Raw genomic sequence first — 112,194 nt, 5'->3', positions numbered from 1 at the left:
CTTGGGTTCGGCTTCGACCTTGGCGAACTCGATCGTATCGGCCTTGACCTGCTGCAGAAGCTTCATGCCGAGTTCCTGGTGGGCCATTTCGCGGCCGCGGAACTTCAGCGTCACCTTGACCTTGTCGCCTTCGTCGAAGAAGCGACCCATCGCCTTCATCTTCACCTCATAATCATGGGTGTCGATGTTCGGGCGCATCTTGATTTCTTTGACTTCGACGATCTTCTGCTTCTTGCGCGCCTCGGCAGCCTTCTTCTGGTTGGCATATTTCAGCTTGCCCAGATCGAGGATCTTGCACACCGGCGGTTCGACATTGGGGGAAATTTCGACGAGATCGAGGCCGGCTTCTTCCGCCATTTTCAAAGCCTGGTCGGTGGGCACGATGCCGACATTCTGTCCATCAGCCCCGATCAGCTGAACTTTGGGAATGCGGATTTCACGGTTCGAGCGCGGTCCGTCCTTCACGGGCGCATCGGTTTTAAAAGGTCTGCGAATGGTCGTATTCTCCTCGCGTTGTTTTCGGAACGTTGCAGCATCGCGCTCCCGATCAGGGGCACAAACGTGTCGCGTCATCGCTGCAACGGAGTCAATATCATCCTTTAACGGAAAAATCACCCGCTGTCAGCCTGCCAAGAATCTGTTTTATAGGCCAGAACAACAGGAGTTTCGCCGATGTCCGATCAGATGCCCGATTCCGCGCCGCAGTTCCTGACGGTTGGCGAGGGCGAGGCGGCGCGTCAGATCGCCATGCTCGTCCGCCCGGCGCAGGCCGGCAATGGCGCGCCGGCGCTGGTCTGGCTGTCCGGCTACCGCTCCGACATGAGCGGCACCAAGGCGGTGGAACTCGACGGGCTGGCGGCGGAACTTGGGCTCGCCTGCATCCGCCTCGACTATTCCGGCCACGGACTTTCCGGCGGCAATTTCGGCGAGGGCACGATCTCGCGCTGGCTGGAGGAGGCGCTTGCCGTCATCCGTCATGTCGCGCCCGATCGGGTGATCCTCGTCGGCTCGTCGATGGGCGGCTGGATCGCGCTCAGGCTGGCGCAGGAGCTTGCGCGGCAGGGCGGCGTGACGCTCCCAAAGCTCGCAGGCATGGTGCTGATTGCGCCGGCGCCCGATTTCACCTCGGAGCTGATCGAGCCGAACCTCAAGGCGAAAGAGCGCAAATCGCTGGCCGAGCGCGGCTATTTCGAAGAGCGTTCTCAATACAGCCCGGAACCCAACATCTATACGCGGGCGCTGATCGAGGACGGCCGAAAGAACCGGGTGCTCGACGGCATCATCGAAACCGGCTGCCCGGTGCACATTCTCCAGGGCATGAAAGACGCCGACGTGCCGCATGCGCATGCGATGAAACTGGTCGAACATCTTCCCGCCGACGACGTGGTGCTGACCTTCGTCCGCGACGGCGACCATCGCCTTTCACGCCCCGGCGATATCGCGCTTCTCCTGAGTGCCGTCAAAGGCATCATCCGTTCATCAACAAATAGGCAGATGCCCGCCTGAATGGCAGAGGCGGATAAATTCGCCTGCTGCAGGTCCCCAAGCCGTTGCATTTTAACCATGTCGGCGAGTCGCAAGCTCCTCCCAAGAAGTAACGATTGACTCTTTTGGGCCCTCTCCATTAACACTTTGTTAATAAATAAGGGGCGATGCAAGGAAAGAGCGGGCGTGCGGATCAAGGGTATCTTTGTGGCCATGATGGCCGTGTTTGCGATGGCGACGGCCGCCATACCGGCCCCAAGCAGAAATGCTTCAATGGTAACGGGCAATGCCACCTCACAGCCGATCGGCCACTACGATTTCTGTCAGATCCACCGCAGTGAATGCGGCGCAAACCGCAACGCAGGCCCGGTCGCCATGAACCCGGGGAAGTGGTCGCTCGTGCGTTCGGTCAACGCCACGGTCAATCGCACGATCACGCCGATGACCGACAAGGAAATCTACGGCAAGGATGAGGTCTGGGCCTATCCGACCACCGCCGGCGACTGCGAAGATTTCGCGCTCTTGAAGCGCCGCATGCTGATCCAGCGCGGCTTTTCGGCTGCCGACCTGCTGATGACCGTCGTGCGCAAGCCGGACGGCGAAGGCCATGCCGTGCTGACGCTGCGCACCGCCGAGGGCGATTTCGTGCTCGACAACCTCGCTTCCGACGTCAAGCCGTGGTTTGGGACGCCCTATTCCTTCGTCAAGCGCCAGTCGAGCTACAATGCCGGCCGCTGGGTCACCATCGAGAACGGCCGCGACGTCCTGGTCGGCGCGCTGCGGTAAGAGTTGCAATAGAGAATGTGGAAAGGCCGGCGGTTTTGCCGGCCTTTTTGTTTTGTTGGTTTGGGATGCCGCACCGTCTCCCGGCCCTTCGCTTTGGGCTCAGGGCGTTCGTCGCTGCAATCGATTCGCTGGATCGATTGCTCGGGCTGCGCCCGACCGCTCCTCACCCATTCCCGATCAGGATACCCGCCCCGAGCACCAGGCCGCCGCCGAGCACCACCTGGAAGGCGGCGCGCAGGAAAGGGGTTTCCATGTAGCGGTTCTGGATGAAGGCGATTGCCCAGAGTTCGAAGAAGACGACGATGGCGGCGGTGATCGTTGCCGTCCAGAAATGCGGGATCAGATAGGGCAGCGCGTGGCCGAGACCGCCGAGCGCCGTCATGATGCCGCAGGCAAGGCCGCGTTTGACCGGCGAGCCTCTGCCGGAGATCTTGCCGTCGTCATGGGCGGCCTCGGTGAAGCCCATCGAGATGCCGGCGCCGACGGAGGCCGAAAGACCGACGAGAAAGGTCTGCCAGGTATCCTGCGTGGCGAAGGCGGCGGCGAAGATCGGCGCCAGCGTCGAGACCGAGCCGTCCATCAGCCCGGCAAGGCCTGGCTGCACGTAGGTCAGCACGAATTGCCGATGCACCGTCGCGTCCTCGTCATGCTTGACGTCTTCGGGCGTATGTTTGTCGCCCAGCATACGGGCGATATCCTCATGCCCCTGTTCGGCGAGGGCGAGGTCGCCGAGAAGCTCACGCGTCGAGGCATCCGAGGTCCGTTTTGCCGCCTCGACATAGAAACGATAGGCCTGCTCCTCCATCGCCTCGGTTTCCTGCCGCATCGCATCCAGCGAAAGGTTTGCCCTGAGCCAGTCGGGCTTGCGCTCGTAAAAACCCTGCACATGCTCGCGCCGGATCAACGGAATGCGCTCGCCGAAACGCTGGCGATGGATTTCGATCAACGATTTTCGGTGCGTATCCTCGACCTCGGCCATATCCTCGAAGACCTTGGCCGAGGCCGGAAAATCCCGGCGCAGCCTGTCAGCATAGGCAAGATAGATGCGGGCATCGTCTTCCTCGGAGGCGATCCCAAGGGCAAGGATCTCCTGCTCGGACAGCGACTCGAAAGATCGTTTCGAGGATCTGAAAAACCGCGCCAGCATGATCTTCTCCAATTTTTAGAATTATTCTAAATCTAAAGAACGCGGCGATGGCGGTCAAGTGCGTGAGGCAATTCAAAGTGCTACAGCGTCCTTTGCGCGCCTCGAAAAGACGCGCGGCGCCGCAGGCTGCTGACAGATTGCCGCAAGCGGCGCGGACGACTTTGGCGCGCTGCCATAAATACCTATATGAGAGGGCGCCGCATCACGCGGCGCCGGGGTTTCGGAATGGACAATGACATTCAGGGCCGCCCTGCCCATGTCGCGGCGATCCGCGAAAGGGCGGAGGCGGAGATGCGGGAAATGGGCGTCGACGCGGCCTTCATCGACAGGCTGGTCGAGACCTTTTACGGGCGCGTGCTCGCACATCCCGATCTCGGCCCGGTGTTCGACGCCAGGCTATCCGGGCGCTGGCCGGAGCATATGGCGAAAATGAAGAGCTTCTGGTCGGCCGTTGCCTTCCGCAGCGGCGCCTATGGCGGCAAGCCGGTGCAGGCGCATACGGGTGTCCAGAACCTGACACCCGATCTCTTTCCGAAGTGGCTGTCGCTGTTTGCCGCAACGCTTGACGATATCGCGCCAACGCCGGAGGCCAAGGCCTGGTTCATGGCAACGGCGGAGCGGATCGCCAAGAGCCTGATACTGTCGCTGTTCTACAATCCGGCGCTCGACGATCCCGCCCGCAAACCCGCCTGATCCATCTTGTAGAGACGGCGTTCCCAAAAACGCTGACACTTTTCTAGCTCTTCGCCGCCGAGGCGGTGGCGCCGGCGCTGGCCGCCACGACGAGCGCAGTACCCAGCATCTGCAGCGCGGTCATCGGCTGGGCGAGGATCAGAAAGCCGGCGAGAGCGCCGAGCGCCGGTTCGAGGCTCATCAAGATGCCGAATGATGCCGACGGCATGCGCCGCAGCGCCACCATCTCCAGCGCATAGGGCAAGAGCGGCACAAGAATGGCAAGGCCGAGAACCTCGACCAGTCCCTTCAGCGTGAAAGCGCCCCCTGTCTCGGCAAGACCGAAAGGAGTTGCGACGAGGCCGGCAACGAGCAGTGACATCGAGAGACCTTCCAGCCCCTTGAAGGCGGCGCCGACCTTCTTCGTCAGCAGAATATAGACCGCCCATCCCACAGCCGAGCCGAGGGCGAAGAGGACGCCTGAGGAATTGCCGACCCAGCCTTCGCCGTCATGGGCGAGGAAGAGAATGCCGGCCGCAGCGATCAACGGCCAGGTGAGCCGCCAGGTCAGGCCATAGCCGAAGACGGCGACCGAGAGCGGCCCAAGAAAATCGATGGCGATCGCCAGACCGAGCGGCAGCCGCTGGATCGCAGCGAAGAAGCAGAGCGTCATGGCAGCCGTCGTCGTGCCGAGCAGCAATGTCGCCCGCCATTGGGCGCCGCTATAACGCAGCACCGAAGGCCTGATGACGGCGGCAAGGATGATCGCCGCGAAAGCAAGCCGCAGCCAGGTGGCGCCGGCAACGCCATAGGTCGCAATGGCTGACGAAGACAGTGCCGCGCCGAACTGGATCGACGACATCGACATCAGGCACATCGCGACACCGGCCGCCAAGCCGCCCGAAGCCGACGATACGCCCGGCTGCGCAATCAAGGCTGCGCTATCCGTGCCGGTCTCGATATTCTTGATGTCCATGTGGCCCCCGATCCTGGCGCGGTTCTAAGCCGAAGACGGGGGAGAACCAAATTCAATCTTTTCATGCCGGGATCAAGAGCGCTGATGCTGAGGCACCAAAGATCGGCCGGCGAGGATGACCTCTTCCGCGTCTTCGAAGCTCATGTCGAAGATCTTCCTGCCGATATCGAAGCTGAAGCCGTTGCGGGCGAAAGCCGAAAGCTCTTTGGCCTTTCGCTTTTCGTCAAGCTCGACCCGGCGGAAGGGGCCGAAGGCGCGCTTGCGGGCAAATATCGCTGCGGCATAGAGATCGTCAGCCTCTTCAAGTGCAGCCCCAACCTTGTCGCTGGAGACGCCCTTGGCAGCTAGCTTCTGGGCGATCGCGCGCTTCGATTTACCGCCGCGCACGGCAGAGCGCGTGCTGATCTCCGCATAGGCGCTGTCGTCGAGCACCTTGTTGTCATAGGCAAATTTGACCGCGAAATCGGCGATGGCCTTGAGTTGCGCCGCGCTGATATCCTCGAATTTCTCCTTCGCCTTGCGGCTGATGGCGTCAAACAGCTGCTTTTCCGTCATCATCCGTCGCTCCAGGCGATAGATAGCGGAGTTGCGCGCCCAGCTCAGCATGCGGGATGTCGGGATATCGGATGGAACGGTCTCGTCGGTCATCGGCGGTGATCAGGCTTCCAGACCCTTGAGGACGTTGGCGACGTTAAGGCCGATCTCCGGCACGCCGTAACCGCCCTCCATGCAGGCGAGCACCGGCAAGCCGGTGGCTGATATCATCGCGCCCATGCGGGTGAAATCGTCCGAGGTGAGGCTGAAGAAGGAGATCGGATCGCGCTCGAAGGTATCGACGCCGAGCGCCACGACGACCGCCTCGGCGCCGAATGTCTTGATGCGGGTGAGCGCATCGGCAAGGGCCGAAGACCAGACATCCCAAGGCGTGCCCGGCGGCATCGGATAGTTGCGGTTGCTACCTTCGCCCTCGCCCTCGCCTTCCTCGTCGGCATGGCCGAGGAAATAGGGAAAGGCATGCATGGGATCACCATGCAGCGAGGCGGTGAAGACATCGCCGCGGCGATAGAAGATATCCTGGGTGCCGTTGCCATGGTGGAAATCGACATCCAGCACCGCGACTTTCCTCGCACCGCTATCGAGCAGCCGCTGTGCCGCGACGCCCGAATTGTTGATGAAGCAATAGCCGCCGAAGAGATCGATGCCGGCATGGTGCCCGGGCGGGCGGCAGAGCGCGAAGGCGAAGCGATTGCCCTGCGTCAGCCAGTCGGCGCCTGATATAGCACAGCGCATGGAAGCGATCGCCGCCTCGTAGGAGCCCTTGGTGATCGAGGTATCGGCGGCATTGGCGTAGTGGCCGATCGCGCCGACGATATTGTCGGGTACACGCTGGCTGGTGCGGCGAACGGCAAAGGAATTGGCGATCGCCTCGCCGGTGAAACCAGCCGCCACCCAGCGGTCCCATCCGGTGGCGAGAAAATCCAGATAGGCGGGATCATGTACTTTTCGAGCCGTTTCCAGTCCGTGCGGATCGGGCGCCACGACGTCGGTGAAGCCCGCCTGCTTGACCGCCGCAAGAATCCATTCGGCGCGGAACGGCGCCTCGAAGGGCGTCACCAGTTGGCCGGCGTGCAGCTCGGTCCTGGCATCGCGCAGCTTGTGATCTTCGGAATAGATGACGCGCATTTCAGATCTTGCCCTTGATTGACAATGGAGATTTACACGGCTCGGCCCCGACAAAAAAGCCGCGCGACCTCTTGATCGTCTGGAATAATGACGCCACCTTCGCCGGTGATTTGAGAACGAGGAAATTTTCCGCATGAAAGTGCTGATGGTCGATGTCGACGGCGTGCTCATTCATGGTCGCCCGACCGATGGCCTGCCTCTCTTCACCTATCTCGAGCGCGATCTCGGGCTGCGCCTCGACCTGCTGCAGCAGGAATTCTTCCAGACCCACTGGGGCGATATCATCATCGGCCGCGCGGCGCTGGAGCCGAGGCTCGCCGGCGTTCTCGCAAAGATCGCGCCCCACCTCAGCGCTGAAACGCTGATCGACTACTGGTTCGAAAACGATTCCCGCCTCGATCGCAATCTGCTGGAAGAACTCGCCGCTCTCAGGCAAAGCGGCATCACTCTCCTGCTGGCGACCAACCAGGAGCATAGGCGGGCGCGCTACCTGATGGAGCAGATCGGCCTTAACGCACATTTCGACGACATCATTTATTCCGCAGCACTCGGGCACAGCAAACCTTCGCCTGACTTTTTCCGAATGGCGACCGAGCGGGCCGGCGTGCTGCCCGGCGAAATCGCTTTCATTGACGATATGGCGGTGAATGTCGAAGCGGCGCGGCAATTCGGCTGGAATGCCGCGCAATGGACGGCGGGCGCGACGCTTGGCGGCGCGTTTCCGGTCTTCGCCAGGCCGGCATGAGCGGGACCGGCGCAATCAGGCGAGCCGTTTGTAGAACAGGGTGGTGGCGCAGAAGCCGCCTTCCGGCCACAGCGCATAATCGGGGATGACGCCGACGCGCTGCCAGCCCAAGCGCGGATAGATCGCCTCGGCATCGCTGCCGGTTGCCGTGTCGAGCACGAGCAGGGTCTTGCCGCGGCTTGCTGCCTCGCGTTCGGCGGCATCCATCAGCAGCCGGGCGAGCCCCCTGCCGCGGGCCGAGCGATGCACCAGCAGCTTCTTCAGATCGCCGCGATGCGGCTGGTTCGGCATCTGCGCGGCACCCACCTGGACGGTGCCGACGATCCTGCCGTCGAGTTCAGCGACCAGTAGCAGATTGCCGCCGGTGGCAACGGCATCGGCGACATCACACCAATAGGGCTCGGCGTCCTCAGGCCCATAGGGCTGCATGAAGCCGACGGAGGCACCGCCCGCGACGCAATCGACAAGCACTTGCGAAAGGGCCGGAACGGCAGCGCGGGCCTCCTCGGCGGAAAGGATACGAATAGCGGGCATACTGTTCTCCTGAAATGAAAGCTGTTATCGGCCGCCGCGATCGAGCACGACGCAATAGCGTGCCGGCATATTGCCGGGATTGTGGAAGACGTGACCCTCGCCGACCGGCATGAAGAGGCAATCCCCCGGGCGCAGCCGGTAGACAGTCTCAGCCGCCGTCATCTCCAGCTCGCCGTCGAACAGCCAGATATGCTGCGTCATGCCATGGACGCTCGCATGCGGGGGGAAGCTGACGCGGGCGCCGGCCGGGAATTCAACCTCGACGATATCGACATCCGAAGCCGTGCCCGGGGGTGAAACAGACCGGCGCATATATCCCGTCTCCGGATCGCGCCAGACCTGCTGTTCCTGCCTCCGGGCGAGCGGCGAGGCCTGCCCGTCTTCCGCAAAGAAGGCCGACAGCGACAGGCCAAGCGCGGCGCAGATCCTGGCCAGCAGCGAGGCGGTCGGGCTCGCCTCCGCCCGCTCGATGCGCGAGATCATCGCCCGGCTGACGCCGGAGGCCGCAGCAAGATCATCGAGCGTCAAAGCCTTTTCCTGCCGCAGCGTGCGGATGCGGATGCCGATCGCCTGTTCGAGTTCCGGTTCCATTTTCCAGTCCAATTTCTACTATAAGAGAAATACATTATCCGATGATGGAATCAAGTGGCTACGAAAAGCGGCCAAACGTGCCTTGCTTTCGCCGCTACGCCGTCCATATATGGCGGCGCAATCCGAGGAGAGAGTGATGGACGCCAGCAAGCAGAGCACGGAACTGACGGGAAGCTTCACGGCTGCCGCCTGGGACAGGATCGCGCCGATCATGGCTGAAATCGAGGCCTTGCCGCTGCTGCAGCGGCTTTCGGACGGCACGCTGCCGCCGGAGGTTTTCCGCCATTACATCCTGCAGGATGCGCTCTACCTCAAGCATTATGCGCGATGCCTTGCGATCGTCGCGGCCAAGGCACCCGACAATGCGCAGGTCCTGCGCTTCCTCGGTTCGGCACAGAAGGCAATCACCGTCGAGCAGGGCCTGCATGCCGGCTTCCTCACCCAGTTCGGCATCACGTCTGCCGACGTCACATCAGCCGAACCCTCGCCTGCCGGCTTTGCCTATACCAACTTCCTGCTTGCCACCGCCTATCACAGCTCCTACGCGGTGGCGCTGTCCTCCATCCTTCCCTGCTTCTGGATCTACTGGCATGTCGGCGAAGCGATCAAGAACCGGCCTGCTATCGAAGGCAATGCTTTCCAGGCCTGGATCAACACCTATGGCGATCCGCAATTTGCCGCCGGTGCCCGCGAAGTGATCGCGCTGACCGACATCGCCGCCCGCGCCGCATCGCCGGTGGAGCGGGCGCAAATGACCGATGTCTTCGTGCGCGCCTCGCAATATGAATGGATGTTCTGGGATTCGGCCTGGCGGCTGGAGACGTGGCCGGTCTGATCGGCGCCCGGCACAGGACGAAATAGCGTAAACAGCAGGATAATTACCGCTTTGCGGCAGGGGGCGGCGCTGCTATATGGCGCGCATGAGCACCAATTCCACCACTCCGCTGTCCCATATCCGCAACTTTTCGATCGTGGCCCATATCGACCACGGCAAATCGACGCTGGCCGACCGCCTGATCCAGACGACGGGCGGCCTTGCCGAGCGCGAAATGTCCGAGCAGGTGCTCGACAATATGGATATCGAGCGCGAGCGCGGCATCACCATCAAGGCCCAGACCGTGCGCCTGCATTACCAGGCGAACAACGGCGAGAAATACATTCTCAACCTGATCGACACGCCCGGCCACGTCGACTTCGCCTATGAAGTCTCACGGTCGCTGTCGGCCTGCGAGGGCTCGTTGCTCGTCGTCGACGCCAGCCAGGGCGTCGAAGCGCAGACGCTTGCCAACGTCTACCAGGCGATCGACAACAACCACGAGATCGTCACCGTCCTCAACAAGATCGACCTGCCGGCCGCCGAACCCGACCGCATCAAGGAACAGATCGAGGAGGTGATCGGCATCGACGCTTCGGAGGCGGTGCTGATTTCGGCAAAGACCGGCCTCGGCATTCCCGATGTGCTGGAAGCGATCGTCCACAGGCTACCGGCGCCGAAGAGCCCCGGCGGCGAAAAGGCGCCGTTGAAGGCGCTGCTCGTCGACAGCTGGTACGACGCCTATCTCGGCGTCATGGTTCTCGTCCGCGTCATCGACGGCGTGCTGACCAAGGGCCAGACGGTGCGGATGATGGGCACCGATGCGAAATACCAGGTGGAGCGCGTCGGCGTGCTGACGCCGAAGATGGTCAATATCGACCGCCTCGGCCCCGGCGAGATCGGCTTCATCACCGCCTCGATCAAGGAAGTGGCCGATACCCGCGTCGGCGACACGATCACCGAGGACAAGCGGCCGACGGCCCAGGCGCTGCCGGGCTTCAAGCCGGCGCAGCCGGTGGTGTTCTGCGGCCTCTTCCCGGTCGACGCCGCCGATTTCGAGGATCTGCGCGCCGCCATGGGCAAGCTTCGCCTCAACGACGCCTCCTTCTCCTTCGAAATGGAATCGTCGGCGGCTCTCGGTTTCGGCTTCCGCTGCGGCTTCCTCGGCCTGCTGCATCTGGAAATCATCCAGGAACGGCTGGAGCGCGAGTTCGACCTCGACCTCATCGCCACCGCACCCTCGGTCGTCTACAAGATGTTTATGACCGACGGCACGGAGCGCGAGTTGCACAATCCGGCCGACATGCCCGATGTCGTCAAAATCTCGGAAATCCACGAGCCGTGGATCCGCGCGACAATCCTGACACCCGACGATTATCTCGGCAGCATCCTGAAGCTCTGCCAGGACCGGCGCGGCATCCAGATCGAGCTTACCTATGTCGGCACGCGTGCGATGCTGACCTACGACCTGCCGCTCAACGAAGTCGTCTTCGATTTCTACGACCGGCTGAAGTCGATCTCGAAGGGTTATGCCTCCTTCGACTACACGCTGACCGACCACCGCGAAGGCAACCTCGTGAAGATGTCGATCCTCGTCAACGGCGAACCGGTCGACGCGCTGTCGATGATGGTGCACCGGACGGCCGCCGAAAAGCGCGGCCGCGACATGTGCGAGAAGCTCAAGGAGCTGATCCCGAAGCACATGTTCAAGATCCCGATCCAGGCGGCGATCGGCGGCAACGTCATTGCCCGCGAGACGATCTCGGCGCTGCGAAAGGACGTGACCGCGAAATGCTACGGCGGCGACGCTACCCGCAAGCGCAAGCTGCTCGACAAGCAGAAGGCCGGCAAGAAGCGCATGCGCCAGTTCGGCAAGGTGGAAATTCCCCAGGAAGCCTTCATCGCGGCATTGAAGATGGGCGACGAATAGGTTTTTCGCAGAGCTTTTTTGACGAGGAGACGTAGGTCTCCTTAGATGTTGACGAGCCTCGCTCTTTGTTCGCCGTCATCCTCGGCCTTGTGCCGAGGATCTGCTACATATCAAACGGCTGCAGATGCTCGGGACAGGCCCGAGCATGACGAAAGAGACGTGGTTAAGGCTCCGTCAACAGTTATCTCCGAGGGGATTCTGCGATGAACGATGAAAGCCGAACGACTGGCAAACCGGGATCGGTGATGGGTACAAACACTCATTCCAAGATCGAAAGGGGCTGCAAAGCTCCGACCTTCGATCAAAAAACAAGCGACGATGAAACGCTGCCTCGCGAAGAACGCGAAAGACTTTGGCGAATTGAAAACGCCGAGGCGATCGCGGAGCAAAATGAGTATGTCGCAAAGCATGGCTTGCCGTTTGCGAAATACAGGCAGTTTTGACTTACCCCCTGCCCATATACTCCTTCACCAGCCCCTCATAGGCGTCCATCTCCGGCAGCGCCGTGTAGCTGTATACCGCGCCGGTCTCGGCGAATGACAGCTTCTCGCTCGTCCACGTCTCGATGAAAGGGGTGAACCAGCTCGGATCATCCAGCATGGTCACGCGCAGATTGACGAACCAGTCCATGCCTTCCGGCCGGGTGAACATCCAGCTCATGCAATGCGGGCAGAAATAATGCTTCGTGAAACCATGCAGACCGCCGATCACCGGCTCGCCCTGCGTCACCTCGAAGCCTTCGCTGGGGATGGCCGCACTCAGCGAATAGGCGCTCGATGTCATCTTCTGGCACCCCGTGCAATGACAGGCCATGGTGAGCAGCGGCGGGGCGCTGATCTTCAATCGCACCCGGCCGCAACGGCAGCCGCCTTCCATGGGTAAATTCCGAACGCTCATGATGTCCTCCCGTTTTGCCTTCTGATCTAGCGGAGCTTTCGCCGCTGTCGAGGTCATCGCGGAATGGGCGGCCTTGCCGGCGCTAGCGCATTTCCGTTTTCTCCGAATCACGGAAATGCTCCATCTCGTTGTTTTCACGCAATTCCGGACGCAAAACCGCTACGCACTTTTGCTGGAATTGCTCTAGCGGATGCGGGCTGGATTGCCGACCACGGTTGCGCCGGCCGGCACGTCCCTTGTTACCACCGCACCGGCGCCGACGATCGCACCGTCGCCGATCGTGACGCCGCCGAGGATGATAGCGCTGCCGCCGATCCAGACATCGCTGCCGATGGTGACAGGCTTGGCGATCTCGATGCCTGTGCTGCGCAGTGCCGGCTCCTTGTGATGCTCGGCGCAATAGATCTGCACGCCGGGGCCGAACATGCTGCGGTCGCCGATCGTCACCCGGCCGGAATCGAGGATGGTGCAGCCGGCATTGAAATAGACGCGCTCGCCGAGAGTGATATTGATGCCGTAGGAGCAGTGAAACGGCGCCTCGATGAAGACATCGAGTGCTGCCTGCGCAAAGAGCGCCCTCAGGGCCGGCGCCATCGCGCCGCGTTCGTCCGGCGGCAGCGTATTATGGGCGTGGACAGCGGCACGCGCCTGCCGCCGCAAAAGATCGAGCTCGTCATCGAGGCAGCAATACCATTCGCCTGCCGCCATCTTTTCGCGTTCGCTGGCGGGCATCGCATTGGCCCTCACGCCGAGGCCTGCGACAGCATTTCGACCTCTTGCCGCTCGATCAGGCTGACCCAAGCGCGCGCGATGGCAAGGCCCGCGGCATCGGCGGCTCCGCCATGTCTTGCCGCCAGTTCGGCATGGTTCTCCAGCCAGCCCGGCGCAATGCGCGCGATCGTGTCGGGAAATTCGGCCTTCCATTGTTCGACGACCGCTGAATCGGCCTCGAAATGGAACTGGGTGCCATAGACGGCGCGGCCGATGCGGAAGGCCTGGTTCTCTGCAACGGGGCTCGAGGCGAGGCGCGCCGCGCCCTCAGGCAGGGAAAACGTATCGGCATGCCATTCGAAGATGGTGAATTCGCCGCCAAGCGCCGACAGCAGCGGATCGGTCCGGCCCTCGGCGGTGACGCCGATCCCGTGCCAGCCGAATTCGCGGGCGATTCCTAAGTGATTGTCGGCGCCATAGGCGCGGGCGAGGATCTGGCTGCCGAGGCAGATGCCAAGCACGGCCTTGCCGGCATCGCCGAAGCGGCGGGTGAGCCGGACGAGTTCCGGCAGATAGGGGTGGGTTTGGTCATCCAGCGCGCTCTGCTCGCCGCCAAGAACGACCAGCGCGTCATGGCCGGATATATCTTTCGGCAGGATGCCGTCCTGCCACACCCGGAACCACTCGATCTCCGCTCCCGCCTCGTCGAGGGCCGCGGCAAGCGCGCCGAGGCCGGTATTCCGCATGTTTTCGATGACTGCGACGCGCATAAGTTCTTCCCGGTATGGCCGACCACGGGAAGAGACCATGGCGGAGGGCGGCGCGCAAGACGCCAGAACAGGATTGAGGCTTTAGGCCGGTTCGGCCCAAAATCTGAATCCTGTTCTTAATTAAATAGTTAGAGCATGATGTCGCCCGAAAACCGCTCACACTTTTCGGCATCATGCTCTGCGAGGGCGATTGCGCGCACGCGCCACAGGGCTTAAATCTCAGCAAACGAAAGGACATCGCCATGACCGAAAAAGCCCGCGTCACGATCCTCTACTGCACCCAGTGCAACTGGCTGCTGCGCGCCAGCTGGATGGCGCAGGAGCTGCTGCATACTTTTTCCGACAGCCTCGGCGAAGTGGCGCTGATCCCCGCCACCGGCGGCAATTTCGAGATCCGCGTCAATGGCGATCTGATCTGGGAGCGCAAGCGCGACGGCGGTTTTCCCGGGCCGAAGGAGCTGAAACAGCGGGTCCGCGACATCGTCGAGCCCGGCCGCGATCTCGGCCACGTCGACCGCGCCTCGCTCGAAAGCTAACCACGCGGCTCAGCGATAGGGCGAGCGGCAGGTCTTGTAGATGCCCTCATAGGTGAGGAAACGGTCGGTCCGCGGATTGTAGGAGCGGTACTCGTTGCTGCACCAGGCGGCATGGCTATTCATTTCGCGCACTTTCGGCTGCACTCTTTGCACCGGCGGCGGATCATAAGTCAGCTGCGGCGGCCCGGCAGCGCCCGGCCGGTAATAGGTTGGCCCCGCGCCGCGTGGACGGTAGTTCGGCTGGACATAGGCGGGGCGATGCCATTGCTGCGGCCCGAAACCGAAGCAACCGCGAAAATCGCAGAGCGTCGATCCCGTGTTCAGCGGCCCGACCCCCGGCTTGCCCAGCTTCAGCGAATCGGCCCCGGCGATTGCGGGCGATAGAAGAGCTAAAAGACTGGCGAGCAGAAGCGTACGAGCAATAGGCATGTGGCATTCCTTTCGATATTTCCTTTATATAGGGCGTGACCACCGAAGCGCTATGCCCCGCCTAGCGCCACTCCCGCCCATGTGATCAGCGGCTTTCTCGCCAACTGTCAGAAAAACTTCAAAAACCCAGTTGACAGTCAGGAGCCACCCCCTTACATCGCTCTCCGTCGCCCAGATGGCGGAATTGGTAGACGCGCCAGCTTCAGGTGCTGGTACCCGAAAGGGTGTGGAGGTTCGAGTCCTCTTCTGGGCACCATTCCATTCTTGATCACTACCAAGATCAAGGAGTTAAGCCTTTCCAACTAGAGTTGCGCAGGTGCCTTGCAACAAAGGCCAATCGCGATGCGCTCAAGGGCTTGTTCGCTCAATAGCTCCCAAGATCTCTCCGAAGCCCTCATTTCTAGATGTTTATTCCTGCCGCTCTTGATAGCTGGCCTGCATTGACTCCCTCACTCCCAAATGCGAACATAAAGCGAACAGATGGAGTTTTGCTGATGATCCGATTCGCCACAACCCCAGCCAGCACCCCCGAGCCTATAAAGGCCCGCGAGGTGTCAGCTGCCAAGCCGGCCATTGAAATGCCGAAGCCGAAGCCGGTCATTGAGGTAGCCGCTACGGGGCCTGCGGTCGGCCTGTTGGTGCCCAGCTCCGAGGCAGACGAGCTCGGCTCCGACACTCGGCCGAAAACCACCAAGCCAGCACGCCGTGCGGCAACAAAGCGTAAGCCCAAGGTCGTCGAGGCAGACGACGCTTCCCTCCAGCTTCGTCTGGAGGCATAACCGCACACGATCCGGCCAAGGTTTGGCGGCGCGGGGGGACTCCCACCATAATCTATATAGCACTTCGGAATCCCGAAATTGGCTGCGGGATTGAAATCATTGGATGTTTCTCCACGGCGACAGCCCGCGAAAGGCGTCGAATTTCGGAATCCCGAAGCGGGGGAATTTCGGGATTCCGAAGTGGGATTTTTTCTTCCCGCCGACGCACCCGCCTTTGTCGGCAGCAATTGGCGGGCAGTATCTGACGCTCTCCTATCAGGATCAGCCGCTTTCCGTTCGGATGAATTGGGCCGCTTGGTGCTCCTCGTAAAACTGGAAGGACGTGCCTTCGGCCATTACTCAACGCATGGCCTGCGACACGCGCGGCTGCCCGTTCCGACACCCCCGCAAGCCTCGCACAAGAACGAAATCGGATACCGAGACAAGGATGAACATACGGCCGTTCCGCCTGTAAAGAGCCGGGCGGCTCTGAGGGTGGTCGGGAAACCTGACTAGACACTCTGGAGTTCGCTTGGGATGAAAGTCGTAATTCTCGCCGGTGGCCTTGGCTCTCGTCTTGCCGAGGAGACCAGTATCCGACCCAAGCCTCTGGTCGAAATCGGCGGCATGCCGATCCTCTGGCACATCATGAGCATCTATGCTCATCACGGGCTCAATGATTTCATCATCTGCGCCGGCTACAAGGGCTATTTGATCAAGGAATATTTCGTAAACCTTGTTCTGCACCACAACGATATCACCGTCGACCTCGCCTCCAACAGCATCAACTATCACGGCGGCACACGACCGAACTGGCGCGTGACCGTGGTCGATACCGGCATGCATTCGATGACCGGCGGCCGTCTCGGGCGCATTCGCGACCATCTGACGCCAGGCGAACCCTTCTGCATGACTTATGGCGACGGCGTCGGCGACGTCGATATCGCCGCCGAGGTCGCGTTCCATCGCAGCCATGGCCTCAAGGCGACGATGTGCGCGGTCACTCCGCCCGGACGTTACGGCGCCACGAATATCGAGGGGCAGTTCATCACCTCCTTCATCGAGAAGCCGAGGGGCGACGGCCAGCGCATCAATGGCGGCTTCTTCGTGCTCGACCCGTCGGTGGTCGATCTCATCCCGGGCGACGACACGATCTGGGAAGCCGGACCGTTGGAATGGCTCGCCGCCAACAACGAGCTCGCCGCCTTCAAGCATGATGGCTTCTGGCAGCCCATGGATACGCTCCGCGAGCGCAACCACCTGGAAGAGCTCTGGAATTCCGGAAAGGCACCGTGGAAACTATGGGCCTGACGGACTTCTGGAACGGGCGGCGGGTTTTCCTGACCGGACATACCGGCTTCAAGGGATCGTGGCTTTCCCTGTGGCTGGAGCGGCTCGGCGCTGAGGTTACCGCGGTGTCGCTGGTGCCTGAGACCGAACCATCGCTCTATCGGAAGCTTGCTCCCTGGGACGATCGCGGCCATCACATCGTCGATATCCGCGACGCCGAGGCGGTTCTTAATCTCTCCAGGCGCTTCCAACCGGAGATCGTCATCCATATGGCGGCGCAGGCTCTGGTGCGGCGTTCTTATGAGAACCCGGCCGAGACCTTTTCGACCAACGTCATGGGAACGGCAAATGTTCTCGACGCGGTCAGGCAGACGCCCTCCGTCAAGACCGTGCTGGTCATCACCTCCGACAAGGTTTACGCCAATAATGGCAGCGGCATACCCTTCGTCGAGACCGATGTGCTCGGCGGCAAAGATCCGTACAGCAACTCCAAGGCCTGCACCGAACTCGTCTGCCAGAGCTACCGCGACAGTTTCTTCAAGGGGCGCGATCTCAGGCTCGCCACGGTCCGCGCCGGCAATGTCATCGGCGGCGGCGACTGGTCGAAGGACCGGCTGATCCCGGATTTCATCCGCGCTTTCGAAGGCGGTGAACCGATCATGCTGCGCTATCCCGCGGCGATCCGCCCCTGGCAGCATGTGCTGGAGCCGCTTGGCGGTTATCTGAGCTTCGCTGAGGTGCTGACGCAGCAGCGCGGCAGGGATCTGCCGGATGCACTGAATTTCGGTCCGCATCCCGAAAGCTTCGCCACTGTTTCCGAACTCGCCGAAGCGCTCGGACGCGCGCACTGCGTCGAAGACGTGTGGCGGCTTGCGCCAGGCGAACATCTGCCGGAAGCTCCGGCGCTGACGCTGAGCTCGGCGCTTGCGCTCGACACCATCGGCTGGCGCCCGCGGCTCAGCCTGCAACAGACAATCGACTGGACTGCCGCCTGGTACAAGGCCAACCGCGAGGGCGTAGACATGCGCGCCTTCTCGCTCGGCCAGATCGCGGCATATGAGGAAACAGTATCATGACAGCGCACAATTGCCGGTTCTGCAACGCTCCGCTGAAGCATCGTTTCGTCGATCTGGGTTCGACGCCGCTCGCCAACGCCTATCTGACGGAAGAGCAGCTCAACAAGCCGGAGCCCTCCTATCCGCTGCGCGCCTTCGTCTGCTCTGAATGCTGGCTGGTGCAGGCCGATGCCTTCGTTCCGCCGGAGGATATCTTCAGCCACTATGCCTATTTCTCCTCCTACAGCGACGGCTGGGTGGAGCATGCCCGCCAGTTTACGATCATGGCGCGCAAGCGCTTCGGTCTCAGCGAGACATCGCAGGTGATCGAGGTGGCGAGCAATGACGGCTACCTCCTCAAGCATTTCGTCGAAGCCGGCGTGCCCGTGCTCGGCATCGAGCCGGCCGAGAACGTTGCGGAAGTGGCACGGCAGATCGGCGTTCCCACGGAAGCGCGCTTCTTTGGCAAGGAAACCGCTGCCGATCTCGTCTCCCGCGGCCTTGCCGCCGACATTGTCATCGGCAACAACGTGCTGGCGCATGTGCCTGACATCAACGATTTCGTCGGCGGGCTTTCGGCTGTGCTGAAGCCGGACGGCGTCGTCAGCGTTGAATTCCCGCACCTTCTGCGGCTGATGGAAAATATCCAGTTCGACACTGTCTACCACGAGCATTTCTACTATCTGTCGTTGCTCGCCGTCGAAAAGGTGTTCGCGGCGCACGGCCTCAAGATCTTTGACGTGGAAGAATTGCCGACCCATGGCGGGAGTCTCCGCGTGCTTGCCTGCCGCGCAACGTCCATGGTTCACGCAATCGGCTACAGTCTTGCCAAGGTCCGCGCCGATGAGGCCGCCGCCGGCTTCGACAAGGTCGAGACCTACGAGGCTTTCCAGAGCCGCGTAGCGCCGATCAAGGATGGGCTGCTCGCCTTCCTCGCGGAAGCCAAACGCAGCGGCAAGAAGGTCGCCGCCTATGGCGCTGCCGCCAAGGGCAACACGCTGCTGAATTTCTGCGGCGTCGGCACCGACCTCATCGAATATGTCGTCGACCGCAATCCGCACAAGCAGGGGCATTTCCTGCCGGGGAGCAAACTGCCGATCTACGCCCCGGAGAAGATGGACGAAACGCAGCCGGATTACGTGCTCATCCTGCCTTGGAACATCAAGAACGAGGTCGTTGCGGCCAACAGCAGGGTCGGTGCCTGGGGGGGACGCTTCGCGGTCGCCGTGCCGGAACTGACGGTGCTCGGTTGAAATTCCTTCCGACCGCGGTTTCGGGCGCCTTTGTCGTGGAAGTCGACGCGCGCTCCGACGACCGGGGAATGTTCGCACGAACCTTCGACGCGCAGACCTTTGCGGCGCAAGGTCTCGTCCCCGTCTACCCGCAGTGCAATATCTCGCAGAACCACAAGCGCGGGACGCTGCGCGGTATGCACTACCAAGCCCAACCGCGGCCGGAGATCAAGCTGGTGCGCGCCACGCGCGGCAGGGTATTCGACGTGGCTGTTGATCTGAGGCCGGATTCGCCGAGCTATCTCAAATGGGCCTCCGTCGAGCTCGATGCCATCAATCACAACGCCTTCTACATACCTGCCGGATGCGCGCACGGCTTCCTGACGCTCGAGGATGATTGCGAGCTCTTCTACCAGATGTCGGAAGCCTATGTGCCGGAACTTGCCCGTGGCGTCCGCTGGGACGATCCCGCCTTTTCCATCGCCTGGCCGTTCACGCCGAGCATCATCAGCGAGCGCGACGCCGCGCTTGACAGCTACGGCCAGGAGACAAGCCTTTGAGCGGTATCAAACTCAGCATCTGCATCCCGACCTATAACCGCGAAGCCTATCTCAGAAACGCGCTGACCTACTGCGAGAACGATTACAAGTTCGACTTTCCCTTCGAAATCGTGATCTGTGACAATGCCTCCACGGATGGCACGCAGCAGGTGGTCGAGGAATTCATCGCCCGCGGGCTGCCGATCCGCTACTACAAGCGTGAAACCAATGCCGGCGCCGCGGCAAACGTCACGAGCGCTCTGCGCCTCGGCAAGGGCGAATACCTCATCTATCTCGCCGACGATGACATCCTGATTGCCGATGCGGTGGCCGAAACCATCAGATATCTCGACAACAATCAGGAGGTGACCTGCGCCCATGCGCCGTGGTTCCTCTACGACGAAGTCGCCAAAACCGACATCACGAAGTTCTACAATGTCAACGAGGATCGGAAGTTTCCGCAGGGAAGTTTCGGCGACGTCTTCCAGTATATCTGCGAACGCCACATCTTTCCGGAAATCGCGATCTACCGCTCGTCGACCCTGCGGTCGGCCTGGATCCCGCGGGAATTCTGCTTCTATCCGTTCCCGTTCCTTGCGCATTTCCTCGATCAGGGCGCGGTCTCCTTCCTGCAGCGCCCGTTCTACCGTTCCATCGCCAATTCGGCGATCGTCCGCGACCGTCCGCAAGAAGGCACCAACGACGTCATGACGAGCTGGGATCGCTATCGCGGCGGGCTTGAATATTTTCTCTATACGGGAGCCAGGCGCGGGGCGCTGAACCTGACGCCCGAGACGCATCTCAAGTATGACGAGATGTGCAAGATCTTCACTCTCAATCGCATGGCGGTCGCCTTTCGCTTCTGGGCGGAGCGCAAGAACTTCATCAAGGCCTATGAACTCTATACCCGCATCATGTGGGGCGGGATGCTCGACCACCCGGAAATTCGCAGTTTCCGTGAAAGGCTGCCCCTGATGGTCGCCATCCAGACGCTGGTGAGCGAAGTGAATTCGGCAATCGGCGTCGATACGCTGCTTCTCGGCGGTTTCCCGGAAATCACCGCGCTCGAAGGCCTGATGCGCGAACTCGGCCTCAGCGAAAAGGTGAAGGTGACAGTGAAACTCAGCGACAGTCCGCTGGAAAGCACCGCCGTCTTCGTCAGCGCCGACAACGACCGGGAGTATTTCGTAGCACTCGGCTACCTGCCCAATCTCGTGTTCCACCAGCACGATGTCGCCCGGCATATCATCATGTGAGCCTCGCGCCAGTTTCAAAAACTAGCGTCGTGGCGGGCGCCTGCGTTTTGATTTCAATTCAACAGAAATTAGCGGCATGACAGACAGGATCTTCTACACCAAGCCTTCGATCACCCAGCTCGAAACGGATTATGCTGCCGATGCCGCCGCCACCGGCTGGGGCGCGAGGTTGCCGTCCACAATCTCGACCGCTTCAGCGCGTGGATCACGCTCTGCGGGGCGATAGCTTGCCTATCAGGCCTGTGATGCTCGCAGTTCTTTCTCAAGGATCAGAAGATTTTGAGATCTATCGCGTAAACGCCTGACGGGGATACCAGCGTATACTCCCCATGCAGGGAGAGACTTATTTACGAGAGATAGGCTACCTACAGAACTTCCCTCCTCAATTGTTACCTTAGGCAAAACGACCGAGTTGGAGCCGATAATCACATGTTTGCGGAGGACGACTTTCCCAGCAGGGCCGCCAATAAGATGGCGCGGCAGAGTCGGGTTGGTCATCTTTTCACCCGTGTAGTCATCGCTTGAGGTGTAGATTTTGACACCTGGTGCCAAACCCGAAAAGTCCTCCATGACGAAGCCGTCACTCCCAGATATATAACATTGTGACGCGATGTGCACATTACATCCAATCTCAACGTGTTCCCTACTTGCCACAATGATGGTGAAATCATCGATCCGCGCGTCATCCATGATGGAGATATTCTCCACGAAAAAAAGTCCGGCGGTTCTTTTAATCTTTACGTTCGACCCAAGATGCCGGAACGGCAGGGATCTTAGTTCAGTCTCGTCGTAAAATGTCGAGCCTAAATGCATCCGATACCTCCATACTCCGTCGACCCCAAAGTACGTCGACTAATCGACGAGAATTTTTGATTTGATCGCATCAATGGCATGCTTAGGACCGCACACATCGAAGATAGCCGCCCGGAGAACTGGAGAGAACGAGCTTTCCATTGATGATGGTATCCAACTCGAAACGATCCGTTTCCTGCAAGTAATCATTGAGGGCAACCAGGGGCTCATCGCCAGGCAAGAGAACCTTGGAGCGTTTGGTCGGGACCTGGGAAGGTTCGTAACGGCCAAGGATCGTATCGGCAACGACGAGATAGTGGCCGTCTGTCACCAGCGGCGCGTAATTGCGTAATTCATCCAGTACATGCGCCTTGCTATGATCGCTGTCGAGAATGACCATGACCGAGGCCCCTTCAGGGATAGACGCCTTGACCTTCGCCATGGTTTCGGCGGAGGTAGATGGCCCTTCGATCAGTTCGACGCGATGCGCCATTGGATGGGATTCGATCGCCTGACGGTTATGGGCGCGAATGTCGATATCTACGCCGACCACCTTGCCCTTGCCAATCAGTTGTAGCATGGCAGCCTGGAAGATCATCGATCCGCCACGCGCCACGCCCGTCTCAACGATCACGTCTGGCTTGGTGGCCCAGATAACTTCCTGGGTGGCCATCACATCGGCGGGCATTTGGATGATTGGCATGCCCATCCAAGACCACAGATAGGAATAGTCGTATTTGTCCAGGCTCACCAGAGTGTCGAGCGTCTGACGGAAGACATCCGTGTCACGACCTAGAGCGAGGCTCATTTCGCGCTTGCTGGCCTCGAACTCCTGCCTATCATCCTTGGTGGTCATGAACTTTACAAACCTTCCTACCTGAACATGTGGCGCATTTGCGGCGGACGTCCTTGCGAAGGGCAAGCGGGCACAAATGTCTCATTTTCCATCTTTCATCGGAACCTTATGTGAGGCTGGAGCGATCACGGCCAACAGCGTAGCACTCGGGCTAACTGCCCAATCTCGTGTTCCACGAGCACGATCTCGCCCGGCACATCATCATGTGAGCCTCGCGCCAGCTTCGAAAACTAGCGTCGTGGCGGGCGCCTGCGTCTTGATTTCAATTCAACAGAAATTAGCGGCATGACAAACAGGATCTTCTACACCAAGCCTTCCATCACCCAGCTTGAAACCGATTATGCCGCAGATGCGGCAGCGACCGGCTGGGGCGCACACTGCTACGACTACATCAACCGCTTCGAACGCGACTTCAAGACCTATCTCGGCAGCGGCTTCGCCATCGCGACCTCGAGCTGCACCGGCGCCATGCACATGGGCCTGGCCGCGCTCGGCGTCGGCGAAGGCGACGAAGTGATCCTCGCTGACACCAACTGGGTCGCCACCGTCTCGCCGATCGTCCATCTCGGCGCCAAGCCGGTTTTCGTCGACGTGCTGCCGGATTCCTGGTGCATCGATCCGGGCGAGGTCGAGCGCCATATCACGCCGAAGACGAAGGCCATCATCGCCACGCATCTCTACGGTAATCTCTGCGACATGGACGCACTGCTGGAGATCGGCAGGCGGACGGGCATTCCGGTGATCGAAGATGCGGCCGAAGCGGTCGGCTCCGTCTGGCACGGCCGCCGCGCCGGCTCGATGGGCGCCTTCGGCACTTTCTCATTCCACGGCACAAAGACATTGACGACGGGCGAAGGCGGCATGTTCGTCACCAACGACGCCGCGCTTTACGAACGGGTGCTGACGCTCAGCAATCACGGCCGGGCTCGCGGCCAAACCAAGCAGTTCTGGCCCGACGAGATCGGCTTCAAGTACAAGATGTCCAATATCCAGGCGGCCATCGGCTGCGCACAGCTCGAACGCATCGAGGAGCTCGTCGCCCGCAAGCGGGAGATCCTCGCGGCCTATATGGTCCGGCTTTCCGCCCTGCCCGGCATCTCGATGAACCCGGAATATAGCGGCACGATCAACGGTGCGTGGATGCCGACCACAGTCTTTCATCCGTCGAAGGGTACCACCCGCGAGATGATGCAGCAGGCCTTCGAGGCCGCCAATATCGACGCGCGCGTCTTCTTCTATCCCCTCTCCAGCCTCTCCATGTTCGAGGATCGGCCACAGAACGTGAACGCCTGGAGCATTCCGGGCCGCGCGATCAACCTGCCCAGCTATCACGACATGAGCGAAGCCGATATCGACCGGGTGGCGGCAACGCTGCTCGATGTGGCGGCCGGGCGGATCTATCACAACAGCACAGCATTGCGGCAGTCGGTCTAAGACAGCCCTACAGCGAAGGACAAAGAATAGTCATGACCACGAAGGACGATCGTCTCGAATTCGAAGCCCACAAGCGGGAAATGTCGCTTGCGCTCGGCAAGGATGAGGCAAGTTTCCAACAATCGCTGAACACGCTGATCGGGCTCGACAAGTTCGACTATTCCTATCTCTGGTCATGGATGGGCGTACCGATCATCCAGCTTCCGGTCGATATCCTGGCGACCCAGGAAGTCATCTGGGCGACCAAGCCCGATGTCATCATCGAAACCGGCATCGCGCGCGGCGGCTCGCTGATCTTCATGGCGTCGATCCTCGCCGCCATGGGCAACGACGCGGCCAAGGTTGTCGGCATCGACATCGACATCCGCGCCCATAATCGCGAGTCGATCGAATCCCATCCGATGTCGAGCCGCATCAAGATGATCCAGGGCGGTTCGGTCGACGACGACGTGCTTGCCGCCGTGAAGGCCGAGATCCCGCCGGGGGCCCGGGTGATGGTGGTGCTCGACAGCGACCATTCCTACGAGCATGTTCTGGCGGAATGCCGCGCCTACGGTCCGCTGGTAACGGAAGGCTGCTACCTCGTCGTCGCCGACACGTTCATCGGCCACCTGACCGAGGAACAGGCCTTCACAAAGCGCTCCAAGGTATGGCTGCGCGGCAATGAGCCGCTGAAGGCCGTCACCGACTATCTGGCGGAAACCGACCGCTTCGAAGTCGATCCGGTTCTGAACGGCAAGCTCGTGCTGTCCTCCTCTCCGGGCGGCTACTGTGTCTGCCGCAAGGCGTGAGCGGAATCAGGGATAGTCGTTCATGGCGCAGGTCGATATCGTCAGTCTCAAGGACAAGTCGGATCCGGCCAGACGGCTCCGACTTGGGTCGAAACCGCCGCGTTGCACGTCTTCTGCCACAATGAAAAAGCGATCGGCCTATAAAAGCGGCTGGGCTTTGCGGCAGCCGAAAGCCTGCCGCTGCGGCGCGCGGAGGAAGAGGGCATGGTCAAGTATTCGATCGTCGATCGATCGGAAGCGAATGCCGGCTTCGACTATCTCAGGATGGAGCTTCCGATCGAATGTTTCAGACAGGCGCATCCATCGGCTTTGCTGACCGCCTGAAACCCCTCACCGCACCGGCTGATAGTGGCCGCGGAGCGGAACCTTGTCGTCCATCGAGATGAAGCCGTCGCGTTCGCAGACATACATCAGCGTCGGCATGCCGCCCGAACGGAAGATCTCGTCATAGCGGCGGCGGATCTGCACGGTTTCGGTGCGGCAATTGTAGGATTCCTCTTCCTTCTTGTCCGGCTGCGCCTTGACGCCGGGAAGACCTTTGTAGGGATAAAGAGGTTGAACGCCCGGATCGACGGATTTCGTCCAGTCGACGGCAAAGGCGGACGCCGGGGCGAGGCTCGATACTGCAACGAGCAATATCAGAAGCATCATCATTGGCCGCATGGGAACTCTCCTGCCGGCAATAGGCCGCTTCCCCGATGTAGGAAAACCGACGACCGTCATCAAGCGGCCGCAGCGGGAGACTTCCTGAAATAACTTCTGATGACGGGATGGCTGAAGAGGCCGGCGAGAATCGCAAAGCCCGCGCCGACGACGAAACCGGCGAGAAAACCGCCGATGACGCCGGCAACCAATAGAATCGTCTTTCCGGGACCGTCTCCCTTGACCGGCTGCTCGGCCGGCGAAATGACGCGAATGTTACTCCGGTTGAAGTTTTGCTCCTCGCTCGTCTGGCTAGAGCGTTTCAGCACCGTCTCGTAAATATCGCGCGCCGCCGTCGCCTTGCGCTGCAATTCGTTCAATTCCACCTGCTTGTCGGAGGTACTCGCCTGCAACGCCTTCTGCACGGCAAGTTCCTTGGCGATGCTGTCCTCGGCGGCCTTTGCCTGCTCGTATTCGCCCCTTGCCGAGGTGACGAGACGCTGCAATTCGCCCTTGATTTCGCCGCCAATGCTCTGCAGCGAGGAGCGGGCGGCCTGCAGGCGCGGATGACGCGTGCCCATCTGGCTTTCGAGGCTGCCGACGGCGGCGGCCTGGGTGGCATATTGCTGACGCAGGCTGACGAGCGGCGAGGTGACGCCGCCCTCCGCCTGGTTGCCGGCGACGATGTCCTCGACGCGCAGGTTGGCGACGGCATCGGCGCGCGCCTTTGCCTGGATGGTCTTTTCCTGTGCCGTCACCAGCATCGTGTTCAGCGAAACGAGCCGCTGATCGGAAATCAGGTTGCCCTCGGTCGCGGCCATGTCGTTGTCGGCGCGGAAGGTTTCGACAGCCTGCTCGGCCTCCAGCACCTTCTGGCGCAGGTCGTTGAGGCGTCCGTCGAGCGTCGACGAGGTATTTTCGTAGATGCCGTTCGAGGCGCTGTTCTCCTCCTCGGTGAAGGAGGTGACGACCTGGTTGGCAAGCCTTGCGGATTTATCGGGATCATTGGTCGTGGCGGCAAGCGAGACGACATAGGTGCTGGCCTCACGGGTGATAACCAGTGCCTTCTGCAAAGTGCCGATCACGGCGGCGCCATCCGTGCGGCCGCCGGTGAATTCGGGATCCTGGTCGAGCTTCATGGCTTCGGCGACGCGGCGCAGCACATTGCCCGAGGTCAGGATCTGCACCTGGCTGTCGATCAGCGCCGAGATCATTTCCGGCGAGGGACCCGACGATTGCGCGCCGGCATCGGCAAGGCCGATCTGGCGCGGATCGAAATAGAGGCTGCTGATGGCGGTGAATTTCTGGGCGATGCGCGGCGCCACCGCCCCGCCGGCGAGGGCTCCGAGAAGCGCCAAACCCAGCACGATCAGTCGCCGGCTCCAGATCGCGGCGATACTGGAGCGGAGGTCGAGAAGCGGTGCGGCCGGCGCGGACTCTGCATTCGGCGGCGCGTCCGCGACAGGCTGTCTTGCAGGCTGAGGCTGAGGTGCCGGACGCTCATATTGGCGGGTTTCCGCAATGCTTGCCGGCGGCACGAAGGGGGGCGGGGCAGGTTCGGGCGATGGCCGGACGAAATCATCCGGGCGGACGACGGGACTGCGCATGCGCACGCCTTCCGGCGCAGTCTGAGACGGCTCAAAACTGCGCCAGCCAGGGAGCCGGCTTATCCTGTTCCTGTCATACTGGTTCATACGCGCACTCGTGTCCCGCCCAGCGTGAAAGACTGAAGCCGAGGTGCCAATACTTTAGAAATTCTTAGCTAACGGACCGTTAAAATAACGTCAGCGACGCCGATGTTGCGATTTGCCGCGATTGCGAGGATGCCATGAGGACGACACGACATCTGACAGCGCTGCTGCTTGCGGCCGCTCTCACCCCGTCGCCGGTCCTTGCGGCTGAGGCCCCTTGCTACCGCGGCGTCAATTTGTCCGGCGGTGAATATGGCGAGCGCGGCGGCATCTACGGCACCAACTACACCTACCCGAGCGAAGACACGATTGGCTATTTCGCCAAGAAGGGCATGACGATTATCCGGCTGCCCTTCCGCTGGGAGCGGCTGCAGCCCGCACTCGGCGGGCGGCTCGACGAGGATGAGCTCAAGCGGATCAAAGATACGATCGGCCTGATCCGCAAGCACGGCATGGCGGTTCTGCTCGACCCGCATAATTTCGGCTATTACGACAAGACCCAGGTCGGCACAGCGCCGGCGACGGATGCCGCCTTCGGTGACTTCTGGGCAAGGCTCGCCGTCGAATTCGCCAATCAGGACGGCGTTCTCTTCGGCCTGATGAACGAACCGCACGACATCAAGGCGACCGACTGGCTGGATGCGGCCAATGCGGCGATCCGCAGCATCCGCGCTGTCGGCGCGCGCAACCTCATCTTGGTGCCGGGCACCGCCTGGAGCGGCGCGGGCAGCTGGGAAAAGGATGTGATCGGCGGCGCCAACGGCACGGTGATGCTCGGTGTGCGCGATCCGCTCAATTTCTACGCCTATGAGGTCCACCAGTATCTCGATGCCGATTCCTCCGGCACCCATCCGACCTGTGAAGGTGCGTCCGCCGCGGTCGCGGCGATCAACGGCGTTACCGCCTGGTTGAAGCAGAACCACAAGCGCGGTTTTCTCGGCGAATTTGGCGCCTCCACCGACAAGGACTGCATGAGCGGGCTGACCGAAATCTACGCCACCATGTCCGGCAATAGCGATGTGTGGCTCGGCTGGTCCTACTGGGCGGCCGGCGATTGGTGGCCGGCGGACGAGCCGTTCAACGTCCAGCCGCGCAAGGGCCCTGAGCGGCCGCAGATGCGGCTTCTTGCCGAGGCGGCAAAAGCCGGTGCCGGCATTTGCTCCGCCGTCAAACCCGCGGGGAAATGAGCATGGCGGTCGTCGATCAGAGGACAGCGACATTCACTGTAGCCGGCACTGTCGCCGGCAACCGGCTCGATGCCGCCGGCAGGGCATCGCGCACCGATCATACGGTGCTCTGGCTCGGGCTGCTCTCCGTGCTCTACAACGGCATTCTCGCCTTCATCAACCACAACATTGTGCCGCTCTCGATGACGCATGTCGCCGCCAGCGAAGGCCTGATCATGGCGAGCGCCATCATCTATATCCTGCACAAGGGGATCTACGAGACCGATCTGCCGGCCTTCCTGTTCCTGCTGTTCACGCTCGTCGTGACCATCTATGTCAGCGTGCTCAACCGCATGCTGTTCATCGATCACTTCCGCAACGTGCTGATCATCTTCTGCTTTACCGGGCTCGGCGGCTGGAGCAACGAGAAAACGATGAAGCTCGCCTTTCGCTGGGCAAGTCTTGCCGTCATGATCTTCCTGATCTTCGAGATCGTCAGCGTGCCGTTCTATGTCAGCATCGTCCACCCGTCCGATTATTTCGCCAATACGCGCGGGCTGCTGCCGCTGAGCTACAATACGACGGGCCTCTTCCAGAACGCGCTCGGCTTTCCCGAGCGCTTCTCTTTCGGCATCATCGACCACCGTTCCTCCTCGATCTTCCTCGAGCAGGTGTCGCTCGCCAATTTCTGCGGCGTGATCGCGGTCTACCTGATTTCGATGTGGGAGAGGCTTGGCCGCTGGGACCGGTTGCTGATGGTCGGCACGGCCGTGCTGATCCTGGTGACGAACGACACGCGCACGATGCTGATCTTCTGCTGTGCCTGCATCGTCGGTTACTTCGTCTTTCCGAAGATCCCGAAGAATTTCAATCTGGCGCTGATGCCGCTGATCGTCGCCGCCGGCTTCCTCGTCTACGTGATGAAACCCAATGCGACGGGCGACAATTTCACCGGCCGCATCAACCTGACGATGAAGAAGATCATGGAGCTCGATCCGCTTGCCATCCTCGGGCTTTCGGTCGACCGGGTCGCCGAATTCGCCGACAGCGGCTATGTCTACCTGATCTACGCGGCGACAATCTTCGGCGTCATCGCCTTGTGGCTGTTCGTCTGCCTCTTTCCCGCCGGGCGCACGGCGGCACAGCGGCGCTGCGCCCATTCACTTTCTCTTTTCATTTTTCTGAATATGATGATCGGGGGAACCGCGGTCTTCTCGATGAAGATCGCCGGTCTCCTCTGGTTCGTCGTCGGATATATGCGCTTCCATGACAGCCCGCGCATCCGGCAGGGTCGTCCGGCAGATGTATTGAGTTGACCGCAGCGGCGCCTGTCCGCGCGAGCCCTAGAAAAGGATGATTTTAGGCCGGATTGGCCTAAAGTCTGAATCCTGTTCTAAATCAAAGAAATAGAGCATGATTTCGTCCGAAAACCACCCACACTTTTCGGCATCATGCTCTGGGGAGCAAGACGCTCGATGCTTGTCCAGCTTCAATATCTGCGCGCCATCGCGGCGCTGATGGTCGTCTATTTCCACGCGGTATTGCAGCTTGCCAAGGTCAATCCCGCGATCGATGCCACCGCCTTCATCTATGGCGAAACCGGCGTCGACATCTTCTTCGTCTTGAGCGGCTTCGTGATGTGGCTGACGACGAGCGGACGCGCGATGAGCCCGATCGATTTCGCCCGCCGACGCATCAAGAGGATCGTGCCGCTCTACTGGCTGGCGACGCTATTTTCGGCGACTGTGGCGCTGGTCGCTCCATCATTGCTGAAATCGACGGTGTTCGACCTGCCGCATCTCATCGCCTCGCTGTTCTTCCTGCCATGGAGCAATCCTGCCGATCCGAGCACGATCACGCCGGTGGTCGTTCCCGGCTGGACGCTGAATTACGAAATGTTCTTCTACTTCGTCTTCGCGCTGTTATTGCCGCTACAGGAAGTTCGGCGCATCCCGGCGATGTTTGCCGTCTTTGCCGTCATCCTGATTGCCTGCCGGCTGCTGCCGGAAACGACGGTGACCCTGTTCTACGGCGAGCCGATCATGCTGGAGTTTCTCGCCGGTGTCGTGCTCGGCTGGCTCTACGGACAGAAGGTGCTTCTGCCGAACCGCTGGGCCTGGGCGGCCCTTGCCATGGGCTTTGCGTTTCTGTTCATCAACGAGGCGCTGATGCCACCGGAAAGCCGGTTCTATGCCTGGGGAATCCCGGCGATCTTCATCGTCTACGGCGCGATCTCCATCGATTTTTCCAGGCTGCCGGTAGTGGGATGGCTGAACTATCTCGGCGACTGCTCCTACAGCATCTATATCACCCACGCCTTCACCCTGGCTTTTCTCAGGGTCGCCGCGGACCGTCTGCCGATCGGCATCCTGCAGCAGCCGGTGCTCTTCGTGATGCTCTCGCTGGTGCTCTCGTCGATCGGCGGTGCGATCATCCATGAGATCACCTCGCCGCGCCGCCGGAAGGTTGCGGTGGCGAGTCGGCCGCCAGCCTAAAGCGCGTCGAAGGCGAGATTACGCATCCAAGCGGCGCTGACGGTACAGTTTTTCGCGCAACTTCTCCTAAGCTTCAGACTGGGCAATGAGAGAACTTGCGCAAAGGTGATGGTTTCTCTTGCAATTTGTCGCATGAATGAAAGTGCGCCGGCCTGTTCGCGGTCCGGGCTTTGATCTAAGCACGGCGGCGGCCTTGGAGAGGGAAGAGGGAAAGACATGACAAGTTACGTATTGACGGTATCCTGCAAGTCTACGCGCGGCATCGTGGCGGCGATTTCGAGCTATCTGGCAGACAAGGGCTGCAACATCGTCGACAGCTCGCAGTTCGACGATCTCGATACCGGCAGGTTCTTCACGCGCGTCAGCTTCATCTCCGAGGAAGGCGTGCCGCTTGCCGAACTCAAGGAAGGCTTCGAGCCGATCTGCAAGCGGTTCGCCATGGATGCCGAGATCCATGACGGCAGTGCCCGCATGAAGGTGCTCTTGATGGTGTCGCGCTTCGGCCATTGTCTGAACGACCTGCTTTACCGCTGGAAGATCGGCGCCCTGCCAATCGACATCGTCGGCGTCGTCTCCAACCATTTCGATTACCAGAAAGTCGTGGTCAACCACGACATTCCCTTCCACCACATCAAGGTGACGAAGGAGAACAAACTGCAGGCTGAAGGCCAGATCATGGATATCGTCGAACAGACCGGAACCGAGCTGATCGTGCTGGCGCGCTACATGCAGGTGCTTTCGGATGCGATGTGCCAGAAGATGTCCGGGAAGATCATCAACATCCACCATTCCTTCCTGCCGAGCTTCAAGGGCGCCAACCCTTACAAGCAGGCCTATCAACGCGGCGTGAAGCTGATCGGGGCGACGGCGCATTACGTCACCGCCGATCTCGACGAAGGCCCGATCATCGAGCAGGACACGGCGCGTATCACCCATGCGCAGTCGCCCGACGACTACGTCTCGATCGGCCGCGATGTCGAAAGCCAGGTGCTGGCGCGCGCCATCCATGCGCATATCCATCACCGCACCTTCCTGAACGGCAACCGCACCGTGGTCTTCCCGGCAAGCCCCGGCGGCTACGCCTCCGAACGCATGGGCTGAGCGCAGCCCTGCATCTCTTTTGCTGGCAAACGACAATCCCCGTTGCCTGCCAGCGGCAAGTACTTGATTATCTCGTTCAATAGGTAATCGAATCATGCTGCGGGAGGGGTGTCATGACCGACGAGGCGCTTGTTGATCGCATGGCGCTGCCGCGCCCCGATGTGACCGCCACCGATGCGGAAGAGATCCTCCTTGCTCATTACAGCCTATCCGGCACGCTTGCCGAACTCGGCAGCCAGCAGGATCGAAACTACCGCGTCGATAGCGAGAGGGGTCGCTACGTCCTGAAGATCTGCCACGCCGCCTACGAGATCCGCGAGCTCGAAGCGCAGAATGCGGCGATCCGTCACCTCAATAGCCGGCAAGATGCGCCGCGCGTTCCGAAGGTGATCCCCACCAATGAGGGGCGGGAGATCGTCGTCCTTACCGTGCGCGGGCAGGGCTATCAGGTCCGGCTGCTGGAGTATCTGGAAGGCCAGGGGCTGACGGAGCTGACCTATCTGGCGCCGGCTTCCGTGGCGGCGCTGGGCGCGCTCTGCGCCAGGCTGGCGCAGGCGCTTGCCGATTTCAACCATCCCGGTCTCGACCGCAGCCTGCAATGGGATCTCAGACGGGCAGGTCCCGTTGCCGTGCAGCTGCTTTCGGCCATCACCGACAGTGCGGCGCGCGACCGGATCGCCAAGACCATGGTGATGGCCGTCCGCCGCATCCAGCCGTTGGCGCCGGCGCTTCGGCTACAGGCCGTGCATCACGACGTCACCGGCGACAATGTCGTCGGCCACCGTGACGCCCATGGCCATATCATCCCCGACGGGGTGATCGATTTCGGCGACATCATCCGCGGCTGGCTGGTCGGCGATCTCGCCGTCACCTGCGCTTCGCTGCTGCATCAGGCCGATGGCGACCCCTTTCACATCCTGCCCGCCGTCACCGCCTATCAGGCGATCTATCCGCTGAGCGAGGAGGAACTGAAGGCGCTCTGGCCGCTGATCGTCGCACGCGCGGTCATTCTCGTCGCCAGCGGCGAGCAGCAGATTTCGGTCGATCCCGACAATGACTATGTCCGCGACAATCTCGACCGCGAGCGGGCGATCTTCGATACGGCGATGTCGGTTCCCTTCGATCTCATGGAAGCCGCGATCCTCAAGGCAGCCGGCGTAGATGTCACCGCGCCGGAAACATCGGGATGGCTGCCGTTGCTGCCTGACATCGATCCCGCCGGGATCGCCTATGTCGATCTTGGGGTACGGAGCCCGCATTTTTCCGCCGGCAACTGGCTGAATACGGACATGGACTGGCGGCTGCTTGCCCGCATGGCAACCGAAAACGGTACGGCAGCGACGCGCTACGGCGAATATCGGCTTTCCCGCGCGGGAACCGCGAAGGGACAGGCGACCTGCGCTCTGCATGTCGACATATGCCTTGCCGCAGGCAGCGCGATTGCCGCGCCCTTTGCCGGCCGCATCGGCTGGAAGGACCAGCATTTGACGCTCGCCAGCGACAACATGACCCTGCATCTCGATGGGCTCGACCTCTCCGTCGAGGATGGAGCCGAGATCGCCGCCGGCGATTCGCTCGGCACTGTTTTCGGAGAGGCGTCGTCGCTCGGCGGGCTGCGCGTCCAGCTTTGCAGCGTCGCCGGTCTCGAACCGCCGCTTTTTGCGACGCCGCGCACGGCGGCGGCCTGGTCGGTGCTCTGCCCTTCGCCTTCGCTGCTTCTCAGCCCGCAAGCGGATGCGCCGCAACCTGAAACCGCCAAACTCTTCGCCAGGCGGCGGGCGCATCTCGCAAGGCCGCAGAAGAATTATTATGCGGCGCCGCCGCAGATCGAGCGCGGCTGGAAGGAGCATTTGTTCGATGTCGAGGGCCGCGCCTATCTCGACATGGTCAACAACGTCACCATTCTCGGCCATGGCCATCCCAAGCTCGCGGCGGCGATCAGCGCGCAATGGCTGCGGCTCAACACGAATTCGCGCTTTCACTACGCCGCGATCACGGAATTTTCCGAACGCATCGCCGCCCTGTCGCCGGATGGGCTCGATGCGGTCTTCCTGGTCAACAGCGGCTCGGAGGCGAACGATCTGGCGCTTCGGCTGGCGCAAGCCCATAGCGGCGCGCGCAACATGCTCTGCCTGCTCGAAGCCTATCATGGCTGGTCAGCGGCGAGCGACGCCGTCTCCACCTCGATCGCCGACAATCCGCACGCACCAACCACCCGGCCGGACTGGGTGCATACCATCGTTTCGCCGAACACCTATCGCGGCGACTTCCGTGGTCCCGATACGGCAGCGGATTATCTCGGCATGGCGACGCCGGTGCTGGAGGCAATAGATGCTGCGGGCGAAGGCCTTGCGGGCTTCATCGCCGAATCGGTCTACGGCAATGCCGGCGGCATTCCATTGCCGGAAGGCTATCTCAAGGAGCTCTATGCGCAGGTACGCGCTCGCGGCGGCCTCTGCATCGCCGACGAAGTGCAGGTCGGCTATGCCAGGCTCGGGCACTATTTCTGGGGCTTCGAGCAGCAGGGCGTCGTGCCTGATATCATCACCGTCGCCAAAAGCATGGGCAACGGCCATCCGCTCGGCGCCGTCATCACCACGCGGGAGATTGCGCAATCGCTGGAGAAGGGGGGCACTTTCTTTTCCTCCACCGGCGGCAGCCCCGTCAGTTGCATCGCCGGCATGACGGTGCTCGACATCATGGCCGAGGAAAAGCTGCAGGAAAATGCCCGGACGGTCGGCGATCATCTGAAGGCGCGGCTCGCCGCGTTGATCGACCGCCATCCGATTGCGGGCGCCGTGCACGGCATGGGCCTCTATCTCGGACTCGAATTCGTCCGCGACAGAACGACGCTGGAACCGGCGACGGAAGAGACGGCTGCAATCTGCGACCGGCTTCTCGACCTCGGCGTCATCATGCAGCCGACCGGCGATCACCAAAATGTGCTGAAGATCAAACCGCCGCTCTGCCTCAGCATCGACAGCGCGGATTTTTTCGCGGACATGCTGGAGAAGGTGCTCGAAGAAGGCTGGTGACACAGGGCTTCCAGCATTAACCAAATCGGTCATTTCGAGGCATTTCGATTTTTAATGAAACGGGGCATTGCCTCATACAGCAAGGCTTCTTATGTCTGCCGCTGTGATCGATCGAAGTTCGATTCTGTCATGCGAATTTAACGAAGAGCTGATATGTTTCTTTCTGTAAGTTCGGGCTGTGACGGAATGAATTTTTTCGGATCGTCGATATTTTGACACGTTTCGGAATATGTTTCTGACAGGCTATCAGATAATCTCTACCAAGTTAGTGGATTATAGAAGACAGCCTTCACCGGCCCCGGGCTCTACCGGGACCACTCAAGTGCAACGCCAACACAAGGAACGAGCATGATAGACATCGATATTCTCGCCGATCTCCTTGGGCGATCTGTGCTTGGCAATGACCGTCCGGGCGCCCTCTCCCGCCCGAACTGTCGAATGTGACGTTCGTCCTCCTTTCAACGGTACCAGACAAGTCAATTCGCCATGGCTGCGCATGTCGCGCGGCAGGAGTTCTATCTATGAAGAAGCAAGTTATCGAATATGCAGGCGTTCCCGTCGGGATCGTCATTCCCGATGAAGATCGGCTGAAGTTCATCGCCGTGAAATTTCATGTCCACGACCTCGACGAGCAGCGTTTCGGCTCGCCCGATGAGGTGCGGTTAGCCATCCATGACCTGATGACCCGCCGTCATCCGAAGCCGCTTCATGCCTGAGGGCATGAGGCCGCGATTAGCATTCGCGGCTTTTCCCGATGTCCGACCGGTCCCGCCACATGGGGCCGGTCTTGTTTTTTGAGGGCATTGCAGCGCCGCGCGTCTTTATCAACGCGCAAAGGCTGTAACACTTTGAATTGCTGCATAATTTTGTCCTTAAATCGATTCCGATTTAAGAAATTATGCAGTACAGTCCTACCGGCCGCCTTCCCGCATAAGGATCCGCCCTTGCCCGATCTTCTCAATCTCATCACCGATATCGAAGGTCTTTCCATTGGCCATGCGACCGACCTTGCGCTCGGTTCCGGCGTCACGGTCATCGTCTTCGACGAACCGGCCGTCGCATCCGGCACGGTGCTCGGCGGTGCGCCGGGCGGGCGCGACACCGGCCTGCTCGATCCGTCGATGACCGTCAATGCCGTGGATGCCTTCGTGCTCTCCGGCGGCTCGGCTTTCGGGCTGGATGCCGCCGGCGGCGTGCAGGCGGGCCTGCGCGAGCGCGGCCGCGGCTTTGCCGTCGGGTCGGTGCGCATCCCGATCGTGCCGCAGGCGATCCTGATGGACCTGCTGAATGGCGGCGACAAGGATTGGGGCCTTCACTCCCCCTATCGCGACATGGGCTATACGGCACTGCAGGCTGCGGCCAAGGGCACATTCGCGCTCGGCACGACAGGTGCAGGCACAGGGGCGACGACGGCCACCGTCAAGGGCGGGCTCGGCTCGGCCAGCGCCGTCAGCAGCACCGGGCATCGCATCGCGGCGATCGTCGCAGTCAATGCGCTCGGCTCCGCAACGATCGGCGACGGGCCGCATTTCTGGGCAGCACCTTTCGAAAAAGACGCGGAATTCGGCGGGCTCGGCATGCCTGATGTGGCCGACCACCGGATGCGGCTCAAGGGCATGAACACGCCGGCAACGACGATCGGCGCGGTGGTGACCGACGCGCAGCTGACGAAGGCCGAGGCGCACAGGCTTTCGCTCGCCGGCCATGACGGCCTTGCCAGGGCACTGCTGCCAGCGCACCTGCCACTCGACGGCGATACCGTCTTTGCCGCTTCGACGGCCAAGCATCGAAGAGACGACATGGCGAGCCTGATGGAGCTTTGCCACCTTGCGACCATCGTCATGGCGCGGGCGATCGCCCGTGGCGTCTACGCGGCGACCGCCCTTCCGGTCGAGGGCGCGCAAATGGCATGGCGCGACCGCTATCCGAATGGTCGTTGACTGAGATCTTTGTTTTTATCCATGTCGTTGTCCCAAAACCGCTGCGCACTTTTGGGCGACATGCTTTAGGGTCGGAACCGGAACCCCAACGTGCCAAAAGGCGGAGAGACGTGAATGCAGATCCGGGCGCTGATGTATTTCGACGAGCTGGTCAGGACCAATTCTATGCGCCAGGCGGCCGAGAATCTCAATGTCGCGCCGACGGCGATCAGCCGGCAGATCGAGAACCTCGAATATCATTTCGGCGCGCCGCTCGTCGAACGCAGCGCCCGCGGCGTCAAGCTGACGGCCGCCGGCGAACTGCTTGCCGCCCGCGCCGGCCGGACGTTGCGCGAGCTCGATCATGTGCAGCAGCTGATCGAAGACCTGAAGGGCCTGCAGCGCGGCCGTGTCAGCATCTATGCCAATGGCGCCACCGTCGCCAATCTGCTGGCGCCGGCGCTTGCCGAATTCAGCCTGAAATATCCGAAGCTGCGTTTTACCGTGACGATCACCAGCGCGCGGCAGGCGGTGGATGCCGTCAACAGCGCCGAGGCGGATATTGCGGTGACGCTGTTTGCGCCACCGATGTCCGGCACCAAGGTGCGGCTACGCTCCGAGATCGCCTATGATCTCATCGCCACGCCGCTGCATCCGGCGGCCGCGCATGCCGAGATCCCGCTAAGGACGCTTGCCGACTACGCCTTGGCACTGCCGGATCAATCCTTCGGCTTCCGCCAGGCCTTCGACGCGCTGTTCGAGAAGGAAGGGCTGAGCCTCGATCCCGTCTTCGTCACCAGCTCGCTCGAAATGCTGAAGGAACTCGTGCTCAGCGGGGCTGCGGTCACGCTGCTGCCGGCACTGACCGTCCGCCGCGAGATCGAGGCGGGTCAGCTCCTTGCCATTCCGCTGGCCGGCAAGACCGGCATCCGCACCCATGTCGATCTCTGCGTCGCGCCGGACCGGCAGCTGTCCTTCGCCGCGACGAAACTGCTCGACTTCATCGAGAGGTTCATGCGCGAGCGCACGAACCGCCGGACCGAGACGAAAGACTGACGCTTCGAGCTTGCATTGCCCGCGGATTTACGGTGTAGCTTTTTCGGCCACACTGAGCACACAAAATCGTCATTGTGTGTGCACTAGCATAGTGCCACTCTATTCGCAAAAGGCCTTCGTCATCGACGCGCGGCCAGACAAGGGAACATGATGATCAAGTTTTCGTTTGCGCCTTCCGCGCGTTTGGCCCGTCGGCTTTCGCTCAGTGCTGCGCTTTCGGCCGGCCTGGTGATGACGACGATGACGCCGGCCGAGGCGGCGAAGACCACGCTCAATCTCGGCATGAGCGTCGAGCCGACCGGTCTCGACCCGACGATCGCGGCACCCGTCGCAATCGGCCAGGTGACCTGGCAGAACGTGTTCGAAGGGCTGGTGACGATCGACCAGTCCGGCAAGATCCAGCCGCAGCTGGCAAAAAACTGGGAGATCTCTCCCGATGGCCTGACCTATACGTTCAAGCTGCAGACCGGCGTCAAATTCCATGACGGCGAGGCCTTCGATGCCACTGCCGCCAAGTTTTCGCTCGACCGTGCCCGTGGCGCCGATTCGGTCAATCCGCAGAAGCGCTTCTTCGCTTCGATCGCCTCGATCGATACGCCGGATGCCGAAACGCTGGTGCTGCATCTCTCTGCGCCGACCGGCAGCCTGATCTACTGGCTCGGCTGGCCAGCCTCTGTGATGGTCGCACCGAAGACGGCTGCCGACGACAAGACGACGCCAGTGGGGACCGGCCCCTTCAGATTCGCCAGCTGGGCGAAGGGCGACAAGGTCGAACTCGCCAGGAATGCCGATTATTGGAACAAGGATGCGGCCGCCAAGCTCGACAAGGTGACCTTCCGGTTTATCGCCGATCCGCAGGCGCAGGCGGCAGCGCTGAAATCCGGCGATCTCGATGCCTTTCCGGAATTTGCCGCGCCTGAGCTGATGAGTTCTTTCGACGGCGATGCGAGGCTCGTCACCAAGATCGGCAATACCGAGCTCAAGGTCGTTGCCGGCATGAACACTGCCAAGAAGCCGTTCGACGACAAACGCGTCCGCCAGGCGCTGATGATGGCGATCGACCGCAAGACGGTGATCGACGGCGCATGGTCGGGCCTCGGCACGCCGATCGGCAGCCACTACACGCCGAACGATCCGGGCTATCAGGACATGACAGGCGTGCTGCCTTACGACGTCGAGAAGGCGAAGGCGCTGCTTGCCGAAGCAGGCTACCCCAACGGTTTCACCTTCACGATCAAATCGCCGCAGATGGCTTATGCGCCGCGCAGCGCCCAGGTGATGCAGGCGATGTTTGCCGAGATCGGCGTGACGATGAATATCGAGCCGACGGAATTTCCGGCGAAATGGGTCCAGGACATCATGAAGGACCGCAACTTCGACATGACGATCGTCGCCCATGCCGAACCGCTCGACATCGACATCTATGCGCGCGATCCCTATTATTTCAATTATAAGAACCCCGCTTTCAACGCGCTGATGAAGAAGGTTCAGGAGACGACCGATCCCGCCGCGCAGAATGCGATCTATGGCGAAGCGCAGAAGATCCTCGCCGAGGACGTGCCGGCGCTCTACCTCTTCGTCATGCCGAAACTCGGCGTCTGGGACAAGAAGCTGAAGGGCCTGTGGGAGAACGAGCCTATCCCTTCCAACGTGCTGACTGGTGTTTCCTGGGACGAGTGAGAGGGGTAGGTCAGGCGCGATGTGATGAGGTGATGGCCTTGGCGCCGGAAGCAGAACAGTCGGATATGGTCGACTCACGCGAACCTCTCGCTCCCTCATTCCTGTGCTTGTCACAGGAATCCAGTGCGCCCAAGTCCTTGGGCGCGGGAGAACCAGCTACTCATCGCATGAGAGTTATTCACGGCGCAGACGCCCCGTGGCTGGATTCCTGTGACGAGCACAGGAATGAGGGCGGGCGGGGGAGCCGCCAGGCCACATCGAAAGCGTGGCACGCATGATCCCACTCCTCGCCCGCCGCTTCGCCGGTCTCATCGTCACGCTCGTCGTCGTCTCGCTGCTGATCTTCGCCGTCATGGACCTTCTGCCAGGCGATCCCGCCTCGATCATGCTCGGCACCTCGGCAACGCCGGAGACGCTTGCGGCGCTGCGTCACAGTCTCGGCCTCGAGCAGCCGCTGCTGCTGCGTTACGGGCAATGGTTGATCGGCGTGCTATCAGGCGATCTCGGCAATTCCCTGACCTATGGCGTACCGGTCGCGGGGTTGATCGTCGAGCGGCTGGCGGTAACGCTGCCACTGGCGCTGATGGCGATCGTGCTTTCGGTGGCGATTGCCCTGCCGCTCGGCGTGCTGGCCGCCTCGCGCCGCGGCGGTGTCTTCGACATCATGGCGACGCTGTTTTCGCAGATCAGCATCGCCGTGCCCGCCTTCTGGGTGGCGCTGCTGTTGATCATCCTGTTTTCGACGATGCTCGGGCTGATGCCGGCCGGTGGCTTCCCGGGCTGGGGCGCCGGCCTGCTGCCGGCATTGCAGGCGCTGGTTATGCCCGCCGTCGCGCTGGCGATGCCGCAGGCGGGTGTGTTGACGCGGGTGGCGCGCTCAGCGGTGCTCGACACGATGCACGAGGATTTTGCCCGCACTGCCGTCGCCAAGGGGCTTTCCCGCAGTGCGGTGCTGTGGCGGCATATCGTGCCGAATGCGCTGATCCCCATCCTGACGATGATCGGGCTGCAATTCACCTTTCTCGTCGCCGGCGCGGTGCTGGTTGAAAACGTCTTCAACCTTCCCGGCCTCGGACGGCTCGCGCTGCAGGCGCTCTCCCAGCGCGATGTCATCGTCATGCAGGATGTCGTGCTATTCTTCGCAGGCCTTGTCATCGTGATGAATTTCATCGTCGATCTCTCCTATCTGGCGATTGATCCCAGGATGAGAAAGGCGGCCTGAAACATGGTACCGATCGCATCGACCGCCATTGCCAGCCGCCGCCGGATCTTTAGACTTAGCCGGCGAATGAACCTGATTTCAGGGACTGTGATCATCGGGCTGCTGGTCGCCGTCGCGCTGCTGTCGCTCGTCTGGACGCCGCTGCCGCCGGCGAAAATGCAGATCATCCACAAGCTGCAGCCGCCGCTTGCCTTCGGCCTGCTCGGCACGGACCAGTTCGGCCGCGACGTGCTTTCGATGCTGATGGCAGGTTGCTGGAATTCACTGTCAATCGCCATCACAGCGGTTATGATCGGCGGGACGCTGGGTTCGATATCAGGTATTTCGGCGGCGGCGATCCGCGGTTCTTTCGAAGCCCTGCTGATGCGCATCTGCGATGTCATCTTTGCGCTGCCGCCGATCCTGTCCGCCATGATGCTCGGCGCCTTTCTCGGGCCAGGGCGGTTCACCGCGATCACGGCGATTGCCGTCTTCATGATCCCGGTCTTTGCCCGCGTCACACTCGCGACCTCGCTGCAGGCCTGGAGCCGCGACTATGTGACGGCGGCGCGCGCCATCGGCAATACGCGACTGACGATTTCGCTGCGCCATGTGCTGCCGAATATCATCAGCCAGATCATCGTGCATGGCGCGATCCAGCTGGGGCTGGCGATCCTCACCGAAGCGGGTCTTAGCTTCCTCGGGCTCGGCATGGCGCCGCCGGCGCCGACCTGGGGCCGGATGCTTGCCGATGCGCAAACCTATCTGGCGCTCGCCCCCTGGCTGGCGATCCTGCCCGGTCTTGCCATCGCGCTCACCGTCTTCGGCTTCAACATGCTCGGCGACGGTTTGCGCGATCTGCTCGACCCGCGCGAGGCAAGCCGCTGATGTCCTCCCAAGACGAAGAGCCCGAAAGACCATGCCATGACCGAAACCGACCTTACCATCCGCGAACTCAGGCAACGCTTCGCCGATAAAAGCCTCTCCCCCCTGGAATACTGGCTGTCTCTCGAGGATCATATAGCAGCCTGGGAGCCGTCGATTTCGGCACTCTACCTCTACGATCCGGAATCGGCGCGCGCGCAGGCGAAAGCGTCGACGGAGCGCTGGGCGAAGGGAGAAACGCTTGGCTCCCTCGACGGCATCCCGGTGACGCTGAAGGAACTGATCGCCACGAAGGGCCAGCCGGTGCCATCAGGCACGAGGGCGGTGGAACTGAGGCCCGCGGACGCCGATGCGCCGGCCGCCGCCCGGCTGCGGGAAGATGGCGCGGTGATCTTCGCCAAGACCACCTGCCCCGATTACGGCATGCTTTCCTCCGGGCTTTCGAGCTTTCATCCTCTCAGCCGCAATCCCTGGAACACCACGCAGAATCCCGGCGGATCGAGTGCCGGGGCTTCCGCAGCGGCGGCGGCCGGCTACGGACCACTGCATATCGGCACCGATATCGGCGGTTCGGTGCGCCTTCCCGCCGGCTGGACCGGCATCTTCGGCTTCAAACCGAGCCATGGACGCATTCCGGCCGATCCCTATTATGTCGGGCGCTGCGTCGGGCCGATGGCGCGCACCGTCGAGGATGCGGCCTTTTCGATGGCGACGCTGTCACGGCCGGATTGGCGCGATGGCACCAGCCTGCCGCCGAACGATTTCGACTGGATGGATCTCGACATCGACCTGTCGGGCATGAAGATCGGGTTGATGCTCGATGCCGGCTGCGGCCTTGCGGTGGACGACGAGATCAGGGCCGCGGTGGAAGCGGCGGCGAAACAATTCGAGGCGGCCGGCGCGACCATTCTATCGGTCCAGCCGGTGCTGACGCGCGCGATGCTGGATGGCCTCGACAATTTCTGGCGGTCCCGGTTCTGGGGCGATATCGCGGATCTCGACGACAACAGGCGCGACAGCATCCTGCCCTATATCAGGGATTGGGCGATGGGCGGCGCCGACATCAGCGGCGTCGATGCGGTCAAGGGCTTCAATCAGACGATCGAGATGCGCAAGAGCTGCGGACGGCTGTTTACCGAGGTCGACGCCCTGCTTTCGCCGACCAATCCGATCATCTCCTATCCGGCCGAATGGGCATCTCCGACCAATGATCCGGCACTGCCGTTCGAGCATATCGGTTTCACGGTGCCGTGGAACATGTCGGAGCAGCCGGCCGCCTCGATCAATTGCGGTTTCTCCCGATCGGGCATGCCGATCGGGTTGCAGATCGTCGGGCCGCGCTTCGACGATATGCGGGTGCTGAGACTGTCGAAAGCCTTCGAGGACTGGACGGGCGGAGTGAGATCCTGGCCGCAGCCTCCGATCGGCTGATCAGCTGATCGGGCGGCGATAGCCGGTCGGTTGCTCGTAGAGCCAGCCGATGCGCTCGACCGCGGCCTCGAAATTCTCGCGCGCCACCGTCATACTATGACCGTTGGCGTGGAGGATGGTTTCCGGATCTTCGAAGACGGCGACATGGCCCTTCCAGAAGACCAGGTCGCCACGGCGGATTTCGGAGCGATCGATCGGCTGGCCGAGGCCGGCCGCCTGCAGGTCGGTATCGCGCGGCGCAGCTCTGCCCGTCATCAGCATCGCCAACTGGACGAGGCCGGAGCAATCGATGCCGAGGCCGGAACGCCCGCCCCAAAGATAGGGCGTTTCCAGGAAACGGGCGACGATCTCCACATAATCGGCGCCATCGAGCGCGCCGATCGGCTGGACGTGCTTGGCGAATATCGCAGTTCCGTCCTCGAGCACGACATAGCGATTGCCGCGCGCCTCCGCCTCGCTGGCGACGTGGACGCGGCTTCCCATCGACAGGATGGCCTGGTGGGGCTTGCGCAGTTCCGGTTCCGGATAGAGGAAGGTGCGCTGCACGGTGACGATATGGGTCGGCGCCGGCCGGCCTTCCAAGAGCGCGTCTGCCTTGACATAGCCGACATACCCGTCCGAAGCGGCTTTCACCCAGCACCAGCCGCCGGCGCGATCGAAAACCGTCACATCCTCGCCGAGAAGCAGTTCCGTATCGATTCCGCGGGCAAGGTCCGGTTCAGGGCGCACGGCCAGGACAGGAACGGCGACACGCGCCGGCGCGCCTTCCGTAAAACGTGACGCCTCAACCTTGCCTTCGAGCCCCGCTTCCGCGAGATCAGACCTGTAAGCATGCAGGCGGCGGTCGAGCATCGTCATTCGCATTCCTTTCAGATCGGCAGCCGGCGAGCCTGATCTCGGATGAGATCGCCGAGCTTTTCCAGGTAGAGCGCACCGCCGACGGTGCGCTTGATGATCACGTTGCGCCGGTCGGCATCGTCACGCACACGATCGACCAGGCCCATCTCACCCATCGTATCCAAGGCGCGGGTAATGACCGGCTTGGTGACATCAAGCGTGGCGGCAAGCCCGCGCACCGTGTGCGGCGGCGGCACCAGATAAATATGCAGCAGGATCGCCATCTGACGCAACGTCAAATCGCGGTCATCGTGGCGGACCTGATCGAGCGCCGCGCCATGCCAGAGCCCCAGCGCCTGCGAGGCGGTCAGTTCGATCGGCACGGCCCCTCCGGAAGATCGTTACGCTAACGTTCCATTTTCCGGCAGTTGCTGTGGACATGCAAGAGGCGCTGGAAATTGCTGTCCGGCAAGGTGAATAAAATTTTAACGATCGGCAGCGAGGCGCAACGCGTGAACACGCGGCGCGCCTCAACGCTTTTCTGCGGATGGCGTCAGCGCAGGCTCTCGCGGATATGGTGAAAGAGTGCGCGGATCGCCTGTGCCTCGCCGCCGCCCGGCGAATGCGGCCGTTCGGACGGAGCCCAGCCGAAAATATCGAAATGCACCCAGCTCTTCGCCTTGCTGACGAAACGCTTGAGGAAGAGGGCCGCGGTGATCGCCCCCGCCATGCCACCGGCCGGCGCATTGGTGAGATCGGCGAATTTGGTGCGGATATCCTTTTCGTAGCCGGAATAGAGCGGTAGGCGCCAGAGCGGATCATCGGTTTCCAGGCTTGCTTCGGTCAGGTCATGCGCCAGATTGGCGTCGTCGGTGAAGAAGGGCGGGAGATCCGGGCCAAGCGCAACGCGGGCAGCGCCGGTCAGCGTCGCCATGTCGATCAAGAGCTCGGGCTCTTCCTCGTCGGCATAGGCAAGCGCATCGGCAAGGATCAACCGGCCTTCAGCGTCGGTATTGTCGATCTGGACGGTCAGGCCCTTGCGGCTCCGGTAGATGTCGCCGGGGCGGAAGGCATTGGACGAGATCGCGTTTTCGACGACCGGAACGATAACGCGCAGATCGACCTTCAGCTTGGCGTCCATGATCATCAGGGCAAGCCCCATGACATTCGCCGCGCCGCCCATGTCTTTCTTCATCAGCAGCATCGAGGCGGCAGGCTTGATGTCGAGACCGCCGGTATCGAAGCAGACACCCTTGCCGACGAGCGTCACCTTGCGATGACCCTTCTTGCCCCAGCGCAGCTCAAGCAGGCGCGGCGCATCGGCGCTGGCGCGGCCGACGGTATGGACCAGCGGAAAGTTCTGCTTGAGCAGGTCGTCGCCCGATATAACCGATATCTCAGCCTTGTAATGTTCGGCCAGGCCACGGAAAACGGCCTCGAGCTGGTTCGGCCCCATGTCGTTCGTCGGTGTATTGATCAGATCGCGGGCGAGAAAGACGCCGGCAAGCTGGCGCTTGATATCGGCTGCGTCGGCATCGCGGGGGATCATCAGCGTCGCCGCCGGCGACTTTTCGGATTTGTAACGGTCGAAACGGTAGCTGCCGAGCCCAAAGCCGAGGGCCAGGCGATTTGCCGTCAGCGGCGCGGTCTCGATGTGCCAGTCGCCGGCCGGCAGCGCACGGGCGAGCCTGCCGGTGATGTAAGGCTGCTCGGATGGATTGGTGCCGAGGCCGTAAAGCGCGCCGCCGAGATGGCCTTCGGCCGTCGGGATCAGCAGCAGCGACCCGCTTTCGGCCTTGTAGCCTGCCCTGCGCGCCCAATTGAGTGCGATCGGATCGATCGTGCCGGTCTCGATATGGGCAGGCGTAACGGCAAAGATCGGCAGCGTCGAACCGCCCTTCGTGTTGAAAGGAGTCGGTCTCTCGATAAACTGATAGGGGGCCATGATTGTCCTTCGGCGGTCGCAAGGAATCGTTCCTTAACGGTCTGTTAGGGTTAACAGACTATTGCTGGAGCGAAGATTACGCGTCAAACCTTTCCCTGTTCCGCTTCGAGGTCAGGCGCCGATTTCGGAATCCAGGAACGCGCCATGCCTGCCTCGCTCACCACCACATTCACGAATCGTATCCTGCAGGGCGCTGCGGCATCGCTGCTCGTCCTGGCACTCGCCGGTTGCTCGACGACCAAGGACCGGATGACAACGGGCTCGGTCCCGAAACTCACCAAGCCGGTCGAAGAGATGGACGCGATCGAGCTGCGCTCAGCGACGGACCGGCTCGGCCAGGCCTATGAAAAGAACCCGCGCGATCCCGTCACCGGCGTCAACTACGCCAATCTGCTGCGCATGAACGGTCGCGACACGCAGGCGCTCGCAGTCATGCAGCAGGTGGCGATCGCCAATCCCGCCGACCGCAACGTGCTGGCCGCCTACGGCAAGGCGCAGGCGGCGGCCGGCCAGTTTCAGCAGGCGCTCGACACGATCGGCCGCGCCCAGACGCCCGACCGTCCTGACTGGAAGCTGATCTCCGCCCAGGGCGCGATCCTCGACCAGATGGGCCGGGCAAGTGATGCCCGGCAGCGCTACCGCGACGCGCTCGACATCCAGCCGAACGAGCCCTCCATCCTTTCCAACCTCGGCATGTCCTACGTGCTGACCGGCGATCTGCGCACGGCCGAAACCTACCTGCGTTCCGCCGCCAGCCAGCCGACTGCCGACAGCCGCGTCAGGCAGAACCTTGCCCTGGTCGTCGGCCTACAGGGGCGTTTCCCGGAAGCCGAGCAGATAGCCCGGCGCGAACTTTCGCCGCAGCAGGCCGATGCCAATGTCGCCTATCTCAGAGGCATGCTCTCGCAGCAGAATTCCTGGCAGAAACTCGCCGCCAAGGACAAGACGCCACAAGCAGCAGGCGACAGCAACACCAACTGACCGAATCATGTCGTCGGAAAGGCTTACGCCTTCAGACAGATCCTGATCTTAGCGGGCGCTCAGGCCTGAAAGAATGAGACGCAAACCCAGGCCGCCCATGACGGCACCAGCGGCCCGGTCGATCCAGCCCTTGGCGGCAAGATAGAGGCGCCGCGGATGGCGGGCCGAAAAGGCGAAGGCCACGATCGAATACCACCCCGCCTCCACGGCAAAGACGCCGAGCGGCAGCGCGACGATGAGATCGAGCGGCACCGTCCTCGGCAGAAGTGCCGCAAAGAGGCTGGCATAGACGATGATGGTCTTCGGGTTGCTGAGCTGGGTCAGCAGCGCATTCATGAAGCTCAATCTCAGCGCGCGGTTGCCGTTGACGGTGTCAGAGACTTCGAGCGGCTGACCGGCACTCCTCCAGATATTGACGGCGATATAGACGAGATAGGCGCCGCCTGCGATCTTTAGCAGGACATAGAGCCATTCGAACTGAGACAGCAGCGCCGTCAGCCCGGCAAGCGCCAGCACGGCAAAAACGACACCGCCGGCGCCCATGCCGAGTGCGGCCGCAAGGCCATCCAGCCTGGAACGCGAGATGGCGATCCTGGAGACGACGACGAAGCTCGGCCCAGGGCTCATCGCGCCGACCGCCAAGGCTGCCAAGATGCTGATGAAAATGCCCGCAGAAGACATCGGAGACCTCTCTTTTGGATTGAACGCGCGCCAGGGGCACTGCGGTTGCATCCGCTTGCCGATGGTCGTCCGTCCCGTTTACCAGCTATGCCGGTGCTGGTCACGCATGTTTGAAGGCTCCGGATCGGCCGACGGTCTTTGAGGCAACATCGTCTTCTGCCGAAAGCGGCATCCGCTTTCCGGCGCCGGCGCAACCGTCAGAACTTGTCTGCCACCTGAATGCCGGCCGGACCGAGAATGACGGCGATCAGCACCGGCAGGAAGAACAGGATCATCGGCACCGTCAGCTTCGGCGGCAGGGCGGCAGCCTTTTTTTCCGCCTCGTTCATGCGCTCGTCGCGTCCTTCCTGGGCAAGAACGCGCAGCGCCTGTGCAACCGGCGTACCGTAGCGATCGGCCTGGATCAGCGCCTGAGTCACCGATCGAACCAGCTCGATCTGGGTGCGCGTGGCAAGATTTTCGAGCGCCGCACGGCGATCCGGCAGGAAGGAAAGCTCGGCCGTGGTCAGCACCATCTCCTCGGCAAGCGCCGGCGACTGCTCGCCGAGCTCTTCCGACACACGGCGCATCGCGGCCTCGATCGAGATGCCGGATTCAACGCAGATCAGCATCAGGTCCAGCGCATCCGGCCAGGCGCGCTTGATCGAGTGCTGGCGCTTGCCCATGCGGTTCGAGATGAAGATATTCGGCGCGTAGAAGCCGAGATAACCGACGCCGATGACGGCGAAGAGGCGGATCGGCGTGCCCTTTTCGGCGAGATTGCCGAGGCCGAAGACCCAGACAGCGGCAAGCGTCAGGAACAGGAAAGGCAGCAGGAAACGCGCCACCAGGAAGGTATTCAGCGCATTCTCCGATCGGAAGCCGGCGGCACGCAGCTTGTTGACCGTGTTTTCGTCGACCAGCGCCTTGCGCAGGTTGAAGCGCTCGACGATCTGACGGACCGAGCGGTTGTTCTGGTTCCTGAGCGAGGCCTTGCCGGCGCCGGTTTCCGTGTTCATGCGGGCGCGTTCGCGGGCACGGATCTGCTCGCGCTCCGTGGAAACAGCCTTCATGCGCTTGTTCAAATCGCCGCGCTCGAAAAAGGGAATGGCGATCGTGTAAAAAGTGGCGAAGACGGCAATCGCGACGAAGAGGGCGATCAGCATGCTCGGATTGGTCAGCGTTGCGGCAAGATCCTGCGACATGGTGCGTCCTTCCGGCTAGATGTCAAAATTGACCATGTTGCGCATGACGAAGATGCCGATCGACATCCAGATCGCCGAGACACCCATGATGAAATGGCCGCGCGGATCGGTGAAAAGGATCATCATGTAGTTCGGCGACGTCATGTAGACGAGCGTCGCGACGATGAAGGGCAGAGCCCCGATAATGACGGCCGACGCCTTGGCTTCCATCGAGAGCGCCTGGACCTTGGCCTTCATCTTCCTGCGCTCACGCAGCACCTTGGAGAGGTTGCCGATCGCTTCCGACAGATTGCCGCCGGCCTGCGACTGGATGGCGATGACGATGGCGAAGAAGTTGACTTCCTGGAGCGGCATGTGGATCGTCATGCGCGCGCAGGCGTCGGGGATACTCAGGCCTACCTGCTGCGCCTCGATCACCCGCAGGAACTCGCTCTTGACAGGCTCGGTGCCTTCGGTGGCAATAAGGCGGATCGCATCGTTGAGCGGCAGGCCCGATTTGATTGAGCGCGTAATAACGTCAAGCGCATTGGGGAGTTCGTTCAAAAACTTGGTCTGGCGGCGCTTGATCAGGAAGCCAACGACCCAGCGCGGCAGGCCGAGACCGGCGACGACGGCGATACCGACCATGACCATCCACGATGCGCCGACGACCAAGGCGACGAGAAGCAGCATGGAGGCGAAGACGGCGCTGATGAGATAGAATTTCGCCGCCGTGATCGTCAGGCCGGCCTGCACCAGCCGCGCCTTCATCGACACGGTCTTCTTGGTCTTTTCGTGCTGGCGCTTTTCCAGATCCTTCAGATTGTCCTGCACCGATTTACGGCGCTTCGACAGCTCTTGCACCCGGTCACGGGCAGCCTTGACCTTGACCCGGTCGCTTTCGGCCGATTTGACGCGATTGATGCGGCTTGCCGATTTCTTGTCGGCCTCGATCTTCGAAAACAACAGGGCATAGGCGACCGCCGCCGCGGAGACGGCGGCGAGGACGACGATTACCAATACTATCGGATCGAACCCGAACATCTCGCCTATTCCTTCGTTTTCGCTTCCATCGCGTCGAGGGCGGCGGCAAGACGCTTTTCCTCGTTGAAGTAGCGGGCGCGATCCCAGAAATGCGGCTTGCCGACGCCGGTCGACATGTGCCGGCCGATCAGGCGGCCATTCGCATCCTCGCCATCGATCTCGTAGCGCATCAAGTCCTGGGTGATGATGACGTCGCCTTCCATGCCGATCACCTCGGTGATCTGGGTGATGCGGCGCGAACCGTCGCGAAGGCGTGCCGCCTGAATGACGACGTCGACCGAGCTGGAAATGATCTCGCGCACCGTCTTTGCCGGCAGGGTAAAGCCCCCCATGGCGATCATCGATTCAATACGGCTCAGGCATTCGCGCGGTGTGTTGGCGTGGATGGTGCCCATCGAACCGTCGTGACCGGTGTTCATCGCCTGCAGCAGGTCGAAAACTTCAGGTCCGCGCACTTCGCCGACGATGATGCGCTCGGGACGCATACGCAGGCAGTTCTTGACGAGATCGCGCATGGTGATCTCGCCCTCGCCTTCGATATTCGGCGGGCGCGTTTCGAGACGCACGACATGCGGCTGCTGCAGTTGCAGTTCGGCCGTATCCTCGCAGGTGATGACGCGTTCGTCCCTGTCGATATAGTTGGTGAGGCAGTTCAGAAGCGTGGTTTTACCCGAGCCGGTGCCGCCTGAAATGACGACATTGCAGCGCACGCGCCCGATGATCTGCAGCACGGTTGCACCTTCCGGCGTGATCGCGCCGAAACGGACGAGCTGATCGAGGGTCAGCTTGTCCTTCTTGAACTTGCGGATGGTGAGCGCCGGCCCGTCGATCGACAGCGGCGGCGCGATGACGTTGACGCGCGAGCCATCCGGCAGGCGGGCGTCGCAGATCGGGCTCGATTCGTCGACGCGGCGGCCGACCTGGCTGACGATGCGCTGACAGATCGAGAGAAGCTGTGCATTGTCGCGGAAGCGTATTTCCGATTCGATCGTCTTGCCGCCGACTTCGATGAACGTCTGACCGGCGCCGTTGACCATGATGTCGGCGATGTCGTCGCGCGCCAGCAACGGCTCCAGCGGGCCGTAGCCGAGGACGTCGTTGCAGATATCCTCGAGCAGTTCTTCCTGCTCGGAGATCGACATCGCAAAGTTCTTGATGGTGATGATGTCGTTGACGATGTCGCGGATTTCCTCGCGGGCGCTTTCGCCGTCGAGCTTGGAAAGTTGCGAGAGATCGATCGTGTCGATCAGCGCGGAAAAGACCTGCGCCTTGGTGTCGTAATATTCATCGGTGCGGGCCGGGCGCTTGCGTTGCGGCGTCTGCATCGGCGGCGGCGTCACCTGCTGGCGTGCGGACTCGCGCGAGGGTTCGACCAGAATGGAGGGGGAAGAGGCCGCAGGGGCGGCGGCCGGAGCCGGCGGCGGAGGAGCAATCGCCCCCCCGACCTTTCCGGAACCCTCATTTCCGCGTTTTCCAAACATGCCACTCGATCCAATCTGCTCGTTCTAGAGCATTTCCCGATCTCTCCGAGTCATGGAAATACTCTATCTGTTCGTTTTCACGCAATTGCGGACGCAAAGCCGCTTCCCGCTTTTGCTGGAATTGCTCATCGTCTACTTGCGCTTTAGGAGGCCCAGCAGGCCGCCCTTCCTCGCCTTCTTGATCGCGACACGGCCGGTGACGATGTGCGATATCTGCGAAAAGGTTTCCGCCGTCGGCGACTTCGGGTCGACTTCCGAGATCATCCGGCCACTGTTGGCGGCGTTGCCGAAAAGATGGATGTCGAAGGGAATGATCGCGATCGGATCGATCTCCAGCGGCTCACAGAAATCCGACGGCGAAATTTCCGGCCGTTTCGGCATGCCGACCTGATTGAGGATGAGATGCGGCGGCCGGTCGTTCGGCCGCATCTTGCGCAGCGCGTCGAGCATATTCTTGGCATTGCGCAGGTTGGCGAGATCGGGAACCGCTGCGATGACCACCTCGTCGACGCTCGACAGCACCGAGCGCGTCCATTCCGACCATGCATGCGGGACATCGAGCACTGTGACGGGCGCGCTGCGCTGCAGAACATCGAGCACCGGCTGGAAGGCCTGGCCGTCGAAATCATAGGCACGGTCGAGCAGCGAGGGTGCGGCAAGCAGCGACAGATGCTCGGAGCATTTCGTCAACAGGCGGTCGAGGAAGACCTCGTCGAGACGATCGGGTGCGAAGACCGCTTCAGCGATGCCCTGGGCCGGATCCTGGTCGAAATCGATGTTCGCCGTGCCATAAGGCAGGTCGAGATCGGCGAGGATCGTCTCGGTGGAGAAGAGATTGGAAATGCCGAAGGCGCAATTATGCGCGATGGTCGAAGCGCCGGTGCCGCCCTTCGAGCCGATGAAGGCGATGCTGCGGCCAAGCGGCTCGGCTTCCGGATCGACGAAGATCGAGGCCATCGCCGCAAGGATATCGGGCATGGCGACGGGCTGGACCATATATTCGGAAATGCCGTTGCGGATGAGTTCGCGATAAAGCCCGATATCGTTGTAATAGCCGATAATGACGACCTTGGTCGTCGGATCGCAGACGGCGGCGAGCGGTGCGAGTTCGCCGAGCAGGTTCGCGGCATTCGCCTTGGTCTCGAGGATGATGAGGTTCGGCGTCGGGGCGCTGGAAAACATATTGGCGGCAGCGGCGATGCCGCCGCTGGTGATGCGCATGCTGACTTTCGCCACGCGCCGATCATTGGCGCAGCGTTCCATGACATGCTGCAGGACCTCGCTCTCGCAGAAGGCGTGGACGGAGATGCGCGGCAACGGCCGCATGTTTTCCAGATCCGCCATGCGCACCGCCTCCTCGGCGTTGCGAAGCTCGCTGGGGTTTTTGATTTCGTATTCGATCGCGCTCATCGTCCCGTTCCGCCTCAGAAGCTGCTGTCGCTGCCGACATCTTCGATTGTCGATGTCGTCGTGCGGTATTCCTGGATGGCATTGTTGCGCCGCTGTGCGTCGATCGGGGTCATGCCGCGGGGTGCCACCAGATCCTCCGGATTGGCAATCTGGGCGGCAAGGTTGTTCTGTGAGGCGCAGCCGAAATTATAATAATTCTGGTTGGTCAAATCGTTCGAGATGTCCTTCGGCCACTGACCGCATTGCGTGGTGACCGCGGTGGTGCCGGTAAAGCTCAGCCGGATCGGCGCCGCATCGCCGGGACCGGCGGCGGCATAGGAGGTGTTGACGATTTTCGAGCTTGCGATCCCCCTCGATGTCAGCTCGGCACGGACCTGATTGCGCAGCTGATAGGCTGCCGCCGAATTCGGCGAGCCTTGCGGAGACAGCACATAAACCGGCCCCGAGGCGCGCGAGATGTAGTTTGTGGCAAAGCCGCGGATGAGGTCGCGCTGGGCGATGGTCAGGCGGCGATCGGTGGAGGCGACGGGTATATCCACCGTCTGCTCCGCCTCCGTGACGATGATCGGGTGGCGGGCGCGGTAATCGTCCGGAATGCCGCCGGTCGTCAGCTGGTCATGCGGGCCGGCGCATCCGGAAAGGATTGCCATCGACATGGCGGCCATCGCAAAAAACGCCTTCGAGATTCCGAAGCGGGGTGTCGTCGCAATCATATGGGCCATCGCCTGATCTCTGTTTTCTGCCATTGCTGCCGATCGTGCCCCGCTCATTTGTAGATGAACCCGATCGAGCCGTGGAACTGCGCGTCTGCAACGGGCGCCTCGCGGCGGCCATAGACCTTGTTGACACGGTTGAGGAAGAAGGTCGCACCGTCGTTCTCAGGGCTGAAATTGTCGTCCGGCCGGTTGAGCTGGTTGCGCGCCACCGGGCGCACCAGATAGGGCGTGGCGATGATGACGAGCTCGGTTTCCTGACGCTCGAAACCCTTCTGGCGGAAGAGCGTCCCGAGTAGCGGGATCTTCGAGACACCGGGCGTGCCGCCCATCGTCTGGGAAACATTGTCGCGGATAAGGCCGGCGAGCGCGATCGAGCCGCCCGAAGGCAGCTCCACCGAGGTTTCCGCCGAGCGGCGCTGATAGGTGGCGTTGCCGCTGCCGGCCACCGGTTCGGAGACGTTGGTCTTGATCTGCAGGCTGATGCGGCCCGATGACAGCACGACCGGTTTGAAGGCGAGGCTGATACCGTAGTTAAACGGTACGACGGTGACATTGCCGTCGCTGTCGGTCGTCGAATAAAGCTGCTGGCCACCGGAATTGAAGGTCGCGGCCTGGCCCGATATCGCCGTCAGCGTCGGTTCTGCGAGCGTCTTGACGACCTTGGCCTGTTCCAGCGCGTTGAGGTAGGTCGAAATGTCGTATTTGCCGATCGAGCTCTTGAAGAGCGCCGCCAGACCGCCACCGACCGTCGACGCGGCGCTGTCGGCGCTGGGACTGCCGAGCTGAGCGACCGTCATGCCGGAAGAATTGGAAACCAGATTGTCGAAGCCGAGCTGCTTCAGCACCTCGCGGCGGACCTCGGCGATCGTCACCTTGAGGGTGACCTGGTCCTCGCCCTCGATCTGCAGCAGGTTGACGACCTGCGAACTCTGGCGACCTTCGGCAAAAAGCGCCACAGAGCTGTCGCCGCCGGTGCCGGATGCCGTTTCGGTTCTGGTCGTCGCCTCGCCGCCCTTGAGGAAGACCTGTGCCAGATCGGCGGCCTGTGTGGCATCCTGCGGCGTGCGCACGGTGCCGGTCAGCACGATGTTGTCGGAGACGATTTCGACGTTGATGTTGGAGTCGGGAATGAAGCGGCGGAGATTGACTTCGAGGCCGGAGACGTCGCGCTCGATCTCGATGTCGAGATTGACGATCTCCTGTCCACCGGCGCCGAAGACGAAGATATTCGTCTGGCCGACCTTCTTGCCGAACAGGTAGATGCGCCGCGAGGTGCGGGTCACGGCATCAGCCATGGTCGGATCGGAGACGAGGATATCATGCGCATCCTCCGGCAGATCGACAACGACGGCCTTGTTGAGCCCGAGCTTCAGCCGGCGATGGGCATTGGAGCCGGTCTGCGAGATCCGGACCAGGCTATCGGAATCGGCGCGCGCTTCGCCTGCACCGAAGAGTGGGGCGAAAGAGGCCGGCACCATACCAGAGGCGCCGATTGCCAGCGAAAGGCAACCTGTCAGGAGAGGTCCGGCGCGCCGCGTTGAATTGCCCATTTGCACGTCCTTACTCCGCCTTCGGCGCGGCGCCCGCATCCGTGACGATGGCGCCCGATTTGATGACCTGGATGATCGCACTGCCGTTGTCGCCGCTCAGCAGATAGTCGGCGGCGCTGGTATCCTGCTCCTGCGCATCGGCGACCGAGCGCAGCGCCAGCGACAGCCGGTCCGCCATCTGCTGGGCGACGGCAAGAACCTTCGTTTGATCGGGCGTGAGCTCGAGCGTCGCGGTTGTACCGACCACCGATTTCGAGCCGTCGTCCTTCTCCTGGATCTGCTGGTCGATGGCGAGGACGCGGACATTGCTCAGCACGGTTTCGGTGATGAGCTTGTCGGCCTCAGCGCCCTTGCGGACCATGATGACGTCGACGCGATCATTCGGCAGGATGAAACCGCCTGCGCCCGTTGCCACCGATATCTCGGTCGCGACGGCGCGCTTGCCGGCCGGCAACAGCGAGGAGAGGATGCGGCTGCTGGAATCGGCGATCTTTTCCGGCCGGATCGGTTCGCCTTCGAAGATCGGCAGACGCACGACGGCGCCCTGCAGATCCTTGATCGCATCCGGCTTGTCGGTTTCGGTGATGAGGCCGGGAACGACGCCGCCCTGCGGCCAGGCCATCCAATGCACCGCCTGGTCATCCAGCCTTGCGCCGACCGACAGATTGCCGCTCGAGACGAGGACGTTGACGGTCGGTTCCTTCTCGACGACCGAGCGGACCTGGGTAACGACACCGCCACTGCCCGCCATTTGCATTGCCAGGAGGCCGGCGAGGCCGGCTGCCACCACGGCGACAGCTAGGATTATAAGGCGAGCCGGTTTCATCGATCATTCCTCAGGGCACGATATGTTCGCCCTGTAGAATGCTCAGCAATTGGTATAATTATGGTTAATGGAATGCTTACATTTTAAGTTAACGGGCATTTAAAATGCCGCTATTTCAAGCCTTCAAGCGCGGCGAGGAACAGCGGCGAGGAAGGGAAGGCCATGAAGCCGCCGATCGCGATCGCGATGCCGTAGGGGATCTTCTTGGCGAGCAGGACCGAGTTCGGTATCGGCAGACCGATGGCGAGGATGGCATTGGACTGCGTTCTCACGAGCAGGATCAGCAGGGTGATGAGGCCACCGATCATGGCGACGTCGATCATCAGGAAAAGCAGGGATTCATTCAGACCGAACCAGAGCGCCGTGGCGCTCAACAGCTTGGCGTCGCCGCCGCCCATCACATTGAATGCAAAGAGAGCAAAGCAGGCGCTGAAGACAATGGCGGCGCCAGTAAGATGCATGCCGATCATTTCCAAACCCAAGCCGGAAAACGGCGCGAGGACGAGGAAAGAGGCGATCAGGATCACGGAAATGCGGTTCGGGATCGTCATGGTGAACAGATCCGAGAAAGCCGCCATGGCAAGGCAGAGTGGCAGTATTACGAAGACTGCAGCTGCGATCATGCGTATACCCGATCGTGACTTTATGCGAAAAGGCTCACGGCCGTTCAGCCTGTGAGCCCACTCTATAATTCGGCCAAAGCGAATTTGGCCGGCATTATTCGACGCCGCTGAGAACGCTTAGGTTACTTGGCCGCCGTAGTGGCCGCGTTGCTCATCTTGGTGCTCAAGGCGGTGAACGTGTTGCCGATGTTGGTGCCGAGGCTCGTTGCACCGGTGATGAGCGCTACGGAAATGAGAGCGGCGATCAGGCCGTATTCGATTGCGGTCGCGCCGGATTCGTCCTTCAGAAAACGGCTAAAAAGCTTGGTCATGGTAACTCCTAACTCCAGTTGATGTTCAGCACGTCCGCCAACTGTTTGCCGTTGATCGGATGACTGCAACCTAGCGAAGGGCCGTTTCCATCGGCTTAAGGAAAAGAGTTAACGACATGTGAACGAGACAGCAGGCCTTTGTAGAGTCAGTATTTTCTTACGCGCTTCGCTCAATATTTAACGATATTCCTGGAATAACCGCTACATTCATCCGGAAATAGCACATATTCTGCTTCCAACCGGGGCGTGCGCCGTCCTAAAGCCGTACCAAATCGGATCATTACGCTTCATCCCAGAACAGAGTGGTGAGCTTAAGGCTTCGTTCACCATTTTTTTCCATTCTATACGGATATTGCGCTGTGATCGTGAAAGAGGACCCAATGTCATCGAGCGGCAAAACCATTTTCTTTGCCGGTATGATCGCCGTTTTCGGTATTTCGGGAGTGTCCGCGGCCGCAGACGATGACATGCTGCGCGTCTATATGGATCACGCGCGCGTATTGAAGCTCGATCGCCCTGTCAGCAAGGTGATTGTCGGCAATGCCGCAGTCGCCGATGCGACGGTCGCCGACGCCAAGACCATCGTGCTCACAGGACGCAGCTTCGGCACCACCAATCTGGTCCTCCTCGATGCCGACGGCAATGCGATCCTCGACGAACGCATCCTGGTGTCGATCGACGAGGGCAATACGGTGCGTGTCTACCGGCAGACGCAGCGCTCCGTGCTGTCCTGTACGCCGAATTGCGAGCAGCATGCGCAGCAAGCGACCGCCGGCTCACCCTAACGCTCTCTTTTCAAATTCCTCGACCATTCGTTAAAATCGTCGTGTCAGGTTGAAACGGAAAATCAACGAACGGACCTTAGTCTGACGACTGGAAAATGTCGCTCGGGTCCAGGCAATGACGGTAATTGATCAGAAGACGGATAAGGGGCGCGCTTTTGCGCCGTTCCGTTTCTTACGGTTTCGCGCTCTCGCCCGCTCACGCGAGGGTGCTGCGGCGATCGAATTCGCGCTGCTCGCCATTCCCTATTTCTTGGTGATTTTCGCAATCCTGGAAACTTTCGTCGCCTTCGCCGCCGAGGAACTCGTCTCCAATGCCGTCGATACGATGAGCCGCCGGATGCGAACCGGGCAGATCACCTATAATCTTGGCCGCACGACCGACATGAACCAGGCGCAATTCCGCCAGGCTTTCTGCGATGAGATCTCGATCCTGATCCGCTGCTCGGCGACCGAAGTTGCCACGCCGAGCAAGCTTTACCTGGATGTGCAGACGTTCAGCACCTTTTCGGCCATTCCGACGACGATCCCCAAGGTTTCCACCGACAAATATGCCGACATCAACACGGCGGCCTTCAAATATGCGCCGGGCGGCGCCGGCACGATCAACATGCTGCGCGCTTACTATCGCTGGGAAATCACCGCGGACCTGGTCCGGCCTTACATCACCACCATACGTCCCACCGACGCTTCGATGCCGAGGCAATATCTGATCGTCGCGACTGCGGCCTTCCAGAACGAGCAGTATCCATAATGGCGTTGCGCAACCCGTTCACCAGATTGGTCCTGACGCTGCGGCGGCTGGCCCGCGACCGCATGGGCGCCGGAGCGATCGAATTCGCGATCCTCTTTCCCGTGCTCGTCATGCTCTATATCGGCGCTTTCGAGATTACGGTCGGCCTTAGCGTCAGCAAGCGGGTGACACGCGCCGCAGGAACGGTGGCCGACCTCGTCACCCAGCAGCAATCCGTCACCAAGAGTGCGCTTGCGCAAATGCCATCGGTCGCAAACGCAATCTTCCTGCCCTACAACACGACGTCGCTGACGATGAAGATCACCGGGATTAGCATCGACGCTGGCGCCAATGCGAAAGTGCTCTGGTCCTGGGCTCAAGACGGGACGGTGCCCTATGCCAAGAACGCGACAGTGGCCGACGTGCCGTCCGATATGAAGACGGCGAACAGTTTCCTGGTCCGGACTGAGCTCAGCATCCCCTATACGATGTTCCTGTTTGCGCCGAACTTCATGCCGGACGGCATGCGCACGATCACCATCAGCCGCAGTTATTTCTACCGCCAGCGGCAAGGCGACTCGATCCCCTGCGGCGACTGCTGACGGCACTTCCCGCTCTTCTGCATAACTCCCTTAATCCTAATCGATTGGGGAGTTATGCGGAAATTCAAAGTGTTGCAGCGTCCTTTGCGCGTCTGGAAAAGACGCGCGGCGCTGTAAATTTGCCAAGCCGGCCGCAGCATTATATGGCTGGATCTCAGCCGCCTCCGATATTGCAGAGGCCGCGATCGGCTTTCTCGGGTGTTAAATGGCGCGTGCCTTTCTTTTCGTTCTGGATTCCTTCGGCATTGGCGGAGCGCCGGATGCGGCGGCCTATAGCGACGAGGGCGCCGATACGCTTGGCCATATCGCCGAGTTCTGCGCAGCCGGAGCCGCAGACCGTGCCGGATTGCGCGAAGGGCCGCTTTCCCTGCCCAACATGTCGGAACTCGGGCTGATGCAGATCGCGCGATCCGCCTCCGGCCGGTTTCCGGCCGGCATGCCCGTCCCGGAGAAGGTCTACGGTATTTATGGCGCCGCCACCGAAGTCTCCCGCGGCAAGGATACGCCGTCGGGTCATTGGGAAATCGCGGGAACACCGGTCAGTTTCGATTGGGGTTATTTCCCGATAGAGGGCGACGCCTTTCCTGCCGAATTCATCGAGGCGCTATGCAGGGAGGCTGACGTGCCCGGCATCCTCGGCAACTGCCATGCTTCGGGAACGGAGATCATCGCCCGGCTCGGCGAAGACCATATCCGCACCGGCAAGCCGATCTGCTACACCTCCTCGGATTCTGTCTTTCAGGTTGCGGCGCACGAGGTACATTTCGGCCTCGATCGTCTGCTCGCCTTCTGCCGTTTGGCCCGGGGGCTGCTCGATCCCTACAATATCGGCCGTGTCATCGCCCGACCCTTTATTAGCCAGTCCGCCTCTACTTTCCAACGCACCGGAAACCGGCGCGACTTCTCCGTGCTGCCGCCGGAGCCGACGCTGCTCGACCGGCTGATCGAGCATGGCCGGCATGTGCATGCTGTGGGAAAGATCGGCGATATATTCGCGCATCAGGGCATTTCCAGGGTCGTCAAGGCGAACGGCAACGAGGCGCTGATGGATGCGTCGCTCGCGGCGATCGACGAGGCTGAGGACGGCGATCTCGTTTTCACCAATTTCGTCGATTTCGACATGATCTACGGTCATCGCCGCGACGTGCCGGGTTATGCAGCCGCACTCGAAGCCTTCGATGCGCGCTTGCCTGAAGTCCACAAGAAACTGAAGCCCGGCGATCTCGTCGTGCTCACCGCCGATCATGGCTGCGATCCGACCTGGCGCGGCACGGACCATACGCGCGAGCGTGTGCCTGTCATCGCTTATGGCCCCGGCATCCGGTCGCGTTCGATCGGCGTGCGCCGCAGCTATGCCGATATCGGCGAGAGCATCGCCCGGCATCTCGGCATCCCGGCCGGACCGCACGGAAGGAGTTTTCTGTGACATCGCATTTGAAGAAGGTCGAACTGCACTGCCATCTGGAGGGTGCAGCACCGCCGGCTCTGACCGCAACGCAGGCGCAGAAATATGGCGTCGACATCAGCGCACAGCTTCGCGACGGCGCCTATGTCTGGCATGATTTCGCAAGCTTCCTCGAATGTTACGACAAGGTTTCCGAGGTCTACAAGACCGAGGAGGACTATGCGCTTCTGACCGAAACCTATCTCGACGAACTCGCCGCCATCGATACGATCTACAGCGAGCTCATCGTTTCGCCCGACCACGGCAAGCGCATCGGGCTCGGCGCCGATGCCTATATATCCGGTATCTGCGAAGGCATCCGGCGGGCCAGGGAAAAGAACGGCATTGAGGCCCGGCTGATCGTCACCGGCGAGCGGCATTTCGGTGCGGAGAGCGTGATTGGTGCTGCCGAATATGCTGCAAAGGCCGGCAATCCCCTGATTACCGGCTTCAATCTTGCCGGCGAGGAGCGCATGGGGCGCGTCGCCGATTATGCCCGCGCCTTCGATATCGCCCGCGAGGCCGGCCTCGGGCTGACCATCCATGCCGGCGAGGTCTGCGGCGCCTTCAGCGTCGCCGATGCGCTCGATGCGGTGCGCCCCTCGCGCATCGGCCACGGGGTGCGCGCCATCGAGGATGTCGATCTGGTCAAACGGCTTGCCGATCTCGGCACCGTGCTCGAGATCTGCCCGGGCTCCAATATCGCCCTCGGGGTCTTTCCGGATTTCGCCTCCCATCCGCTGCGCCGGCTGAAGGACGCGGGCGTCCGGGTGACGATCAGCTCGGACGATCCGCCTTTCTTTCATACTTCGCTCAAGCGGGAATACGAACTTGCCGCCGGGACCTTCGGTTTCAGCGACGCCGAGATCGATGCCATGACGCGCACGGCGATCGAAGCCGCCTTCGTCGACGATGAGACACGCAAGGCCCTGCTCGCCCGAATTTGAGGGCGAGAGGCTGGGGAAGATTGGCCGCCACTCTTGCGGTCTGGCCGATTTCCGTGAAAGAAACATTCGATAGAAAGAATGAAAGGCTTCCCCATGGACGGCGTCACAGTCATCGATCATCCGCTTGTGCAGCACAAGCTCACCATCATGCGGCGCAAGGAGACATCGACGGGAAGTTTCCGGCGCTTGCTGCGCGAAATCTCGACGCTGCTCTGTTACGAGGTCACCCGCGATCTCGAACTGACGATGGAAACGATCGAGACGCCGCTGCAGACGATGGAATCGCCGATCCTCGAGGGCAAGAAGCTGGTCTTCGCCTCGATCCTGCGCGCCGGCAACGGACTGCTCGAAGGCATGCTCGATCTCGTGCCGTCCGCCCGCGTCTCGCATATCGGCGTCTACCGCGACCACGAGACGCTGCAGCCGGTCGAATATTACTTCAAGGCGCCGGAGGACGTGGCCGAGCGGCTGATCATCGTCGTAGACCCGATGCTTGCGACCGGCAATTCCTCGATCGCGGCAATCGACAAGCTCAAGGAACGCGGCGCCCACAATATCCGCTTCCTCTGCCTGCTTGCCGCCCCGGAAGGCATCCGCAACTTTCGCGCCGCGCATCCCGATGTTCCGGTCTTCACCGCGTCGATCGATAGCCATCTCAACGAGAAGGGCTATATCGTGCCCGGTCTCGGCGATGCCGGCGACCGCATGTACGGCACCAAGTAATTACAACCTTCTTTTACCAAATCGAAAGACTTTGCGGCCCGGTGGTTCAAGCCGGGCCTTTTGTCGTCGATATTAGCAACTTATCAGCACTTGAGGTTTAGGAAGCCTGAAGCATGAGGCCCTGCATGATGCCGGGTTTATACAGGAAGGATTTCTGTTTCATGCTCGTGCGTACCGTCCTATTCGCCAGCATCGCCGCGGTGCTCGCCACACAGGTGCCTTCCTTCTTCGGAAGCACCAGCCAGCAGCCTGCTGACGCTCTCTCCGCCAATTACGTATCGACCGAAAGCGATGAGGCCGCAGTACCCGCGCCCGTCTCTGGCAGCAATGCGATCCGGCTGCAGGCCGATGCGCAGGGCCACTATACCGGCAGCTTCAAGATCAACGGCAAGCCGGTGCAGGGCCTGATCGATACCGGCGCCACCTATGTGGCGCTCAACGAGACGCTGGCCCGCCGGCTGGGCTTCACCGCCAACCAACTCGATTTCCGTTACGGGGTGAACACTGCGAACGGCCAGACGAAGGCCGCGCATGTGACACTCGACCGGGTCGAAATCGGCGGCATTCGCGTGCGCGATGTCGAAGCCTTCGTCCTGAGGGACAATGCGCTGACGACGGCGCTGGTCGGCATGAGTTTCCTGCAGAAGCTCGCCTCCTATTCCGTCGCCGACGGTTCGCTCAGCCTCAAGCAGTAAACCGCGTCAGATCAGGCCCGCAATCACCGGTGTCAGCTCCGGCTTGTCCTCGGTAATGCGGTAGTGCTCGGCAAGTGCCGCAGCCGCCCTCTCCGCCGCTGCGTCGTCGGCGGCGTGAACCAGCGCGATCGGTTCGCCGGCATTGACGCGGGTGCCCAGCGGCAGGAGTTCGGAAAAGCCGACGCGATGATCGATCCGGGCCGCCGGATGGCGTCTTCCGCCGCCGAGATCGATGACACTGACGCCGATACCGCGCGCATCGCAGGCGGCAAGCCAGCCGGACCGGGCGGCCGGGACAGGCTTTTCCACAGGCGCCCTGACTAGATATCGGTCGGGATTTTCGATGAGATCGGCCGGGCCGCCGAGCATCGATACCATACGCGCGAAGACTTCCGCCGCCTTTCCCGACGACAAGGCCCGCCGCGCCATTCCTTCAGCTTCATCAGGCGAAGCGGCGATACCGGATTTCACCAGCATCTCGGCGGCGAAGGCAAAGACGACGATATCAAGCCGCGTGTCTCTTTTCCTGCCTGCCAGGAAGTCCAGGCAGTTGCGCATCTCGACCGCGTTGCCGGCACTGTCGGCGAGCGGCTGGTTCATGTCGGTGATCAGGGCCGAGGTCTTCACGCCTGCACCATTGGCCACCTCGACCAGCGACTGCGCGAGGATCTCCGCCTGGCCGCGATCGGCCATGAAGGCGCCATTGCCGACCTTGACGTCGAGCACCAGCGTCTCGAGCCCCGCCGCAAGTTTCTTCGAGAGGATCGAGGCGGTGATGAGGGGAATGGAATCGACCGTGGCGGTTACGTCGCGCACGGCATAGAGCCTGCCGTCGGCGGGCGCCAAGGTGCCGGTCTGGCCGATGATGGCGCATCCCGCCTCCTTCACGACCTTGTGGAACAGGTCAGCATCCGGGGTGATCAGATAGCCGGGAATGGATTCGAGCTTATCCAGCGTGCCGCCGGTATGGCCGAGGCCGCGCCCGGAGATCATCGGAACGGCGAGGCCGCAGGCAGCGGCGATCGGCGCCAGCATCAGCGAAACATTGTCGCCGACGCCGCCGGTCGAATGCTTGTCGGCGATCGGGCGGTCGATATCGGCCCATTGCAGCCTGCCACCGGAATCGGCCATCGCCAGCGTCAAGGCCACGATTTCGGCCCGCGACATGCCCTTGAACCAGACGGCCATGGCGAATGCGCCGATCTGGCCTTCCGACAATCGACCGGCAGCGAGTGCCGCGATGAAGGAGCTGATATCGGCGGCGGCGAGTTCGTCGCCATCGCGCTTACGCCGAATGATCTCCTGCGGAATCATTTCAGTAGCTCGACGCTGCAGCCGGTGCCGACTGTGTTCCACTTAGAACCGCCAGGATATCGTCGAGCAGGTCGGAAGCGCCGAAGCGGAACGTCGACGGCATCGCCCAGTCCGGTGTCATGATGGTTTCGGCAAGGCTCAGATAGAGTGCGGCATCGGCCACCGAGCCGATACCGCCTGCCGGCTTGAAGCCGACCTTGCGGCCGCTTTCGCGGATAGCGCGGATCATGATGTCGGCGGCTTCGAGCGTCGCGTTGACGGCGACTTTGCCGGTGGAGGTCTTGATGAAATCGGCGCCGGCTTCGATGGCGAGTTCGGAGGCACGGCGGATCAATGCCGCATCCTTCAGCTCGCCAGTCTCGATGATGACCTTCAGAAGAACGGGGCCAGCGCATTCGGCGCGCACGGCCTTGACCATATCGGTCACCGCCTTCTCGTTGCCGGCCAGCAGCTTGCGGTAGGGGATGACTAGATCGATCTCATCGGCGCCATCGGCAATCGCCTCGCGGGCTTCAGCGGCGACATCGGCGACTTCCATATCGCCGGAAGGGAGGTTGACGACGGTCGCGATACGCACGGCGTGCCCGGTGCCAAGGATATTGCGGGCCTGAGCGACGAACCGCGGCCAGATGCAGATCGCAGCGCTGCTGCCGTAGGGCGTCTGCGCACGGGCGCAGAGCGCGTCGATCTGCGCCTCGGTGCAATCATCCCTCAAATTGGTAAGATCGAGAAGAGAAAGGGCGACAGCCGCCGTCTCCCGGTTGGAATGGCTATTCATCTTCGCTTCCTCTCGAGCATGATGCCGAAAAGTGTGAGCGGTTTCGGACGACATCATGCTCTCACGATATAATGTAGAACAGGATTCAGATTTTAGGCCGACCCGGCCTAAAATCATCCTGTTCCAGCCGCAATCATGTCTTTCAATATGGCGGCGAGACGGGCGCCGCCGATGGGCGCCATGTCCTTGGTTTCTTCATGGCTGAGCTCATTGCCGGTCATGCCTGCCCCATAGTTGGTGATAACAGAGGCGGCTGCAACCCTCAGGCCCAGCATTCTTGCGATGATGACCTCGGGCACCGTCGACATGCCAACGGCATCGGCGCCAAGGATGCGCGCCATGCGGATTTCCGCCGGCGTTTCAAAGCTTGGACCGGAGAACCACATATAGACACCCTGCGCCAGCTCGATTTTAAGCTTTGCCGCTGCCCTCTGCATCGCTGCGGCAAGCCCTGAATCATAGGCATTGGTCATGCCGACGAAACGGTGATCGCTTTCCTCGCCGATCAGCGGGTTCATGCCGGAATAGTTGATGTGATCGGTGATCTGCATCACCGAACCGGGCGGCATGTCGTCGCGCAGCGATCCGGCCGAATTGGTCAGAATCAGCGCTTCGACGCCGAGCGCCTTCAGCACCTCAATCGGCAGGCGCATAGCGTTGGCATCGCCCTTCTCGTAATAATGCACGCGGCCGGAAAGCATGATAACGGGCACGCCGCCGAGGCGGCCGGCGACGACTTCGCCGGCATGTCCGGAGACGGCGCTAACGGGAAAGCCCGGCAGGTCGCGATAGGGAACACGAACGGCGCCGTCGAGCGCACCGACGAGAGAGCCGAGACCGGAGCCGAGCACGATGCCGTGGCGCGGCTTGATCCCGCCGAGCAGTGCCGCGAGCAGGTTGACCGTCGCCTTCATCCGAGTTCAGTCTCGAAGCTGAAGGGAAGAAGCTCTTCCATCGTCATGGTCTTCTTGACGCCCGCTTCATCGCAAAGGTAGATCTTCGTCTCCTTGGAGGCGAATTCGGAGATCTTCTGACGGCAGCCGCCACAGGGCGGGCAGAGCGGCAGTTTCTCGGCAATGACCGCCATTTCGACGATCTTCTTCGCGCCGCCCATGATCATCGCGCCGATCGCCGTCGGCTCGGCGCACCATCCTTGCGGGAAGGAGAGATTTTCGATGTTGGCGCCGGTATAGACCTTGCCGTCTTCGGCGCGGATCGCCGCGCCGACCGGGAATTTCGAATAGGGCGCATGGGCAAAGGCCATGGCGCCGCGGGCGGCTTCGAACAGATCGTGAGACATATCAACGCTCCTTCGTATAGGGCACGCCACCGGCTTTCGGCGGGGTCGCGACGCCGATGAAGCCGGCAAGCAGGACGCAGGTCAAGACATAGGGCAGCGCCTGGAAAACCTGAACCGGCACTTCGCCGATCAGCGGCACCTGCTTGCCCTGCATGAAATTTGCCAGCGCATCGAGGAAGCCGAAGAGTAGGCAGGCAAACATGACGGGTACCGGCTTCCACTTGGCGAAGACGAGAGCTGCGAGCGCGATATAGCCCTTGCCGGCCGACATGTCCTTGATGAAGGCTGCGGACTGGGCGATGGCCAGATAGGTGCCGGCAAAGCCGCAGAGGATGCCGGCGCACATGACGGCACGGTAACGCAGCCAGGCGACCGAGATGCCGGCCGTATCGACCGCGCCCGGATTTTCGCCGACGGCGCGCAGCCGCAGGCCGAAGCGTGTGCGGTAAAGCACCCACCAGGAAAACGGCACGGCGAGAAAGGCGAGGTAGGTGAGGACATTGTTGCCCGATATGACATTGGCATAGAGCGGGCCGATGATCGGTATGTCGCGGGCGGCATCGGCGCCCGGCAGGATGATCGGCGCAAAGCGCGACTCCGGCGCCAGCTGCGGCGTGCGTCCGCCCTGGCCGAACCAGGCCTGACCGAGCACGATGGTGATACCGGCGATGAAGAAGTTGATGGCGACGCCTGAGACAATCTGGTTGCCGCGGTTGGTGATCGAGGCGAAACCGTGCACCAGGCTCAGCGCCACCGAGCAGAGGATGCCGGCACCGAGGCCGAGCCAGGCCGAATCGGTGAGATAGGCAACGCAGGCGGCGGCAAAGGCCGAGCCCAGCATCTTGCCCTCCAGGCCGATATCGAAGATACCGGCGCGCTCCGAAAACAGACCGGCAAGGGCGGTGAAGATCAGCGGGATCGACAAGCGGATGGTCGAACTCAGAACGCTGATGAAGATGTCATAATAATCCATCGCCCGCTCCTTAACCGCGCTTGAACTGTTGGTAGAGACGCACCATCGCCGGTCGGAACATGTATTCCAGTGCGCCGGCAAAGAGGATTACCAGACCCTGGATGACGAGGATCATCTCGCGGGTGATGTTCGGCATTTCGAAGGAAATCCAGTCGCCGCCCTGGTAGAGGATGCCGAAGAGGATCGCGGCCATGATGATGCCAAGCGGGTGGTTGCGGCCCATCAGTGAGACGGCGATGCCGACGAAGCCGGCACCACCGACGAATTCCACCTGCAGACGGGCCGACGAACCCATGACCGGGTTGAGCGCCATCATGCCGGCGAGCGCGCCGGAGAGCAGCATGGCGATGATCACGGTGCGGGCATAGGGAATACCGGCATAGGCCGCCGCCGTCGGGCTGACGCCCAGCGTGCGCATCTCGAAACCGAGCTTGGTGCGCCAGACGAGCAGCCAGACGAGGTAGCTGACGACGAGCGCAATGATGAAGGAGACGTTGAACGGGGCAGCCCCCAGCTTGGCGCCGAACAGCTGCATGACCCAGCCGAGCTTCGGCAATTGGCCGCCCTCCAGGAAGGTGCGGGTTTCCGGCGCCATTTTGCCCGGCACGATCAGCACATGCACCAGGAGGTACACCATCAGTGCTGCGCCGATATAGTTGAACATGATCGTCGTGATGACGATGTGGCTGCCGCGTTTTGCCTGCAGGAAGGCCGGGATGAAGGCCCAGGCCGCGCCGAACAGGCCGGCGCCGATGACGGCGATCGGCATCGTCACATACCATGGCACGTAGCGATCGAGCGCCAGCGCCACCAGCGCGCAGCCGAGGCCGCCGACATAGGCCTGGCCTTCGGAACCGATGTTGAAGAGGCCGGCATGGATCGCCACCGCGACGGAGAGGCCGGTGAAGATGAAGCTCGTCGCATAATACAGCGTGAAGCCGATGCCTTCGCCATTGCCGAGCGCGCCCTGGATCAGCAGCGACAGCGCATCGAGCGGGCTCTCGCCGATCAGCCAGACGACGAAGCCGGAGATCAGGAAGGCGACGGTAAGGTTCAAAAGCGGGATGAGGCCGTAGTTGATCCAGTTTGGTAGCGGAACGGAAGCAGTGCTCATAAAGGCCTCACGCGGCAATGCCGGCCATCATCAGGCCGAGGGTCTGTTCACCGGCATCGGGCGTCTTCTCGCCGACGACGTGGCCGGCAAACATGACAAGGATACGGTCCGAAAGGGAGCGGATTTCATCGAGTTCGACGGAGACGAGCAGGATCGCCTTGCCCGCGTCGCGCATTTCGATGATCCGTCGGTGGATGAATTCGATGGCGCCGATATCGACGCCGCGTGTCGGCTGGCCGATGATCAGCATCTTCGGATCGCGTTCGATCTCGCGGGCGACGACGATCTTCTGCTGGTTGCCGCCGGAGAAATTCGCCGTCTTCAGCCGCGGGTTCGGCGGGCGGATGTCGTATTTCTCGATCTTCTCCATCGCATCCTTGCGGATCGCTTCGAGATCGAGCAGCGGGCCTTTGCTGTAGGCCGGGTGGCGATGATAGCCGAGCACGGAATTTTCATATTCCTCGAATTTCAGCACCAGGCCCATATGGTGGCGGTCCTCAGGAATATGCGCGAGGCCGAGATCACGCAGGCGGGCCGGATCGGCCTTGTCGATCGTCTGGCCGTCGAGAAGGATTTCGCCGGAGGTCGGCTTACGGATGCCGGCAATCGCCTCCAGCAATTCGGACTGGCCATTACCGGCGACACCGGCGATGCCGACGATCTCACCGGCGCGCACGTCGAAGGAGACATTGTCGACCATGGTGACGCCACGATTGTCCTTGACCGTCAGGTTGCGGACGGACAGCACGGCAGATCCGGGTTTGGCCTCGCCCTTCTGCACGCGCAGTAGCACGCGGCGGCCGACCATCAGTTCGGCGAGTTCCTCAACCGTTGTTTCTGCCGTCTTGCGGGTCGCGACCATTTCACCGCGGCGCATGACCGAGACGGTATCGGTGATCGCCATGATCTCGCGCAGTTTGTGGGTGATGAGGATGATCGTCTTGCCCTGGTCGCGCAGTACCTTGAGGATGCGGAAGAGGTGATCGGCCTCCGCCGGCGTCAGCACGCCGGTGGGCTCGTCGAGGATCAGGATCTCGGCGCCGCGATACATGGCTTTCAGGATCTCGACACGCTGCTGCAGGCCGACCGGCAGCTCCTCGATCAGCGCATCGGGATCGACCTCCAGGCCATATTCCGTTTCCAGCCGCTTGAGCTCGGCGCGCGCCGAGGCGACGCCCCTGGCCAGTAGCATGCCGCCTTCCGCGCCAAGCATGATGTTCTCGAGCACCGTGAAATTGTCGACCAGCATGAAGTGCTGGTGCACCATGCCGATGCCGGTGGCGATGGCCGCCTGGCTGTCGCGGATGGTGACGGGATTGCCGTTGACGCGGATCTCGCCGCTGTCGGCATGGTAGAAACCGTAGATGATCGACATCAAGGTCGATTTGCCGGCGCCGTTTTCGCCGATGATGCCGTGGATCGTCCCCTTGGCAACGGTAAGGTTGATGTCCTTGTTGGCATGGACGGCACCGAATTTCTTGTCGATGCCGACAAGCTCGATAGCGGGCTTATCTGTCACTGCAGACTCCAAATAAGAAAAGGGCGTATGGCGAAAATCCCCTCCGCCATACGCCCGATCTCAATCGTCGATCACATTCGGGCGCGGATCACTTCGGGCAAGCGCTGTCCGAGGTGTAATCGTGAACCTTGACGGTTCCCGCAATGATGTCGGCCTTGGCCTTGTCGACGGCAGCCTGCATTTCCGGCGTGATCAGCGACTTGTTGTGCTCATCGATCGCGGCGCCGACACCGTCTTCCTTGACGCCAAGCGCCTGGACGCCACCGGTGAACTTGTCGTTCTTGGTGTCGTTGTAGGCATTGTAGACGGCGAGGTCGACGCGCTTGACCATCGAGGTCAGGACCGAGCCCGGATGCAGATAGTTCTGGTTGGAGTCGACGCCGATCGACAGCTTCTTGTTGTCGGCAGCCGTCTGCAGAACGCCGAGACCGGTGGCACCGGCTGCCGCATAAACGACGTCGGCGCCCTGGTCGATCTGGTTCTTGGTGAGCTCGCCGCCGCGGACCGGGTCATTCCAGGCAGCGCCCGTGGTGCCGGTCATGTTCTGGAAGACCTCGATATCGGCCTTGACGGAACGTGCGCCCTGCTCGTAGCCACATTCGAACTTGCGGATCAGCGGAATATCCATGCCGCCGACGAAGCCGACCTTGCCCGACTTCGACGCCATGCCGGCGAGAACGCCGACGAGGTAGGAGCCTTCTTCTTCCTTGTAGACAACCGAGCGGACGTTCGGCTTGTCGACGACGGAGTCAACGATGATGAACTTGGTATCGGGGAATTCGGCTGCAACCTTCTCGATGGCCGAGGTCCAGGCAAAGGAAACGGCAACCACCGGATTGAAACCGCGGCTGGCGAAGTTGCGGATGGCCTGTTCGCCCTGGGTGTCGCCCGTCGGCTCGAAGTCGCGATAGGCAATGCCGGTCTCGGCCTTGAACTTCTCGGCGCCGTTATAGGCCGCCTCGTTGAAGGACTTATCGAACTTCCCGCCGGTGCCGTAAACCAGCGCCGGCTTGACGTCGGCAGCAAGCGCCGTCGTCGACATGGCAGCCACGGCAAAGAGAGTGAGAAGGGATTTTTTCATTGTGCAGCCCTGTTGTTGCTATTCGTTAGGGGTCCTCCCGCAAGCCCTTTTCGGGCATGTCTGCGGAACCACCGACCTCCCCCCGGAGGCCTGGCTGCGTGCATCCTTGCATGGCTCACGGAAAAATTCACCAGAAATTTTTCAGCTGGTAAAGATTTGCAGCGATTGCCGAAAATCAGCTCTTCGGGGCTGATTTTTGGACATTCTCTCCATCAGAATGCGGATTTTCTAGCCAATCCGGCGGCAAATGCCGACGCAGCAGAGGGGTGACAGCCAACCGGATTAACTGCGTTTTTTATGCGGTGAAGCGACCGGCCACCGGCGGCTTCTTGTAGCCGATCATCCACAGAAGCAGCGCGATCACCAGGAAAACGGCAAAGGCCGGCTGGAGCATCAGCCACTGGAAGATGACGGTGTAGAACCGCGGGTGGATATAATAGGAAAGGGAGGATTGCAGCGACGTCAGCGTTGTCGGGCTGACATCCTGCCAGGCATCGGAGATCGGCGTCATCACCACGGAGGACGCCGCAACCGATTGGATCGAATCGATGGTCCCGGCAATAACGGCCGCCGCAAGCGCGACAAGACTCGCCAGACGCAACAGGAAACGCATCAATTCCTCCGACGCTCGATATGCCGGACAATTCCGGCCGGCCGCGCCATTCTCCACCTTAGAGAATTACATAGTCGTCGATGAGGTGAAGCACAATGGAGTGGCCGAGGCGAGTTTTATCGCAAGAAGTCAAAAAACTGTTAGATTTCGGTTGATCGACAAAGATTCATCGGTATATATCGCGCCGTTCCGACGATTTGCTCCTATCCGGGCGCGAACGCCAAAAAAAAGGACAGGTGGCCGAGTGGTTTAAGGCGCACGCCTGGAACGCGTGTGTACGTGAAAGCGTACCGTGGGTTCGAATCCCACCCTGTCCGCCATATCCCTCGTTTTTCAATATTGATTCAAACCGTATCGAGAGCGGGACGCGGAAGCGTTTTTGGCGGCATGTTTCGAGTGAACAAGCCTGTCGTCCGCATATTCTCAAACTCGCTGCAGCAGGGCGCGTCCAATCGGCTTCGGATTCTCGCCGCGCAACACCAGAGATGTCGTCACGGCTCCAAAACGCGCGATCGTGTCAACGATCGTTTCCAGCTCTCCCGGCGACGGAACCAGCACCTTCAAAAGAAAACAGTCCTCTCCGGTGAGGCGCAATACTTCCATGACCTGCGGCATCTCCGCGAACTGTTTCAGACAGGGTTTGATATGCTCATGCGTCGTGCGCAAGCGAAGCACCGCCATCATTCCGATTCCCAAAGCGGTGGGGTCGATACGGGCGGAATAACCGACAATGATGCCGCGGTCTTCCAGCCGCTTGACGCGTTCTGATGCTGCCGGCTGAGAGAGCCCGACCCGTCGACCGAGTTCGGAAATCGCAATGCGTCCATTTTCCTGCATCGCTTCGATAATTGAAATATCGGTTGGATCGAGCAGTACCCGATTGTTTTCCTGAAAAGCCATGGGATCACCTTGAAATCATCGGAGAGGGACGCGGTTTTCCGATGATCATTTATTCCGAAGCAAATGAAAATGCATCATTTTCACCTGCACGGATGATCAGAGGAAAAGACATGAAGGACATCATCATATTGCCGGGGATTGGCGGTTCGGGCGAGGCTCATTGGCAAACACGCTGGGAAAGGTCGAACCCGGACATGCGGCGTTTTCAACCAGCCGATTGGGAAAAACCCGACCTGGCGGACTGGATTTCAGCCATGGAGCGCGCCGTCGGCGCGTCGGCAACGCCTCCCCTGCTGGTCGCCCACAGCCTTGCCTGTCTGCTGGTCGCTCATTGGCAGCAGGTTTCTTCGCTTGCCGTTGCCGGAGCGTTTCTTGTGGCGGTCCCGGATCCGCAGTCAGCGTCATTCCCTGCGGAGGCGGCCGGCTTCGCAGACGCGCCATCGCAAAAGATGCGCTTCCCCACTCTGATCATCGCAAGCGCCGATGATCCCTTCGGCACGCTCGACCATGCGCATGCGCGAGCGGATCTGTGGGACAGCGGCCTTGTCGCGATCGGTCCTTTCGGCCATATCAACGGGCAAAGCGGCCTTGAGGACTGGGTCCAGGGAAAGGCCTTGTTGACGGCGTTTTCCGCCGGATTGGCAAAATCTGATCGGGCTTGATCTTGTTTTCGAGTTCACGATCAAATGGCTCAAACAGGCCTTTGCCTGTGCCGGACGTGTCAAGACGTGGAAACGAACTGCCTGCTCGCAAGCGTGCGAACCGAGGCTCATCGAACCCGTCGCTCCGGCGGCGCGGCGAGGTTCAAAGCGTCGAAAGATTCCTGATTTTTTTACCATGCGGCTTCACCGCGTCTTTGCACGTTTGGGTTTATCCTCTGCCAAAATCAAAAACAGAGGTAAAACAGGTGGAAGAACTTTCGGTACAGTCGAAGATCATCAAATCCGTCTATTTCAGCCACGAAGACGGACGGCTCAGGATTTGTTTCAAGAATGGCGAGGAACGTCTATTTGCAGGTGTTCCCTCCTCGGAAGTGCACGCGATGACGGTGGCGCCGTCTCCCGGCCATTATTATCTCGACCGGATCAGAACCCGGTTTCGCAGATTGGCAGCCTGAAAAATCCGAGCGGATAGCATAGTACGAGATCGGAACAAGGCCGGTGGATATTAACCGGCTGTTAGCCCTCGATATCATCTGGGTTGGATCGCCCCTGCCGGAAAGCGGCAACCTGTCGGCGCTGCCGGCCGGTTCAAGGTCGGCCAGCCGGGAGGCTCGGCGGCGGACCCCAGCCAGGAAGTCGAGCCTCCCGGTCACGGGTGCTCGTTGTGCGTGATGGCGAAGCGCATGAGCGGTTCTCGGACGCCGCTATGCTCTGCTTGTCTGATGAAATGACCCGGAACGGCTGCGACCTCATCATCCCCTCAACTAGCGAATTGGGGCTAATCCTGTGAAAAACCCGAATTGTCGCATCCGGACTCGACAATGCTTTATTAGCATGATTGCATAAATCGGGATAAAGACGGGGGTAATGATGTTCGAGAATCTGCTTGAGATGCAGGAGCGTGGCGCACGGGATCGTGCGCGTGGCCGCAGTCTGGCCGACAATCCGATGTCGAAGCCGGATATCCTGCCGATCACCGATTTTCAGGAATGGTACTCGATGTTCGACGCCTGGCGCTTCGGTTGGTCGATCGAGGATGCGATGGCGGGGCACATCAGTATGCCCCGCGATGGCGGCACATTGGCCCAGACCTACACCAGAACGGTCTGATCGATCCTGTCCTCGGCGCCGAAGAATTTCAGGTAGCGTTCGACCTCGGCCGGGTCGCCGGTCGCCTTCTGCGGGTTGTCGGAGAGCTTCACCGCCGGACGGCCGTTGGCGTCGCTGACCTTGCAGACGACGGAGATTGGGTTGAGGCCGGAGATCTCGATCGGCGCGCAGCCGGAAAAATCGTTGGTCAGGTTCGTGCCCCAGCCGAAGCTCATGCGCACGCGGCCTTCGAAATGCCGGTAGGTATCGATGATGGCATCGACATCGAGGCCGTCGGAGAAGATCAGCAGCTTCTGGCGCGGATGCCGACCCATCTTCTTCCACCAGTCGATAATCTTTTCGCCGCCTTCGATCGGCGGGGCACTGTCCGGGCGGAAGCCGGTCCAGTCGGCGACCCATTCCGGCGCATCGCGCAGGAAGGCGGCGGTGCCGAAGGCGTCCGGCAGGACGATCAGAAGGTTGCCGCCATAGAGTTTGTTCCAGTCACGCAGGATCTTGTAGGGCGCGTTGCGCAACTGTTCATCGGTTTCGGCAAGGGCGGCGGCCACCATCGGCAGCTCGTGTGCATTGGTGCCGACGGCCTCGAGATCGGAATCCATCGCCAGCAACACGTTGCTGGTACCGGCAAAGGCCGGGCCGATGCCTTCCTTCAGTGCCTCGACGCACCAGCGCTGCCAGAGGAAACTGTGGCGGCGGCGGGTGCCGAAATCGGAGATGCGCAGGCCCGGCAATTCCTTCAGCCGTTCGACCTTCGACCACATCTTCGCCTTGGCGCGGGCATAGAGCACATCGAGGGTGAAGGGACCGAGCGCCTTCATCGCCGAGCGCGACCGCAGCTCGTTGACGATGGCGAGCGCCGGGATTTCCCACATGGTGGTTTCCTTCCACGATCCGTGGAAATCCAGCACATATTGCCCGTCCTTCTTCGACAGCTCGTATTCGGGCAGCTGGAAGTTGGAAAGCCAGGCAAGGAATTCCGGCTCGAAGATCTGGGCGCGGCCGTAGAAGCTGTTACCCGCAAGCCAGATCATCTCCTTCTTGGAGAGCCTCAGCGTGCGGGCATGATCGAGCTGCTCGCGCAATTCGCCTTCATCGAGCTCATCGGCGAGACGCACCCGTTTGGTGCGGTTAATCAGGGTGAAGGATGCGTTCACATCAGGATAAAGCTTCCAGATCATCTGCAGCATCAGGAGCTTGTAGAAATCGGTATCGATCAAGCTGCGGATGATCGGATCGAGTTTCCAGGCGTGATTGTAGACGCGTCTTGCGATATCGGTCCTGGCCATGAAATTCCTGCCCCTGTCCACTCCGGTCAGGTGCTGCCAAATTCCCGGGCATTACCAAGTTCCGGGCCGGCGCACGAAACCGGCTCGTGCGCCTTCTTATCGAAAAATCGACGGACAAAGTCCAGACAAAACAATAAACGCCCCGCCGCAGTATGGCGGCGGGGCGTGAATATAGTTTTGGCGACGATTATTGGGCCGGAGCTGCGGGCGCCACATTCGGAGCGGCCGGCGTGGTGTTCGGCGTTTCGGTTGGAACGGCAGTGCCGTTCTGTAGCGCCGGCGCGGGGGCCGGAGCGGGCTGCTGCGACTGAAGCTGCTGGCCTGGCTGCTGCGGCGCCACCTCGTTCGCCTCGCGCTTACCCCAAATCTCGACCGGTATCCACACCACGAAAGCAAGCACCAGCGCGACGATTAGCACCGTCAGGATGCGATAGCCCGTGCGTCCCTGCCTTGCCTTCACGGGCGGGATCAGCTCTTCCTTGTGAGGCTTGCCGTCGGACTTTTCCCAGCGTGTTTCCGTCTGATGCGCCATCATCGTCTCCTTCCGCTGTCTTAACCGGCCTCGCCGGCCGCAAGAATTTCCGCAAAGGAAACGGGTGACTGTCTGGAAGGTTCCGAAAGCTCAATAGCCGGCGGCGCGGTCGACCATGAATTGCAGCGGCTCGCCACGCTCGAAACGGGCGATCTGCGTCTCGACATGACGGAACAGCGCGTTTTCTTCGGAGACGGCCGCGTCGTGCGGCGTGAGGAAGACGTTCTGCAAGTCCCACAATGGGTTGTCTGATGCAAGCGGCTCCGCCTCGAAGACATCGAGCGAAGCGCCGCCGAGGGTGCCGTCACGGATGGCGGAGGCGATATCGGCCTCGACTTGGCTCTTGCCGCGGCCGGCATTGATGAAGACCGGCTGCCCGAGCGCACCGTTGCGGCGCAGCTTCGCAAACAGCCGGGCGTCATAGAAGCCTGATGTGTCAGGCGTCAGCGGCAGCAGGCCGACGAGGATGTCGGTGCTGGCGAGAAAGCTGTCCAATTCGCTGGCGTCGAAGGTTTCGACGCCGTCGATCTGTTTGCGGCTGCGCGACCAGCCGATGACGTTAAAACCAATCACTCTCAGCTTGGCGACCGCATCCTGCCCGAGAATGCCGAGACCCATGACGCCGACCGTCACCTCAGCCGCCTCCGGCGCGATCAGCTTGGCCCATTCACGTTGCCGTTGGTGGTTGTCATGGGCGTATTGCCCGCGCAGATGCATCAGGCATTGCATGACCACCCATTCGCTCATGCGCGTCGTCAAGCTGCGGTCGACGAAGCGGACGATCGGGATCTCGGGCAGGCCGGCCATGCCGATGATATGGTCGACGCCGGCGCCACCCGAAAAGATCACTTTCAGGTTCGGCGCCCGCGCGAAAAGGTCGGCATCCGGCTTCCAGAGAAGCGCGTATTCGACTGCTTGGAGATCGCGGACCCGATTGGCCGGATCGGCGAGATTGATGCTGCCGCGGTCGGCAAAGGCCGTTTTCAGCACCCGGGCGACGCCTTCGGGATTGAACTTGATATCGACGAGAACGGGGGGACGGGCGGACATGATCTTCTTTACTGCTGCACGGCGGGCGTCGGCACCGCCTCGATGTTGAAAGCGGCGGCCATCAGCGCCCTGGTGTAATCATCCTTCGGCGCGCGGAAGATTTCCGCTGACGGGCCCTGCTCCACCACCTTGCCGAACCGCATGACAATGACGTCATTCGCGAGCGCCTTCACCACCTTCAGGTCGTGGCTGATGAAGAGATAGGCGAGATCGTGCTTCTTCTGCAGATCGCGCAGCAAATCGACCACCTGCGCCTGCACGCTCATGTCGAGCGCGGAGGTCGGCTCGTCGAGCATGACGAAGCGCGGCTTCAGCACCATCGCGCGGGCGATGGCGATGCGCTGGCGCTGGCCGCCCGAGAATTCGTGCGGATAACGCCAGCGGGTCAGCGGATCGAGGCCCACCTCCTCCAGCGCCCAGCAGACGCGCTGGTCGCGTTCTTCTGCGGTCAGCGACCGCTCATGCACCTTCAGCCCTTCGGCGACGATATCGCCGACCGACATGCGCGGGCTGAGCGATCCATAGGGATCCTGGAAGACGACCTGCAGCTGGTTGCGCAGCGGCCGCATCTCACTGAACGAATAGCCGGCTATGTCCTTTCCGACAAAGGCGATCCGCCCTTGCGAGGAAATCAGCCGGGTGAGCGCCAGGCCGAGCGTGGTCTTACCGGAGCCGGACTCGCCGACGACGCCGAGCGTCTGGCCGGCGCGCAGCGAAAGATCGATGCCGTCGACCGCCTTGACGTGATCGACGACGCGGCGCATCAGCCCTGATTTGATCGGGAACCAGACACGGATATCCGAACCTTCCATCACCATTGGTTTCGACGGATCGGCCTGCGGCGGCTCGCCGCGCGGTTCGGAGGCAAGGAGATGCCGGGTATATTCATGCTTCGGATTGGCGAAGACGTCCTCGACGGTGCCGGTTTCGACGATCCTGCCCTTGGTCATGACGCAGACGCGATCAGCGAATTTGCGGACGATGCCGAGATCATGAGTGATGAACAGCATCGACATGCCGTGGACGGCTTTTAACTGCCGGAGCAATTCGAGGATCTGCGCCTGCACGGTGACGTCGAGGGCGGTGGTCGGCTCGTCGGCGATCAGCAATTCCGGCCGGTTGGCGAGCGCCATGGCGATCATGACGCGCTGGCGCTGGCCGCCTGACAGTTCATGCGGATAGGCCTTCAACCGCCTCTCCGGCTCGCGGATGCCGACCTGGTTCAGCAATTCCAGCACGCGCTCACGCGCCGGCTGACCGGTAAGGCCCTGATGCAGGGCGAGGATCTCGGCGATCTGCTTCTCGATCGTATGAAGCGGATTGAGCGAGGTCATCGGCTCCTGGAAGATCATGGTGATGTCGTTGCCGCGCACTTCCCGCAGTTCCCGCTCCGACGCCTTCAAGAGGTCCTTACCCTTGAAGAGGATTTCGCCGGAGGGATGGCTTGCCGAGGGATAAGGCAAAAGTCGCAGGATCGAGTTGGCCGAGACCGACTTGCCGGAGCCGGATTCGCCGACGAGCGCCACGACCTCGCCTTTGGCGATATCGAAGGAGATGTGATCGACGGCGAGCGAGGTCTCGCCGCCCTGATGAAAGGCAACCGAGAGATCGCGGACGGAAAGCAGCGGTTCTGTCATGTCACTCATTGAAACGTCTTCCTCGGATCGAAGGCATCGCGCACGGCTTCGCCGATGAAGATCAGCAGGGAAAGCATGATCGACATGGCAAAGAAGGCCGTCAGCCCGAGCCACGGCGCCTGCAGATTGGTCTTGCCCTGGGCGATCATCTCGCCGAGCGAGGGGGAGCCCGGCGGCATGCCGAAGCCGAGGAAATCGAGCGAGGTCAGCGTCGTGATCGAGCCGGAGAGGATGAAGGGCAGGAAGGTCAGCGTCGCGACCATGGCGTTCGGCAGCAGGTGCCGCCACATGATGGTGCGATTGTTGACGCCGAGCGCGCGGGCGGCGCGGACATATTCGAAATTGCGGGCGCGCAGGAATTCGGCGCGCACGATGCCGACGAAACCGACCCAGGAGAACAGCAGCATGATGCCGAGCAGCACGAAGAAGCCGGGCGGCAGGAGTGCGGCGATGATCAGCAGGATGTAGAGCACCGGCATCGACGACCAGATCTCGATGAAGCGCTGCAACAGCAGATCTGTCCAGCCGCCGAAATAGCCTTGCACCGCACCGGCCGTCACGCCGATGACCGCCGAGCAGATGGTCAGCACCAGGCCGAAGAGCACCGATATGCGAAAGCCGTAGATAACGCGCGCCAGCACGTCTCGCGCCTGGTCGTCAGTGCCGAGCCAGTTGAGATTGCCGAGGGTGCAATCCGGATCGTTCACCCCTTGCGGATAACCGGCGCAACGCTCCTCCTTCGTCATCAGCCAGAAGGGAGCGGTGGGGGCCGAATGCGGAATGTTGGAATTGACCGAGCGGTAGGAATAGCGGATCGGCGGCCAGATCATCCAGCCATTGGCATTGATCTCGTCCGTTATGACCGAGGAACGGTAGTCGGTTTCGGCCAGGAAGCCGCCGAACTTCTCCTCGGGATAATCGACGAGGACAGGGAACAGGATCTCGCCCTTGTAGGAAGCGATGATCGGCCGGTCGTTGGCGAGGAACTCGGCAAACAGGCTGAGGATAAACAAGACCATGAACAGCCACAGCGCCCAGTAACCGCGGCCGTTCGCGCGGAAATTCTGCCAGCGGCGAATGTTGGTCGGCGAGAGCAGGCCTTTGCGCGGCGGCTTGACGGGCGTCGTGACAGCGGGATTTGCGGCGGCGTCCATCAGACATCCCTCCGCTCGAAATCGATGCGCGGATCGATCCAGGTGTAGATCAGGTCGGAAACCAGGCTGACAACGAGGCCGAGCAGCGAGAAGATGTAGAGCGTGGCGAAGACGATCGGATAATCCCGGTTGATGACCGAGAGATAGCCGAGACGGCCGAGGCCATCGAGCGAGAAGATGTTTTCGATCAGCAGCGAGCCGGTGAAGAAAGCGGAAATGAAGGCGCCGGGAAAACCGGCAATGATGATCAGCATGGCGTTACGGAAGACATGGCCATAGAGCACCTGCCGCTGGTTCAGGCCCTTGGCGCGGGCGGTGACGACATATTGCTTCTTGATCTCCTCGATGAAGGAATTCTTGGTCAAAAGCGTCGTCGTCGCAAAGGCGGACAGGGAAAGCGAGATCAGCGGCAGAGTGAGGTGCCAGAAATAGTCGAGCGGCTTCTGCCACCAGGTAAGCTGGTCGAAATTGTCGGAGACCAGGCCACGCAACGGAAACCAGTCGTAGAACGAGCCGCCGGCGAAGAGCACGATCAGGAGAATGCCGAACAGGAAGCTCGGGACGGCATAGCCGACGACGATGACGCCTGACGTCCAGACGTCGAAGGTCGATCCGTCCTTGACCGCCTTGCGGATGCCGAGCGGGATGGAAATGGCATAGGAGAAGATCAGGATCCAGATGCCGAGCGAGATCGACACCGGCAGCTTTTCTTTAACGAGTTCGAGCACGGAGGTGTTGCGGAAGAAACTCTCGCCGAAATCGAAGCGGATGTAATTCCACATCATCTCGCCAAAACGGGTCAGCGGCGGCTTGTCGAAGCCGAACTGCTTTTCGAGCTTGGCGATCAGTTCCGGGTCGAGCCCCTGGGCACCGCGATATTTCGAGCCTTCATCGCTGCCGCCGCCGCTGAGAAGATCGCCACCGCCAGACAGGCGCTGGTCGGCACTGTCGGCCTGACCGGTCAATTGGGCGATCACCTGCTCGACGGGGCCGCCGGGCGCGAACTGGATGACGATGAAGGAAATCGCCATGATGCCGACGATGGTCGGGATCATCAGAAGCAGGCGGCGAAGGATATAGGCGCCCATCAGCCTTCAGCCTCCGGCAATGTTTTTCCTGTCTGCCTGCCGTCCAGTCTCATGCCGCTCAATCCGTCAGCCTTCCCTTGCCGGCCCTGCCGGCTTGTCGTGATTCGCTCGTGCCATTTGGAGCCGAGGGCCCCTGCATTGCAAGCCCGCTCATTTTGCCGAGGTCGACCACCAGGCATCGGGGAAGCCAAGGCTGTAGGCCGGAAACTCGGCCGGATGCGTGACCGTGTTCCAATAGGCGATGTTATAGGTATCGCGGTAGAACAGCGGGATGACGTAGTGATTTGCAAGCAAGACCCGATCCATGGCCTTGATTGCTGCGATCTGCTCGCCGCGGTTCGGCGCGAAGATAATCATGCGAATGAGCTCATCAACGGCTTGGTTGGCAATGCCGGCATAATTGCGGGAACCCTGCTGATTGACCGAACCGGATCCCCAATAGTCGGCTTGTTCGTTGCCCGGATTCATGGTCTCCGCCCAGACATTCCAGATCATATCGTAGTCGAAGCTGCGTTCACGATTGACAGATTGCGACGCATCGACTGTCCGGATCCGCGCATCGATGCCGATTTTCCTGAGATTGTTGGCATAGGGCACCGCCCAGCGCTCCAGCATGGGGCTAGACAACAGGATCTCGAAACTCATCGGCTGGCCAGTCTTGGTATTGACCATGCGATTGCCCTTGAGCTCCCAGCCGGCTTCTTTGAAAAGCGCAATCGCCTTGCGGAGGTTGTCGCGGCTCTTTTGCGGATCGCCGCCGACGGGATTGGTATAGGGCGTGGTGAAGACTTCGGGCGGAACCTTATCCTTCATGCCCTGCAGAATTTCCAGTTCTTTACCCTGCGGCAGGCCGGAGGAGGCGAGTTCGGTATTCCAGAAATAGCTGTCGATGCGTTTGTAACTATTAAAGGCAACGGTGCGGTTCAGCTCCTCAAAATCCAGACCGTAGTTCAGCGCCTCGCGGACCCTGATGTCCTTGAAGAGGTCACGTCGCATGTTGGGCACGAGAGCTTGCATGATGCCGGTGGCGCGCAGGGGGTTTGCAACCTCCTCTTTTTTGACACGTCCTTCCTTCACCGCGGGAAAATCATATCCCGTCGCCCAGCGGGCAGCCGTGGTTTCCTGCCAGTAGTCGCTGTTGCCAGCGCGAAAGGCCTCGAACTCGACATCCCGATCACCGAAATAGGTGTAGTTGACGTTGCGGAAATTGTTCTGGCCGACATTCACATTGAGGTCCTTGCCCCAATAGTCGTCACGCAATTCATAACGGATCGTTGCGCCAGGCGAGAAGGAAGCGATCTTGTACGGCCCCGAACCCATCACGGGCTCCAGCGTCGTTTTAGAGATGTCGCGCGGCTTGCCATCCGGTCCGGGCGCTTCCCACCAATGCTTCGGCACGACCATCAACTGGCCGAGAATATTCGGCAGTTCGCGGTTGTTCTTCTCATCGAAGGTGAAGGTGACGTCACGCTCGCCGGTCTTTTCCGCTTTGACAACGTGGTGGTAATAGTTCGAGGCGAGGGGATTTAATTCCTTGGTCTTGTCCAGACTGAAGATTACGTCTTCCGGCGTGACCGGCTGACCATCCGCCCATTTTGCTTCCTTGCGCAGGCGGAAGGTCGCGCTCGAGACGTCCGCGGGAAAAGACAATCCCTCGGCAAGCAGACCGTAGGAGACGAGCAGCTCGTCGTCGGCGGGCTTCATCAACGTGTCGTAAACGAGCGTCAGGCCCACTGCCGCCTGGCCTTTGGCAAGCAGCGGGTTGAAGGTGTCGAAGGCGCCGCTTGCGGAGAGGCGCAGGTCTCCGCCTTTTGGTGCATCGGGATTGACGTGGTCGAAATGCGCAAAACCCGGCTTGTACTTCATCTCGCTGATGACCGAGCTTCCGATCTGAAAGGGCTGGTCCTGACCCGTTGCCGACATTGGCGCCAGAGCACCCGCAAGCGATAGAAACAAACCGATCTTCGACCACAGAGCCGCCATTCACGCTTTCCCCTGATTATTGATGGGTTCGACAATACGAAAAATACCGGCGAAAAACAGGAGAGAGTTTGGCTTTTGCCGGGCGCGCGCAATTTTGAGCCATCGGGACCTTTCACGGCGTCGCCTCTGCGAGCCGCCTTCGCAACATGCGGCGCAACTCGTCGACGAGGGATCGTAGGCGGCGGCACCGACGATGCGGCAATCCGCCACCACCGCTTGCCCGCACCGCCAGCCAAAACATCGATTCACCTAAATTGCTTTTCACGATAGGTTCGATCGCAAATCACTTCGGCAGCGGTTCAAGGGAACAGTATGGCTTTCGGCTTCGCTCAGGCTTTCAGGACATTCGGCAAACTGACGCTTGCCGGCGCAATCGGCGCAAGCCTTGCCGCCGACGACGTCGGCGCCCAGCAGAAGACGCCGAGCCCGGGCAGCGCCAAGGGGCAATTCGGCGCCGTCGGCCTGCCGACGCAGGGACCGGCACAGCCGATCGGTTTTTACGCAAAGGGCTGCATGACGGGTGCGGTGGCGCTGCCGACCGATGGGCCGACCTGGCAGGCGATGCGACTTTCGCGCAATCGCCGCTGGGGCAATCCGGCGATGATCGCGCTGCTCGAACGTCTTTCTGAGGACGGGGTCAAATATGCCGGCTGGCCGGGCATTCTCGTCGGCGACATTGCGCAGCCGCGTGGTGGGCCGATGCTGAACGGCCATGCCTCGCACCAGATCGGTCTTGATGCCGACATCTGGTTTACGCCGATGCCCACGCGCCGCATGACGGCCGAGGAGCGCCAGGATCTGCCCTTCACCACCATGCTGCAGAAGGGCAAGTTCCTGACCGTCGACCCCAAGGTGTGGACGCAGTCGCACGCGCGGCTGCTGATGCTGGCGGCAAGCTATCCCGAGGTGGAGCGTATCTTCGTCAATCCGGCGATCAAGAAGAAGATGTGCGATACGTGGACCGGCGACCGCACCAATCTTGGCAAGCTCCGGCCGGAATATGGCCATGACTCGCATTTCCACATCCGCATCAAGTGCCCGCCAGGAGCCAAGGGATGCACGCCGCAGGCCCCGGTCGTTGCCGGCGACGGCTGCGACAAGTCACTCGCCTGGTGGTTCACGCCGGCGCCCTGGGCACCGCCGAAACCGCCGAAGCCCGGCGCCAAGCCGCCGCAGCCGCCGCGCGAGATGATGGTCTCCGACCTGCCCAAGGCCTGCGCCGCCGTGCTCGATGCTACTTCCGCCGCCTCGATGCAGGCCGCCACCTATGGCGGACCTTCCGCCGCCAGCGCACTCACCGCCGCGCCGGCCGCAGCGCCTGCCGCCGACGCCGATGGCGCTCTGCCCGATGTCGGCCCGGTTCCGAACGACAAGCCGGCGATACAATGATCGAGGTCATGGGACCGCGCCTTCAGACCAAACCCGGGGACGGAGACCCCGAATGCGCTGTCTTTCAAATCGGAAATTCTTGGTATAAAGCGGTCAAATCGATTGAATTGTTCGGGCGGAGAGGTTGATGGCCGGCGGCAAATGCCTTGCATTGATTGCGCATGACCAGAAGAAAGACGATATGGCGGATTTCGCCCGCGCCCACAGGGACGTTCTCTCCCGTTGGAAGATCGTCGCCACCGGCACCACCGGCGGGCGCGTGCTCGACGCTGCCCCCGACCTCAACGTCACCAGGCTGAAAAGCGGGCCGCACGGCGGCGACCAGCAGATCGGCGCCTTGATTTCGACCGGCGAGGTCGACGCCCTGATCTTCTTCGTCGACCCTTTGACGCCGATGCCGCACGATGTCGACGTGAAGGCGCTGATGCGGCTGGCGATCGTCTATGATATTCCGATGGCGCTCAACCACGCGACCGCTATAAAACTTCTTCCCACACTCGAAGCCTGATCAGCACGGAACCGGCCATGCCAAAACTGAACAACAGCACCGCTCCGATGCCTTTCCCGATCCTGATCGGCGATATCGGCGGCACGAATGCCCGCTTCTCCGTCCTGAGCGATGCCTATGCCGAGCCGAAGCAGTTTCCGAACGTGCGCACGGCGGATTTCGCCACGATCGACGAAGCGATCCAGCAAGGCGTTCTCGACAAGACCGCCGTGCAGCCGCGCTCGGCGATCCTCGCCGTCGCCGGCCCGATCAGCGACGACGAGATCCCGCTGACCAATTGCGACTGGGTGGTGCGGCCGAAGACGATGATCGAGGGCCTCGGCATAGAGGATGTGCTCGTCGTCAACGATTTCGAGGCGCAGGCGCTGGCGATCGCCGCGCTTTCGGATGAAAACCGCGAGCGCATCGGCGACGCCACCGGCGACATGATCGCCTCCCGCGTCGTGCTCGGACCCGGCACCGGCCTCGGCGTCGGCGGGCTCGTGCATGCCCAGCACAGCTGGATCCCGGTTCCCGGCGAAGGCGGCCATGTCGATCTCGGACCGCGCAGTAAGCGCGACTATGACATCTTCCCGCATATCGAGACGATCGAAGGCCGCGTTTCGGCCGAGCAGATCCTCTGCGGCCGCGGCCTCGTCAACCTCTACCATGCCATCTGCATTGTCGACGGCATCCAGCCGACGATGAAGGATCCGGCCGACATCACCTCGCACGCGCTTGCCGGCAGCGACAAGGCGGCCATCGAGACTGTCTCGCTGTTTGCCACCTATCTCGGCCGCGTGGCGGGCGACATGGCGATGGTGTTCATGGCGCGCGGCGGAGTCTATCTCTCCGGCGGCATCTCGCAGAAGATCATCCCGGCGCTAAAGAGACCGGAATTCCGCATCGCCTTCGAGGACAAGGCACCGCATACGGCGCTGCTTCGCACCATCCCGACCTATGTGGTGACGCATCCGCTGGCAGCGCTCGCTGGGCTTTCCTCCTATGCGCGCATGCCGGCGAATTTCGGCGTCTCGACCGAGGGCCGCCGCTGGCGCCGTTAGGCCCGGCACGCAAAGCAAATAGAGCGTCCTTGGCGCGTCCTATCCGGGCGCGCGGCGCTCTAGCCAAACCGCTCCCAACTCTTTATAGACCCCGGCAAATGTGCGCGTCGCCTTCGCGGGGCGCTTGGTCCGAGACAGGAAACCTCATTTTTGGAAGCGGCGGAAAGCAGAACGCAGAGCGTCAGCAGCGATACCGTAACCGGCATCCTGAAGCGCATCATCGCTGAAAACGGCCGCGACCATCTGTGGGGCTATGTCTTTGCGATCGCCTGCCTCATCGTGGTGGCGCTTTCGACGGCGTTCACCGCCTGGATCATGCGAGCGATCATCGACGAGGCCTTCGCCAATCGGCGCGCCGACGTCGTCTGGATCATCTGTCTTTCGATCTTCATCGCCTTCGTGCTGCGCGGTTTTGCGAGCTACGGTCAGGCGGTGGCGCTGTCCAAGGTCGGCAACGATATCGTCGCCCGCTACCAGCGCCGGCTCTATGCGCATCTGATGACGCTTTCGGTCGGCTTCTTCAGCGAGGCGCGCTCTGCCCATATCGCCGCGCAGGTGAGCCAGAACGTCAGCGGCATCCGCGACGTGCTCAACCTGACGATCACCTCGACAGTGCGCGACCTGCTGACCTTCGTTTCGCTGCTCGCCGTGATGATCCTCCAGGATCCGCTGCTCAGCCTTGCCGTGTTCATCATGGCCCCGCCGCTGCTTTATGCGCTGCGTTATGTTTCCAAGCGGCTGCGCTCGGCGACGCGCGAGGCCGTGCATCTGAACAGCCACGTTCTCGGCGCCATGCAGGAAACGATCCAGGGTATCGCCATCGTGAAAGCCTTCACGATGGAAGAAGAACTGGAAGGCAAGGTCAACAAACTCATCAAGGGCGCCGAAAGCCGGGCGAACCGGATTGCCCGGCTTTCCGAACGCACTTCTCCTCTGACGGAAAGTTTCGCGGGCTTTGCCGTCGCCAGCGTGCTTGCCTATGCCGCCTACCGCTCGATCTATAACAATGTGCCGCCAGGCGCCTTCTTCTCCTTCGTCACGGCGCTGCTGCTTGCCTATGATCCGGCCCGCCGGCTTGCCCGCCTGCAGGTGCAGATGGAGCGCGCCGTCGTCAATGCGCGGATGATCTATGAATTGCTCGACATGGAACCGCGCCAGCGCGACCTGCCGGATGCCCGGCCGCTGACGGTGACGCAGGCAAGGATCGAATTCCGCAATGTGTCCTTCGCCTACGGCAATGAGAGCGTGCTCAGCGGCGTCAGTTTCATCGCCGAGGGCGGTGCGACCACCGCACTTGTCGGTCCCTCCGGCGCCGGCAAATCCACCGTCATCAGCCTCATTCCGCGCTTCTACGATCCGCGCGAGGGCGAGATCCTCATCGACGGGCAGGACATCGCCCACATCACCAAGAAGTCGCTGCGCCAGCAGCTCGCCTATGTCTCGCAGCAGCCCTACCTGTTCGAGGGCACGATCCGCGACAATATCCGCTATGGCCGGCCGGAAGCGACCGATGCCGAGGTGGAAGAAGCGGCGCGGCTTGCCTATGCGCATGACTTCATCTCAGCACAGCCGCAGGGTTACGAGACGGCGGTCGGCGAAAACGGCGTGACGCTTTCCGGCGGCCAGCGCCAGCGGCTGTCGATCGCACGCGCCCTGGTGCGCAATGCGCCGATCCTGCTTCTCGACGAGGCGACCTCGGCCCTCGACACCGAATCCGAAGCAGCCGTGCAGAAGGCGCTCGACGAAGCGATGAGCGGACGCACCGTCGTCGTCATCGCCCACCGGCTTTCGACCGTGGTGCGCGCCGACAAGATCGTCGTCATGCAGCAGGGCCGCGTCGTCGAGGAAGGCAATCACGAGACGCTTGCGAAGGTCAGCGACGGTCTTTACGCTCGCCTCAACAATCTGCAGAGGCCTTCGGCCTCCGATTCAAACTGACCTGGCGAGACTGACATGAGCGATGCTGCGATGAAACTGGTGGTAGTTGGCGCAGCCGGACGCATGGGGCAGACGCTGATCCGGCTCATCCATTCCATCGAACGTGTCACGCTACATGCCGCGGTCGAGCGTGCCGGCTCGCCCTTCGTCGGCAAGGATGCCGGCGAGATCGCCGGTCTCGGCCCGACCGGCGTCATCATCGGCGACGATCCGCTCAATGCCTTTCTCGATGCCGAAGGCGTGCTCGACTTCACCTCGCCCGCTGCAACAGTAGAATTCTCAGGCCTCGCCGCGCAGGCCCGCATCGTCCATGTCATTGGCACGACGGGCTGTTTACCCGACGACAATGCCAAGATCGCCGCAGCGGCCCGCCATGCCCGCATCGTCAAGTCGGGCAATATGAGCCTCGGGGTCAATCTGCTCAGCGTGCTCGCAGAGCAGGCAGCGCGTGCGCTCGATCCTGATGACTGGGATATCGAGATCCTGGAAATGCACCACAAGCACAAGGTGGATGCGCCTTCCGGCACCGCCCTTCTGTTCGGCGAGGCCGCGGCAAAGGGGCGCAGCATCGATCTGGCCGCGAAGTCGGTCCGGGTGCGCGACGGCCATACCGGCGCCCGTGAAGCGGGCACGATCGGCTTTGCGACGCTGCGCGGCGGCTCCGTCATCGGCGAGCATTCCGTGCTTTTTGCCGGCGAAGGTGAAATCGTCACCCTATCGCACAGTGCGGCCGACCGCTCTATCTTCGCGCGTGGCGCCATCAAGGCGGCCCTTTGGGCACGCGACAAGAAGCCGGGTCTCTATTCCATGCTCGACGTGCTCGGGCTTTCTTCCTCATAACGATACTACGGAGGCATATTCATGAGCGGTACCCTCGTCCTCGTTCGCCACGGCCAGAGTGACTGGAACCTGAAGAATCTCTTCACCGGCTGGAAGGATCCCGATCTGACCGAGCTCGGCGTCCAGGAAGCTAATGCAGGCGGGGCTGCGCTCGCCGAATACGGGATTAAATTCGACGTCGCCTATACCTCGGTGCTGGTGCGCGCGCAGCACACGCTGAAGCTCATCCTCGACAAGGTCGGCCAGCCCGATCTCCAGACGATCCGAGACCAGGCGCTGAACGAGCGCGACTACGGCGACCTCTCCGGCCTCAACAAGGATGATGCACGCGCCAAGTGGGGCGAGGAACAGGTGCATATCTGGCGCCGTTCCTATGACGTGCCGCCTCCCGGCGGTGAAAGCCTGCGCGACACCGGCGCCCGCGTCTGGCCCTACTACCTCACCGAAATCCTGCCGCGCGTCCTCAGAGGCGAAAAGGTGCTGGTTGCCGCACACGGCAATTCGCTGCGCTCGCTGGTGATGGTGCTCGACAAGCTGAGCAAAGAAGGCGTGCTCGCCCTCAATCTCGCCACCGGCGTGCCCATGGTCTACACGCTGAAGGCGGATTCCACCGTCGCTTCCAAGGAAGTGCTCGGCGACATGTCCGGCGCACATTGATCTCAGCTGATCTTTCCCCGCTTCGGCGGGGAAAGGCGCTCAATTCTCGATGGTGAACTGTACCCGGTCGGCCGCGAAGCGGCTGATCGAATATTGCACCGGCACACCTTCAAGATCGGTATTCATCGCCTTGGCGATCAGCAGGATCGCGCCGGGAGTGAGTTCGAGGTCGGCCATATCGGCTGCACTCGCATGGGCGGCCGTCACTTCGGTCGTCGCCCGGACATAATCCGGCAGGCCGAGTTCGGCGAAAGCCTTGGTGATCGATTCCGCCGTCCGGTAAGCCGCACCGATACCGGCAAAGCGTTCGGCGGGAAACCAGCTCGTCGCCCTTGAAACCGGCCGCTTGTCTGCCTGGCGCAGCGTTTCCAGGCGGATCACCTGATCTCCTTGCTTCAGGCCCAGCCAGCGGGCGATCTCGGCACTCGCTTCCTCCTTTGCCTCATCGAGCAGAAGGCCGCGCATTTCACGCGCCTGATCGCCGATGCCGGCGGTGAAACGCGTGCGCCGCGTGATCGGGAAATTCAGCCGCTCCTTGCGCTCGATCAGCGTGCCGCGACCTTGTACCGCGCGGACGATACCCTCCTGCGCCAGCGCCGCCAGCGCACTGCGCACGGTATGCCGGTTGACGCCAAATTGCAGCGCCAGCATGGTTTCCGGCGGCACCATTCCCGTTTCGTCATAGGCGCCGCTGCTGATCGCCTCGCGAATCCGATCGGCGATCTGGCGCCAGAGCGCCACGCCGGTTTGCCTTTGCACCTGCTTCAATCCCGCCATTCCGCCCCTGCCCACCCATTTACACTCACGATGTCACACGCTTGTCACGACATCGATTTAGAGCTAAATGTATCTTGTATGGTTGTCTATATCAATAGACATTTTAAGGGAAGCGGCGATGATATCAGCGGACAGCAAAGCCCCTGCGTCACAGACGGCATCCGGGCGCAAACGCGCCGCCGATCTGCTGGCGCGCGCGGAACGCAGCGAACTCTTGGCGGTCTTCGATGCGTTGCCGGAAAAGCCTGTGGCTCATCAGGTGCGCGGACCGGAGACCGGGCTGGTGATGGTGCGCGGACGCATCGGCGGCGGCGGCGCTCCCTTCAATCTTGGCGAAGTGACGGTGACGCGGGCGACGGTCCGGCTCGACTCCGGTTCGGTCGGCCATGCGCAGGCGCTCGGCACCGACCGCGAGAAGGCCAGGCTTGCGGCGATCTTCGACGCGCTCTGGCAGGAGGAAGCGACGAAGGACTTCGTCGAACAGGCCCTGCTTTTGCCGATCACTGAGCGGATCGCCGATGCCGAACGCCGCAAGGCGGACGAGACGGCGGCAACCCGCGTCGATTTCTTCACCATGGTGCGGGGAGACAACTGATGGGCCTGAAGACAGAAGCTTTGACCGGCGGCTTTGCCGAGCCGGTCTTCCATGCCCAAAGCGTCTTCAAGATGCTGATGGACGGTATGGCCCGCCCCGGCACGATCCAGACTGTTCAGCCCGATGTCGCTCCGCCGGCACCGCTCGGCATCGCCGCCGGCACGATCGCGCTGACGCTTTGCGACCACGACACACCCGTCTGGCTTTCCCAGGGACTGGCGAAATCGGCCGTGCCGGAGTGGCTCGGCTTCCACACCGGCGCGCCGTTGACCAGCGAAAAGGCCGAGGCGCGTTTTGCCTTCACCGAGGCCGGCACCGCACTTTCCTCCTTCGGCCTCTTTGCATCCGGCACGCAGGAATATCCCGACCGCTCGACGACCCTCATCATCGAGCTCGCCGAACTTGAGGGCGGCCGCAGGCTGGCGCTGATGGGTCCGGGCATCCAGAGCGTAGCGGAGATGACGCCTATCGGCCTGCCGGAGACTTTCCTGCGGCTCTGGACTGAGAACCGTGCGCTCTTTCCGCGCGGCGTCGACATCGTGCTGACATCGGGCAGACGTTTCCTCTGCCTGCCGCGCACCACCAAGATCACAGCAACGGAGATCTGAGCTCATGTATGTTGCCGTCAAGGGTGGCGAGGCCGCCATCGCCAATGCCCACCGCCTGCTCGCCGACCGCCGCCGCGGCGACCGTTCGCTGCCGGCGATCGGCATCGAACAGATCGTGGCGCAGCTGGCGCTCGCCGTCAACCGTGTCATGGCCGAGGCCTCGCTTTTCGATCGCACGCTCGCAGCCCTTGCCATCCGCCAATCGCGCGGTGACATGATCGAGGCGATCTTCCTGCTGCGCGCCTACCGAACGACGCTGCCGCGTTTCGGCTATTCGAAGCCGCTCGACACGGCTGATATGACGATCGAACGCCGCATCTCGGCGACCTACAAGGATCTGCCGGGCGGCCAGCTTCTTGGGCCTACCTTCGACTATACCCACCGCCTGCTCGATCCCTCGCTACTTTCGGACGAGGCGGTCGAGACGCCCGCTCAGCGCGCCGCCGAGACCGGCCGCGTCATGCGCGTCTCCGAGATCCTCGGCGAGGAAGGCCTGATCGAGGCCGACGGCGACATGCCGGAAGACCACGAGATCGGCGACTTGACCCGCGAGCCGATGGAATTCCCGATGACCCGCGATCTGCGCCTGCAGGCGCTTGCCCGCGGCGACGAGGGCTTCCTGCTGGCGCTCGGTTATTCCACCCAGCGCGGCTACGGCCGCAACCACCCCTTCACCGGTGAAATCCGCATCGGCGACGTCGAGGTGGAATTCGACGTGCCGGAACTCGGTTTCGCCGTCTCGCTCGGCACGATCCAGATCACCGAATGCCAGATGGTCAACCAGTTCAAGGGTTCGGCCAAGGCGCCGCCGCAATTCACCCGCGGCTACGGCCTGGTCTTCGGCCAGAGCGAGCGCAAGGCGATGGCGATGTCGCTGGTCGACCGGGCGCTTCGCGCCGAAGAGCTCGGCGAGGATATCACCGCACCGGCACAGGATGAGGAATTCGTTATCTCGCACTCCGACAACGTCCAGGCGACGGGCTTCGTCGAGCACCTGAAGCTTCCGCATTATGTGGATTTCCAGGCCGAACTCGATCTCGTCCGCCGCATGCGCCGCGAATTCGAAGCCGCCCGCAACGGTGGCGAAGACATGAAGGAAGCCGCCGAATGACCGATCTGGCCAGCTACAACTTCGCCTATCTCGACGAACAGACCAAGCGGATGATCCGCCGCGCCATCCTGAAGGCGATCGCCATTCCGGGTTACCAGGTGCCCTTCGCCTCGCGCGAAATGCCGATGCCCTATGGCTGGGGCACCGGCGGCGTGCAGGTGACGGCCTCGATCATCGGACCGGACGACGTGCTGAAGGTCATCGACCAGGGCGCCGACGATACGACCAACGCCGTTTCCATCCGCGCCTTCTTCCAGAAGGTCGCCAATGTCGCGGTGACGACGCATACCAAGGATGCGACGATCATCCAGACGCGCCACCGCATTCCCGAAGAAAAGCTCGGGATCGGCCAGGTGCTCGTCTACCAGGTGCCGATCCCCGAGCCGCTGCGCTTCCTCGAGCCGCGCGAGACCGAAACGCGCAAGATGCATGCGCTCGAAGAATACGGCCTCATGCATGTGAAGCTCTACGAGGACATCGCCCATAACGGCCGCATCTCACGGACTTACGCCTATCCGGTGAAGGTCCATGGCCGCTATGTCATGGACCCGTCGCCGACGCCGAAATTCGACAATCCGAAGATGCATATGTCGGACGCGCTGCAGCTCTTCGGCGCCGGGCGCGAGAAGCGCATCTATGCGGTTCCGCCCTATACCGACGTCGTCAGCCTGGATTTCGAGGATTACCCCTTCGATATCCAGCGTTTCGACAAACCCTGCGCCCTTTGCGGTGCGGAGGATGTTTATCTCGACGAGGTGGTTCTCGACGACAAGGGCGGGCGCATGTTCGTCTGTTCCGACACCGATCATTGCGAAGACCGCCGCGCGCACGGACATGCCGGCGAGATGCTGGCCCGGGAGGCTGCAGAATGAGCGATACTCCACTTCTCAAAGTTCACGACGTTTCGAAATTCTACGGCAGCCGCATCGGCTGCCGAGACGTCTCCTTCGAGCTCTGGCCCGGCGAAGTGCTCGCCATCGTCGGCGAGTCCGGCTCCGGCAAGACGACGCTGCTCAACTGCCTCTCCACCCGGCTGCTGCCGAGTACCGGCAGCGTCGAATATCACATGCGCGATGGCAGCTACCGCGATCTCTACCGCATGAACGAGGCCGAGCGGCGCTTCCTGATGCGCACCGACTGGGGCTTCGTGCACCAGAACCCGGCCGATGGCCTGCGCATGACGGTGTCGGCCGGCGCCAATGTCGGCGAACGGCTGATGGCGATCGGCGACCGGCACTACGGCAAGATCCGCGCTTCGGCGATCGACTGGCTCGAACGTGTCGAGATCGACGCCGACCGCATCGACGACCAGCCGCGCGCCTTTTCCGGCGGCATGCGCCAGCGCCTGCAGATCGCCCGCAACCTCGTCACCGGTCCGCGCCTCGTCTTCATGGACGAGCCGACCGGCGGCCTCGACGTCTCGGTGCAGGCGCGCCTGCTCGATCTCGTGCGCGGCCTCGTCAACGATCTCGGTCTTTCGGCCATCATCGTCACCCACGATCTCGCCGTCGCCCGCCTGCTTTCGCACCGGATGATGGTGATGAAGGACGGCTACGTCATCGAACACGGGCTCACCGACCGCGTGCTCGACGACCCGCGCGAACCCTATACGCAGCTGCTCGTCTCCTCGATCCTGCAAGTCTGAGCGCGACTGCATAATTCCTTATCGGAATCCATTTAAGGGCAAAATTATGCAGCAATTCAAAATGTTATAGCGTCCTTTGCGCGTCTTTTCAGACGCGCGGCGAAACCAAGGAAGAAGAAATCATGGCAACGCCCCTCGTCGTTTCCGAAGTCTCGAAGAGCTTCACCATGCATCTGCGCGACGGCATCAAGCTACCCGTCGTCTCCGATGTGGCCTTCTCGGTCGCATCGGGCGAATGCGTCGTGCTCGGTGGCCCATCGGGCATCGGCAAGAGTTCGCTGCTCAAGATGATCTACGGCAATTATGCCGTCGACACCGGCCAGATCCTCATCCGCCACGACGGACGCATCGTCGATCTCGCCTCCACCGATCCGCGCACGGTGCTCAACGTCCGCCGCAATACACTCGGTTATGTCAGCCAGTTCCTGCGCACCGTGCCGCGCGTCGCGGCGATCGACGTGGTTGCCGAACCGCTGGTGGCACGCGGTGAGGACGCCGTCACGGCACGGGAAAAGGCGGGCGCCCTGCTCGCCAGGCTCAATCTGCCGGAAACGCTCTGGCAGCTTCCGCCCGCCACCTTCTCCGGCGGCGAGCAGCAACGCGTCAACATCGCGCGCGGTTTCATCACTGAGCATACGATCCTGCTTCTCGACGAACCCACAGCCTCGCTCGACGCCAGGAACCGCGCCGTCGTCGTCGGCATGATCGCGGAAAAGAAGAAGGCGGGTGTGGCCCTTCTCGGCATCTTCCACGACGAAGAAGTGCGCGAAGCCGTCGCCGACCGCATCCTCGACGTCCAGCAATTCTCACCCAGAAAGATCGCCGCATGAGCCGCAAGCTGGGTATCGAGCCCTATTTTCATGAGACGGCAACCGTCAGCGATTCCACCTTCGGGCGCTATACCGAGGTTTCCGAACGCTGCCGCATCAGCGAGGCCACGTTCGGCGACTATTCCTACATCATGCAGGATGGCTCCGTCTGGTGTGCGACGATCGGCAAGTTCGTCAATATCGCAGCCGCCGTGCGCATCAACGCCACCAACCATCCGACCTGGCGCGCGACACTGCATCATTTTACCTATCGCGCCGCCGACTATTGGCCGGATGGCGACATGGAGACGGACTTCTTCGCCTGGCGGCGCGCAAACCGCGTGACGATCGGCAACGACGTCTGGATCGGCCACGGGGCGACGATCCTGCCCGGCGTCAGTGTCGGCAACGGCGCGGTGATCGGAGCCGGCGCCGTCGTCTCGAAAGACGTCGCGCCTTACGCGATCGTCGGCGGCGTACCGGCCAAGCTCATCCGCGAGCGCTTTCCAAGAGAGGTCGGCGAACGGATGGACAGGCTTTCCTGGTGGGATTGGGAGCATGACCGGCTGCGCCAGGCGCTCCAGGATTTTCGCAACCTGGACGCGGAAGATTTCCTGTCCCGCTACGGCGGTTAAACCCCCGATATAGGGGCGGGGAATTGTGACAGGACTTACACAAATATGACATGCGAGGTTCATCAAGCGGGACTAATGCGATGCTGATCAAGGCCTGGATCGCAAGGGAAGAGCATGATGTTCGAGCTGAAGAATGTCACACGTCGTTTCGGAAAAAAGCTCGCCGTCGATTCCGTCACGCTCGCCATTCCCCAGGGCCAGATGGTCGGCGTCATCGGCCGCTCCGGCGCCGGCAAGTCGACGCTGCTGCGCATGATCAACCGCCTTCAGGAGCCGAGCTCCGGCTCCGTTCATTTCGCCGGCGTCGAGGTCTCCGGGCTTCGCGGCCAGGCGTTGCGCAACTGGCAGCGCGACTGCGCGATGATCTTCCAGCAGTTCAACCTGGTGCCGCGCCTCGACGTTCTCACCAATGTCATGCTCGGCCGCCTCAATCATCGCTCGACGCTGATGAGCCTGCTCAACATCTTCACCCGCGAGGAACGCGTGCATGCCATCGCGGCACTCGAACGCCTCGGCATCGAGCAGACGGCGCTGCAGGCAGCCGGCACGCTTTCCGGCGGCCAGCAGCAGCGCGTGGCGATCGCCCGCGCGCTGATGCAGAACCCGAAAATGGTTCTCGCCGACGAGCCGATCGCCTCGCTCGATCCGCTGAACGCCAAGATCGTCATGGATGCGCTGCGCGATATCAACGAGCGCGAGGGCATCACCGTCGTCACCAACCTTCACACGCTCGACACCGCCCGCAACTATTGTGAGCGCATCGTCGGCATGGCCGGCGGCCGCGTCGTCTTCGACGGCAAGCCCGCGGAACTGACCGCCGAAGCGGTGAAGGAAATCTACGGGACGGACAAGGACGGCGCCGGCATCGATGAAACGGTGACCTCGACATCAATCAATATCGCCCCTGAGCGGGCAGACAATCAATCCGCCGGCACACAGCCGCTGGCGCTGGCCGGCCTCTGAGAGAGGCAGCCGCGATCGAGCGCCCGCGTCAAGGGCACACTTCTTCGTAACGGGAAGGCCGGGGACACCGGTCAATAGGAGAGAAAATGTTGAAGAAAGCACTCTTTGCGGCAACGGCGCTCTTCGCGCTCGCCGGCGCTGCCCACGCTGCAGACCTCAAGGAATTCCGCATCGGCATCCTCGGCGGCGAAAACGAAACCGACCGCCTGCGCAACTATGCCTGCCTTGCCGACCACCTGAAACAGGAATTCGGCTTCGAGAAGGTTTCGCTCTTCCCGGCCGCCGACTATGACGGCGTGATCCAGGGCCTGCTCGGTGGCACGCTCGACTTCGCCGAACTCGGCGCCTCCGGCTATGCCGCCGTCTACATCAAGGAGCCGAAGGCTGTCACGCCGATCCTGACGACGCAGCAGAAGGACGGCTCGACGGGCTATTACTCGATCGGCCTCGCTCTGAAGTCCTCCGGCATCAAGTCCATCAAGGACGCCAAGGGCAAGAAGCTCGGCTACGCCGATCCTGATTCCACCTCCGGTTACCTCGTTCCGCTGACGCAGATCCCGAAGGACACGGGCATGCCGAACGACAAGTTCTTCGCCTCGACCCAGTTCAACGGCGGCCACGAGAACAACCTTCTCGCTGCCTATGACGGCAAGGTCGACATTGCCGTCGACGATAGCTCCGGCATCGGCGACTTCAAGGACGGCTACACCTCCGGTACCTTCCGCAAGGAAGTCGACAAGGGCGCCGTCGATCCGAACAAGCTGGTCGAAGTATGGCGTTCGCCGCTGATCCCGAACGGCCCGCTCGTCGTTCGCAACGCTCTCGGCGAAGAGTGGCAGACGAAGCTTGCAGCCTTCTTCACGGCCCTGCCGGAAAAGGACCACAAGTGCTTCGCCGCTGTCGAAGGCGGCGACTACAAGGGTTACGCCCCCGTCAAGCACGACTTCTACAATGCCGTCGTCGACGTCCGCAAAGCTGCCATCGGCGGCTGATGGGGTTTTTCGAATGCAGGGCGGCCGGAAACGGCCGCCCTTTATCTTGTGACTAGAACTGTGCGCGTCCTTTCGAGAGCCGCAAAGGACGCTGAAGCACTTTGAATTGCGCAGTAGGCGAGGCGTTGATGACTATTGCCAATACACAGCCGCACATGCAGAGCACCAAGGAGATCGGCACCGCCTGGGACCGGATGGTCGCCAAGCGCCGCTTCTATACCGTTCTCGGCCTGGTTATCCTGATTGCGGCTTTCGTCAGCTCCGTCCGCTTCGCCGATGAGAGCAATGCCGGCCATTTCTTCGACCGTCTGCCGCATCTCTTCGACTTTCTGAGCTGGCTCATCCCCAAGGATTGGCACGACGTCTGGCGCGCGCTGTTCGACATAGCGAGCGCCAACGACAAGGGCGGTGAGGAATTCAATTTCGACAGGGGCCGCGTCTACGTTTGGGGCGCTTTCTACATTCCCGAATATTTCGAACTGATGATCGTGACGATCAACGTCGCGCTGATTTCGACGATCATCGCCTTCGTTTTTGCCGTCCCTTTGAGCTTCTTTGCCGCGCGCAACCTGACGAATTCATGGCCGTTGCGCATCGTCACCAAGCGGCTGATGGAATTCCTGCGCGCCTTCCCGGAGATCGTCATTGCCGGGCTGTTTTCGGCGATCCTGTCGATCGGGCCGGTCGCCGCCATCATCGCCATCACCCTGCACACGATCGGCGCGCTCGGCAAACTCTTCTACGAAGTGGCCGAGAATATCGACATGAAGCCGCATGAGGGCATGAAAGCCGTCGGCGCCAACTGGTGGGAGCGCATTCGCTTTGCCGCCCTGCCGCAGGTGCTGCCGAATTTCACCTCCTATGCGCTGCTGCGCCTTGAGATCAACGTGCGCGCCTCGACCATCATCGGCGCCGTCGGCGGCGGCGGCATCGGCGAGGAGCTGAAGCTTTCGATCTCGCGGGGATTCGGCGCCAAGACGGTGGCGCTCGTTCTGCTGCTGTTCGTGACCATCGTCGCCGTCGACCAGTTCTCCGCATGGCTGCGCCGCCGCCTTGTCGGCGAGCACGCCTTCCTCCTGCAACATTGAGGCCGCCATGACGGTGATCGACGCAAACCGCATGCACGAGATAGAAACGCGCTATCCGGAATATTTCCACCGGTCGTTCCGCCAGCGTTTCGGCGGGCTGATGATCCTCATCGCGACGTTGCTCTACAGCCTTTATGCCGTCTGGTTCTTCGACCTGCCCAAACTTTTCGCCGAAGCCCATTGGGAGCGCGTCGGCATCTATCTCAGCCAATGGGTGAGCTACGACGTTCAGCCGGAATTCCGCATCGAGGGTGACGGCTCGATCGATGTCCGTTATCCGCGCTTCTCGCCGCTCGGCGACAATCCGCATCCGGATTGGCTGGTCAACAACCCCGACGGCAGCATCACCGTTTCGATCAGCGGCACCAGCCGCACCGTCACCGTCTCGAAGAGCCAGACGATCGTCACCGCGCATGGCGTCAGCGTCCCGGTCGACGTTTCGAGCGGTGCGCCGAAAGTCGTCGGGCCGGTACCCGGCTGGATGACTGTTTATGATGACAATGTGCTGGCCGATCTCGGCTTTGCCGGCAATGTCAGCATTTCAGTCGACCGGGTGAAGATCCGCAAACGTTTCATCGGCTGGGCGAATTTCATCTTCGATACGCAATCCTCCTTCTTCGACAAGCCGGTCCGCGAGGTCGTCAGCCTCATCGTCTCCGGCCCGCGCATCAAGCCCGACCAATCCAATCTGTCGCTCGCCTTCGACGACATCTGGAACAACAGCGAATGGCAGCACGGCGATGTCTGGACCAAGCTTTTCCAGACGATCGTCATGGCGTTCCTCGGCACGCTGCTCGGTTCGCTTACCGCCTTTCCGCTCGCCTTCCTGGCAGCCCGCAACATCACGCCGAACCGCCTGCTCAACCAGATCCTGAAGCGCTTCTTCGATTTCCTGCGGTCGGTCGATATGCTGATCTGGGCGCTGTTCCTGACACGCGCCTTCGGCCCCGGCCCGCTTGCCGGCAGCGGTGCGATCTTCCTCACCGAGACCGGCACGCTCGGCAAGCTCTATTCCGAAGGCCTCGAGAATATCGACAACAAGCCGCGGGAAGGCATCAAATCAACAGGCGCTCAGACCGTGCTCGTTCATCGTTACGGCATTATGCCGCAGATCGTTCCCGTCTTCGTCAGCCAGACGCTCTACCAATGGGAATCAAACGTACGCGGCGCGACCATTATCGGCGCCGTCGGCGCCGGCGGCATTGGCCTGAAACTGTGGGAGGCCATGCGCACCAACGCCAACTGGGAAAACGTCGCCTACATGGTCATCCTGATTCTGATCGTCGTCTTCATTTTCGACACCGCCTCGAACGCGTTGCGCCACCGGCTGATGGGCACGAAGACCCACTGATCCATCGATCAAAGGCGGTGGATGCTGCCGCCATCATCATTCTGTCACGGAAATCTTTTAGCCGGGAGCCTGCTTGCGGTTCGCCGCCAAATCACTGCACAGTGCCCTCCCCATTTGGACGATCTCCAGGATAAAAGCCTTGCGCTACGCTCTCTATTTCTCGCCGCCGAAGGATGATCCCCTGACCGGCGCGGCCTCGCTCTGGCTCGGCCGCAATGCTTTCACCGGCGAGACCTATCCGGCACCGGAATATGCGCAACTGGCTGCGGCAGAACAGTTCGAGCTGACCGCCGACCCGCGCCGTTACGGCTTTCACGCCACGATCAAGGCGCCCTTTTCGCTCGCCTCCTCGGTCACCGAGAAGGATCTCATGACCGTTGCCGAGGATTTTGCCCAGCGCACCCAAGCCTTCGAGATTCCTGAGCTTGTGCTCGGCCAGCTCGGCCGTTTTTTTGCCCTCGTTCCCGGTTCACTGCATCAACCTCTTCAAGATTTCGCCGCGAAGGTGGTAAGGTCGTTCGAACCGTTCCGCGCAGCGCTTTCCGAGGCCGATATGGCGCGGCGCAATCCGGAGAAGCTCAGCGACAGCCAGCGCGCTCATCTGCTGCGCTGGGGTTATCCTTACGTCATGGAGGATTTCGGCTTTCACATGACGCTGAGCGGCCAGGTGCCCGAGACACGCGCCGCGGTGATGAAAGCGATCCTGACCGAGCGTTTTGCCGATTTCACCGGCCGGCCGCTTTTGATTTCCGGCCTTGCCGTCTTCATCGAGGAGACGCGCGGCGCGCCATTCGAAGTTCATTCCTGGCTACCGCTTGCCGGCGCCAAAAGCTGAAAGACCTGACGACATGAGCAAAGAGACCGTGTTTTCCAACGCCCGCATCGTTCTCGAGGACGACATCCTCTCGGGCTCGATCCTCATCCGCGACGGGAAGATCGCCGACATCTCCGAGGGCAACTCGGTAGCCGGCGAAGATTTTGAAGGCGACTACATCATTCCAGGCCTCGTTGAGCTGCACACCGATCATCTCGAAGGCCATTATCAGCCGCGCCCCGGCATTCGCTGGAACAAGACCGCCGCGATCCAGGCGCATGACGCCCAGATCGTCACCTCAGGCATCACCACGGTGTTCGACTGCCTGCGCATGGGTGCGGACGAGGACGGCGGCTTCGAACATGGCGAGATGCGCGAGATGGCCGATGCCATCCAGTCGGCAGAGACGGAAGGCAGGCTGCGTGCCGAGCACCTCATCCATTTGCGCTGCGAGGTCTCGGCCGACAATGTGCTCGAACATTTCGCCGACTTCGAAAACGACCGGCATGTGAGGCTCGTCTCGCTGATGGATCATGCGCCCGGCCAGCGTCAGTTCCAGACGATGGATCAATATATCTTCTACTACCAGAAGAAGCGGGGCCTCAGCGACGAGGCCTTCGGCCGTTTCGTCGCCAAGCGCCAGGCAGAATCGGCGCGCAATTCGACGCCGCACCGCAACGCCATCGCCAAGGTCTGCGCCGAGCGCGGCATCACCGTGGCAAGCCATGACGATGCGACGCTCTCGCATGTCGACGAGGCGATCGACAACGGCGTGCGCCTGGCCGAATTCCCGACCAGCTTCGACGCCGCCCGGGCTTCGCACGGACATGGCATGAGCGTGCTGATGGGCGCGCCGAACATCGTGCGCGGCAAGTCGCATTCCGGCAATATCGCCGCCCGCGACCTTGCCGAAATGGGCGTGCTCGACGTGCTTTCCTCCGACTACGTGCCGCTCAGCCTGCTGCATGCGCCCTTCATCCTCGCCGATGAGGTCGAGAGCATCAGCCTGCCGAAGGCGATCGCCATGGTGACGTCGACGCCCGCCCGCACCGTCAGCCTCGACGATCGCGGCCGGATCGCAACGGGGCTGCGTGCCGATCTCGTGCGCGTCCACCGTTCGCACGGCGTGCCGGTTACACGCTCGGTCTGGCGCCAGGGACGCCGTGTCGCATGATGTCGCACGAACCCCACGCAGGAGCCGGAGCCGAGCGCGGCATCATGGTCGTCGTCGTCGGACCGAGCGGCGCTGGCAAGGACACGCTGATGAACCTCGCGGCCCGGCGTTTCAAGGGCCGCGACGATGTGCATTTCGTCCGCCGCGTCATCACCCGTCACCGTGACGCCGGCGGCGAAGACCATCTTTCCGTCTCCCTCGAAGGTTTTGCCGCCATGGAGCAGTCAGGCTCCTTCGCCGTCTGGTGGGAAGCGCATGGCCTGAAATACGGCATTTCGGCCGAGGTCTCGGTGGCGCTGTCGCGAGGCCACATTGTCGTCGCCAACGGCTCGCGCTCGGCGCTTCACCGCTTCCAGGCCGCCTTCCCGCGGCTGAAGGTCATCAACGTCACCGCCCGCCCCGAAGTGCTCGCCGGCCGGCTGGAGGCGCGCGGCCGCGAGACGCATGAGGATATCATGGCCCGGCTCGCCCGCGGACCGCTGACGGTGCGTGGCGAGTATGACGTGGTGGAGCTCGACAATAGCGGCTCGCTCGAAGAGGCCGAGCAGAAGATGATCGAGATCCTCGACGGATTGCTGACCAAGGCGCCCTGAACAGATCGAGAGGAAGGGCATGCGCGCCATCAAGGTGGTCGACTACGATCCTTCCTGGCCGCGGCTGTTTGCCGAGATCAGCACCGAGGTCTCCGCCTTGCTCGGTGACCACCTGCTTTCCATCGATCATATCGGCAGTACGTCGGTGCCTGGCCTGCCGGCCAAGCCGAAGATCGACCTTGCTGCCGTGATGATATCGGACGCCTTCCTGCCAGCGGCGATCGAGATCGTGCGCGCTGCCGACTTCGTCTTCCACGGCGATACCGGAGAGCAACGATGGGCCTTCACCCGCGATCATGACGGTTATGGGTTCAGGCTCTATCTTTGCGGACCCGATAATCGCGCGCATCGGGACCGCATTCTGTTTCGTGATTATCTCAGGGATCACCCCGAGAGGGCCAAGGCCTATGCCGATCTGAAGGGCCGGCTGGCTGCGGAGGCAGGCGGCGATTGGGATTTTTATACCGTCGGAAAGACCGATTTTGTAAGCGAGACGGTTCGGCTGGCTGCCTTGAAAACGTAAAACAGGAATCCGTCAGACGCCCTGGCCGCCGGCGATTACTCGCCGTCGCCCCGTCCCGATACGATCTCGCGCTTGCCGACATGGTTGGCCGGGCCGACGAGGCCTTCCTTTTCCATGCGTTCCACCAATGAGGCGGCGCGGTTGTAGCCAATGCCGAGGCGGCGCTGGATATAGGAGGTCGAGCATTTCTTGTCGCGCATGACGACCTTGACCGCCTGTTCGTAAAGCTCGTTGCCATCCTCGGAGGCCATGGCGCTCTTGTCGAAGACGGCGCCGGCTTCTTCCTCTTCCGCCTCGTCCTCCTCATCGGCGGTGACGGTGTCGAGATATTCGGGGCGGCCCTGGGTCTTCAGATGGGCGACAACCTTTTCGACTTCGACATCCGAGACGAAGGGACCGTGGACACGGGAAATCCGCCCGCCGCCCTGCATATGCAGCATATCTCCCTGACCGAGCAGCTGCTCGGCGCCCTGTTCGCCGAGAATGGTGCGGCTGTCGATCTTCGAGGTCACCTGGAAGGAGATTCGGGTCGGGAAGTTTGCCTTGATCGTGCCGGTGATGACGTCGACCGACGGACGCTGTGTCGCCATGATCAGATGGATGCCGGCGGCTCGCGCCATCTGGGCGAGGCGTTGAATTGCCCCTTCGATGTCCTTGCCGGCGACCATCATCAGGTCGGCCATCTCGTCGACGATGACGACGATATAAGGCATCGGCGTCAGGTCCAGCGCCTGGCTTTCCTCGATCGGAGTGCCGGTGCCCTTGTCGAAGCCGACCTGGACCATGACATGGATGGTCTCGCCCTTTTCGCGGGCCTGGGCGACGCGGTCGTTGTAACCGTCGATGTTGCGGACACCGAGGCGCGACATCTTGCGATAGCGCTCCTCCATTTCGCGCACGGCCCATTTCAGCGCCATGACCGCCTTCTTCGGATCGGTGACGACGGGCGTCAGCAGATGCGGGATGCCGTCATAGACGGACAGTTCGAGCATCTTCGGGTCGACCATGATCAGGCGGCACTGTTCCGGCGTCATGCGGTAGAGCAGCGACAGGATCATCGTATTGATGGCGACCGACTTGCCGGAGCCGGTGGTGCCGGCGACGAGCAGATGCGGCATCTTGGCGAGCTCGGCAATGACAGGCTCGCCGCCGATGGTCTTGCCGAGGCCGAGCGCCAGCTTGTAGCCGCTCTTCTCGAAATCCTGGCTCTCGATCATCTCGCGGAAATAAACGGTTTCACGCGTGACATTCGGCAATTCGATGCCGATGACGTTGCGGCCCGGCACGACGGCGACGCGTGCCGAGAGCGCCGACATTGAGCGGGCGATATCATCGGCAAGGCCGATGACGCGCGACGATTTCACGCCCGGCGCCGGCTCGAATTCATAGAGGGTGACGACAGGGCCGGGGCGGACATGGATGATTTCGCCCTTGATGCCGAAATCTTCCAGCACGCTTTCCAGAAGCCCGGCATTCTGCTCCAGCGTCTCTTGCGACATGATCTCGCCAAGGCGTTCCGGCGGTTCCTGCAACAGGGCACGCGGCGGGAATTCATAGCCGGATGCGTCGATCCTTTCGGGCCTCACGGCCAGCCGCGGCGACGGCAGGACCGCGGCGACGGGCGGCGTGCGCTGCGGCGCCGGCGCTGCCTGAGGGGCTGATGCAATTTGAGGGGCTGGCGCGACCTGAGTGGCTGGCGCAGCCTGAGGTGCCAGCATGACCGGTGCCTCGACAATAATGCGCCTGGGCTTTTCCAGGGACGGGGCGGCCGCAGGGCGCGCGGCAACCTTCACGGAGACCGCGGCGGGCTGCGGGGCCGGGCGGGAGACGACGGGAGCGGGGGCCGGCCGGCCGGGGCGCCATTCCATAATCCGGAACAGCGACGTGATCGATTCGGGCGAGGTCTCGGTCTTCTGGAACGATATCAACGGCGGCGCGCGAACCGGCTCTGCCTCTTCGAAGGCCATAACTTCCCAGAAGGCGAAATCCGAAATGGAGGAAAGCTCGGCGCTGGCGCGGAAAGCCGGCGCGCCGGCCTCATCAAGCAAAGGTGACTGCTGCAGTTCGATCCTGTGCGGTGCTGCGGAAATTTCGTCCGGCTCCGGCAGATAGATATCGAACGGCACGTCGACGGCAACCGGCTCTATCCGTATTGCCTGCTGTCCAATCTGCGAATCATCGCGAACGGGCTCATTCGGCGCACGCCGCCTGCTGATCAGCGTTTCCGGCGTGCGGGTGAAACGCACATTCGGCGCGAGGGAAAAGTTGCTCTGCCAGATGGGTGCCGCCGGCTTCTCCCCTGGGTTTTCCTCCGGAAGGTCCGTTTCAATCTCGCTGGAAAAATCTCCGGCATCCGTCAAATTGGTTCTAGGAAAACGCATGCGTCCGCTACTCACTCATGCTTTGCAAATTACGACCCTACCGGGATAGAAAAGGAAGGTTAATAAGTTCCTTCCTGCCGTATCGTTCCGATACGCCCCCTTGGGATAAATCGCTGCAGTTTCAATGAGTTCTGGCAGTGAGAAAAATCTTTGCCAATTTTGGGGAGGTGCTCTGATCGCTCCTCGCGCTTTAGGCTTTATTTCCGCGCAAGTCGTTGTCGCAAAGACCGCCGCACAGTTTTGCGCGACATGCTTTAGTGCGCCTCGTCCCAATTGGTGGCGGCGCGGGCATCGACCCTCAGCGGCACGCGCATTTCCAGCGCCGGCATGGTGGCGTTTTCCATGACCGAGACGATGACCGGCATCGCCTTTTCGACATCCTCGTCCTCGACCTCGAAGATGAGTTCGTCATGCACCTGCAGCAGCATGCGGACGCGATCGGCAAGGCCGACTTCAACAAGCGCCGGCTCTATCTTGATCATTGCCCGGCGGATGACGTCGGCAGCCGAGCCCTGGATCGGCGCGTTGATCGCCGCACGCTCGTTAAAGGCACGCACGGATGGATTGGAAGAGCGGATTTCGGGATAGTTGATGCGGCGACCGAAGATCGTTTCGACATAACCCTTGTCGCGCGCCATGGCCTTTCGGCTTTCCATATAATCGCGGATGCCGGGGAAACGCTCGAAATACTTCTTGATGTAGTCGCCGGCTTCCGAACGCTCGATCGAAAGCTGATTGGCAAGCCCGAAGGCCGAGATGCCGTAGATGATGCCGAAATTGATCGCCTTGGCGCGGCGGCGCACCTCGCCCGGCATGCCTTCCACCGGCACGCCGAACATTTCCGACGCCGTCATGGCATGGATGTCGACGCCATCTTCGAAGGCCTTGGTCAGCTGCGGGATTTCGGCCACATGGGCAAGCACGCGCAGTTCGATCTGGCTGTAGTCGGCGGAGATCAGCTTGTGGCGGGGCGTCGAGATGAAGGCGGTGCGGATCTTGCGGCCTTCTGCGGTGCGCACCGGAATATTCTGCAAGTTCGGCTCGGACGATGACAGGCGTCCCGTGGTCGTCGATGCCAGCGAGTAGGAGGTGTGGACCCGCTTTGTCTCGGGGTGAACGTAACCCGGAAGCGCGTCGGTATAGGTGGATTTCAGCTTGGTGACCTGGCGCCAGTCGACGATCTTGCGCGGCAATTCGAAACCGGCGGCGGCCAGATCCTCGAGCACCTGGGCGGAGGTGGACCATTGGCCGGTCTTCGTCTTGCTGCCGCCGGAAAGGCCCATCTTGCCGAACAGGATATCGCCCAGCTGCTTCGGCGAACCGATATTGAAACGCTCGCCGGCCAGCACGTAGATCTCGTCCTCCAGCCTTGCTGCACTCTGGGCCAGCTCGCCGGAGAGGCGCGACAGGATCTGCCGGTCGACGGTGATGCCGCGCGCTTCCATGCGCGCCAGCACCGGCAATAGCGGCCGCTCCAGCCGTTCATAGACGCTGGTCAATCCCGCCGCCGCCAGCCGGGGCTTCAGCACCAGCCAGAGGCGCAACGTCACCTCGGCATCTTCGGCGGCATAGTGGGTGGCGCGGTCGATATCGACCAGATCGAAGGTGACGTTCGCCTTGCCGCTGCCGGCCACGTCCTTGTAGGGAATCGGGGTATGGCCGAGGAATTTTTCCGAGAGCGGGTCCATGCCATGCGCGCCGGTGCCGGCATCGAGCACGTAGGAGATCAGCATCGTGTCGTCGAAACTCCTGGTCTCGATGCCGTAGCGCTTCAACAGCAGGTAGTCGTATTTCAGGTTCTGGGCGACCTTGAGAACCGCTTCGTCCTCCAGCAATGCCTTCAGTCGTGGCAGAGCATCGCGCATCGGGATCTGGTTTTCGGCAAGGCCGCCGCCGAGCAGATCGCCGACGCCGTTCTTGTGGACGAGCGGCACATAGGCGGCACGGATCTTCGTGCCGGTGGGATCGGCGGTATTGTCGGCGATCGCCAGCGAAAAGCCGACAAGTTCGGCCTGCATCGCATCCAGCGACGTGGTCTCGGTATCGAAAGCAACGAGGCCGGTGACGCGTGCATCGGCAATCCATCGGTCGAGTGTCGCCAGGTCGCGGATCGTGACATAGGCCGAATGATCGAAGGGCAGCGTCGCAAAGACCTCGGCCCGCGCCTTGGCAAGATCGGCGGGCGAAAAGGCGCCTTCGACCGCGGTCTTCGCCTTTGCACGCGGCGGCACCGGCACGGATTCGCCGGAAACGTCGGGGATGCCGCCGGCAACAGGCTCGGGCGCGGCCGCATCGAGATCCGGGCCGCGGGCCGTCTCACCCCATTCGACACGGACGATCGCCGGTTCGATGGCGCCGGCATCGCAATTGCAGGCTTCGGCGACGCGGCGCGTCAGCGTGGTGAATTCCATCGTCTTGAGGAAGCCGATCAGCTTCGGACCGTTCTGCGGTTCCAGCACCAGCGCGTCGAGATCGAGATCGAGCGGCACGTCTATGCGCAACCGCACGAGGTCGCGCGAGAGCCTGGCCATGTCGATATTGGCGAGGATCGTCTCACGGCGCTTGACCTGCTTGATCTCGGTGGCGCGTTCGAGCAGCGTATCGAGATCGCCGTATTCCTCGAGCAGCTGGGCGGCGGTTTTCGGACCGATGCCGGGAATGCCGGGAACATTGTCGACTGAATCGCCGGTCATCGCCTGCAGGTCGATCATCTTTTCCGGCGGCACGCCCCATTTCTCGATGACATCGGGAATGCCGATCTGCTTGTCCTTCATGCTGTCATACATATGGACATTGGGGCTGACGAGCTGCATCAGATCCTTGTCGGAGGAGACAATGGTGACATCGGCGCCGGTCGCTTCGGCCTGGCGGGCATAGGTGGCGATGATGTCGTCGGCCTCGAAGCCTTCGGTCTCGATGCAGGGCAGATTGAAGGCGCGGGTCGCCTCTCTTATAAGGCCGAATTGCGGGATGAGCTCTTCAGGCGGGGCGGAGCGGTTCGCCTTGTAAGCGTCGTAGAGATCCTTGCGAAACGTCTTGGCGGAATAATCGAAGATGACGGCAAGATGTGTCGGCGTGACGCCGACATCGGTATTGCGCGCATCCCTCAGCAGTTTCCACAGCATGTTGCAGAAACCGGACACGGCGCCGATCGGCAGGCCGTCGGTCTTGCGGGTCAGCGGCGGCAATGCATGAAACGCCCGGAAGATGAATCCGGAACCATCGACTAGGAAGAGGTGATCGCCTTTTTTCATGCGTGCATGGATAGCGCGGGCATGGGACGAGGTCCATATGGAGTTCGGCATAAAGTTCGGCGCGCGAAAAGGTTTATGGCGCTCGGAGCGTCACACAGCGCCGCGCGTCTTTTCGGACGTGCAAAGGACGCTGAGCACTTGGCTTTGCTGCATAATTTTATCCTTCCATCGATTCCGATCTCAGGAATTGTGCGGCAGGAATTCCGGCTCACCAAACTGTTACCGATTTGTAACGATCGCCCTCCCTTGAAAAACCACATTCTGAGCCACAAATCCATGTCACCGGCGCTTGATCGCGTCGCGGGTCTGATTACCGGCTTGTCCCCCGCCGCGTCAGGCTTGGACAAAGGCCTTATCCCCCTCTCCGGGCCTTTGTCCCCACTTTAAAGTCGCCATGGCCAACCTCCAGGCCATGGCGACTTTTGTTTTTCCAGGCACTCGCAATTATCATCACGGCTTGCATGTTTAGGAGCATCGTATGCGATTTGTTGCATTGTCTCCGGCATGGTTTTGAGCCTAATTTGCAATCATGGGATTTAACCGCATGGATTCGGGAGCCTACCTTGCCAGCCAGCTGGCGAAGGGTTTTGCCCGCTCGCTGCACCAGCGCGCGGTCGGGCTCGGTTTTTCTCCGGGCCAGTTCCCCATTCTGCTGGAACTCTGGGCCGAGGACGGGCTGACCCAGAAACAGCTTCTCGAGCGAGTCGATATCGAGCAGGCGACCATGGCCAATACGCTTTCGCGCATGGTCCGCGACGGGCTGATCGAGCGCCGGCCGCATCCATCCGACAAGCGGGCGCAACTGCTCTTCCTGACGCCGAGGGCGCGCGCCATGGAGGCCGAGGCGATTGAGACCGCGCGTGAGGCCGATCTTGCGCTGTTTAAAGGTTTCCGGGTTTTCGAACGCGAGCTGACGCTTGAATATATCCGCCGGCTTCTGGAAAACGCCAAGGCGCTCTGACCACTGCATAATTCCTTAAATCGGAATCGACAGCGTCCTTTGCGCGTCTGAAAAGACGCGCGGCGCTGTAAGATCACTCGCCAGCACCCTGTGCGCGTCGCAGCGACGGCACGCCGGTTTAGATCTGCGCGGTCAGCACGTTTTCGTGGGCGGCAAGCTTGATGCTCGGCTCGATATCCGGCTTGCCGAGTAAAAGGCCCTGTACTTGCGTGCAGCCTTCCTCGACGACGATCCGGCGCTGCATCTCGGTTTCCACGCCCTCCGTCACGACAGGCATGCCGAGGCTATGACCAAGGCCGATGATGGCGCGCACGATCGAGCGCGCCGCCGCATCATGTTCCAGCACGCCGGTGAAACTGCGGTCGACCTTGATCTTGTCGAAAGGGAATGAACGCAGGTTGGAAAGCGAGGAAAAACCGGTGCCGAAATCATCCATGACGATGTGCACACCGAGCTTGTGCAGCCGCAGCAGCGTCGTCATTACCCGGTCGCGATCGCGAATGAGGGCCGCCTCGGTGATCTCGAGCTCCAGCCGGCTGGGCGCAAGCCCGGTTTCGGCGAGAATCGCCTCGATCCGCTCGCAGAGGTTCGGCAGCATGAATTGCACCGGCGAGAGATTGACGGCGATCATCAACGGCAGCGGCCAGCGCACAGCCTCCCTGCAGGCCTGCTGCAACACCCATTCGCCGAGTTGGACGATCGAGCCGCTTTCCTCGGCGATCGGGATGAAGATATCGGGCTCGGTCAAGCCGTGACCTGGCCGGTTCCAGCGCATCAGGGCCTCGTAGCCACCGATCTCGCCGCTCAGCGCATCGAGGATCGGCTGATAGCTGACATGGATCTGGTTGCGGACGATCGCATGGCGCAGTTCGCTTTCGATCTGGCGGCGGTTCCGTGCCGCCTTATCCATTTCCGCGTCGAAGAAACAGACCTTGCCGCGACCGTCATGCTTGACGCGGTAGAGTGCAGTATCGGCATTGTTGCAGAGTTCTTCAGCAGCCATGCCATCCGCGGGATAGAGTGCGATGCCGACACTGACGCCGACGGCGGTCGGGTCACGTGCCGTGTCCATCTCGGCGGCGAATTCGCCGAGGATATCAGCCGCAAGCTTTTGCGCCGCCGCCGGCTGCTGCCCGGCGAGCTGAATGATGGCGAATTCATCGCCGCCGAGGCGGGCGATCGTATCGCTCTCATCCGCCACGCGGCGCAGGATCGAGGCGACCTTACGGAGAATGCGGTCGCCTTCAGCATGACCGAAGATATCGTTGACGGCCTTGAAGCGATCGAGGTCGAGATAGAAGAGGGCAACCTCGCTGTTCTTTCGTTCGGCCATCTGCAGTGCCTGCCGGATGCGGGTATCGAACAGCGACCTGTTCGGCAAATCGGTGAGCACGTCGTGGTGGGCGAGATGCTCGATCATCTCCTCGGCCTGCCTGCGCTCGGTGAGATCACGCACCGCCAGCACCTCACAATTATGCCCGCGATAGACGATCCTGCTCGTGGTCACTTCGACGGCGATCTCCCTGCCGTTCCTGGTGTTGAGCAGCGTCTCGCTGGATCTGTTCTGCCCAGTCCCCTGAACAGCGGTCAAAACAGCCGAGGGCGCCTTACCGGCAAGACCGGCAAGCTTCCAGCCGGAAAGCCCCTGGAAGCGTTCATTGGCATCGATGATCCGGCCTTCCCGCAGAATCAGCAGCCCTTCCTGCGAGGCATTCGCGAGCCCCCTCAGATCCGTCAGGTGGCTTTCGACAAAGACCACGGCGAGCGCAATCAGAATGAGCATCGTTGCCGCCACCACGACGATCGCAGCAAGCAGGCTGGCGTCGAGCACCGTTGCCGGAACCTCTTTCCCGAGATCCGGCACGAGCGTGATGCTAGCCATCGAGATGAAATGGAGCGCGCAGATCGCAAGGACGAAAGTGATTGACGAGGCGAGGAGCCGCCGCAGTCCCTTCAATTGGAAAAAGGTGTGGAAGGCGGCGCTCGACAACAGCGCTCCTGCGAGAACCGCACTCAGCGTCATGAAGGGATCATAAAGGATGACCGCCTGCGTTTCGATCGCCTGCATGCCGGTCAGGTGCATGGAGGCGATGCCGAGCGCCATCAGGACCCCGCCGCGGATACGAGAAAACCTGCCGCGGCTTTCCGAAGCGACGAGGATCGCCGCCCACGAACCGACAACCGACAGGAGGAAAGAAAGCGTCGTCAGGCCCAGTTGGTAGCCGATCGGCATGCCGCCGTCATAGGCCAGCATCGCGATGAAGTGCGTTGCCCATACACCGGTGCCAAAAGCGAAAGCCGAGGCGCCGATCCAGAGCTTGCGCCGCCCGGCGTCGCATTCCTGGGCACGGGAAAGCAGCAGCATAGCCGCCATAGCGCCGACCAAACAGACGGCGGCGGCCGCAAGCACCAGCCGCCAATCGTGGTTGTCCCGAATACATGTAATGACCGAAAACATCCGAACCTCGTACAGCTGAATTCGGTCAGGCTATTTAGCTTGTGCTAAATAACGGTAAATTGAATTAGAATTCTCTTTCATATTATCCAGCAAATCTTCTTGATTTTAGTCCGGCCTTTCGCGCCGCCGATTTTTTGTTTTTCCGCCTCGCCTGCCTTTCTGGTTTAGTCTATCGTCCGGCCGAATTTCAAAAAGGAGTCGAAAATGACCGATGTACGTCAGGTGCTTGCGCGCGCGGACCAGAACCTTCCATCGAGCCTCGACAAGCTGTTCGAGCTTCTGCGCATCCAGTCGATTTCCACCGATCCCGCCTACAAAGCCGAATGCCGTAAGGCTGCGGAATGGCTCGTCGCCTATCTCGGGACGCTCGGTTTGGGTACGCGATACGCCAGGCCATCCGATGGTGGTCGCCCATCATGCCGGCGCTTCCGCCGATGCGCCGCATGTTCTCTTCTACGGCCACTACGACGTTCAGCCGGTTGATCCGA

General features: G+C 61.6%; 111 protein-coding genes, 2 tRNA genes and 1 pseudogene (2 of these 114 cut by a window edge). 65 read left to right on the top strand and 49 right to left on the bottom strand.

Annotated features, from left to right (window positions below):
• Positions 1-495 carry the 5' portion of a translation initiation factor IF-3 gene (gene infC / locus AC244Q_RS23515; protein WP_072640862.1) on the bottom strand. It extends 42 nt beyond the left edge of the window, so only the first 495 of its 537 coding nucleotides appear in the window; the start codon lies at positions 493-495; its stop codon lies beyond the left edge, outside the window.
• Positions 496-672: 177 nt separating this feature from the next.
• Between infC and AC244Q_RS23510 the strand changes: the two genes are divergently transcribed.
• Positions 673-1,506 (top strand): alpha/beta hydrolase, encoded by an 834-nt coding sequence (locus AC244Q_RS23510; RefSeq protein WP_128406994.1) that lies wholly within the window; start codon positions 673-675, stop codon positions 1,504-1,506.
• 165 nt (positions 1,507-1,671) lie between these two features.
• A complete protein-coding gene (locus AC244Q_RS23505) occupies positions 1,672-2,271 on the top strand; it encodes a transglutaminase-like cysteine peptidase (RefSeq protein WP_012759779.1) in 600 nt (199 codons plus the stop codon).
• Positions 2,272-2,434: 163 nt separating this feature from the next.
• Here the strand turns inward: AC244Q_RS23505 and mbfA are convergent, their stop codons facing one another.
• On the bottom strand, positions 2,435-3,418 hold the full coding sequence (mbfA, locus tag AC244Q_RS23500) for an iron exporter MbfA (protein ID WP_128406995.1): 984 nt from the start codon (positions 3,416-3,418) through the stop codon (positions 2,435-2,437).
• A 225-nt stretch (positions 3,419-3,643) separates the two neighbouring features.
• Here mbfA and AC244Q_RS23495 point away from each other — a divergent pair, with 225 nt between their 5' ends.
• A complete protein-coding gene (locus tag AC244Q_RS23495) occupies positions 3,644-4,111 on the top strand; it encodes a group III truncated hemoglobin (protein WP_003544609.1) in 468 nt (155 codons plus the stop codon).
• A 43-nt stretch (positions 4,112-4,154) separates the two neighbouring features.
• On the opposite strand, the gene AC244Q_RS23490 is transcribed toward AC244Q_RS23495, so the two are convergent.
• The 3 genes from AC244Q_RS23490 to AC244Q_RS23480 form a co-directional block, all read right to left on the bottom strand.
• Positions 4,155-5,066, bottom strand: coding sequence for an EamA family transporter (locus AC244Q_RS23490; RefSeq protein ID WP_012759777.1), 912 nt, complete (start codon positions 5,064-5,066; stop codon positions 4,155-4,157).
• A 72-nt stretch (positions 5,067-5,138) separates the two neighbouring features.
• Complete coding sequence (recX, locus tag AC244Q_RS23485) at positions 5,139-5,714, bottom strand: recombination regulator RecX (protein ID WP_012759776.1); 576 nt, start codon at positions 5,712-5,714, stop codon at positions 5,139-5,141.
• Between the two features lie 9 nt (positions 5,715-5,723).
• Positions 5,724-6,749 (bottom strand): histone deacetylase family protein, encoded by a 1,026-nt coding sequence (locus tag AC244Q_RS23480; protein ID WP_128406996.1) that lies wholly within the window; start codon positions 6,747-6,749, stop codon positions 5,724-5,726.
• Between the two features lie 133 nt (positions 6,750-6,882).
• Between AC244Q_RS23480 and AC244Q_RS23475 the strand changes: the two genes are divergently transcribed.
• Complete coding sequence (locus AC244Q_RS23475; RefSeq protein WP_012759774.1) at positions 6,883-7,494, top strand: HAD family hydrolase; 612 nt, start codon at positions 6,883-6,885, stop codon at positions 7,492-7,494.
• Positions 7,495-7,509: 15 nt separating this feature from the next.
• On the opposite strand, the gene AC244Q_RS23470 is transcribed toward AC244Q_RS23475, so the two are convergent.
• Complete coding sequence (locus tag AC244Q_RS23470) at positions 7,510-8,028, bottom strand: GNAT family N-acetyltransferase (protein WP_012759773.1); 519 nt, start codon at positions 8,026-8,028, stop codon at positions 7,510-7,512.
• 24 nt (positions 8,029-8,052) lie between these two features.
• Positions 8,053-8,619 (bottom strand): helix-turn-helix domain-containing protein, encoded by a 567-nt coding sequence (locus AC244Q_RS23465; protein ID WP_012759772.1) that lies wholly within the window; start codon positions 8,617-8,619, stop codon positions 8,053-8,055.
• 136 nt (positions 8,620-8,755) lie between these two features.
• On the opposite strand from AC244Q_RS23465, the gene tenA reads away from it, so the two are divergent.
• From tenA to AC244Q_RS23450, 3 genes are all read left to right on the top strand, one after another.
• Positions 8,756-9,454, top strand: a complete 699-nt coding sequence (tenA, locus tag AC244Q_RS23460; RefSeq protein ID WP_026157536.1) for a thiaminase II — start codon at positions 8,756-8,758, stop codon at positions 9,452-9,454.
• A gap of 76 nt (positions 9,455-9,530) precedes the next feature.
• Positions 9,531-11,363 carry a translation elongation factor 4 gene (gene lepA, locus AC244Q_RS23455; RefSeq protein WP_012759770.1) on the top strand — a complete coding sequence of 611 codons (1,833 nt, stop codon included), beginning with the start codon at positions 9,531-9,533 and terminating at the stop codon, positions 11,361-11,363.
• Positions 11,364-11,566: 203 nt separating this feature from the next.
• Positions 11,567-11,806 carry a type II toxin-antitoxin system CcdA family antitoxin gene (locus AC244Q_RS23450; RefSeq protein WP_245274034.1) on the top strand — a complete coding sequence of 80 codons (240 nt, stop codon included), beginning with the start codon at positions 11,567-11,569 and terminating at the stop codon, positions 11,804-11,806.
• A 1-nt stretch (position 11,807) separates the two neighbouring features.
• Here the strand turns inward: AC244Q_RS23450 and AC244Q_RS23445 are convergent, their stop codons facing one another.
• The 3 genes from AC244Q_RS23445 to AC244Q_RS23435 form a co-directional block, all read right to left on the bottom strand.
• Complete coding sequence (locus AC244Q_RS23445; protein WP_026157535.1) at positions 11,808-12,260, bottom strand: GFA family protein; 453 nt, start codon at positions 12,258-12,260, stop codon at positions 11,808-11,810.
• A gap of 183 nt (positions 12,261-12,443) precedes the next feature.
• Positions 12,444-12,992: a sugar O-acetyltransferase gene (locus tag AC244Q_RS23440; RefSeq protein WP_017995739.1), complete on the bottom strand. Its 549-nt coding sequence runs from the start codon at positions 12,990-12,992 to the stop codon at positions 12,444-12,446.
• 11 nt (positions 12,993-13,003) lie between these two features.
• Entirely contained in the window at positions 13,004-13,780 is a 777-nt protein-coding gene (locus tag AC244Q_RS23435) for a type 1 glutamine amidotransferase (protein WP_017995738.1), read from the bottom strand.
• A 203-nt stretch (positions 13,781-13,983) separates the two neighbouring features.
• Here AC244Q_RS23435 and AC244Q_RS23430 point away from each other — a divergent pair, with 203 nt between their 5' ends.
• Positions 13,984-14,277, top strand: a complete 294-nt coding sequence (locus AC244Q_RS23430; protein ID WP_003544579.1) for an Rdx family protein — start codon at positions 13,984-13,986, stop codon at positions 14,275-14,277.
• 9 nt (positions 14,278-14,286) lie between these two features.
• On the opposite strand, the gene AC244Q_RS23425 is transcribed toward AC244Q_RS23430, so the two are convergent.
• The gene (locus AC244Q_RS23425) at positions 14,287-14,706 is read right to left on the bottom strand and encodes a BA14K family protein (protein WP_128406997.1); all 420 of its coding nucleotides are present in this window, start codon (positions 14,704-14,706) and stop codon (positions 14,287-14,289) included.
• A gap of 169 nt (positions 14,707-14,875) precedes the next feature.
• Between AC244Q_RS23425 and AC244Q_RS23420 the strand changes: the two genes are divergently transcribed.
• From AC244Q_RS23420 to AC244Q_RS23385, 8 genes are all read left to right on the top strand, one after another.
• Positions 14,876-14,962, top strand: a tRNA-Leu gene (locus AC244Q_RS23420).
• Positions 14,963-15,200: 238 nt separating this feature from the next.
• Positions 15,201-15,485 (top strand): hypothetical protein, encoded by a 285-nt coding sequence (locus AC244Q_RS23415; RefSeq protein WP_017995735.1) that lies wholly within the window; start codon positions 15,201-15,203, stop codon positions 15,483-15,485.
• Between the two features lie 516 nt (positions 15,486-16,001).
• Positions 16,002-16,775 (top strand): glucose-1-phosphate cytidylyltransferase, encoded by a 774-nt coding sequence (rfbF, locus tag AC244Q_RS23410; RefSeq protein ID WP_128406999.1) that lies wholly within the window; start codon positions 16,002-16,004, stop codon positions 16,773-16,775.
• Complete coding sequence (rfbG, locus tag AC244Q_RS23405) at positions 16,766-17,830, top strand: CDP-glucose 4,6-dehydratase (RefSeq protein ID WP_012759761.1); 1,065 nt, start codon at positions 16,766-16,768, stop codon at positions 17,828-17,830. The genes rfbF and rfbG overlap by 10 nt, the downstream gene beginning before the upstream one ends.
• On the top strand, positions 17,827-19,062 hold the full coding sequence (locus AC244Q_RS23400; RefSeq protein ID WP_017995731.1) for a class I SAM-dependent methyltransferase: 1,236 nt from the start codon (positions 17,827-17,829) through the stop codon (positions 19,060-19,062). The genes rfbG and AC244Q_RS23400 overlap by 4 nt, the downstream gene beginning before the upstream one ends.
• Positions 19,059-19,601, top strand: coding sequence for a dTDP-4-dehydrorhamnose 3,5-epimerase (rfbC, locus tag AC244Q_RS23395; RefSeq protein WP_017995730.1), 543 nt, complete (start codon positions 19,059-19,061; stop codon positions 19,599-19,601). The genes AC244Q_RS23400 and rfbC overlap by 4 nt, the downstream gene beginning before the upstream one ends.
• Entirely contained in the window at positions 19,598-20,836 is a 1,239-nt protein-coding gene (locus tag AC244Q_RS23390) for a glycosyltransferase family 2 protein (RefSeq protein WP_017995729.1), read from the top strand. The genes rfbC and AC244Q_RS23390 overlap by 4 nt, the downstream gene beginning before the upstream one ends.
• Positions 20,837-20,912: 76 nt before the next feature.
• A complete protein-coding gene (locus tag AC244Q_RS23385) occupies positions 20,913-21,062 on the top strand; it encodes a hypothetical protein (RefSeq protein WP_157628347.1) in 150 nt (49 codons plus the stop codon).
• 8 nt (positions 21,063-21,070) lie between these two features.
• Here the strand turns inward: AC244Q_RS23385 and AC244Q_RS23380 are convergent, their stop codons facing one another.
• Complete coding sequence (locus tag AC244Q_RS23380) at positions 21,071-21,649, bottom strand: acyltransferase (RefSeq protein WP_012759757.1); 579 nt, start codon at positions 21,647-21,649, stop codon at positions 21,071-21,073.
• A gap of 82 nt (positions 21,650-21,731) precedes the next feature.
• Positions 21,732-22,484: a cephalosporin hydroxylase family protein gene (locus AC244Q_RS23375; RefSeq protein ID WP_128407001.1), complete on the bottom strand. Its 753-nt coding sequence runs from the start codon at positions 22,482-22,484 to the stop codon at positions 21,732-21,734.
• 285 nt (positions 22,485-22,769) lie between these two features.
• Between AC244Q_RS23375 and AC244Q_RS23370 the strand changes: the two genes are divergently transcribed.
• Both AC244Q_RS23370 and AC244Q_RS23365 read left to right on the top strand, forming a co-directional pair.
• Complete coding sequence (locus tag AC244Q_RS23370; protein ID WP_128407002.1) at positions 22,770-23,918, top strand: DegT/DnrJ/EryC1/StrS family aminotransferase; 1,149 nt, start codon at positions 22,770-22,772, stop codon at positions 23,916-23,918.
• A gap of 32 nt (positions 23,919-23,950) precedes the next feature.
• Positions 23,951-24,709: a cephalosporin hydroxylase family protein gene (locus AC244Q_RS23365; protein WP_012759754.1), complete on the top strand. Its 759-nt coding sequence runs from the start codon at positions 23,951-23,953 to the stop codon at positions 24,707-24,709.
• A gap of 330 nt (positions 24,710-25,039) precedes the next feature.
• On the opposite strand, the gene AC244Q_RS23360 is transcribed toward AC244Q_RS23365, so the two are convergent.
• Both AC244Q_RS23360 and AC244Q_RS23355 read right to left on the bottom strand, forming a co-directional pair.
• Positions 25,040-25,372 carry a hypothetical protein gene (locus AC244Q_RS23360; protein ID WP_012759752.1) on the bottom strand — a complete coding sequence of 111 codons (333 nt, stop codon included), beginning with the start codon at positions 25,370-25,372 and terminating at the stop codon, positions 25,040-25,042.
• Between the two features lie 59 nt (positions 25,373-25,431).
• Complete coding sequence (locus AC244Q_RS23355) at positions 25,432-27,045, bottom strand: GumC family protein (RefSeq protein ID WP_128407003.1); 1,614 nt, start codon at positions 27,043-27,045, stop codon at positions 25,432-25,434.
• Between the two features lie 134 nt (positions 27,046-27,179).
• Here AC244Q_RS23355 and AC244Q_RS23350 point away from each other — a divergent pair, with 134 nt between their 5' ends.
• From AC244Q_RS23350 to AC244Q_RS23295, 12 genes are all read left to right on the top strand, one after another.
• Positions 27,180-28,229: a glycoside hydrolase family 5 protein gene (locus tag AC244Q_RS23350; protein ID WP_113546563.1), complete on the top strand. Its 1,050-nt coding sequence runs from the start codon at positions 27,180-27,182 to the stop codon at positions 28,227-28,229.
• Between the two features lie 2 nt (positions 28,230-28,231).
• Positions 28,232-29,524 carry a hypothetical protein gene (locus AC244Q_RS23345; protein ID WP_017995723.1) on the top strand — a complete coding sequence of 431 codons (1,293 nt, stop codon included), beginning with the start codon at positions 28,232-28,234 and terminating at the stop codon, positions 29,522-29,524.
• Between the two features lie 159 nt (positions 29,525-29,683).
• A complete protein-coding gene (locus AC244Q_RS23340; protein WP_113546564.1) occupies positions 29,684-30,703 on the top strand; it encodes an acyltransferase family protein in 1,020 nt (339 codons plus the stop codon).
• 216 nt (positions 30,704-30,919) lie between these two features.
• The gene (gene purU, locus AC244Q_RS23335; RefSeq protein WP_012759747.1) at positions 30,920-31,804 is read left to right on the top strand and encodes a formyltetrahydrofolate deformylase; all 885 of its coding nucleotides are present in this window, start codon (positions 30,920-30,922) and stop codon (positions 31,802-31,804) included.
• 113 nt (positions 31,805-31,917) lie between these two features.
• Positions 31,918-34,839, top strand: coding sequence for an aminotransferase (locus AC244Q_RS23330; RefSeq protein ID WP_128407004.1), 2,922 nt, complete (start codon positions 31,918-31,920; stop codon positions 34,837-34,839).
• A 521-nt stretch (positions 34,840-35,360) separates the two neighbouring features.
• Positions 35,361-35,555, top strand: a complete 195-nt coding sequence (locus AC244Q_RS23325) for a hypothetical protein (RefSeq protein ID WP_003544544.1) — start codon at positions 35,361-35,363, stop codon at positions 35,553-35,555.
• Positions 35,556-35,783: 228 nt separating this feature from the next.
• Entirely contained in the window at positions 35,784-36,779 is a 996-nt protein-coding gene (locus tag AC244Q_RS23320; RefSeq protein ID WP_012759745.1) for a P1 family peptidase, read from the top strand.
• Positions 36,780-36,893: 114 nt separating this feature from the next.
• Entirely contained in the window at positions 36,894-37,814 is a 921-nt protein-coding gene (locus AC244Q_RS23315; protein WP_113546566.1) for a LysR substrate-binding domain-containing protein, read from the top strand.
• Positions 37,815-37,964: 150 nt separating this feature from the next.
• Positions 37,965-39,494, top strand: a complete 1,530-nt coding sequence (locus AC244Q_RS23310; protein WP_206641093.1) for an ABC transporter substrate-binding protein — start codon at positions 37,965-37,967, stop codon at positions 39,492-39,494.
• Positions 39,495-39,768: 274 nt separating this feature from the next.
• Positions 39,769-40,716, top strand: coding sequence for an ABC transporter permease (locus AC244Q_RS23305; RefSeq protein ID WP_017995719.1), 948 nt, complete (start codon positions 39,769-39,771; stop codon positions 40,714-40,716).
• Positions 40,717-40,719: 3 nt separating this feature from the next.
• Positions 40,720-41,583: an ABC transporter permease gene (locus tag AC244Q_RS23300; protein WP_128407005.1), complete on the top strand. Its 864-nt coding sequence runs from the start codon at positions 40,720-40,722 to the stop codon at positions 41,581-41,583.
• A 36-nt stretch (positions 41,584-41,619) separates the two neighbouring features.
• Complete coding sequence (locus tag AC244Q_RS23295) at positions 41,620-43,011, top strand: amidase (RefSeq protein WP_012759740.1); 1,392 nt, start codon at positions 41,620-41,622, stop codon at positions 43,009-43,011.
• Here the strand turns inward: AC244Q_RS23295 and AC244Q_RS23290 are convergent, their stop codons facing one another.
• The 3 genes from AC244Q_RS23290 to AC244Q_RS23280 all read right to left on the bottom strand — a co-directional run bounded on the left by AC244Q_RS23290 (position 43,012) and on the right by AC244Q_RS23280 (position 45,793).
• A complete protein-coding gene (locus AC244Q_RS23290; RefSeq protein ID WP_012759739.1) occupies positions 43,012-43,869 on the bottom strand; it encodes a C40 family peptidase in 858 nt (285 codons plus the stop codon).
• Positions 43,870-43,880: 11 nt separating this feature from the next.
• A complete protein-coding gene (locus AC244Q_RS23285; protein WP_003544522.1) occupies positions 43,881-44,231 on the bottom strand; it encodes a MarR family transcriptional regulator in 351 nt (116 codons plus the stop codon).
• 170 nt (positions 44,232-44,401) lie between these two features.
• Positions 44,402-45,793: a leucyl aminopeptidase gene (locus AC244Q_RS23280; RefSeq protein ID WP_012759737.1), complete on the bottom strand. Its 1,392-nt coding sequence runs from the start codon at positions 45,791-45,793 to the stop codon at positions 44,402-44,404.
• A 144-nt stretch (positions 45,794-45,937) separates the two neighbouring features.
• Between AC244Q_RS23280 and AC244Q_RS23275 the strand changes: the two genes are divergently transcribed.
• Positions 45,938-46,774: a tetratricopeptide repeat protein gene (locus AC244Q_RS23275; protein ID WP_012759736.1), complete on the top strand. Its 837-nt coding sequence runs from the start codon at positions 45,938-45,940 to the stop codon at positions 46,772-46,774.
• Between the two features lie 48 nt (positions 46,775-46,822).
• On the opposite strand, the gene AC244Q_RS23270 is transcribed toward AC244Q_RS23275, so the two are convergent.
• The 10 genes from AC244Q_RS23270 to AC244Q_RS23225 all read right to left on the bottom strand — a co-directional run bounded on the left by AC244Q_RS23270 (position 46,823) and on the right by AC244Q_RS23225 (position 56,579).
• Complete coding sequence (locus AC244Q_RS23270) at positions 46,823-47,455, bottom strand: LysE family translocator (protein ID WP_012759735.1); 633 nt, start codon at positions 47,453-47,455, stop codon at positions 46,823-46,825.
• A gap of 197 nt (positions 47,456-47,652) precedes the next feature.
• Entirely contained in the window at positions 47,653-48,639 is a 987-nt protein-coding gene (locus tag AC244Q_RS23265) for a type II secretion system F family protein (protein ID WP_012759734.1), read from the bottom strand.
• A gap of 15 nt (positions 48,640-48,654) precedes the next feature.
• Complete coding sequence (locus tag AC244Q_RS23260) at positions 48,655-49,662, bottom strand: type II secretion system F family protein (protein WP_113546570.1); 1,008 nt, start codon at positions 49,660-49,662, stop codon at positions 48,655-48,657.
• 5 nt (positions 49,663-49,667) lie between these two features.
• Positions 49,668-51,143, bottom strand: coding sequence for a TadA family conjugal transfer-associated ATPase (locus AC244Q_RS23255; RefSeq protein ID WP_012759732.1), 1,476 nt, complete (start codon positions 51,141-51,143; stop codon positions 49,668-49,670).
• Between the two features lie 132 nt (positions 51,144-51,275).
• Complete coding sequence (locus AC244Q_RS23250) at positions 51,276-52,553, bottom strand: CpaE/TadZ family protein (protein ID WP_113546571.1); 1,278 nt, start codon at positions 52,551-52,553, stop codon at positions 51,276-51,278.
• Between the two features lie 14 nt (positions 52,554-52,567).
• On the bottom strand, positions 52,568-53,323 hold the full coding sequence (locus tag AC244Q_RS23245) for a CpaD family pilus assembly protein (protein WP_080518567.1): 756 nt from the start codon (positions 53,321-53,323) through the stop codon (positions 52,568-52,570).
• Positions 53,320-54,819 carry a type II and III secretion system protein family protein gene (locus tag AC244Q_RS23240; RefSeq protein ID WP_012759729.1) on the bottom strand — a complete coding sequence of 500 codons (1,500 nt, stop codon included), beginning with the start codon at positions 54,817-54,819 and terminating at the stop codon, positions 53,320-53,322. The genes AC244Q_RS23245 and AC244Q_RS23240 overlap by 4 nt, the downstream gene beginning before the upstream one ends.
• 10 nt (positions 54,820-54,829) lie before the next feature.
• Entirely contained in the window at positions 54,830-55,645 is an 816-nt protein-coding gene (cpaB, locus tag AC244Q_RS23235; protein ID WP_113546572.1) for a Flp pilus assembly protein CpaB, read from the bottom strand.
• Between the two features lie 110 nt (positions 55,646-55,755).
• Positions 55,756-56,268, bottom strand: coding sequence for an A24 family peptidase (locus AC244Q_RS23230; RefSeq protein ID WP_113546573.1), 513 nt, complete (start codon positions 56,266-56,268; stop codon positions 55,756-55,758).
• Between the two features lie 122 nt (positions 56,269-56,390).
• Positions 56,391-56,579: a Flp family type IVb pilin gene (locus AC244Q_RS23225; protein ID WP_062943054.1), complete on the bottom strand. Its 189-nt coding sequence runs from the start codon at positions 56,577-56,579 to the stop codon at positions 56,391-56,393.
• A 380-nt stretch (positions 56,580-56,959) separates the two neighbouring features.
• On the opposite strand from AC244Q_RS23225, the gene AC244Q_RS23220 reads away from it, so the two are divergent.
• The 7 genes from AC244Q_RS23220 to AC244Q_RS23190 all read left to right on the top strand — a co-directional run bounded on the left by AC244Q_RS23220 (position 56,960) and on the right by AC244Q_RS23190 (position 62,505).
• Complete coding sequence (locus AC244Q_RS23220; RefSeq protein WP_064653455.1) at positions 56,960-57,364, top strand: pilus assembly protein N-terminal domain-containing protein; 405 nt, start codon at positions 56,960-56,962, stop codon at positions 57,362-57,364.
• Positions 57,365-57,479: 115 nt separating this feature from the next.
• The gene (locus AC244Q_RS23215) at positions 57,480-58,115 is read left to right on the top strand and encodes a TadE/TadG family type IV pilus assembly protein (protein WP_113546574.1); all 636 of its coding nucleotides are present in this window, start codon (positions 57,480-57,482) and stop codon (positions 58,113-58,115) included.
• Entirely contained in the window at positions 58,115-58,696 is a 582-nt protein-coding gene (locus tag AC244Q_RS23210; protein WP_128407006.1) for a TadE/TadG family type IV pilus assembly protein, read from the top strand. The genes AC244Q_RS23215 and AC244Q_RS23210 overlap by 1 nt, the downstream gene beginning before the upstream one ends.
• 205 nt (positions 58,697-58,901) lie before the next feature.
• Positions 58,902-60,122 (top strand): phosphopentomutase, encoded by a 1,221-nt coding sequence (locus AC244Q_RS23205; RefSeq protein WP_128407007.1) that lies wholly within the window; start codon positions 58,902-58,904, stop codon positions 60,120-60,122.
• Positions 60,119-61,087 carry an adenosine deaminase gene (locus AC244Q_RS23200; protein ID WP_128407008.1) on the top strand — a complete coding sequence of 323 codons (969 nt, stop codon included), beginning with the start codon at positions 60,119-60,121 and terminating at the stop codon, positions 61,085-61,087. Before AC244Q_RS23205 ends, AC244Q_RS23200 begins: the two co-directional genes overlap by 4 nt.
• A 93-nt stretch (positions 61,088-61,180) precedes the next feature.
• Positions 61,181-61,810, top strand: a complete 630-nt coding sequence (gene upp / locus AC244Q_RS23195) for a uracil phosphoribosyltransferase (protein WP_012759721.1) — start codon at positions 61,181-61,183, stop codon at positions 61,808-61,810.
• Positions 61,811-61,935: 125 nt separating this feature from the next.
• Complete coding sequence (locus AC244Q_RS23190) at positions 61,936-62,505, top strand: TIGR02281 family clan AA aspartic protease (protein WP_113546578.1); 570 nt, start codon at positions 61,936-61,938, stop codon at positions 62,503-62,505.
• 6 nt (positions 62,506-62,511) lie between these two features.
• On the opposite strand, the gene deoA is transcribed toward AC244Q_RS23190, so the two are convergent.
• From deoA to AC244Q_RS23145, 9 genes are all read right to left on the bottom strand, one after another.
• Complete coding sequence (gene deoA, locus AC244Q_RS23185) at positions 62,512-63,819, bottom strand: thymidine phosphorylase (RefSeq protein ID WP_128407895.1); 1,308 nt, start codon at positions 63,817-63,819, stop codon at positions 62,512-62,514.
• 1 nt (position 63,820) lies between these two features.
• Complete coding sequence (gene deoC, locus AC244Q_RS23180; RefSeq protein WP_113546580.1) at positions 63,821-64,597, bottom strand: deoxyribose-phosphate aldolase; 777 nt, start codon at positions 64,595-64,597, stop codon at positions 63,821-63,823.
• A 113-nt stretch (positions 64,598-64,710) separates the two neighbouring features.
• Positions 64,711-65,511, bottom strand: a complete 801-nt coding sequence (locus tag AC244Q_RS23175) for a purine-nucleoside phosphorylase (protein WP_113546581.1) — start codon at positions 65,509-65,511, stop codon at positions 64,711-64,713.
• Entirely contained in the window at positions 65,508-65,897 is a 390-nt protein-coding gene (locus tag AC244Q_RS23170; protein ID WP_003544464.1) for a cytidine deaminase, read from the bottom strand. The genes AC244Q_RS23175 and AC244Q_RS23170 overlap by 4 nt, the downstream gene beginning before the upstream one ends.
• A gap of 1 nt (position 65,898) precedes the next feature.
• Positions 65,899-66,870 (bottom strand): ABC transporter permease, encoded by a 972-nt coding sequence (locus tag AC244Q_RS23165; protein ID WP_113546582.1) that lies wholly within the window; start codon positions 66,868-66,870, stop codon positions 65,899-65,901.
• Between the two features lie 10 nt (positions 66,871-66,880).
• Positions 66,881-67,984: an ABC transporter permease gene (locus tag AC244Q_RS23160; protein ID WP_113546583.1), complete on the bottom strand. Its 1,104-nt coding sequence runs from the start codon at positions 67,982-67,984 to the stop codon at positions 66,881-66,883.
• 7 nt (positions 67,985-67,991) lie between these two features.
• The gene (locus tag AC244Q_RS23155; RefSeq protein WP_113546635.1) at positions 67,992-69,503 is read right to left on the bottom strand and encodes an ABC transporter ATP-binding protein; all 1,512 of its coding nucleotides are present in this window, start codon (positions 69,501-69,503) and stop codon (positions 67,992-67,994) included.
• 88 nt (positions 69,504-69,591) lie between these two features.
• Complete coding sequence (locus AC244Q_RS23150; RefSeq protein WP_012759713.1) at positions 69,592-70,584, bottom strand: BMP family lipoprotein; 993 nt, start codon at positions 70,582-70,584, stop codon at positions 69,592-69,594.
• Between the two features lie 295 nt (positions 70,585-70,879).
• Positions 70,880-71,197 carry a hypothetical protein gene (locus AC244Q_RS23145; RefSeq protein WP_003555860.1) on the bottom strand — a complete coding sequence of 106 codons (318 nt, stop codon included), beginning with the start codon at positions 71,195-71,197 and terminating at the stop codon, positions 70,880-70,882.
• Between the two features lie 230 nt (positions 71,198-71,427).
• Between AC244Q_RS23145 and AC244Q_RS23140 the strand changes: the two genes are divergently transcribed.
• Positions 71,428-71,517 (top strand) — tRNA-Ser (locus AC244Q_RS23140).
• 103 nt (positions 71,518-71,620) lie between these two features.
• On the opposite strand, the gene AC244Q_RS23135 is transcribed toward AC244Q_RS23140, so the two are convergent.
• On the bottom strand, positions 71,621-72,097 hold the full coding sequence (locus AC244Q_RS23135; RefSeq protein WP_012759712.1) for an Lrp/AsnC family transcriptional regulator: 477 nt from the start codon (positions 72,095-72,097) through the stop codon (positions 71,621-71,623).
• Positions 72,098-72,138: 41 nt separating this feature from the next.
• Between AC244Q_RS23135 and AC244Q_RS23130 the strand changes: the two genes are divergently transcribed.
• The 3 genes from AC244Q_RS23130 (at position 72,139) to AC244Q_RS23120 (ending at position 73,869) form a co-directional block, all read left to right on the top strand.
• Positions 72,139-72,759: an RBBP9/YdeN family alpha/beta hydrolase gene (locus AC244Q_RS23130; protein WP_113546584.1), complete on the top strand. Its 621-nt coding sequence runs from the start codon at positions 72,139-72,141 to the stop codon at positions 72,757-72,759.
• 245 nt (positions 72,760-73,004) lie between these two features.
• Complete coding sequence (locus AC244Q_RS23125; RefSeq protein WP_113546585.1) at positions 73,005-73,214, top strand: KTSC domain-containing protein; 210 nt, start codon at positions 73,005-73,007, stop codon at positions 73,212-73,214.
• Between the two features lie 415 nt (positions 73,215-73,629).
• Positions 73,630-73,869, top strand: coding sequence for a CrpP-related protein (locus AC244Q_RS23120; protein ID WP_113546636.1), 240 nt, complete (start codon positions 73,630-73,632; stop codon positions 73,867-73,869).
• Here AC244Q_RS23120 and pncB read toward each other — a convergent pair.
• The 7 genes from pncB to AC244Q_RS23085 form a co-directional block, all read right to left on the bottom strand.
• Positions 73,851-75,155 carry a nicotinate phosphoribosyltransferase gene (pncB, locus tag AC244Q_RS23115; RefSeq protein WP_128407896.1) on the bottom strand — a complete coding sequence of 435 codons (1,305 nt, stop codon included), beginning with the start codon at positions 75,153-75,155 and terminating at the stop codon, positions 73,851-73,853. The genes AC244Q_RS23120 and pncB overlap by 19 nt on opposite strands.
• Before the next feature lie 187 nt (positions 75,156-75,342).
• Positions 75,343-75,690 carry a hypothetical protein gene (locus AC244Q_RS23110; RefSeq protein ID WP_206641127.1) on the bottom strand — a complete coding sequence of 116 codons (348 nt, stop codon included), beginning with the start codon at positions 75,688-75,690 and terminating at the stop codon, positions 75,343-75,345.
• Between the two features lie 87 nt (positions 75,691-75,777).
• Positions 75,778-76,737, bottom strand: a complete 960-nt coding sequence (locus tag AC244Q_RS23105; RefSeq protein WP_113546586.1) for a 2-hydroxyacid dehydrogenase — start codon at positions 76,735-76,737, stop codon at positions 75,778-75,780.
• Positions 76,738-76,745: 8 nt separating this feature from the next.
• Complete coding sequence (locus tag AC244Q_RS23100) at positions 76,746-78,383, bottom strand: ABC transporter ATP-binding protein (protein WP_113546587.1); 1,638 nt, start codon at positions 78,381-78,383, stop codon at positions 76,746-76,748.
• Entirely contained in the window at positions 78,380-79,528 is a 1,149-nt protein-coding gene (locus AC244Q_RS23095) for an ABC transporter permease (RefSeq protein WP_012759704.1), read from the bottom strand. Before AC244Q_RS23095 ends, AC244Q_RS23100 begins: the two co-directional genes overlap by 4 nt.
• The gene (locus AC244Q_RS23090) at positions 79,528-80,616 is read right to left on the bottom strand and encodes a microcin C ABC transporter permease YejB (protein WP_017995698.1); all 1,089 of its coding nucleotides are present in this window, start codon (positions 80,614-80,616) and stop codon (positions 79,528-79,530) included. Before AC244Q_RS23090 ends, AC244Q_RS23095 begins: the two co-directional genes overlap by 1 nt.
• Positions 80,617-80,766: 150 nt before the next feature.
• Positions 80,767-82,599 (bottom strand): extracellular solute-binding protein, encoded by a 1,833-nt coding sequence (locus AC244Q_RS23085; RefSeq protein WP_017995697.1) that lies wholly within the window; start codon positions 82,597-82,599, stop codon positions 80,767-80,769.
• Positions 82,600-82,911: 312 nt separating this feature from the next.
• On the opposite strand from AC244Q_RS23085, the gene mepA reads away from it, so the two are divergent.
• From mepA to AC244Q_RS23055, 6 genes are all read left to right on the top strand, one after another.
• Positions 82,912-83,988, top strand: coding sequence for a penicillin-insensitive murein endopeptidase (gene mepA / locus AC244Q_RS23080; RefSeq protein ID WP_017995696.1), 1,077 nt, complete (start codon positions 82,912-82,914; stop codon positions 83,986-83,988).
• A 127-nt stretch (positions 83,989-84,115) separates the two neighbouring features.
• Complete coding sequence (locus AC244Q_RS23075) at positions 84,116-84,496, top strand: methylglyoxal synthase (RefSeq protein ID WP_017995695.1); 381 nt, start codon at positions 84,116-84,118, stop codon at positions 84,494-84,496.
• Between the two features lie 17 nt (positions 84,497-84,513).
• Complete coding sequence (locus AC244Q_RS23070) at positions 84,514-85,539, top strand: glucokinase (RefSeq protein WP_017995694.1); 1,026 nt, start codon at positions 84,514-84,516, stop codon at positions 85,537-85,539.
• Between the two features lie 150 nt (positions 85,540-85,689).
• The gene (locus AC244Q_RS23065) at positions 85,690-87,477 is read left to right on the top strand and encodes an ABC transporter ATP-binding protein (RefSeq protein ID WP_113546588.1); all 1,788 of its coding nucleotides are present in this window, start codon (positions 85,690-85,692) and stop codon (positions 87,475-87,477) included.
• 15 nt (positions 87,478-87,492) lie between these two features.
• On the top strand, positions 87,493-88,317 hold the full coding sequence (dapB, locus tag AC244Q_RS23060; protein ID WP_017995692.1) for a 4-hydroxy-tetrahydrodipicolinate reductase: 825 nt from the start codon (positions 87,493-87,495) through the stop codon (positions 88,315-88,317).
• Between the two features lie 21 nt (positions 88,318-88,338).
• Positions 88,339-88,974, top strand: coding sequence for a 2,3-bisphosphoglycerate-dependent phosphoglycerate mutase (locus AC244Q_RS23055; RefSeq protein ID WP_012759696.1), 636 nt, complete (start codon positions 88,339-88,341; stop codon positions 88,972-88,974).
• A 39-nt stretch (positions 88,975-89,013) separates the two neighbouring features.
• Here the strand turns inward: AC244Q_RS23055 and phnF are convergent, their stop codons facing one another.
• On the bottom strand, positions 89,014-89,751 hold the full coding sequence (gene phnF / locus AC244Q_RS23050) for a phosphonate metabolism transcriptional regulator PhnF (RefSeq protein WP_012759695.1): 738 nt from the start codon (positions 89,749-89,751) through the stop codon (positions 89,014-89,016).
• 118 nt (positions 89,752-89,869) lie between these two features.
• On the opposite strand from phnF, the gene phnG reads away from it, so the two are divergent.
• From phnG to AC244Q_RS22975, 15 genes are all read left to right on the top strand, one after another.
• Positions 89,870-90,346, top strand: a complete 477-nt coding sequence (phnG, locus tag AC244Q_RS23045) for a phosphonate C-P lyase system protein PhnG (protein ID WP_012759694.1) — start codon at positions 89,870-89,872, stop codon at positions 90,344-90,346.
• The gene (gene phnH, locus AC244Q_RS23040; protein WP_012759693.1) at positions 90,346-90,954 is read left to right on the top strand and encodes a phosphonate C-P lyase system protein PhnH; all 609 of its coding nucleotides are present in this window, start codon (positions 90,346-90,348) and stop codon (positions 90,952-90,954) included. The genes phnG and phnH overlap by 1 nt, the downstream gene beginning before the upstream one ends.
• A gap of 4 nt (positions 90,955-90,958) precedes the next feature.
• Positions 90,959-92,065, top strand: coding sequence for a carbon-phosphorus lyase complex subunit (locus tag AC244Q_RS23035; protein ID WP_113546589.1), 1,107 nt, complete (start codon positions 90,959-90,961; stop codon positions 92,063-92,065).
• Entirely contained in the window at positions 92,062-92,937 is an 876-nt protein-coding gene (locus AC244Q_RS23030) for an alpha-D-ribose 1-methylphosphonate 5-phosphate C-P-lyase PhnJ (protein WP_113546590.1), read from the top strand. Before AC244Q_RS23035 ends, AC244Q_RS23030 begins: the two co-directional genes overlap by 4 nt.
• Complete coding sequence (gene phnK, locus AC244Q_RS23025; protein WP_113546591.1) at positions 92,934-93,710, top strand: phosphonate C-P lyase system protein PhnK; 777 nt, start codon at positions 92,934-92,936, stop codon at positions 93,708-93,710. The genes AC244Q_RS23030 and phnK overlap by 4 nt, the downstream gene beginning before the upstream one ends.
• Positions 93,711-93,832: 122 nt before the next feature.
• The gene (phnL, locus tag AC244Q_RS23020) at positions 93,833-94,540 is read left to right on the top strand and encodes a phosphonate C-P lyase system protein PhnL (protein WP_003544411.1); all 708 of its coding nucleotides are present in this window, start codon (positions 93,833-93,835) and stop codon (positions 94,538-94,540) included.
• Positions 94,537-95,154: a DapH/DapD/GlmU-related protein gene (locus AC244Q_RS23015; protein ID WP_113546592.1), complete on the top strand. Its 618-nt coding sequence runs from the start codon at positions 94,537-94,539 to the stop codon at positions 95,152-95,154. Before phnL ends, AC244Q_RS23015 begins: the two co-directional genes overlap by 4 nt.
• Positions 95,155-95,271: 117 nt before the next feature.
• On the top strand, positions 95,272-96,117 hold the full coding sequence (gene phnC, locus AC244Q_RS23010; protein ID WP_113546593.1) for a phosphonate ABC transporter ATP-binding protein: 846 nt from the start codon (positions 95,272-95,274) through the stop codon (positions 96,115-96,117).
• Between the two features lie 86 nt (positions 96,118-96,203).
• The gene (phnD, locus tag AC244Q_RS23005; RefSeq protein ID WP_012759687.1) at positions 96,204-97,109 is read left to right on the top strand and encodes a phosphonate ABC transporter substrate-binding protein; all 906 of its coding nucleotides are present in this window, start codon (positions 96,204-96,206) and stop codon (positions 97,107-97,109) included.
• 128 nt (positions 97,110-97,237) lie between these two features.
• On the top strand, positions 97,238-98,197 hold the full coding sequence (phnE, locus tag AC244Q_RS23000; protein ID WP_113546594.1) for a phosphonate ABC transporter, permease protein PhnE: 960 nt from the start codon (positions 97,238-97,240) through the stop codon (positions 98,195-98,197).
• Between the two features lie 7 nt (positions 98,198-98,204).
• A complete protein-coding gene (gene phnE / locus AC244Q_RS22995; protein WP_113546595.1) occupies positions 98,205-99,548 on the top strand; it encodes a phosphonate ABC transporter, permease protein PhnE in 1,344 nt (447 codons plus the stop codon).
• A gap of 139 nt (positions 99,549-99,687) precedes the next feature.
• Positions 99,688-100,383, top strand: coding sequence for a DUF1045 domain-containing protein (locus tag AC244Q_RS22990; protein WP_113546596.1), 696 nt, complete (start codon positions 99,688-99,690; stop codon positions 100,381-100,383).
• 13 nt (positions 100,384-100,396) lie between these two features.
• Entirely contained in the window at positions 100,397-101,536 is a 1,140-nt protein-coding gene (locus tag AC244Q_RS22985; RefSeq protein ID WP_113546597.1) for an alpha-D-ribose 1-methylphosphonate 5-triphosphate diphosphatase, read from the top strand.
• Entirely contained in the window at positions 101,533-102,129 is a 597-nt protein-coding gene (gene phnN / locus AC244Q_RS22980; protein ID WP_113546598.1) for a phosphonate metabolism protein/1,5-bisphosphokinase (PRPP-forming) PhnN, read from the top strand. Before AC244Q_RS22985 ends, phnN begins: the two co-directional genes overlap by 4 nt.
• Positions 102,130-102,148: 19 nt before the next feature.
• Positions 102,149-102,652: a GrpB family protein gene (locus tag AC244Q_RS22975; protein ID WP_113546599.1), complete on the top strand. Its 504-nt coding sequence runs from the start codon at positions 102,149-102,151 to the stop codon at positions 102,650-102,652.
• 35 nt (positions 102,653-102,687) lie between these two features.
• On the opposite strand, the gene AC244Q_RS22970 is transcribed toward AC244Q_RS22975, so the two are convergent.
• Together AC244Q_RS22970 and polA are read right to left on the bottom strand one after the other, a co-directional pair.
• Positions 102,688-105,033 (bottom strand): DNA translocase FtsK, encoded by a 2,346-nt coding sequence (locus AC244Q_RS22970; protein ID WP_113546600.1) that lies wholly within the window; start codon positions 105,031-105,033, stop codon positions 102,688-102,690.
• A gap of 254 nt (positions 105,034-105,287) precedes the next feature.
• Positions 105,288-108,287, bottom strand: coding sequence for a DNA polymerase I (gene polA / locus AC244Q_RS22965; RefSeq protein WP_113546637.1), 3,000 nt, complete (start codon positions 108,285-108,287; stop codon positions 105,288-105,290).
• Between the two features lie 544 nt (positions 108,288-108,831).
• Here polA and AC244Q_RS22960 point away from each other — a divergent pair.
• Positions 108,832-109,248 carry a MarR family winged helix-turn-helix transcriptional regulator gene (locus AC244Q_RS22960; protein ID WP_003544385.1) on the top strand — a complete coding sequence of 139 codons (417 nt, stop codon included), beginning with the start codon at positions 108,832-108,834 and terminating at the stop codon, positions 109,246-109,248.
• Positions 109,249-109,366: 118 nt separating this feature from the next.
• On the opposite strand, the gene AC244Q_RS22955 is transcribed toward AC244Q_RS22960, so the two are convergent.
• A complete protein-coding gene (locus tag AC244Q_RS22955) occupies positions 109,367-111,706 on the bottom strand; it encodes a bifunctional diguanylate cyclase/phosphodiesterase (RefSeq protein WP_012759679.1) in 2,340 nt (779 codons plus the stop codon).
• A gap of 204 nt (positions 111,707-111,910) precedes the next feature.
• On the opposite strand from AC244Q_RS22955, the pseudogene AC244Q_RS22950 reads away from it, so the two are divergent.
• Positions 111,911-112,194 (top strand): annotated as a pseudogene (locus AC244Q_RS22950) (M20/M25/M40 family metallo-hydrolase); it runs 1,097 nt beyond the window's last position.

The organism is Rhizobium sp. CB2179 (genome assembly GCF_057653455.1).
Note: the sequence above shows the minus strand (reverse complement) of the source record. Positions and strands in the feature narration are given on the sequence as shown.

Excerpts from the sequence above, each read along its gene's own strand:
- AC244Q_RS23510 (WP_128406994.1), top strand. The coding sequence starts at position 673 with ATGTCCGATCAGATGCCCGATTCCGCGCCGCAGTTCCTGACGGTTGGC.
- mbfA (WP_128406995.1), bottom strand. The coding sequence starts at position 3,418 with ATGCTGGCGCGGTTTTTCAGATCCTCGAAACGATCTTTCGAGTCGCTG.
- AC244Q_RS23495 (WP_003544609.1), top strand. The coding sequence starts at position 3,644 with ATGGACAATGACATTCAGGGCCGCCCTGCCCATGTCGCGGCGATCCGC.
- AC244Q_RS23490 (WP_012759777.1), bottom strand. The coding sequence starts at position 5,066 with ATGGACATCAAGAATATCGAGACCGGCACGGATAGCGCAGCCTTGATT.
- recX (WP_012759776.1), bottom strand. The coding sequence starts at position 5,714 with ATGACCGACGAGACCGTTCCATCCGATATCCCGACATCCCGCATGCTG.
- AC244Q_RS23480 (WP_128406996.1), bottom strand. The coding sequence starts at position 6,749 with ATGCGCGTCATCTATTCCGAAGATCACAAGCTGCGCGATGCCAGGACC.
- AC244Q_RS23475 (WP_012759774.1), top strand. The coding sequence starts at position 6,883 with ATGAAAGTGCTGATGGTCGATGTCGACGGCGTGCTCATTCATGGTCGC.
- AC244Q_RS23470 (WP_012759773.1), bottom strand. The coding sequence starts at position 8,028 with ATGCCCGCTATTCGTATCCTTTCCGCCGAGGAGGCCCGCGCTGCCGTT.
- AC244Q_RS23465 (WP_012759772.1), bottom strand. The coding sequence starts at position 8,619 with ATGGAACCGGAACTCGAACAGGCGATCGGCATCCGCATCCGCACGCTG.
- tenA (WP_026157536.1), top strand. The coding sequence starts at position 8,756 with ATGGACGCCAGCAAGCAGAGCACGGAACTGACGGGAAGCTTCACGGCT.
- lepA (WP_012759770.1), top strand. The coding sequence starts at position 9,531 with ATGGCGCGCATGAGCACCAATTCCACCACTCCGCTGTCCCATATCCGC.
- AC244Q_RS23450 (WP_245274034.1), top strand. The coding sequence starts at position 11,567 with ATGAACGATGAAAGCCGAACGACTGGCAAACCGGGATCGGTGATGGGT.
- AC244Q_RS23445 (WP_026157535.1), bottom strand. The coding sequence starts at position 12,260 with ATGAGCGTTCGGAATTTACCCATGGAAGGCGGCTGCCGTTGCGGCCGG.
- AC244Q_RS23440 (WP_017995739.1), bottom strand. The coding sequence starts at position 12,992 with ATGCCCGCCAGCGAACGCGAAAAGATGGCGGCAGGCGAATGGTATTGC.
- AC244Q_RS23435 (WP_017995738.1), bottom strand. The coding sequence starts at position 13,780 with ATGGTCTCTTCCCGTGGTCGGCCATACCGGGAAGAACTTATGCGCGTC.
- AC244Q_RS23430 (WP_003544579.1), top strand. The coding sequence starts at position 13,984 with ATGACCGAAAAAGCCCGCGTCACGATCCTCTACTGCACCCAGTGCAAC.
- AC244Q_RS23425 (WP_128406997.1), bottom strand. The coding sequence starts at position 14,706 with ATGCCTATTGCTCGTACGCTTCTGCTCGCCAGTCTTTTAGCTCTTCTA.
- AC244Q_RS23415 (WP_017995735.1), top strand. The coding sequence starts at position 15,201 with ATGATCCGATTCGCCACAACCCCAGCCAGCACCCCCGAGCCTATAAAG.
- rfbF (WP_128406999.1), top strand. The coding sequence starts at position 16,002 with ATGAAAGTCGTAATTCTCGCCGGTGGCCTTGGCTCTCGTCTTGCCGAG.
- rfbG (WP_012759761.1), top strand. The coding sequence starts at position 16,766 with ATGGGCCTGACGGACTTCTGGAACGGGCGGCGGGTTTTCCTGACCGGA.
- AC244Q_RS23400 (WP_017995731.1), top strand. The coding sequence starts at position 17,827 with ATGACAGCGCACAATTGCCGGTTCTGCAACGCTCCGCTGAAGCATCGT.
- AC244Q_RS23385 (WP_157628347.1), top strand. The coding sequence starts at position 20,913 with ATGACAGACAGGATCTTCTACACCAAGCCTTCGATCACCCAGCTCGAA.
- AC244Q_RS23380 (WP_012759757.1), bottom strand. The coding sequence starts at position 21,649 with ATGCATTTAGGCTCGACATTTTACGACGAGACTGAACTAAGATCCCTG.
- AC244Q_RS23375 (WP_128407001.1), bottom strand. The coding sequence starts at position 22,484 with ATGACCACCAAGGATGATAGGCAGGAGTTCGAGGCCAGCAAGCGCGAA.
- AC244Q_RS23370 (WP_128407002.1), top strand. The coding sequence starts at position 22,770 with ATGACAAACAGGATCTTCTACACCAAGCCTTCCATCACCCAGCTTGAA.
- AC244Q_RS23365 (WP_012759754.1), top strand. The coding sequence starts at position 23,951 with ATGACCACGAAGGACGATCGTCTCGAATTCGAAGCCCACAAGCGGGAA.
- AC244Q_RS23360 (WP_012759752.1), bottom strand. The coding sequence starts at position 25,372 with ATGCGGCCAATGATGATGCTTCTGATATTGCTCGTTGCAGTATCGAGC.
- AC244Q_RS23355 (WP_128407003.1), bottom strand. The coding sequence starts at position 27,045 with ATGAACCAGTATGACAGGAACAGGATAAGCCGGCTCCCTGGCTGGCGC.
- AC244Q_RS23350 (WP_113546563.1), top strand. The coding sequence starts at position 27,180 with ATGAGGACGACACGACATCTGACAGCGCTGCTGCTTGCGGCCGCTCTC.
- AC244Q_RS23345 (WP_017995723.1), top strand. The coding sequence starts at position 28,232 with ATGGCGGTCGTCGATCAGAGGACAGCGACATTCACTGTAGCCGGCACT.
- AC244Q_RS23340 (WP_113546564.1), top strand. The coding sequence starts at position 29,684 with ATGCTTGTCCAGCTTCAATATCTGCGCGCCATCGCGGCGCTGATGGTC.
- purU (WP_012759747.1), top strand. The coding sequence starts at position 30,920 with ATGACAAGTTACGTATTGACGGTATCCTGCAAGTCTACGCGCGGCATC.
- AC244Q_RS23330 (WP_128407004.1), top strand. The coding sequence starts at position 31,918 with ATGACCGACGAGGCGCTTGTTGATCGCATGGCGCTGCCGCGCCCCGAT.
- AC244Q_RS23325 (WP_003544544.1), top strand. The coding sequence starts at position 35,361 with ATGAAGAAGCAAGTTATCGAATATGCAGGCGTTCCCGTCGGGATCGTC.
- AC244Q_RS23315 (WP_113546566.1), top strand. The coding sequence starts at position 36,894 with ATGCAGATCCGGGCGCTGATGTATTTCGACGAGCTGGTCAGGACCAAT.
- AC244Q_RS23310 (WP_206641093.1), top strand. The coding sequence starts at position 37,965 with ATGATCAAGTTTTCGTTTGCGCCTTCCGCGCGTTTGGCCCGTCGGCTT.
- AC244Q_RS23305 (WP_017995719.1), top strand. The coding sequence starts at position 39,769 with ATGATCCCACTCCTCGCCCGCCGCTTCGCCGGTCTCATCGTCACGCTC.
- AC244Q_RS23300 (WP_128407005.1), top strand. The coding sequence starts at position 40,720 with ATGGTACCGATCGCATCGACCGCCATTGCCAGCCGCCGCCGGATCTTT.
- AC244Q_RS23295 (WP_012759740.1), top strand. The coding sequence starts at position 41,620 with ATGACCGAAACCGACCTTACCATCCGCGAACTCAGGCAACGCTTCGCC.
- AC244Q_RS23290 (WP_012759739.1), bottom strand. The coding sequence starts at position 43,869 with ATGACGATGCTCGACCGCCGCCTGCATGCTTACAGGTCTGATCTCGCG.
- AC244Q_RS23280 (WP_012759737.1), bottom strand. The coding sequence starts at position 45,793 with ATGGCCCCCTATCAGTTTATCGAGAGACCGACTCCTTTCAACACGAAG.
- AC244Q_RS23275 (WP_012759736.1), top strand. The coding sequence starts at position 45,938 with ATGCCTGCCTCGCTCACCACCACATTCACGAATCGTATCCTGCAGGGC.
- AC244Q_RS23270 (WP_012759735.1), bottom strand. The coding sequence starts at position 47,455 with ATGTCTTCTGCGGGCATTTTCATCAGCATCTTGGCAGCCTTGGCGGTC.
- AC244Q_RS23265 (WP_012759734.1), bottom strand. The coding sequence starts at position 48,639 with ATGTCGCAGGATCTTGCCGCAACGCTGACCAATCCGAGCATGCTGATC.
- AC244Q_RS23260 (WP_113546570.1), bottom strand. The coding sequence starts at position 49,662 with ATGTTCGGGTTCGATCCGATAGTATTGGTAATCGTCGTCCTCGCCGCC.
- AC244Q_RS23255 (WP_012759732.1), bottom strand. The coding sequence starts at position 51,143 with ATGTTTGGAAAACGCGGAAATGAGGGTTCCGGAAAGGTCGGGGGGGCG.
- AC244Q_RS23250 (WP_113546571.1), bottom strand. The coding sequence starts at position 52,553 with ATGAGCGCGATCGAATACGAAATCAAAAACCCCAGCGAGCTTCGCAAC.
- AC244Q_RS23245 (WP_080518567.1), bottom strand. The coding sequence starts at position 53,323 with ATGAGCGGGGCACGATCGGCAGCAATGGCAGAAAACAGAGATCAGGCG.
- AC244Q_RS23240 (WP_012759729.1), bottom strand. The coding sequence starts at position 54,819 with ATGGGCAATTCAACGCGGCGCGCCGGACCTCTCCTGACAGGTTGCCTT.
- cpaB (WP_113546572.1), bottom strand. The coding sequence starts at position 55,645 with ATGAAACCGGCTCGCCTTATAATCCTAGCTGTCGCCGTGGTGGCAGCC.
- AC244Q_RS23230 (WP_113546573.1), bottom strand. The coding sequence starts at position 56,268 with ATGATCGCAGCTGCAGTCTTCGTAATACTGCCACTCTGCCTTGCCATG.
- AC244Q_RS23225 (WP_062943054.1), bottom strand. The coding sequence starts at position 56,579 with ATGACCAAGCTTTTTAGCCGTTTTCTGAAGGACGAATCCGGCGCGACC.
- AC244Q_RS23220 (WP_064653455.1), top strand. The coding sequence starts at position 56,960 with ATGTCATCGAGCGGCAAAACCATTTTCTTTGCCGGTATGATCGCCGTT.
- AC244Q_RS23215 (WP_113546574.1), top strand. The coding sequence starts at position 57,480 with ATGACGGTAATTGATCAGAAGACGGATAAGGGGCGCGCTTTTGCGCCG.
- AC244Q_RS23210 (WP_128407006.1), top strand. The coding sequence starts at position 58,115 with ATGGCGTTGCGCAACCCGTTCACCAGATTGGTCCTGACGCTGCGGCGG.
- AC244Q_RS23205 (WP_128407007.1), top strand. The coding sequence starts at position 58,902 with ATGGCGCGTGCCTTTCTTTTCGTTCTGGATTCCTTCGGCATTGGCGGA.
- upp (WP_012759721.1), top strand. The coding sequence starts at position 61,181 with ATGGACGGCGTCACAGTCATCGATCATCCGCTTGTGCAGCACAAGCTC.
- AC244Q_RS23190 (WP_113546578.1), top strand. The coding sequence starts at position 61,936 with ATGATGCCGGGTTTATACAGGAAGGATTTCTGTTTCATGCTCGTGCGT.
- deoA (WP_128407895.1), bottom strand. The coding sequence starts at position 63,819 with ATGATTCCGCAGGAGATCATTCGGCGTAAGCGCGATGGCGACGAACTC.
- deoC (WP_113546580.1), bottom strand. The coding sequence starts at position 64,597 with ATGAATAGCCATTCCAACCGGGAGACGGCGGCTGTCGCCCTTTCTCTT.
- AC244Q_RS23175 (WP_113546581.1), bottom strand. The coding sequence starts at position 65,511 with ATGAAGGCGACGGTCAACCTGCTCGCGGCACTGCTCGGCGGGATCAAG.
- AC244Q_RS23170 (WP_003544464.1), bottom strand. The coding sequence starts at position 65,897 with ATGTCTCACGATCTGTTCGAAGCCGCCCGCGGCGCCATGGCCTTTGCC.
- AC244Q_RS23165 (WP_113546582.1), bottom strand. The coding sequence starts at position 66,870 with ATGGATTATTATGACATCTTCATCAGCGTTCTGAGTTCGACCATCCGC.
- AC244Q_RS23160 (WP_113546583.1), bottom strand. The coding sequence starts at position 67,984 with ATGAGCACTGCTTCCGTTCCGCTACCAAACTGGATCAACTACGGCCTC.
- AC244Q_RS23150 (WP_012759713.1), bottom strand. The coding sequence starts at position 70,584 with ATGAAAAAATCCCTTCTCACTCTCTTTGCCGTGGCTGCCATGTCGACG.
- AC244Q_RS23145 (WP_003555860.1), bottom strand. The coding sequence starts at position 71,197 with ATGCGTTTCCTGTTGCGTCTGGCGAGTCTTGTCGCGCTTGCGGCGGCC.
- AC244Q_RS23135 (WP_012759712.1), bottom strand. The coding sequence starts at position 72,097 with ATGGCTTTTCAGGAAAACAATCGGGTACTGCTCGATCCAACCGATATT.
- AC244Q_RS23130 (WP_113546584.1), top strand. The coding sequence starts at position 72,139 with ATGATCATTTATTCCGAAGCAAATGAAAATGCATCATTTTCACCTGCA.
- AC244Q_RS23120 (WP_113546636.1), top strand. The coding sequence starts at position 73,630 with ATGTTCGAGAATCTGCTTGAGATGCAGGAGCGTGGCGCACGGGATCGT.
- pncB (WP_128407896.1), bottom strand. The coding sequence starts at position 75,155 with ATGGCCAGGACCGATATCGCAAGACGCGTCTACAATCACGCCTGGAAA.
- AC244Q_RS23110 (WP_206641127.1), bottom strand. The coding sequence starts at position 75,690 with ATGATGGCGCATCAGACGGAAACACGCTGGGAAAAGTCCGACGGCAAG.
- AC244Q_RS23105 (WP_113546586.1), bottom strand. The coding sequence starts at position 76,737 with ATGTCCGCCCGTCCCCCCGTTCTCGTCGATATCAAGTTCAATCCCGAA.
- AC244Q_RS23100 (WP_113546587.1), bottom strand. The coding sequence starts at position 78,383 with ATGAGTGACATGACAGAACCGCTGCTTTCCGTCCGCGATCTCTCGGTT.
- AC244Q_RS23095 (WP_012759704.1), bottom strand. The coding sequence starts at position 79,528 with ATGGACGCCGCCGCAAATCCCGCTGTCACGACGCCCGTCAAGCCGCCG.
- AC244Q_RS23090 (WP_017995698.1), bottom strand. The coding sequence starts at position 80,616 with ATGGGCGCCTATATCCTTCGCCGCCTGCTTCTGATGATCCCGACCATC.
- AC244Q_RS23085 (WP_017995697.1), bottom strand. The coding sequence starts at position 82,599 with ATGGCGGCTCTGTGGTCGAAGATCGGTTTGTTTCTATCGCTTGCGGGT.
- mepA (WP_017995696.1), top strand. The coding sequence starts at position 82,912 with ATGGCTTTCGGCTTCGCTCAGGCTTTCAGGACATTCGGCAAACTGACG.
- AC244Q_RS23075 (WP_017995695.1), top strand. The coding sequence starts at position 84,116 with ATGGCCGGCGGCAAATGCCTTGCATTGATTGCGCATGACCAGAAGAAA.
- AC244Q_RS23070 (WP_017995694.1), top strand. The coding sequence starts at position 84,514 with ATGCCAAAACTGAACAACAGCACCGCTCCGATGCCTTTCCCGATCCTG.
- dapB (WP_017995692.1), top strand. The coding sequence starts at position 87,493 with ATGAGCGATGCTGCGATGAAACTGGTGGTAGTTGGCGCAGCCGGACGC.
- AC244Q_RS23055 (WP_012759696.1), top strand. The coding sequence starts at position 88,339 with ATGAGCGGTACCCTCGTCCTCGTTCGCCACGGCCAGAGTGACTGGAAC.
- phnF (WP_012759695.1), bottom strand. The coding sequence starts at position 89,751 with ATGGCGGGATTGAAGCAGGTGCAAAGGCAAACCGGCGTGGCGCTCTGG.
- phnG (WP_012759694.1), top strand. The coding sequence starts at position 89,870 with ATGATATCAGCGGACAGCAAAGCCCCTGCGTCACAGACGGCATCCGGG.
- phnH (WP_012759693.1), top strand. The coding sequence starts at position 90,346 with ATGGGCCTGAAGACAGAAGCTTTGACCGGCGGCTTTGCCGAGCCGGTC.
- AC244Q_RS23035 (WP_113546589.1), top strand. The coding sequence starts at position 90,959 with ATGTATGTTGCCGTCAAGGGTGGCGAGGCCGCCATCGCCAATGCCCAC.
- AC244Q_RS23030 (WP_113546590.1), top strand. The coding sequence starts at position 92,062 with ATGACCGATCTGGCCAGCTACAACTTCGCCTATCTCGACGAACAGACC.
- phnK (WP_113546591.1), top strand. The coding sequence starts at position 92,934 with ATGAGCGATACTCCACTTCTCAAAGTTCACGACGTTTCGAAATTCTAC.
- phnL (WP_003544411.1), top strand. The coding sequence starts at position 93,833 with ATGGCAACGCCCCTCGTCGTTTCCGAAGTCTCGAAGAGCTTCACCATG.
- AC244Q_RS23015 (WP_113546592.1), top strand. The coding sequence starts at position 94,537 with ATGAGCCGCAAGCTGGGTATCGAGCCCTATTTTCATGAGACGGCAACC.
- phnC (WP_113546593.1), top strand. The coding sequence starts at position 95,272 with ATGTTCGAGCTGAAGAATGTCACACGTCGTTTCGGAAAAAAGCTCGCC.
- phnD (WP_012759687.1), top strand. The coding sequence starts at position 96,204 with ATGTTGAAGAAAGCACTCTTTGCGGCAACGGCGCTCTTCGCGCTCGCC.
- phnE (WP_113546594.1), top strand. The coding sequence starts at position 97,238 with ATGACTATTGCCAATACACAGCCGCACATGCAGAGCACCAAGGAGATC.
- phnE (WP_113546595.1), top strand. The coding sequence starts at position 98,205 with ATGACGGTGATCGACGCAAACCGCATGCACGAGATAGAAACGCGCTAT.
- AC244Q_RS22985 (WP_113546597.1), top strand. The coding sequence starts at position 100,397 with ATGAGCAAAGAGACCGTGTTTTCCAACGCCCGCATCGTTCTCGAGGAC.
- phnN (WP_113546598.1), top strand. The coding sequence starts at position 101,533 with ATGATGTCGCACGAACCCCACGCAGGAGCCGGAGCCGAGCGCGGCATC.
- AC244Q_RS22975 (WP_113546599.1), top strand. The coding sequence starts at position 102,149 with ATGCGCGCCATCAAGGTGGTCGACTACGATCCTTCCTGGCCGCGGCTG.
- AC244Q_RS22970 (WP_113546600.1), bottom strand. The coding sequence starts at position 105,033 with ATGCGTTTTCCTAGAACCAATTTGACGGATGCCGGAGATTTTTCCAGC.
- polA (WP_113546637.1), bottom strand. The coding sequence starts at position 108,287 with ATGAAAAAAGGCGATCACCTCTTCCTAGTCGATGGTTCCGGATTCATC.
- AC244Q_RS22960 (WP_003544385.1), top strand. The coding sequence starts at position 108,832 with ATGGATTCGGGAGCCTACCTTGCCAGCCAGCTGGCGAAGGGTTTTGCC.
- AC244Q_RS22955 (WP_012759679.1), bottom strand. The coding sequence starts at position 111,706 with ATGTTTTCGGTCATTACATGTATTCGGGACAACCACGATTGGCGGCTG.